At 56.9% G+C, this 115,343-nt stretch carries 105 protein-coding genes and 1 riboswitch (1 of these 106 cut by a window edge); of the genes, 65 read left to right on the plus strand and 40 right to left on the minus strand.

Translation table 11 applies throughout. The features are described from left to right. Positions 1–52: 52 nt before the first annotated feature. Positions 53–316 carry a hypothetical protein gene (locus K6L24_RS02910; protein WP_062744370.1) on the minus strand — a complete coding sequence of 88 codons (264 nt, stop codon included), beginning with the start codon at positions 314–316 and terminating at the stop codon, positions 53–55. Between the two features lie 129 nt (positions 317–445). Here K6L24_RS02910 and K6L24_RS02915 point away from each other — a divergent pair, with 129 nt between their 5' ends. Then, positions 446–1,597 carry a porin gene (locus tag K6L24_RS02915; protein WP_062744369.1) on the plus strand — a complete coding sequence of 384 codons (1,152 nt, stop codon included), beginning with the start codon at positions 446–448 and terminating at the stop codon, positions 1,595–1,597. Positions 1,598–1,644: 47 nt separating this feature from the next. Here the strand turns inward: K6L24_RS02915 and K6L24_RS02920 are convergent, their stop codons facing one another. After that, on the minus strand, positions 1,645–2,034 hold the full coding sequence (locus tag K6L24_RS02920) for a tautomerase family protein (protein WP_118665494.1): 390 nt from the start codon (positions 2,032–2,034) through the stop codon (positions 1,645–1,647). 150 nt (positions 2,035–2,184) lie between these two features. On the opposite strand from K6L24_RS02920, the gene K6L24_RS02925 reads away from it, so the two are divergent. From K6L24_RS02925 to mug, 4 genes are all read left to right on the plus strand, one after another. Beyond that, positions 2,185–3,105 carry a LysR substrate-binding domain-containing protein gene (locus K6L24_RS02925; RefSeq protein WP_222681935.1) on the plus strand — a complete coding sequence of 307 codons (921 nt, stop codon included), beginning with the start codon at positions 2,185–2,187 and terminating at the stop codon, positions 3,103–3,105. A 123-nt stretch (positions 3,106–3,228) separates the two neighbouring features. Continuing rightward, on the plus strand, positions 3,229–4,773 hold the full coding sequence (locus K6L24_RS02930; protein ID WP_062744366.1) for a methyl-accepting chemotaxis protein: 1,545 nt from the start codon (positions 3,229–3,231) through the stop codon (positions 4,771–4,773). Between the two features lie 150 nt (positions 4,774–4,923). Next, positions 4,924–5,958: a tartrate dehydrogenase gene (locus K6L24_RS02935; RefSeq protein WP_062744365.1), complete on the plus strand. Its 1,035-nt coding sequence runs from the start codon at positions 4,924–4,926 to the stop codon at positions 5,956–5,958. Positions 5,959–6,010: 52 nt separating this feature from the next. After that, on the plus strand, positions 6,011–6,529 hold the full coding sequence (gene mug / locus K6L24_RS02940) for a G/U mismatch-specific DNA glycosylase (RefSeq protein WP_062744364.1): 519 nt from the start codon (positions 6,011–6,013) through the stop codon (positions 6,527–6,529). A gap of 57 nt (positions 6,530–6,586) precedes the next feature. On the opposite strand, the gene rpoD is transcribed toward mug, so the two are convergent. From rpoD to rpsU, 3 genes are all read right to left on the minus strand, one after another. Further along, on the minus strand, positions 6,587–8,428 hold the full coding sequence (rpoD, locus tag K6L24_RS02945; protein ID WP_062744363.1) for an RNA polymerase sigma factor RpoD: 1,842 nt from the start codon (positions 8,426–8,428) through the stop codon (positions 6,587–6,589). Positions 8,429–8,740: 312 nt separating this feature from the next. Next, entirely contained in the window at positions 8,741–10,486 is a 1,746-nt protein-coding gene (dnaG, locus tag K6L24_RS02950; protein ID WP_222681936.1) for a DNA primase, read from the minus strand. Between the two features lie 438 nt (positions 10,487–10,924). Beyond that, a complete protein-coding gene (rpsU, locus tag K6L24_RS02955) occupies positions 10,925–11,140 on the minus strand; it encodes a 30S ribosomal protein S21 (RefSeq protein ID WP_001144069.1) in 216 nt (71 codons plus the stop codon). Between the two features lie 304 nt (positions 11,141–11,444). Here rpsU and tsaD point away from each other — a divergent pair, with 304 nt between their 5' ends. Further along, positions 11,445–12,458: a tRNA (adenosine(37)-N6)-threonylcarbamoyltransferase complex transferase subunit TsaD gene (gene tsaD / locus K6L24_RS02960; RefSeq protein ID WP_118665934.1), complete on the plus strand. Its 1,014-nt coding sequence runs from the start codon at positions 11,445–11,447 to the stop codon at positions 12,456–12,458. A 12-nt stretch (positions 12,459–12,470) separates the two neighbouring features. On the opposite strand, the gene plsY is transcribed toward tsaD, so the two are convergent. Then, entirely contained in the window at positions 12,471–13,091 is a 621-nt protein-coding gene (gene plsY / locus K6L24_RS02965; protein ID WP_137270186.1) for a glycerol-3-phosphate 1-O-acyltransferase PlsY, read from the minus strand. A gap of 107 nt (positions 13,092–13,198) precedes the next feature. Here plsY and folB point away from each other — a divergent pair, with 107 nt between their 5' ends. Both folB and bacA read left to right on the plus strand, forming a co-directional pair. Further along, positions 13,199–13,558 carry a bifunctional dihydroneopterin aldolase/7,8-dihydroneopterin epimerase gene (gene folB / locus K6L24_RS02970; RefSeq protein WP_062744359.1) on the plus strand — a complete coding sequence of 120 codons (360 nt, stop codon included), beginning with the start codon at positions 13,199–13,201 and terminating at the stop codon, positions 13,556–13,558. Between the two features lie 142 nt (positions 13,559–13,700). Beyond that, positions 13,701–14,522: an undecaprenyl-diphosphate phosphatase gene (gene bacA / locus K6L24_RS02975; RefSeq protein WP_062744358.1), complete on the plus strand. Its 822-nt coding sequence runs from the start codon at positions 13,701–13,703 to the stop codon at positions 14,520–14,522. 78 nt (positions 14,523–14,600) lie between these two features. On the opposite strand, the gene K6L24_RS02980 is transcribed toward bacA, so the two are convergent. Next, positions 14,601–15,821, minus strand: coding sequence for a multifunctional CCA addition/repair protein (locus K6L24_RS02980; protein WP_062744357.1), 1,221 nt, complete (start codon positions 15,819–15,821; stop codon positions 14,601–14,603). Between the two features lie 138 nt (positions 15,822–15,959). After that, positions 15,960–16,580, minus strand: a complete 621-nt coding sequence (locus K6L24_RS02985) for a TIGR04211 family SH3 domain-containing protein (RefSeq protein ID WP_062744356.1) — start codon at positions 16,578–16,580, stop codon at positions 15,960–15,962. Between the two features lie 255 nt (positions 16,581–16,835). Between K6L24_RS02985 and K6L24_RS02990 the strand changes: the two genes are divergently transcribed. The 3 genes from K6L24_RS02990 to hldE all read left to right on the plus strand — a co-directional run bounded on the left by K6L24_RS02990 (position 16,836) and on the right by hldE (position 22,542). Beyond that, entirely contained in the window at positions 16,836–18,140 is a 1,305-nt protein-coding gene (locus K6L24_RS02990; RefSeq protein WP_222681937.1) for a CYTH domain-containing protein, read from the plus strand. Positions 18,141–18,182: 42 nt separating this feature from the next. Next, a complete protein-coding gene (glnE, locus tag K6L24_RS02995; RefSeq protein WP_222681938.1) occupies positions 18,183–21,017 on the plus strand; it encodes a bifunctional [glutamate--ammonia ligase]-adenylyl-L-tyrosine phosphorylase/[glutamate--ammonia-ligase] adenylyltransferase in 2,835 nt (944 codons plus the stop codon). An 88-nt stretch (positions 21,018–21,105) separates the two neighbouring features. Next, positions 21,106–22,542 carry a bifunctional D-glycero-beta-D-manno-heptose-7-phosphate kinase/D-glycero-beta-D-manno-heptose 1-phosphate adenylyltransferase HldE gene (hldE, locus tag K6L24_RS03000; RefSeq protein WP_062744353.1) on the plus strand — a complete coding sequence of 479 codons (1,437 nt, stop codon included), beginning with the start codon at positions 21,106–21,108 and terminating at the stop codon, positions 22,540–22,542. 46 nt (positions 22,543–22,588) lie between these two features. Here the strand turns inward: hldE and ubiK are convergent, their stop codons facing one another. Next, a complete protein-coding gene (gene ubiK / locus K6L24_RS03005; RefSeq protein WP_062744352.1) occupies positions 22,589–22,876 on the minus strand; it encodes a ubiquinone biosynthesis accessory factor UbiK in 288 nt (95 codons plus the stop codon). 147 nt (positions 22,877–23,023) lie between these two features. Continuing rightward, positions 23,024–23,173, plus strand: a riboswitch (FMN riboswitch). A gap of 108 nt (positions 23,174–23,281) precedes the next feature. On the opposite strand from ubiK, the gene ribB reads away from it, so the two are divergent. Together ribB and ygiD are read left to right on the plus strand one after the other, a co-directional pair. Further along, positions 23,282–23,938 (plus strand): 3,4-dihydroxy-2-butanone-4-phosphate synthase, encoded by a 657-nt coding sequence (gene ribB, locus K6L24_RS03010; RefSeq protein ID WP_222681939.1) that lies wholly within the window; start codon positions 23,282–23,284, stop codon positions 23,936–23,938. A gap of 439 nt (positions 23,939–24,377) precedes the next feature. Then, positions 24,378–25,163 carry a 4,5-DOPA-extradiol-dioxygenase gene (gene ygiD, locus K6L24_RS03015; RefSeq protein ID WP_118665512.1) on the plus strand — a complete coding sequence of 262 codons (786 nt, stop codon included), beginning with the start codon at positions 24,378–24,380 and terminating at the stop codon, positions 25,161–25,163. Positions 25,164–25,310: 147 nt separating this feature from the next. Here ygiD and K6L24_RS03020 read toward each other — a convergent pair whose 3' ends face one another. The 3 genes from K6L24_RS03020 to tolC all read right to left on the minus strand — a co-directional run bounded on the left by K6L24_RS03020 (position 25,311) and on the right by tolC (position 28,754). Next, positions 25,311–26,471, minus strand: a complete 1,161-nt coding sequence (locus K6L24_RS03020; protein WP_062745796.1) for a glutathionylspermidine synthase family protein — start codon at positions 26,469–26,471, stop codon at positions 25,311–25,313. Positions 26,472–26,477: 6 nt separating this feature from the next. Beyond that, a complete protein-coding gene (locus K6L24_RS03025) occupies positions 26,478–27,140 on the minus strand; it encodes a DUF1190 family protein (RefSeq protein ID WP_062745799.1) in 663 nt (220 codons plus the stop codon). 144 nt (positions 27,141–27,284) lie between these two features. Beyond that, complete coding sequence (tolC, locus tag K6L24_RS03030; RefSeq protein WP_062745801.1) at positions 27,285–28,754, minus strand: outer membrane channel protein TolC; 1,470 nt, start codon at positions 28,752–28,754, stop codon at positions 27,285–27,287. 210 nt (positions 28,755–28,964) lie between these two features. On the opposite strand from tolC, the gene nudF reads away from it, so the two are divergent. The 7 genes from nudF to K6L24_RS03065 all read left to right on the plus strand — a co-directional run bounded on the left by nudF (position 28,965) and on the right by K6L24_RS03065 (position 34,819). Beyond that, entirely contained in the window at positions 28,965–29,600 is a 636-nt protein-coding gene (gene nudF, locus K6L24_RS03035) for an ADP-ribose diphosphatase (RefSeq protein WP_062745804.1), read from the plus strand. After that, positions 29,600–30,019 carry a DUF1249 family protein gene (locus K6L24_RS03040; RefSeq protein ID WP_062745806.1) on the plus strand — a complete coding sequence of 140 codons (420 nt, stop codon included), beginning with the start codon at positions 29,600–29,602 and terminating at the stop codon, positions 30,017–30,019. Before nudF ends, K6L24_RS03040 begins: the two co-directional genes overlap by 1 nt. A 41-nt stretch (positions 30,020–30,060) precedes the next feature. Continuing rightward, positions 30,061–30,888, plus strand: a complete 828-nt coding sequence (cpdA, locus tag K6L24_RS03045) for a 3',5'-cyclic-AMP phosphodiesterase (protein WP_118665514.1) — start codon at positions 30,061–30,063, stop codon at positions 30,886–30,888. 3 nt (positions 30,889–30,891) lie between these two features. Then, positions 30,892–31,470, plus strand: a complete 579-nt coding sequence (yqiA, locus tag K6L24_RS03050; RefSeq protein WP_062745812.1) for an esterase YqiA — start codon at positions 30,892–30,894, stop codon at positions 31,468–31,470. 55 nt (positions 31,471–31,525) lie between these two features. After that, positions 31,526–33,421: a DNA topoisomerase IV subunit B gene (gene parE, locus K6L24_RS03055; protein WP_118665516.1), complete on the plus strand. Its 1,896-nt coding sequence runs from the start codon at positions 31,526–31,528 to the stop codon at positions 33,419–33,421. A gap of 179 nt (positions 33,422–33,600) precedes the next feature. Further along, on the plus strand, positions 33,601–33,768 hold the full coding sequence (locus K6L24_RS03060) for a YnfU family zinc-binding protein (RefSeq protein ID WP_157076019.1): 168 nt from the start codon (positions 33,601–33,603) through the stop codon (positions 33,766–33,768). 148 nt (positions 33,769–33,916) lie between these two features. After that, positions 33,917–34,819 (plus strand): LysR family transcriptional regulator, encoded by a 903-nt coding sequence (locus tag K6L24_RS03065; RefSeq protein WP_062745820.1) that lies wholly within the window; start codon positions 33,917–33,919, stop codon positions 34,817–34,819. 88 nt (positions 34,820–34,907) lie between these two features. On the opposite strand, the gene K6L24_RS03070 is transcribed toward K6L24_RS03065, so the two are convergent. Together K6L24_RS03070 and K6L24_RS03075 are read right to left on the minus strand one after the other, a co-directional pair. Beyond that, positions 34,908–35,216: a putative quinol monooxygenase gene (locus K6L24_RS03070; protein ID WP_187509465.1), complete on the minus strand. Its 309-nt coding sequence runs from the start codon at positions 35,214–35,216 to the stop codon at positions 34,908–34,910. Between the two features lie 43 nt (positions 35,217–35,259). Next, complete coding sequence (locus tag K6L24_RS03075) at positions 35,260–35,841, minus strand: NAD(P)H-dependent oxidoreductase (protein ID WP_062745824.1); 582 nt, start codon at positions 35,839–35,841, stop codon at positions 35,260–35,262. Between the two features lie 132 nt (positions 35,842–35,973). On the opposite strand from K6L24_RS03075, the gene K6L24_RS03080 reads away from it, so the two are divergent. Further along, complete coding sequence (locus K6L24_RS03080) at positions 35,974–36,741, plus strand: transporter substrate-binding domain-containing protein (protein WP_373279678.1); 768 nt, start codon at positions 35,974–35,976, stop codon at positions 36,739–36,741. A gap of 147 nt (positions 36,742–36,888) precedes the next feature. Here K6L24_RS03080 and K6L24_RS03085 read toward each other — a convergent pair whose 3' ends face one another. The 6 genes from K6L24_RS03085 to K6L24_RS03110 form a co-directional block, all read right to left on the minus strand. Then, entirely contained in the window at positions 36,889–37,752 is an 864-nt protein-coding gene (locus tag K6L24_RS03085) for a ketose-bisphosphate aldolase (protein WP_222681940.1), read from the minus strand. A gap of 95 nt (positions 37,753–37,847) precedes the next feature. Continuing rightward, positions 37,848–38,699 (minus strand): class II fructose-bisphosphate aldolase, encoded by an 852-nt coding sequence (locus tag K6L24_RS03090; protein WP_062745829.1) that lies wholly within the window; start codon positions 38,697–38,699, stop codon positions 37,848–37,850. Positions 38,700–38,708: 9 nt separating this feature from the next. Further along, complete coding sequence (locus K6L24_RS03095; protein WP_062745831.1) at positions 38,709–39,800, minus strand: PTS fructose transporter subunit IIC; 1,092 nt, start codon at positions 39,798–39,800, stop codon at positions 38,709–38,711. Positions 39,801–39,821: 21 nt separating this feature from the next. After that, positions 39,822–40,136 carry a PTS fructose transporter subunit IIB gene (locus K6L24_RS03100; protein WP_062745833.1) on the minus strand — a complete coding sequence of 105 codons (315 nt, stop codon included), beginning with the start codon at positions 40,134–40,136 and terminating at the stop codon, positions 39,822–39,824. A 20-nt stretch (positions 40,137–40,156) separates the two neighbouring features. Beyond that, the gene (locus K6L24_RS03105) at positions 40,157–40,627 is read right to left on the minus strand and encodes a PTS sugar transporter subunit IIA (protein ID WP_062745835.1); all 471 of its coding nucleotides are present in this window, start codon (positions 40,625–40,627) and stop codon (positions 40,157–40,159) included. 11 nt (positions 40,628–40,638) lie between these two features. Beyond that, complete coding sequence (locus tag K6L24_RS03110; protein ID WP_062745837.1) at positions 40,639–42,222, minus strand: BglG family transcription antiterminator; 1,584 nt, start codon at positions 42,220–42,222, stop codon at positions 40,639–40,641. 403 nt (positions 42,223–42,625) lie between these two features. On the opposite strand from K6L24_RS03110, the gene parC reads away from it, so the two are divergent. The 3 genes from parC (at position 42,626) to ftsP (ending at position 47,326) form a co-directional block, all read left to right on the plus strand. Continuing rightward, positions 42,626–44,902 (plus strand): DNA topoisomerase IV subunit A, encoded by a 2,277-nt coding sequence (gene parC, locus K6L24_RS03115; protein ID WP_118665521.1) that lies wholly within the window; start codon positions 42,626–42,628, stop codon positions 44,900–44,902. A gap of 122 nt (positions 44,903–45,024) precedes the next feature. After that, a complete protein-coding gene (locus K6L24_RS03120) occupies positions 45,025–45,762 on the plus strand; it encodes a 1-acylglycerol-3-phosphate O-acyltransferase (RefSeq protein WP_062745842.1) in 738 nt (245 codons plus the stop codon). Positions 45,763–45,898: 136 nt separating this feature from the next. Beyond that, positions 45,899–47,326, plus strand: coding sequence for a cell division protein FtsP (gene ftsP, locus K6L24_RS03125; protein WP_062745844.1), 1,428 nt, complete (start codon positions 45,899–45,901; stop codon positions 47,324–47,326). A 96-nt stretch (positions 47,327–47,422) separates the two neighbouring features. On the opposite strand, the gene dkgA is transcribed toward ftsP, so the two are convergent. Further along, complete coding sequence (gene dkgA, locus K6L24_RS03130) at positions 47,423–48,247, minus strand: 2,5-didehydrogluconate reductase DkgA (protein ID WP_062745846.1); 825 nt, start codon at positions 48,245–48,247, stop codon at positions 47,423–47,425. Positions 48,248–48,333: 86 nt separating this feature from the next. Next, the gene (gene yqhD, locus K6L24_RS03135; protein WP_118665527.1) at positions 48,334–49,491 is read right to left on the minus strand and encodes an alcohol dehydrogenase; all 1,158 of its coding nucleotides are present in this window, start codon (positions 49,489–49,491) and stop codon (positions 48,334–48,336) included. Between the two features lie 179 nt (positions 49,492–49,670). Between yqhD and K6L24_RS03140 the strand changes: the two genes are divergently transcribed. From K6L24_RS03140 to K6L24_RS03150, 3 genes are all read left to right on the plus strand, one after another. Beyond that, positions 49,671–50,564, plus strand: a complete 894-nt coding sequence (locus K6L24_RS03140; protein WP_062746101.1) for an AraC family transcriptional regulator — start codon at positions 49,671–49,673, stop codon at positions 50,562–50,564. Positions 50,565–50,779: 215 nt separating this feature from the next. After that, complete coding sequence (locus K6L24_RS03145) at positions 50,780–52,162, plus strand: diaminobutyrate--2-oxoglutarate transaminase (RefSeq protein WP_222682290.1); 1,383 nt, start codon at positions 50,780–50,782, stop codon at positions 52,160–52,162. A 12-nt stretch (positions 52,163–52,174) separates the two neighbouring features. After that, positions 52,175–53,638, plus strand: a complete 1,464-nt coding sequence (locus tag K6L24_RS03150; RefSeq protein WP_062745852.1) for a pyridoxal phosphate-dependent decarboxylase family protein — start codon at positions 52,175–52,177, stop codon at positions 53,636–53,638. 60 nt (positions 53,639–53,698) lie between these two features. Here the strand turns inward: K6L24_RS03150 and K6L24_RS03155 are convergent, their stop codons facing one another. Together K6L24_RS03155 and metC are read right to left on the minus strand one after the other, a co-directional pair. Next, positions 53,699–54,355: a DedA family protein gene (locus K6L24_RS03155; RefSeq protein WP_062745854.1), complete on the minus strand. Its 657-nt coding sequence runs from the start codon at positions 54,353–54,355 to the stop codon at positions 53,699–53,701. Positions 54,356–54,565: 210 nt separating this feature from the next. Continuing rightward, complete coding sequence (gene metC, locus K6L24_RS03160) at positions 54,566–55,756, minus strand: cystathionine beta-lyase (RefSeq protein ID WP_222681941.1); 1,191 nt, start codon at positions 55,754–55,756, stop codon at positions 54,566–54,568. Positions 55,757–56,004: 248 nt separating this feature from the next. On the opposite strand from metC, the gene exbB reads away from it, so the two are divergent. Both exbB and exbD read left to right on the plus strand, forming a co-directional pair. After that, positions 56,005–56,739, plus strand: coding sequence for a tol-pal system-associated acyl-CoA thioesterase (exbB, locus tag K6L24_RS03165; protein ID WP_062745860.1), 735 nt, complete (start codon positions 56,005–56,007; stop codon positions 56,737–56,739). A gap of 5 nt (positions 56,740–56,744) precedes the next feature. Next, positions 56,745–57,167, plus strand: coding sequence for a TonB system transport protein ExbD (gene exbD, locus K6L24_RS03170; protein ID WP_062745862.1), 423 nt, complete (start codon positions 56,745–56,747; stop codon positions 57,165–57,167). 99 nt (positions 57,168–57,266) lie between these two features. Here the strand turns inward: exbD and tcuC are convergent, their stop codons facing one another. Then, the gene (tcuC, locus tag K6L24_RS03175) at positions 57,267–58,586 is read right to left on the minus strand and encodes an MFS transporter (protein ID WP_062745864.1); all 1,320 of its coding nucleotides are present in this window, start codon (positions 58,584–58,586) and stop codon (positions 57,267–57,269) included. Positions 58,587–58,920: 334 nt separating this feature from the next. On the opposite strand from tcuC, the gene K6L24_RS03180 reads away from it, so the two are divergent. Further along, positions 58,921–59,814, plus strand: coding sequence for an SDR family oxidoreductase (locus tag K6L24_RS03180; protein ID WP_222681942.1), 894 nt, complete (start codon positions 58,921–58,923; stop codon positions 59,812–59,814). A gap of 52 nt (positions 59,815–59,866) precedes the next feature. Here K6L24_RS03180 and K6L24_RS03185 read toward each other — a convergent pair whose 3' ends face one another. Genes K6L24_RS03185 through K6L24_RS03205 form a run of 5 tightly spaced genes read right to left on the minus strand, consistent with a single transcriptional unit; the run spans position 59,867 to position 65,150 of the window. Next, positions 59,867–60,856, minus strand: coding sequence for a Csu type fimbrial protein (locus K6L24_RS03185; RefSeq protein WP_062745869.1), 990 nt, complete (start codon positions 60,854–60,856; stop codon positions 59,867–59,869). Next, positions 60,853–63,279 (minus strand): fimbria/pilus outer membrane usher protein, encoded by a 2,427-nt coding sequence (locus K6L24_RS03190; RefSeq protein WP_222681943.1) that lies wholly within the window; start codon positions 63,277–63,279, stop codon positions 60,853–60,855. The genes K6L24_RS03185 and K6L24_RS03190 overlap by 4 nt, the downstream gene beginning before the upstream one ends. A 3-nt stretch (positions 63,280–63,282) precedes the next feature. Beyond that, positions 63,283–64,002 carry a fimbrial biogenesis chaperone gene (locus K6L24_RS03195; protein ID WP_118665531.1) on the minus strand — a complete coding sequence of 240 codons (720 nt, stop codon included), beginning with the start codon at positions 64,000–64,002 and terminating at the stop codon, positions 63,283–63,285. Between the two features lie 24 nt (positions 64,003–64,026). After that, a complete protein-coding gene (locus K6L24_RS03200) occupies positions 64,027–64,551 on the minus strand; it encodes a Csu type fimbrial protein (protein WP_187509471.1) in 525 nt (174 codons plus the stop codon). A gap of 23 nt (positions 64,552–64,574) precedes the next feature. Then, positions 64,575–65,150, minus strand: a complete 576-nt coding sequence (locus K6L24_RS03205) for a spore coat protein U domain-containing protein (RefSeq protein WP_062745880.1) — start codon at positions 65,148–65,150, stop codon at positions 64,575–64,577. A gap of 552 nt (positions 65,151–65,702) precedes the next feature. Here K6L24_RS03205 and K6L24_RS03210 point away from each other — a divergent pair. Together K6L24_RS03210 and K6L24_RS03215 are read left to right on the plus strand one after the other, a co-directional pair. Next, a complete protein-coding gene (locus tag K6L24_RS03210; RefSeq protein WP_062745882.1) occupies positions 65,703–67,835 on the plus strand; it encodes a putative bifunctional diguanylate cyclase/phosphodiesterase in 2,133 nt (710 codons plus the stop codon). A 64-nt stretch (positions 67,836–67,899) separates the two neighbouring features. Further along, positions 67,900–69,315, plus strand: a complete 1,416-nt coding sequence (locus K6L24_RS03215; protein ID WP_062745884.1) for an aminotransferase-like domain-containing protein — start codon at positions 67,900–67,902, stop codon at positions 69,313–69,315. Positions 69,316–69,348: 33 nt separating this feature from the next. Here K6L24_RS03215 and K6L24_RS03220 read toward each other — a convergent pair whose 3' ends face one another. After that, positions 69,349–69,831 (minus strand): YlaC family protein, encoded by a 483-nt coding sequence (locus tag K6L24_RS03220; protein WP_062745886.1) that lies wholly within the window; start codon positions 69,829–69,831, stop codon positions 69,349–69,351. A 202-nt stretch (positions 69,832–70,033) separates the two neighbouring features. Between K6L24_RS03220 and K6L24_RS03225 the strand changes: the two genes are divergently transcribed. After that, complete coding sequence (locus tag K6L24_RS03225) at positions 70,034–71,038, plus strand: lysozyme inhibitor LprI family protein (RefSeq protein ID WP_244634662.1); 1,005 nt, start codon at positions 70,034–70,036, stop codon at positions 71,036–71,038. On the opposite strand, the gene K6L24_RS03230 is transcribed toward K6L24_RS03225, so the two are convergent. After that, on the minus strand, positions 71,035–71,490 hold the full coding sequence (locus tag K6L24_RS03230; protein ID WP_062745889.1) for a hypothetical protein: 456 nt from the start codon (positions 71,488–71,490) through the stop codon (positions 71,035–71,037). The genes K6L24_RS03225 and K6L24_RS03230 overlap by 4 nt on opposite strands. Further along, the gene (locus K6L24_RS03235) at positions 71,465–72,403 is read right to left on the minus strand and encodes a transcriptional regulator (RefSeq protein ID WP_222681944.1); all 939 of its coding nucleotides are present in this window, start codon (positions 72,401–72,403) and stop codon (positions 71,465–71,467) included. The genes K6L24_RS03230 and K6L24_RS03235 overlap by 26 nt, the downstream gene beginning before the upstream one ends. A gap of 391 nt (positions 72,404–72,794) precedes the next feature. Here K6L24_RS03235 and K6L24_RS03240 point away from each other — a divergent pair, with 391 nt between their 5' ends. The 14 genes from K6L24_RS03240 to mdcH all read left to right on the plus strand — a co-directional run bounded on the left by K6L24_RS03240 (position 72,795) and on the right by mdcH (position 86,876). Beyond that, positions 72,795–73,409, plus strand: a complete 615-nt coding sequence (locus K6L24_RS03240) for a cupin domain-containing protein (RefSeq protein ID WP_062745893.1) — start codon at positions 72,795–72,797, stop codon at positions 73,407–73,409. Between the two features lie 321 nt (positions 73,410–73,730). Beyond that, complete coding sequence (locus K6L24_RS03245) at positions 73,731–75,167, plus strand: circularly permuted type 2 ATP-grasp protein (protein ID WP_062745895.1); 1,437 nt, start codon at positions 73,731–73,733, stop codon at positions 75,165–75,167. Further along, positions 75,161–76,090: an alpha-E domain-containing protein gene (locus K6L24_RS03250; RefSeq protein WP_062745898.1), complete on the plus strand. Its 930-nt coding sequence runs from the start codon at positions 75,161–75,163 to the stop codon at positions 76,088–76,090. Before K6L24_RS03245 ends, K6L24_RS03250 begins: the two co-directional genes overlap by 7 nt. Beyond that, the gene (locus tag K6L24_RS03255; protein ID WP_118665535.1) at positions 76,090–76,890 is read left to right on the plus strand and encodes a transglutaminase family protein; all 801 of its coding nucleotides are present in this window, start codon (positions 76,090–76,092) and stop codon (positions 76,888–76,890) included. The genes K6L24_RS03250 and K6L24_RS03255 overlap by 1 nt, the downstream gene beginning before the upstream one ends. 18 nt (positions 76,891–76,908) lie before the next feature. After that, a complete protein-coding gene (locus K6L24_RS03260; RefSeq protein ID WP_062745903.1) occupies positions 76,909–77,619 on the plus strand; it encodes a proteasome-type protease in 711 nt (236 codons plus the stop codon). Between the two features lie 153 nt (positions 77,620–77,772). Continuing rightward, positions 77,773–79,506: a bifunctional ornithine lipid synthase OlsF gene (olsF, locus tag K6L24_RS03265; protein WP_062745905.1), complete on the plus strand. Its 1,734-nt coding sequence runs from the start codon at positions 77,773–77,775 to the stop codon at positions 79,504–79,506. 254 nt (positions 79,507–79,760) lie between these two features. Next, positions 79,761–81,413: a malonate decarboxylase subunit alpha gene (mdcA, locus tag K6L24_RS03270; RefSeq protein WP_222681945.1), complete on the plus strand. Its 1,653-nt coding sequence runs from the start codon at positions 79,761–79,763 to the stop codon at positions 81,411–81,413. Beyond that, on the plus strand, positions 81,413–82,267 hold the full coding sequence (locus K6L24_RS03275; protein WP_062745909.1) for a triphosphoribosyl-dephospho-CoA synthase: 855 nt from the start codon (positions 81,413–81,415) through the stop codon (positions 82,265–82,267). The genes mdcA and K6L24_RS03275 overlap by 1 nt, the downstream gene beginning before the upstream one ends. 69 nt (positions 82,268–82,336) lie before the next feature. Beyond that, positions 82,337–82,636: a malonate decarboxylase acyl carrier protein gene (gene mdcC / locus K6L24_RS03280; protein WP_062745911.1), complete on the plus strand. Its 300-nt coding sequence runs from the start codon at positions 82,337–82,339 to the stop codon at positions 82,634–82,636. After that, positions 82,629–83,465 (plus strand): biotin-independent malonate decarboxylase subunit beta, encoded by an 837-nt coding sequence (locus tag K6L24_RS03285; RefSeq protein ID WP_062745914.1) that lies wholly within the window; start codon positions 82,629–82,631, stop codon positions 83,463–83,465. Before mdcC ends, K6L24_RS03285 begins: the two co-directional genes overlap by 8 nt. Further along, a complete protein-coding gene (gene mdcE / locus K6L24_RS03290) occupies positions 83,462–84,262 on the plus strand; it encodes a biotin-independent malonate decarboxylase subunit gamma (RefSeq protein ID WP_062745916.1) in 801 nt (266 codons plus the stop codon). The genes K6L24_RS03285 and mdcE overlap by 4 nt, the downstream gene beginning before the upstream one ends. Before the next feature lie 133 nt (positions 84,263–84,395). Next, positions 84,396–85,355 carry an AEC family transporter gene (locus tag K6L24_RS03295; protein WP_062745918.1) on the plus strand — a complete coding sequence of 320 codons (960 nt, stop codon included), beginning with the start codon at positions 84,396–84,398 and terminating at the stop codon, positions 85,353–85,355. Position 85,356: 1 nt separating this feature from the next. Then, entirely contained in the window at positions 85,357–85,968 is a 612-nt protein-coding gene (locus tag K6L24_RS03300; protein WP_062745921.1) for a malonate decarboxylase holo-ACP synthase, read from the plus strand. Further along, positions 85,965–86,876 (plus strand): malonate decarboxylase subunit epsilon, encoded by a 912-nt coding sequence (gene mdcH, locus K6L24_RS03305; protein WP_118665545.1) that lies wholly within the window; start codon positions 85,965–85,967, stop codon positions 86,874–86,876. Before K6L24_RS03300 ends, mdcH begins: the two co-directional genes overlap by 4 nt. Here mdcH and K6L24_RS03310 read toward each other — a convergent pair. Beyond that, complete coding sequence (locus tag K6L24_RS03310; protein WP_062745926.1) at positions 86,860–87,795, minus strand: LysR family transcriptional regulator; 936 nt, start codon at positions 87,793–87,795, stop codon at positions 86,860–86,862. The two genes, mdcH and K6L24_RS03310, sit on opposite strands and share 17 nt — an antisense overlap. A gap of 411 nt (positions 87,796–88,206) precedes the next feature. On the opposite strand from K6L24_RS03310, the gene K6L24_RS03315 reads away from it, so the two are divergent. From K6L24_RS03315 to K6L24_RS03335, 5 genes are all read left to right on the plus strand, one after another. Beyond that, on the plus strand, positions 88,207–89,427 hold the full coding sequence (locus K6L24_RS03315; RefSeq protein ID WP_062745928.1) for an oxalate decarboxylase family bicupin: 1,221 nt from the start codon (positions 88,207–88,209) through the stop codon (positions 89,425–89,427). Between the two features lie 206 nt (positions 89,428–89,633). Further along, positions 89,634–90,701, plus strand: coding sequence for an ABC transporter ATP-binding protein (locus K6L24_RS03320; RefSeq protein WP_222681946.1), 1,068 nt, complete (start codon positions 89,634–89,636; stop codon positions 90,699–90,701). A 33-nt stretch (positions 90,702–90,734) separates the two neighbouring features. Then, entirely contained in the window at positions 90,735–91,709 is a 975-nt protein-coding gene (locus K6L24_RS03325; protein ID WP_062745932.1) for an ABC transporter substrate-binding protein, read from the plus strand. Positions 91,710–91,712: 3 nt separating this feature from the next. After that, positions 91,713–93,452, plus strand: coding sequence for an ABC transporter permease (locus tag K6L24_RS03330; RefSeq protein WP_137269500.1), 1,740 nt, complete (start codon positions 91,713–91,715; stop codon positions 93,450–93,452). Positions 93,453–93,632: 180 nt separating this feature from the next. Then, positions 93,633–94,775, plus strand: coding sequence for a porin (locus tag K6L24_RS03335; RefSeq protein WP_191927603.1), 1,143 nt, complete (start codon positions 93,633–93,635; stop codon positions 94,773–94,775). 44 nt (positions 94,776–94,819) lie between these two features. Here K6L24_RS03335 and abgT read toward each other — a convergent pair whose 3' ends face one another. From abgT to K6L24_RS03350, 3 genes are all read right to left on the minus strand, one after another. Further along, positions 94,820–96,343 carry a p-aminobenzoyl-glutamate transporter gene (gene abgT, locus K6L24_RS03340; RefSeq protein WP_062745939.1) on the minus strand — a complete coding sequence of 508 codons (1,524 nt, stop codon included), beginning with the start codon at positions 96,341–96,343 and terminating at the stop codon, positions 94,820–94,822. A 101-nt stretch (positions 96,344–96,444) separates the two neighbouring features. Then, entirely contained in the window at positions 96,445–97,893 is a 1,449-nt protein-coding gene (locus tag K6L24_RS03345) for a M20 family metallopeptidase (protein ID WP_222681947.1), read from the minus strand. Further along, entirely contained in the window at positions 97,893–99,209 is a 1,317-nt protein-coding gene (locus tag K6L24_RS03350; protein WP_222682291.1) for an amidohydrolase, read from the minus strand. Before K6L24_RS03350 ends, K6L24_RS03345 begins: the two co-directional genes overlap by 1 nt. A 131-nt stretch (positions 99,210–99,340) precedes the next feature. Here K6L24_RS03350 and K6L24_RS03355 point away from each other — a divergent pair, with 131 nt between their 5' ends. The 7 genes from K6L24_RS03355 (at position 99,341) to K6L24_RS03385 (ending at position 107,377) form a co-directional block, all read left to right on the plus strand. Then, a complete protein-coding gene (locus K6L24_RS03355) occupies positions 99,341–100,258 on the plus strand; it encodes a LysR family transcriptional regulator (RefSeq protein WP_062745945.1) in 918 nt (305 codons plus the stop codon). Positions 100,259–100,360: 102 nt separating this feature from the next. Then, a complete protein-coding gene (locus K6L24_RS03360) occupies positions 100,361–101,494 on the plus strand; it encodes a porin (RefSeq protein ID WP_118665553.1) in 1,134 nt (377 codons plus the stop codon). Positions 101,495–101,635: 141 nt separating this feature from the next. Next, on the plus strand, positions 101,636–102,133 hold the full coding sequence (locus tag K6L24_RS03365; protein WP_084344204.1) for a GNAT family N-acetyltransferase: 498 nt from the start codon (positions 101,636–101,638) through the stop codon (positions 102,131–102,133). Positions 102,134–102,268: 135 nt separating this feature from the next. Further along, positions 102,269–103,396, plus strand: a complete 1,128-nt coding sequence (locus tag K6L24_RS03370) for an ABC transporter substrate-binding protein (protein ID WP_222681948.1) — start codon at positions 102,269–102,271, stop codon at positions 103,394–103,396. Positions 103,397–103,633: 237 nt separating this feature from the next. After that, a complete protein-coding gene (locus K6L24_RS03375) occupies positions 103,634–104,359 on the plus strand; it encodes a gluconate 2-dehydrogenase subunit 3 family protein (RefSeq protein ID WP_118665555.1) in 726 nt (241 codons plus the stop codon). A gap of 2 nt (positions 104,360–104,361) precedes the next feature. Then, positions 104,362–106,140, plus strand: coding sequence for a GMC family oxidoreductase (locus K6L24_RS03380; RefSeq protein ID WP_222681949.1), 1,779 nt, complete (start codon positions 104,362–104,364; stop codon positions 106,138–106,140). A gap of 13 nt (positions 106,141–106,153) precedes the next feature. Further along, positions 106,154–107,377 (plus strand): c-type cytochrome, encoded by a 1,224-nt coding sequence (locus tag K6L24_RS03385; RefSeq protein WP_222681950.1) that lies wholly within the window; start codon positions 106,154–106,156, stop codon positions 107,375–107,377. A gap of 80 nt (positions 107,378–107,457) precedes the next feature. Here K6L24_RS03385 and ftnA read toward each other — a convergent pair whose 3' ends face one another. Together ftnA and K6L24_RS03395 are read right to left on the minus strand one after the other, a co-directional pair. Then, complete coding sequence (gene ftnA / locus K6L24_RS03390; RefSeq protein WP_062745956.1) at positions 107,458–107,967, minus strand: non-heme ferritin; 510 nt, start codon at positions 107,965–107,967, stop codon at positions 107,458–107,460. 395 nt (positions 107,968–108,362) lie between these two features. After that, entirely contained in the window at positions 108,363–109,340 is a 978-nt protein-coding gene (locus K6L24_RS03395) for a sugar-binding transcriptional regulator (protein WP_240043811.1), read from the minus strand. 197 nt (positions 109,341–109,537) lie between these two features. Between K6L24_RS03395 and K6L24_RS03400 the strand changes: the two genes are divergently transcribed. From K6L24_RS03400 to K6L24_RS03425, 6 genes are all read left to right on the plus strand, one after another. Further along, positions 109,538–110,467: a tagatose-bisphosphate aldolase gene (locus tag K6L24_RS03400; RefSeq protein ID WP_062745958.1), complete on the plus strand. Its 930-nt coding sequence runs from the start codon at positions 109,538–109,540 to the stop codon at positions 110,465–110,467. Continuing rightward, entirely contained in the window at positions 110,460–111,062 is a 603-nt protein-coding gene (locus K6L24_RS03405) for a P-loop nucleotide/nucleoside kinase family protein (RefSeq protein ID WP_187509476.1), read from the plus strand. The genes K6L24_RS03400 and K6L24_RS03405 overlap by 8 nt, the downstream gene beginning before the upstream one ends. 209 nt (positions 111,063–111,271) lie before the next feature. Beyond that, a complete protein-coding gene (locus K6L24_RS03410) occupies positions 111,272–111,715 on the plus strand; it encodes a PTS sugar transporter subunit IIA (protein WP_118665561.1) in 444 nt (147 codons plus the stop codon). 81 nt (positions 111,716–111,796) lie between these two features. Continuing rightward, positions 111,797–112,096 carry a PTS sugar transporter subunit IIB gene (locus K6L24_RS03415; RefSeq protein WP_062745966.1) on the plus strand — a complete coding sequence of 100 codons (300 nt, stop codon included), beginning with the start codon at positions 111,797–111,799 and terminating at the stop codon, positions 112,094–112,096. Positions 112,097–112,193: 97 nt separating this feature from the next. Next, a complete protein-coding gene (locus tag K6L24_RS03420) occupies positions 112,194–113,459 on the plus strand; it encodes a PTS sugar transporter subunit IIC (RefSeq protein ID WP_062745969.1) in 1,266 nt (421 codons plus the stop codon). 17 nt (positions 113,460–113,476) lie between these two features. Beyond that, positions 113,477–113,779 carry a hypothetical protein gene (locus K6L24_RS03425; protein WP_062745971.1) on the plus strand — a complete coding sequence of 101 codons (303 nt, stop codon included), beginning with the start codon at positions 113,477–113,479 and terminating at the stop codon, positions 113,777–113,779. A gap of 170 nt (positions 113,780–113,949) precedes the next feature. Here K6L24_RS03425 and K6L24_RS03430 read toward each other — a convergent pair whose 3' ends face one another. Then, positions 113,950–115,343, minus strand: partial view of a 6-phospho-beta-glucosidase gene (locus K6L24_RS03430; protein ID WP_062745975.1) — the 3' portion only. It continues 49 nt past the right edge of the window; the window shows 1,394 of its 1,443 coding nt (coding positions 50–1,443); its start codon lies beyond the right edge, outside the window; its stop codon occupies positions 113,950–113,952.

A 115,343-nucleotide genomic window follows, 5' to 3' on the forward strand; every position in this document is an offset into this window, starting at 1 on the left:
CGTAAAATAAACCGCGCTAATGTGTTTTGCGGCGTCAAAATAATGCTGAAATTCAGATTTGGCTCACACAAATGACCTTCCTGATATTCTCCGTCCGCACCTGTCCTGAGGATGAGGTATCGCTGCGATCGGTCAGGCGGTCAGTGCCTGCAGAAAGAGAGTGAAAAATGCGCAATATTGACTTTTTAACGCTGCCAAAAAAGAGCGTAACCCGGGTCATGCTTTGTTGACTGTCAATCAGAGGTGTCTGGCTGTTTTTCATCTCAGCAGTGAAATAAAGCACAATATGATTAATAGTGTGAATAAAGACATTCATTGAAATATTTAGTTAATCTCTTTCTTCATAAAAAAGCACAAAACCTTATCGGGACAGCGTCTTTTTTATCGTCGTTCAGGATATTCTTTTTCCTGCTATTTATTTGACTATATTACGCAGGGATTCTAAATGTTAACAAAAATGCGCGTTTTAACTCAGGCCATTGGTCTGGGGCTGATTATTGGCAGCACGTCGTTTGCTGCCCAGGCGGAAATTACCGTGTTGAAACAGGACCCTCAGGCTGGCGATCCGTTAAGCCGGCTGAACTTTACCGTCGGCGGCAGTATTCGCCCTCAGTTCAATAATATGACCGGTGACGGCGATAAAGGTTCCTACAAACGTAATGGTTTCGATGGTGGGACGCGCTTCCGCTTTGCCGCCGATTATTATCTGTTTGATGATATTAGCTGGATTAGTTATTACGAACTGGGGGTGAATATTCCGGCTGTATTTAGCTGGGATAATCATCATGCGGATGGGGCAAATAACACCTCCCGCCGTATGTTATATACCGGTCTGAAAAGTAATACCTGGGGCCAGCTGACCTTCGGCCAGCAGAACAGCGTTTATTATGATGTGGTCGGAGTGAAAACCGATATCTGGGATTACGATATGCTCGGCCAGGCGCCGGGTAACGGCATTAATGGCGATTACGACGGTTCCTACCGTGGCCGCAAAATGCTGAAATATAAAAATACCTTCGGCGATGCGGATGTTTACGCCTCTTACCTGTTCTCCGACGGCGAGTATTTACCGGGCAACGGTCTGCGCTACAAGCGTCAGGGCGGCGGGTCGCTGGGTGTGGATTATCACATCACCAAAGACCTGACGTGGGGCACCGCGTGGAACTATACCCGTGCAGAGATGCGTAACCCGGGTAACGGCGATGACAAAACCTACGATCAGAATATTATCGGTACGGCGTTAAGCTGGAAACCGGATAACTGGACCTTCACTGTCGGTGGCGGCTGGTACGATAATTTCCTCACCACCAAAAAAGTGGATGTGGATAACTACTTCTCCGGGAATGCCTGGGGGGTTGAGTATCTGGCGGGCTATACCGTGCCGGTCGGGGCCTATGGTCTGACGTCCGTTATGCCTTATGTGATGGGCGATCGTATGCAGTATGTGACCGGGCGTGATTACCAGCGCATCGATAACGGTGTGGGTGTCACCCTGAAGCTGGATTACGGATTCCGTGTGGATTACGAACACGTGTTTACTTCCAGCACCGACGACCTGGGCGACATGAACCTGGTGCGTCTGCGTTACGACTTCTGATGAACGACGGACGGCTCCCCGGTATCCTGCCGGGGAGCCGTCCGGTTTTACAGTTCGCCAGTCAGATACTGCGCCACGCCGTTGCCAAAGCTCCAGTCGCCCTTATCGTTGGTGATAAAGGTTATCATCACGTCTGACGGCAGAATGCCGCAGCTCTCCTTCAGTTCCCGACACAGTTCGGCCATAAAGAACTGCTTCTGCTCGCTGCTGCGCGGACTGGTAAACACCCGCACCATCACCAGATTATCGCTACGCTGCAGCCCCAGGCCGGTATCCTCAAATACCATCTGATAACCTTTGTTTTCGTGAACAATCTGATAGCGATCGCGCTCGGGGACGTTAAACGCCGCCAGCACTGCACGGTGCGCCGCATCCAGCAGTGTTTTCAGCTCTGACTCGGAACGGCCCTGAATGACATCAAACTGAAGTAGTGGCATGGAAACCTCGGCGTGGTAAGTAAATAACAGGATTTAACCGGACGTGGCGGCGTGAGGTCTGCCGCTGTCTCAGGAGGCCAATTTACCCATAATTACCGTCGGGAAAAAGCGCTATACTTGAATTGATTATTTACTATAGTGAACAATGCCATGAAAGAACTGAAAACGGACGCGCTGTGGACCCATCTGCACTGGCTGACGGTGCTGGCCGAGCAGGGCACCTTTACCGCTGCCGCAGAACGGCTGGAGGTGAGTAAGGCCGCGATGTCAGTGAAGATCAAAGAGCTGGAACAGCTGGCCGGCGTACCGCTGGTGACGCGTACCACGCGCAGCGTGCGCCTGACCAGCGCGGGTGAAAAGCTGGTGGATGACCTGCGCGCGCCATTTGCGCAGATTGAACAGAGCTTTTTTGGCGTGCGGGATTCTGCCGGTCCGTTACGTGGGCTGGTTCGTGTGACCGCGCCGGTGGCCTTTGCCCGCCAGCAGCTGGTGCCGCATATCACCGCTTTCCTGCGGGAGCATCCTCAGGTGCGCGTCCAGCTCGAGGTGTCTGACCGGCTGGTGTCGCTGGCCAGCGATGGCTTTGATCTGGCCATTCGCCACAGCAACAGCCTGCCGGAGACCCACGTTGCCCTGCCGCTGTGCCGGACTCATGCGGTTGTCGTCGCGTCCCCGGCGTATCTGTCACGCTATGGTCACCCGTCCTGCCCGCAGGCGCTGAGTGAGCACCTGTGCCTCTATTATCCGCGTGGGGTGGAACTCCCGCGCTGGAACTTCCAGCCGTTAACGGGGGGAGAACGCGTTGCCGTTAACGTTAGCGGGCCCTTTGCCACCAACAACAGTGAATCTATCCGCGATGCCGCGCTGGAGGGACTGGGTATTGCACTGCTGCCGGACTTCAGTGCTCAAGCCGCGCTAAAGGATGGGGCTTTAGTACAACTGCTCCCGCAGTGGCAAGCGGTCGGTGCTTTTGCCGATATGTTATATGTCGTGCGCCCGTGGTCAGCGCAGGTGCCGCGTGCCGTCAGCGGGTTTATCCACTGGCTGCGTGAAGCCTTCGCCAGCGCCTGATCGGTGCGGTCGCTGTGCGCTGCCGCACAGATTAGATGAAAGTTGTTAAAGTTTTAGTCACACCCTGCCGACAACCCCTGCTTAATTCCTGCAATTTCCCTACATTCATAACAAGGTCGTTATATGCATACCCACCCGCCTGTCACTCAGCAGGAGTATCCGCTCGATGATGATACCACCCTGATGACCACCACCGATGCCCGCAGCTACATTACCTACGCCAACAGCGCGTTTATTGAGGTAAGCGGCTATGATCGCAGTGAAATCGATGGACAACCCCACAACCTTGTCCGCCACCCTGATATGCCCGCTGCCGCGTTTGCCGATATGTGGGCTACGCTGAACCAGGGGCTGCCGTGGACCGGGCTGGTGAAAAATCGCCGTAAAAACGGTGACCACTACTGGGTTCGCGCCAATGTCGTGCCGGTGATCCGTAATGGTGAAATCCAGGGGCATATGTCAGTGCGCATCAAGCCTACGGCGGAGGAGGTGCAGGGGGCAGAAGCGCTCTATCAGAAGATGAATCAGGGCAAGATGAAGGGCTGGCGTCTGCACCGGGGCCTGCTGCTGCGCAGCGGCTGGCTGAGGGGATTAAGCCTGCTGAAAACCATGCCGCTGCGCTGGCGTCTGCACAGCGCGGTGCTGGCCCTGTGGCTGCCGCTGGTGGCCGCTGCCGCAGCGGCAGGCCTCGCGGGGACTGCGCTGGGAGGCTTTACGCTATTCTCCGCGCTGATGGCGCTGCTGGTGGATCTCTGGCTGCAACGTCAGATTGCCCGGCCGATGGCGGCCGTGTGCCGCCAGGCGCTGAATGTCGCTACCGGAGCGAATCCGCATGTCGACCACATGGACAGGGTCGATGAGATCGGCACGACGCTGCGCGCGGTGGGCCAGCTTGGCCTGATGTTCCGCTGGCTGCTGAATGACGTCAGCGACCAGGTGGTGGACGTCCACCGGGCCAGTGACGAACTGGCGCGCGGCAACGATAAGATCAGCAGCCATACCGAACAGACCGCCGCCAGCGTGCAGCAGACCGCCAGCACCATGAACCAGATGACCAGCACGGTGCAGCGCAACGGTGAAAGCACCGAGCAGGCGAACCAGTTCTCCCGTACCGCCAGTAACGCCGCCGTGAAAGGCGGTGAGGTCATGCAAAACGTGGTGGTGACAATGGATGAAATTGCCGACAGTTCCCGCAAAATCGCCACCATTACCGGCCTGATCGACAGTATTGCCTTCCAGACGAATATCCTGGCGCTGAATGCGGCGGTGGAAGCGGCACGCGCTGGCGAACAGGGTAAAGGGTTTGCCGTGGTGGCGGGTGAAGTACGTAGCCTCGCGCAGCGCAGTGCGGGTGCAGCCAGTGAGATCCGCCAGCTGATTGCTGCCAGTAATCTCAAGGTTGAGTCCGGGGCCGGACAGGTGCATGAGGCAGGCAAAGCCATCGGGGATATTGTGGAAAAAGTGCAGAACGTGACCGATCTGCTGCAGCAAATCAGCGTGGCCACCGCCGAGCAGGGGGCCGGTCTGGGCGAAGTGGGTCAGGCGGTGGAAGCGCTGGATCGTCTGACGCATGATAACAGTGCGCTGGTCAGCGAGGGTGCGCTGGCGGCGCAGCGGATGAAGCACCAGGCAGAGCGCCTGGTCGAAGCGGTCAGCGTCTTCCGCTGATCGCAACCTGCGCAGGCGCGGCCCTCTGCCGCTGCTCCGCCGGTGTATTCGGCAGCATATGCCGCCGCGTGACAGGAAAAAAGCAGCACAAATGCGTCACCTGGGCGAAGATGTCTTTCTGATGGTTATCTTATTAATCGAAGGAGAGTCATGAAAAGCTATCAAATAGCACTGATCCCCGGTGACGGCATCGGCGTAGACGTGACGAAAGCCGCATGGCAAGTGCTGGAGCACAGTGCCGGCCGCTTTGGCTTTGCCCTGAGCGGTGAGACGTTCCCGTGGTCCTGTGAGTATTATCTTCAGCACGGTGAAATGATGCCCAAAGACGGTATCCGCACGCTGAGTCAGTTTGATGCCGTGCTGCTGGGGGCCGTCGGCTGGCCGGAAAAGGTAGCGGATAACGTGTCGCTGCACGGCCTGCTGCTGCCGATCCGCAAGCAGTTTGACCTGTATGCCAACGTGCGTCCCCACCGCCTGCTGGCCGGGGTGGAGGGGCCGCTGCGTAAAAGTGAGTTTGATATTCTCTGTATTCGTGAAAACACCGAAGGGGAATACAGCGGTGCCGGCGGGCGTATTCATCAGGGCACTCCGGATGAGGTGGCGGTCGAAACCTCGATTTTCACCCGGCGCGGCGTGGAGCGCATTCTGCGGTACGGCTTTGAGATGGCGCAGCAGCGCAGCAAACGGCTGGCGTCGGTGACCAAATCGAATGCGCAGAAGTACACCATGGTGATGTGGGACGAGGTCACCGAAGAGGTTGCCCGTGACTACCCGGAGGTGAAGGTCAATCGCTACCATATTGATGCCATTGCGGCGCGGATGGTGATGCACCCGGAAACTCTGGACGTGATCGTGGCCTCCAACCTGTTTGGCGATATCCTCACCGATCTCGGTGCGGCGATTCAGGGCGGGCTGGGCTATGCCGCGTCCGCTAACCTCAATCCCGATCCGTCAGTCCCTTCCATGTTCGAGCCGGTGCACGGTTCAGCGCCAGATATTGCCGGACAGGGCATTGCCAATCCGGTTGCCGCCATCTGGTCGGCGGCGATGATGCTGCAGCATCTGGGCGAGACGGATGCGGCGGGCGCCATTCTTCGCGCGGTGGAAACAGTGACGGCGCAGCATCAGCCGGGCCGCGGGATGAAAACCGAAGAGATTACCGCGGCGGTCATCGCTGCGTTATGATTGATCAACGGGCTCCCGTACCGGGAGCCTGCTGTCAGGGAGACCTCCGATCGTGGAAGCGCACGGTATCACCGATATTATTCAGCCAGGCCTGCGGGTGCTGTTCTGCGGCATCAACCCGGGCAAATCCTCTGCCCATACCGGCTATCATTTCGCCCACCCGGGCAACCGCTTCTGGAAAACCCTTTTCCAGGCCAGGTTCACCTGGACGCAGCTCCGTCCGGAGCAGGAACAGCAGTTGCTGGAGACCGGCTGCGGCATTACCATGCTGGTTGAGCGGCCCACGGTGGTGGCCACGGAACTGGCCGGCAGTGAACTGCGCAGCGGCGGGCAGGCGCTGATGGAAAAGATTGAGCGTTACCAGCCAGCTGCGCTGGCGGTGCTGGGCAAGCAGGCTTATCAGCAGGCGTTCCGGTGCAGTAAGGTGGAGTGGGGCAGGCAGCCGCTGACGGTGGGGAACACGGAGATCTGGGTGCTACCGAACCCGAGCGGATTGAACCGGGCTTCACAGGATGCGCTGACGGCAGCCTATGCGGAGCTGGATCTGGCGCTCAAGGCGCGGGGGATCTAGTTTTTCACTAAAAAAAATGGCCCCTCAGTGAGGAGCCATCTTATTGCACCGACCCGATTAATCGTCGAGGAAGCTGCGCAGCACTTCAGAGCGGCTTGGGTGACGCAGCTTACGCAGCGCTTTCGCCTCAATCTGACGAATACGCTCACGCGTTACGTCGAACTGTTTGCCCACTTCTTCCAGCGTGTGGTCGGTATTCATATCGATACCGAAACGCATACGCAGTACTTTAGCTTCACGCGCGGTCAGACCGGCCAGCACGTCGTGCGTGGCAGAACGCAGGCTCTCTGACGTCGCGGAGTCCAGCGGCAGCTCCAGCGTGGTGTCTTCGATAAAATCACCCAGATGTGAATCTTCATCATCACCAATCGGCGTCTCCATAGAGATCGGCTCTTTGGCAATTTTCAGCACCTTACGGATCTTATCTTCCGGCATCAGCATACGCTCGGCCAGCTCTTCCGGCGTCGGCTCACGGCCCATCTCTTGCAGCATCTGGCGGGAAATACGGTTGAGCTTGTTAATCGTCTCAATCATGTGCACCGGAATACGGATGGTACGCGCCTGGTCAGCGATTGAACGGGTGATCGCCTGACGGATCCACCAGGTGGCATAAGTCGAGAACTTATAACCACGGCGATATTCAAACTTATCCACCGCTTTCATCAGACCGATGTTACCTTCCTGAATCAGATCCAGGAACTGCAGGCCACGGTTGGTGTACTTCTTGGCGATAGAGATAACCAGACGCAGGTTAGCCTCAACCATCTCTTTCTTCGCACGGCGCGCTTTCGCTTCGCCGATCGACATACGACGGTTGATGTCTTTTACCTGTTCAATCGTCAGGCCAGTTTCCGTTTCGATCTGCTGCAGCTTCATCAGGCTACGGTGTACGTCATCTGACACATCGTTCAGCTTCTCTGACCACGGCTTATTCATTGCCAGTGCCGCTTTGAACCAGGTTTCGCTGGTTTCATTACCGGTGAACAGGGTAATGAAGTTCTTCTTCGGCATCTTACAGATTTCTACGCACAGCTTGAGGATCAGGCGTTCCTGAGTACGGACGCGATCCATCATGGTGCGCATGCTGTTCACCAGGAAGTCGAACTGCTTCGGCACCAGGCGGAACTGCTTGAACACGTCGGACAGATTCTGGATCTCAGCGATGGCATCAGCGTGGCTACGGCTTTTCGCTTTGATAACGGTACGGGTGGTTTCGTACTGAACGCGCAGGTCGTTGAATTTTTCCCGCGCCAGTTCCGGATCGATGCTGTTGTCATCATCCGAGCTGTCGTCGTCAGACTCTTCGTCTTCTTCTTCGTCATCACGCTCTTCAGCGGAAAGTTCTGAACCCACGTGAGTCGCAGTAGGGGCGATCTCTGCTTCGGCATTCGGGTCGACAAAACCGGTGATCAGATCCGACAGGCGCGCTTCGCCCGCTTCAACACGGTCATATTGCTCAAGCAGGTAAGTAATCGCTTCAGGATATTCAGCAACGGAACACTGTACCTGGTTGATACCCTCTTCGATGCGTTTGGCGATATCGATCTCGCCTTCACGCGTCAGCAGTTCAACCGTCCCCATTTCGCGCATGTACATGCGCACCGGGTCGGTGGTACGTCCGATTTCAGATTCTACGCTGGATAATACCTGAGCAGCCGCTTCGGCAGCGTCTTCGTCCGTGTCGTTGTTGTTCTCATTCAGCATCAAATCATCGGCATCAGGCGCTTCTTCTACAACCTGAATGCCCATGTCGTTGATCATCTGAATGATGTCTTCAATCTGATCGGAGTCGACGATATCTTCCGGCAGATGGTCATTGACCTCGGCATAGGTCAGATAGCCTTGCTCCTTACCACGGGTGACAAGTAGCTTAAGCTGTGACTGCGGGTTTTGCTCCATAAGACGGTATCCACACTTCTGTTAAATTAGATTGGTGTCGGGTCGGCTAACATGCCAACAATAACAGTGAGGGCGTTTGGATTATTGCCGCTGCCCGTCATGGCGGCCGTCAGGGGCTGCCTGACTCGAATTCGGCACTTAAGCCGCTTATGTTCTGTCTGAAGCTATCTTGCTTGCCATTTTGAACCCCGGCGATGGTCGCAGTCTTCCCGTCCTTCAGTACGCTCCGGGTGCTGCGCGCAGGCGGTGTCCAAACTGACGGCGCCGATAACGCTTCTAAATTTTGTGTAATAAGGCCAAAACCTTATTCATTTACTGTTTCTTCAGTGCCTGGCTCAACGTCCAGAACTCGCGGCGCTCTTCTGCGGTCAGTACGTGTGTGCGGTCGCGGGCGATTAAATCTTCAAGCCTGCGTTCCAGCGCGTTGTCATACATACTGCCCAGCGCGTCCTTAAACATGGTTTCCACTTCGTCATCTACGATCATGTGGTTCCATGTTGCCAGGGTTTCAAGGCTCTGGCTAAATTTTGTTCCGCGGTATAACTCTAGTAGCTGTCCGGTCGTCAGGCCAGGTTGCGCTGCGCAAGTGCTCACTAACTCGACGAACAGCGGAAATCCTGGTAGTTCTGACTGCTCCAGCCCCTCCAGAGAAGGCACCATCATCGCCAGCTGCGGATTTTGAATCAACAGCCCAATAAGTATACGCATGGTTGTGCGTTTTAGCTGGGGCTGTGCGGGTGGTTTCGCATTTTCCGCTTGCTTAGGCATCAGCTTTTCCAGCTGGCTGTCGTCAAGAATACCCAGCTTATTGCCCAGTTCCTGACGCAGGTAGATGCGTAATGTCTCGCCCGGGACCTGGCTGATTAACGGCAATGCCAGGGTACTGAGCTGCGCCCGTCCATCCGGGGAACGTAAATCCACCTGGGGCATCAGGGTGTCGAACAGAAACGTGGAGAGCGGCATGGCCTGCTCCATCCGCGTTTCAAATGCGTCTTTCCCCTCTTTACGCACCAGCGTATCCGGATCTTCGCCGTCAGGCAGAAACATAAAGCGTAGCTGACGACCGTCATTCATGTAAGGTAAAGCCGTTTCCAGCGCCCGCCATGCAGCCTCGCGGCCGGCACGGTCGCCGTCATAGCAGCAGATCACCGTATTGGTCGAGCGGAACAGCAGCTGGATATGCTCTGCCGTGGTGGAGGTACCGAGAGAAGCTACCGCATAATCCACGCCAAACTGGGCCAGCGCCACCACATCCATGTAGCCTTCGACCACCAGCAGTTTGGTGGGTTCCGGATAGTTTTTTAGCGCTTCATACAGGCCGTACAACTGGCGACCTTTGTGAAAAATATCGGTTTCCGGTGAGTTAAGATATTTTGGCATTGCGTCACCCAGCACGCGGCCACCAAAACCAATTACCCGCCCACGCTTATCGTGGATAGGAAACATCACCCGCTCGCGGAAGCGATCGTAACTGCGGCCCTGCTCGTTGGTGACCAGCATGCCGGCATCGATCAGTGACTGGCGGTCATCGGGATTACGGCCAAAACGTTTGAGCGCATTATCCCAGCCTGCCGGGGCGAAACCGATAGAGAAATGTTTTATAACGTCGCCGCTCAGCCCACGCTGAGACAGATAGTCGCGCGCGGCAGATGCCGTGCTTTGTGTCAGCGACTGCTGATAAAATTCGCTCAGTCCCGTCATTAACTGATACAGGCTCTGACGCTGATGACGCTCGAGCTGACTGGGGCCGCTGCCGCTTTCGTAGGGCACTTCCAGTCCATAAAGTGTGGCCAGCTCTTCAATGCTTTCCACAAACTCCAGGCGATCGTAGTTCATCAGGAAGTCGATGGCATTGCCGTGCGCACCGCAACCAAAACAGTGATAAAACTGTTTTTCACCGTTGACGGTAAAAGAGGGGGTTTTTTCATTATGGAAAGGACAGCATGCGTGGTAGTTCTTGCCCTGCTTTTTCAGCTTTACCCGGGCATCAATAAGATCCACGATATCCGTGCGCGCAAGTAGGTCATTGATAAACACGCGTGGAATGCGTCCAGCCATAAATCCCCTTCATCTTTCTGCGTCTGGCTGCGTTGGCTGCTGTCATTCACCCCGGTCACTGACTGATGTCAGCTCCCGGGGATTCATGCCATTGCCGCCTTGCCAGACACCGAAATCTATTGGGGATACTTCCCTTCATCTTTCTGCGTCTGGCTGCGTTGGCTGCTGTCATTCACCCCGGTCACTGACTGATGTCAGCTCCCGGGGATTCATGCCATTGCCGCCTTGCCAGACACCGAAATCTATTGGGGATACTTCCCTTCATCTTTCTGCGTCTGGCTGTATTGACGTTTATGAATCAAAACAGTGGGTTACAGTGAAATTTCTGTAAGGTCTATTTTTGGTTCATAAACGACAACAAGCCGCGCATTCCTTTCGGAAGCACGGCCTGAATACTACTAACTTGTCTGTGAAGCGTGAGGGTGACCCCTCAGGATATTAGTACAGACGAGTGCGGCGTGCGTTTTCGCGAGCCAGTTTCTTCGCGTGGCGTTTTACTGCAGACGCTTTAGCGCGCTTACGTTCGGTAGTAGGTTTTTCATAAAACTCACGACGACGAACTTCAGCCAGAACGCCTGCTTTCTCACAAGAACGCTTGAAGCGACGCAGTGCAACGTCGAATGGCTCGTTTTCACGTACTTTAATTACCGGCATGTAACTCTCACCTCGATAAATTCGGTTTTGCTGCTGACATCGGTGCCAGCTCATTTCAAAATGGTGCGGAATTTTACTCCAACACAGGCTTCGTTGTAAAGCACCATAGCATTAAGTAACCAACAGATACACCTGTGCGGCTGCCGGTTTTTTTCAGGGGACTGATTATACACGAATCCTCTTCACGTCGTGCGAAAAAAAACACCTTATTGCTCAATGCGTAACCGCTCAACAGGTAAAATAGCCGCCTGTAAATGCGCCTTCATGCTACACTGCGCGCCGCAAGAATGAGGTGAAAAAAGCCATGCGTGTTCTCGGAATTGAAACATCCTGCGATGAAACCGGTATTGCCATTTACGACGATGCTGCCGGTTTGCTCGCCAATCAACTTTACAGTCAGGTCAAACTCCACGCCGACTATGGTGGCGTGGTACCGGAACTGGCCTCGCGCGATCACGTGCGTAAAACCGTGCCGTTGATCCAGGCAGCACTTCAGGAAGCCGGGCTGCAGGCGAAAGATATTGACGCGGTTGCCTATACTGCCGGCCCTGGCCTGGTTGGCGCGCTGCTGGTCGGAGCGACCATTGGCCGCTCGCTGGCGTTTGCCTGGGATGTACCGGCCATTGCCGTCCATCATATGGAAGGTCATCTGCTGGCACCCATGCTGGAAGATAACCCACCGGCATTCCCGTTCGTTGCGCTGTTGGTTTCCGGTGGGCACACGCAGCTCATCAGCGTCACCGGTGTGGGGGAATATACCCTGCTGGGTGAGTCGGTGGATGATGCAGCGGGGGAAGCGTTCGACAAAACCGCCAAGCTTCTGGGGCTGGACTACCCGGGGGGGCCAATGCTGTCAAAAATGGCGCAGCAGGGAGTGGAAAAACGCTTTGTCTTCCCGCGGCCGATGACGGATCGTCCGGGACTGGATTTCAGTTTTTCAGGCCTGAAGACCTTTGCGGCCAACACCATCCGCGATAATGACGACAGCGATCAGACGCGTGCTGACATTGCCCGTGCATTTGAAGACGCAGTCGTGGATACGCTGGCCATTAAGTGCCGACGTGCGCTCGATCAGAGTGGTTTCAAACGTCTGGTGATCGCCGGTGGCGTCAGCGCTAACCGCACGCTGCGCAGTAAGCTGGCGGAGATGATGCAAAAGCGCGGCGGGGAAGTCTTCTATGCCCGCCCGGAGTTCTGTACTGATAACGGAGCGATGATCGCTTATGCCGGCATGGTAAGGTTGAAAGGCGATACGCCTGCAGGACTCAGCGTGACGGTTCGCCCGCGCTGGCCGCTGTCTGAACTGCCCGCGATTTAATCCCCATTGGGGTCAGGATCCTTCCGGCCCCTGCGTTTTCTTTTTTCTCTTCTTCCAGATCTTATTTTCCTGCCCACGCCACAGGCGCTGAATATTGTCGTGATGACGTAACAGGATCAGGCAGGAAAGCATAGCGACCGGGAAGGTAAACTGCGGTTTGAACCACCAGACGTAGAAGGGCGCGATTAGCGCACTGACGATCGCCCCTAATGAAGAATAGCCACTCAACAGCACGGTCAGCAGCCAGGTGCCGGTCATCAGGCCTGTCAGATCCCAGCCGATCGGTGCGATTGCCCCAAAAGCGGTCGCCACCCCTTTGCCGCCTTTGAAGTGGAAGAAGACCGGGTAAATATGCCCAAGGCAGGCGGCAATGGCGGTCAGACCCAGATAAAGAGGCGTGACGCCAAGGTGATAAGCCAGCCAGACGGGCAGCATCCCTTTACATACATCAAACACCAGCACCGTAATGGCCGCACCTTTGCCGCCAAGTCGTAGCACATTGGTGGCACCAGGATTACCCGATCCGTTGTGGCGTGGATCCGGCAATCCGAACAGTCGACAGACCAAAATCGCACTGGAGACAGAGCCACACAGATAAGCGAAAATGATCATGCCAAGCGCGAATACACTCATAACACCGTTCCGTCTTGTTGGGGTCGTCTTAAAGTCAGCATCTGTGGATAATACGCATAAACCGCCGGGGATGGTATCCGGCAACCGCAAAAACAGAGAGACATATCATGGATATCGTATTTATTGATCAACTGTCGGTGATCACCACCATTGGTGTTTACGACTGGGAACAAACGATTCAGCAGAAACTGGTGTTCGATGTCGAAATGGCCTGGGATAACCGCAAGGCAGCCGCCAGTGACGATGTGAACGACTGCCTGAGTTATGCCGATGTATCAGAAGCAATCATCAACCATGTCGCTCACGGTAAGTTTGCCCTGGTCGAGCGCGTGGCAGAAGAAATTGCCACGCTGCTGCTGACCCGTTTCGCTTCGCCGTGGGTCAGAATTAAGGTCAGTAAACCGGGTGCCATTGCTCAGGCCCGGCAGGTCGGTGTCATCATCGAACGCGGGACTAATCCGAAATAATTCCATTTTGATTGCCATCACAATGAAACCAAACCACATTATGCTCTGTCTTAAGGTTGTCCTGATGATGTCAGGGCACAATGGGCGGGAGCGTTAAGCGACCGCCTTTTTAATGGTTTTAACAGGGTTAGGGGCAGATTTGATGACTGATATTCATCAGCTATTAGTGGCAGCAATACTTGGGATTGTTGAGGGGCTGACGGAGTTTCTCCCCGTGTCTTCTACCGGACACATGATCATTGTCGGTCATTTGCTGGGATTTGAAGGTGAGAAGGCGGAGACCTTTGAAGTTGTCATTCAGCTCGGATCGATTCTCGCCGTTGTGGTCATGTTCTGGCGTCGTCTGTTTGGCCTGATCGGGATTCATTTTGGTGAAGTGAAACATGAAGGGGTCGGGCAGGGTAAACTGACGCTGATCCATATTCTGCTGGGCATGGTGCCGGCGGTGGTGATTGGCCTGTTGCTGCACGATAAGATCAAGACGCTGTTTAACCCGGTCAACGTGATGTATGCGCTGGTCGTGGGCGGCGTGCTGTTGATTGCGGCAGAGCTGCTGAAGCCTAAGCAGCCAAAGGCGGTTGGCGTGGACGATATTACCTATCGTCAGGCGTTTATCATTGGCTGCTTCCAGTGTCTGGCGCTGTGGCCGGGTTTCTCCCGCTCCGGTGCCACCATTTCAGGCGGAATGCTGATGGGCGTCAGCCGTTATGCGGCTTCTGAATTCTCCTTCCTCCTTGCCGTACCGATGATGATTGGCGCCACCGGCCTGGATCTCTACAAGAGTATGGGATTCCTGACGATGGCCGACTTCCCGATGTTTGCCGTCGGCTTTGCCACCGCGTTTATCGTGGCGCTGATTGCGATTAAGAGCTTCCTGCACATCATCAAGCGCATCTCGTTTATTCCGTTTGCTATCTACCGGTTTATCGTGGCCGCTGCGGTCTACGCGGTGTTTGTCCTGTAAGCTGAGCGGGGGCAGGCCTGCCTGACCCCGGCCAGCACGCAACGGCCGATCGTCTGTTTCGATCGGCCCGTCGTTACCTTAAACGGCTTTCCAGTTCTCCAGCGCTGCCACCCGGCGGCGCGTAAGTTCTTCCCTTACTTCCGCGCCTTTGAAGCCTGCTTCGACCACGCCTTTCGTCGACACCGCCTGCACGACCTTCCAGGCTTCACGCAGGTGATCGCCCTGCGGATAAGGATTATTTTCGAACCCGGTACGTCCGCGGGCATCGGCTTCGCTGGTCAGCGCAATCTGCTCTACGCGATGCGGTTTACGCCAGGCATCCAGACGATCAAACAGCGCCACCAGCGTGTCCGCCGGATGATTCTGTATCGTATGCACCAGATCGTGAAACTCGGTCACCAGCAGTGCCAGATCGCGCGTTGCATTGGGAACGCGCAGGCGTTCACACAGGGCGGCAACCAGCGGCACGCCCGCCGGGCCATGTCCGTGATGGCTTGGCCATTTTTCCGGAGGTGTCAGCGCCTTGCCCACGTCGTGAAACAGCGTGGCAAAACGGATATCGACTTCGGGACTGAGCTGCGCGGCTATCGCCAGCGCCATAAGGGCATGAACCCCCGTGTCGATCTCCGGGTGCCATTTTGCCGGAGCCGGCACGCCGTAGAGGTTATCGAGTTCGGGGAACAGTACCGCCAGCGCACCGCAGTCGCGCAACACCTGGAAAAATACCTGAGGCGTTTCTGTTCGCAGGGCACCTTCCGTCTCTTTCCAGACGCGTTCTGCCGTGAGATGCGCCAGTTCGCCGCTTTTCGCCATCGACGCCATCAGCGCCAGGGTTTCACCGGCGATACGGAAGTTAAGATGAGCATAGCGTGCCGCAAAGCGCGCCACGCGCAGCACGCGCAGCGGATCTTCACTGAAGGCTTCTGATACGTGACGCAGTACCCGATTCTCCAGGTCTTCCCGCCCACCGTAAGGATCATAATAGTGGCCGTCGGCATCCTGAGCGATGGCGTTAATCGTCAGATCGCGGCGGGCCAGATCCTGCTCCAGCGTGACATCCGGGGCGGAATAGCAGACAAAACCGGTGTAGCCGCTGCCAGATTTACGCTCGGTGCGGGCCAGCGCATACTCTTCGTGGCTGGCCGGGTGAAGGAAAACCGGGAAGTCGCGGCCAACCTGCTCAAAGCCCTGTTCCAGCATCTCTCCGGGAGAGGCACCGACCACCACCCAGTCTTTGTCTTTGATCGACAAATTGAGGAGTCCGTCACGCACGGCGCCGCCGACAAGGTATGTTTTCACTGGGATCTCCAAAGGCTGCGAGTAAGAATAAACTGAGCAATAATTGTCATACTATAACATTCATGTTGCATGAATGATAAATCGCGGGCAACGCAAAAAGGGTATCCACAGATACCCTCCGGTGTTGCGTCAGTTCGGTCAGTTCATCCAGCGGTCGCTTTTCTTCCTGCGGGGGATCATATGCGGTAACAGCAAGCCCAGCAGCAGGCCGACACCCGCCACGCCTCCGCCATACATAAACCACTGCATGATGATGGTGCGCTGTTTATCATCCAGCTGCACATTCGCGGCATCGACTTTTTTCTTCGCCACGATAAGCTGGTTTTTTAACTGCTGATTTTCTTCTTTCAGGCTGTTGATCGCGTCATCGCTGCCTGCCACCTTCTTTTGCATATCGGCGGTACGTTCATTCCAGCTACCGTCAATATTGGCCAGTTTAGCCGTCAGGACTTTCACCTGCTCTTCCAGTTCAGGCACGCGGGTGCGCAGGCTGGGCTGCTGGCTGAGTTGAGTCAGGGGGATCCAGGTGGTGCGGCCCTGGCTGTCACGGATCTGGCCATATTTACTGTTTTCATTCGTCTGCAGCAGTGACACTTCTTCGCCAGCGTTTAGGGTACCAACCAGACGATAATCGTTACCAGGACCACTGCGAACCCAGGTGGTCAACTCGTCGGAAATATAGCGTTTTTCTTCAGCGTGGACGGTTGCCACAGCGCTCATCGAGAGCAAAGTCAGACCAATGAGGTGAGTGATTTTCATTCGAACTCTTTTTGCATAAGGGCTGTAAAAATGTAATTGCACAGTCTGGAGCTGCCTCACAGAAAGCTGAATGAGAACTATCCTGGTCTCAGGCGGCTTGAGATGCTGTGCGCGAAAGCGTAATAAAGCAGAGACAGTGCTGTCTCTTGTGCATTATTCTTGGTGGCTATAGCAGCACGATTGCCCGCCATCTTTGCGAGCATTATCAGATACCTTAACCGTTTACTCAGCCGTTAACGACGTAAATAAGACATTATGACCATAGAAATCGAATTAAAGTTCATTGCCGTTCCAGAAGCGGCCGAAAAAGTTGCCAGTAAACTCACCGCATGGCCACATCAGCATTCTGCCGGCCAGGCACTGACCAATATTTACTTCGAAACGGCTGACAGTCAGCTGAGACGCTGGGACATGGGGCTGCGTATCCGTGGCTTTGGTGACCACTATGAAATGACACTGAAAACCGCCGGTCAGACGATAGGGGGGTTGCATCAGCGTCCGGAATATAACGTCGCGCTGGAAAAACCGGAACTGGATATACAGCGGTTGCCGGCCGATGTCTGGCCTGCCGGGACGGATGTAGCGATGTTGCAACAGCAACTCGGTGCGCTGTTCAGCACCCATTTTACGCGCGAGAAGTGGGTGGTCACTTACCTGCAAAGTGAGATTGAAGTGGCATTCGATCGGGGTGAAGTGAGTGCCGGTGAGCGTAGCGAACCACTCATGGAAGTGGAGCTGGAACTGAAAAGTGGCCAGCGTGACGATCTGCTGGCCTTCGCCGCAGAACTGGCGACGATTGAGGGGCTGCGGCTGGGCAGCCTGAGTAAGGCGGCGCGGGGATATGCGCTGGCCCAGGGCGATCTTCCGCGTTCGTTACGCCCGGTTCCCCTGCTGAAGGTCAGGCCGAAGGCAACGGTCGAAGAGGGGATGCGGGCAGCCTTCCTGCTGGCGTTAAGCCAGTGGCAGTATCATGAAGAGCTGTGGCTGCGTGGCAACGCCGCCGCGCTGCATGAAGTGAAGGATGCGCTGGAAGTGCTGCGTCAGACGTTTGCCCTTTACGGCGCGCTGGTGCCGCGCAAGGCCAGCAGTGAGCTGCGCCAGAAGCTGACTCAGTTGGAAGAGGCGCTGGTTGAAGATAATCCTGATGCACACACGTTATGCTTCAGCCCGCTCTGGTTGCAAACGCAGTTAGCACTTACTCATTGGATAGCCACTGAACGCTGGCGTCTGTTCGTTGATCAGAAAGCAGATGCCAAACTGCAGGGGTCATTCAAACGCTTCAGCGATATCATGCTGGGCCGCATTGCCGCCGATCTTAAAGAGACTTTCAGCCACCTTAACCATTCGGGCGAGTATCAGGACAAGCTGACGCGCCTGCATCGTCAGGTACTGGCCGTGCATCTGCTGGCAGGAGCGTACGACTCGGCTGCCGTCAACGCCTGGCTACAGAGCTGGAAGCAGCTGCAGGAAGCGATTGTGAAGCAACAGGAAGTCTGGCTGGATAGCCATCGCCAGCAGGCCCTGAAACAGGCGGCTTTCTGGAAAAATGGCAGCCTTTAACCCGTTGCGGGGTCATTCGATTCTATAGGGAGTGTTTTTTGTATGGTGCCATCATTAACTCAGCCACTGCCGGGCGTGATGCAGCAGCAGCGAGCGTTGCTTGATCCCGTATTCAGCGATGCCTCCGCAGAGCAGCAGGCGGTGCTGGCGTTCAGCGATTTTATCAGCGATAACCTGACAAAATATCCGGCGTGGTGGCAGCAGTTCCGGCAGCAGCCACCGCAGCAGGATGAATGGCACCACTATTCCCTCTGGCTTCAGGCACAGCTGGCGAACGTGCAGGATGAGAACGCGCTGATGCGCGAGCTGCGTCTGTTCCGTCGCCACATGCTGACACGCATTGCCTGGATGCAGACCCTGGCGATCAGTGATACGCAGCAGTCTTTGCGGCAGTTGAGTGAGCTGGCGGAAACCCTGATTGTTGCCGCCCGCGACTGGCTCTGGCATGCCTGCTGCCGGGATTTTGGCACCCCGATGAACGCCGCCGGGGAACCGCAGCCGCTGTTGATCCTCGGCATGGGCAAGCTGGGTGGCGGGGAGCTTAACTTCTCTTCCGACATTGACCTGATTTTCACCTGGCCGGAAAACGGCACGACGCAGGGCGGGCGGCGTGAGCTGGATAATGCCCAGTTCTTTACCCGTCTTGGCCAGCGTCTGATTAAAGTGCTGGATCAACCTACCGCCGATGGTTTCGTGTACCGGGTCGATATGCGTCTGCGTCCCTTTGGTGACAGCGGTCCGCTGGTACTGAGTTTTGCCGCACTGGAGGATTATTACCAGGAGCAGGGGCGAGACTGGGAGCGCTATGCGATGGTCAAGGCGCGCCTGATGGGGAGCGATAATGACCGCTGGAGTGAAGAATTACGTCAGATGCTGCGCCCGTTTGTTTTCCGCCGTTACATCGACTTTGGCGTGATCCAGTCCCTGCGAAATATGAAAAGTATGATCGCCAGAGAAGTGCGGCGACGTGGGCTGACGGATAACATTAAGCTGGGCGCGGGCGGCATTCGTGAAACCGAATTTATTGTTCAGGTTTTTCAACTGATCCGCGGCGGTCGCGAGCGCTCGCTTCAGCTGCGCTCCCTGCTGCCGACGCTGGAAGCGATAGGCCAGCTAAACCTGCTGTCAACAGAGCAGGTGGGCCAGTTGCACGATGCCTATCTTTTCCTGCGGCGTCTGGAAAATCTGCTGCAAAGCATTAACGATGAGCAGACGCAGACGCTGCCGGTCGGTGACCTGGATCGGGCTCGTCTGGCTTGGGCCATGGGCTTTGCCGACTGGACGGCCTTACACGGTGCGCTCGACCGGCATATGCTGGCGGTGCGTACCATCTTTGACGATTTAATCGGTGACGATGCGCCGGAACATGGCGATCACCGTGACGCCGGTGAGTATGGTGTGCTGTGGCAGGATCAGCTGGAAGAAACCGAGCTGGAGCCGCTGGTGCCGCATCTCGATGGTGCAGCCCGCCAGCATCTGCTGCGCACTATCACCGATTTTCGTCAGGATGTGGATAAGCGGACGATCGGCCCGCGCGGCCGCCAGGCGCTGGAGCAACTGATGCCGCGCCTGCTCAGTGAAGTGGTGCCGCGTGATGATGCCCCGGTGACCCTCAGCCGCCTGACTCCGCTGCTGCTGGGTGTCGTTACCCGCAGCACCTATCTGGAACTGCTGACAGAGTACCAGGGCGCGCTGAAGCACTTAATTCGCCTCTGTGCCGCCTCCCCGATGGTCGCCAGCCAGCTGGCGCGGCATCCGCTGCTGCTGGATGAACTGCTCGATCCGGCGACCCTCTATCAGCCCACCGCCACCGATGCCTACCGCGATGAGTTGCGCCAGTATCTGCTGCGGATTCCGGAAGAAGATGAAGAGCAGCAGCTGGAAGCCCTGCGCCAGTTTAAGCAGGCCCAGCACCTGCGCATTGCGGCGGCGGATATTGCTAAAACCCTGCCGGTAATGAAAGTGAGCGATCACCTTACGTGGCTGGCAGAAGCGATGATTGAATCCGTGGTACAGCAGGCATGGAATATGATGGTACTGCGTTACGGACGTCCTTCGCACCTTACCCATGACAGCGAACGCGGCTTCTCCGTGGTGGGCTACGGCAAACTGGGAGGCTGGGAGCTGGGTTACAGTTCTGACCTTGATCTGGTGTTCCTGCATGACTGTCCGCCGGACGCGGTGACATTGGGCGAACGCAGTATTGACGGCCGCCAGTTCTATCTGCGCCTGGCGCAGCGCGTCATGCACCTGTTCAGCACGCGCACCTCCTCTGGCATTCTTTACGAGGTGGACGCCCGACTGCGCCCGTCCGGCGCAGCGGGGATGCTGGTCAGCACCTTTGACGCGTTTGATGAATACCAGCGGCATGAGGCCTGGACCTGGGAGCATCAGGCTCTGGTGCGGGCACGTATCGTCTTTGGCGATACCGCCCTGAGCCAGCGATTCGACCAGATCCGACGCGGTATTCTGTCGCTACCACGTGAAGCTGACGCACTGAAAACGGAAGTGCGTGAAATGCGCGAGAAGATGCGCGCGCACCTCGGTAACAAGCATAAGGGACGCTGGGATATCAAGGCCGACCGTGGGGGGATCACCGACATTGAATTCATTACCCAGTATCTGGTACTGCGCTATGCCGCTCAGGATCCGATGCTTACCCGCTGGTCAGATAACGTGCGCATTCTTGAGCTGCTGGCCAACAGTGGCAAAATGGCGCCCGCAGAATCAGAGGCGCTGACCCATGCCTATGTCACGCTGCGCGATGCGCTGCACCATCTGGCCTTACAGGAACTGCCGGGGCATGTCGAAGAAGACGCCTATGCCCCTGAAAAAGCAGTGGTGAATGCCAGCTGGCAGACGTGGCTGGGTGCCTGATCTTACCGTGCAGACGCGATGATTAGTCACTGACATATTGTGCTATTATCGCGCGCACTCATTTTTACTGCAGTCTGGAGTCTCTGGAATGAAAATTACACTGCCTGATTTTACGCGTGCGGGTGTGTTGGTGGTTGGCGATGTGATGCTGGATCGCTACTGGCACGGCCCGACCAGCCGTATTTCACCTGAAGCACCGGTACCGGTGGTAAAAGTCGATCACGTGGAGGAACGCCCGGGTGGTGCTGCTAACGTGGCCATGAATATTGCCGCACTGGGCGCGCAGTCACGGCTGGTGGGGCTGACCGGCGTTGATGACGCTGCGCGTGCGCTGAGTGCGACCCTCACCGGTGTCAATGTGCAGTGTGATTTTGTCCCGGTGCCGACCCATCCGACCATCACCAAGCTGCGCGTGTTATCCCGCAATCAGCAGTTGATCCGCCTTGATTTCGAAGAGGGATTTGAAGGCGTCGATCCGGCACCGATGCATGAGCGGATCGAACAGTCGCTGCCAAACATAGGTGCGCTGGTGCTGTCTGACTATGCCAAAGGTGCGCTGGCCAGCGTGGAGACGATGATTGCCCTGGCCCGTAAAGCCGGTGTTCCGGTGCTGGTGGACCCGAAAGGCACCGACTTTGGGCGCTATCATGGCGCAACGCTGCTGACGCCGAATCTTTCCGAATTCGAAGCGGTAGTCGGCAAGTGCACGACCGAAGATGAGATTGTTGAACGCGGCACGAAACTGATGTTACAGCACGCGCTTTCCGCGCTGCTGGTGACGCGCTCAGAGCACGGTATGACCCTGCTGCAGCCGGGTAAAGCCCCATTCCATATGCCGACGCAGGCTCAGGAAGTGTTTGACGTCACCGGGGCAGGCGATACGGTGATTGGCGTGCTGGCGGCGGCGCTGGCGGCCGGTAATACGCTCGAAGAGAGCTGTTTCCTCGCCAATGCGGCGGCGGGTGTCGTTGTCGGTAAGCTGGGAACGTCTACCGTGTCTCCGGTCGAGCTGGAAAATGCGATCCGCGCCCGTCCGGAATCCGGATTTGGCGTGATGGATGAAGCGCAGCTGATTGCTGAGGTGGCGAAAGCCCGTCAGCGCGGTGAAAAAGTGGTGATGACCAACGGCGTCTTCGACATTCTGCACGCCGGGCACGTCTCCTACCTGGCTAATGCCCGCAAGCTGGGGGACCGGTTGATTGTGGCGGTTAACAGCGATGCGTCTACCCGCCGCCTCAAAGGCGAAACCCGCCCGGTTAATCCGCTGATCAATCGTATGATCGTGTTGGGTGCGCTGGAAGCGGTCGACTGGGTGATTGGCTTTGAAGAAGACACCCCTCAGCGCCTGATTGCGGAGGTTCTGCCCGACCTGCTGGTCAAAGGCGGCGACTACAAGCCGGAAGAGATTGCCGGAAGCAAAGAAGTGTGGGCGAACGGCGGCGACGTTAGGGTGCTCAATTTCGAAGACGGTATTTCGACCAGTAACATCATCAAAACGATTATCTCGGGAACCGGGAACCACTAATCGTTAACAGCTGCCCGTGGAGGGCAGCCGTATACTGCATTGTCACTTATTCGGCTGCTTTTGGCTCGGTCACCGCAGGAACCGGAGCCGGAGAGACCCGGCTTTCCAGTTCGGCCAGACGCTGCTCCAGCGCAGCCAGCTTCTCGCGGGTGCGCAACAGCACCTGAGTCTGTACATCAAACTCTTCACGGTTCACCACATCCAGACGGGTCAGCTGTGCCTGCAGCGTCTGACGAATTTTCTTCTCTACATCATCACCAAACTCACGAATACCTTTTGGCATGGACTCATGAACCTGACGGGCAAGCTGTTCGATTTTTTTGGGGTCAAGCATAGCGGCTTCCTGATAGCAGCGAATTTGATCTTAGTGTAATCCCAGATGGCTCAGGGATAAACCTGAAAACACCATAGCGAAAAAATGGATAACAATTTGCCCGTTTTGTTCGTTGCTCTGTCACTTTTTCGGCGTTATGATGATTTTGCTTATTCTCAGGGCGGGGCGAAATTCCCCACCGGCGGTAAATCAGCGTTTGCTGAAAGCCCGCGAGCGCTTCAGGATCACTCCTGAAGGACAGCAGATCCGGTGTAATTCCGGGGCCGACGGTTAAAGTCCGGATGGGAGAGAGTAACGAATCTTGACGGGCGTTTGCCTGCCTCGCGTTATTTTTTTGTCACTGCATGACACTCCTAAGCACGCCCTGATTCTGGTAACCCATACATTTATTAAGGTTTATTTACCATGAATCAGTCGCTACTTTCTGAATTTGGCACGCCTGAACAGCGTGTAACCCGTGCCATTGAGGCGCTGCGCGAAGGCCGCGGTGTGATGGTCTTAGACGATGAAGATCGTGAAAACGAAGGTGATATGATCTTCGCTGCGGAAACCATGACCGTTGAGCAGATGGCGCTCACCATTCGTCACGGCAGCGGTATTGTCTGCCTGTGCCTGACCGAAGAACGTCTGCAGCAGCTTGAGCTGCCGATGATGGTTGAGGATAACACCAGCGCCTACGGCACCGGCTTTACCGTGACCATCGAAGCCGCGAAAGGCGTCACCACCGGCGTGTCGGCCTCCGACCGTCTGACCACCATCCGTACGGCAATCGCAGATGACACGAAACCAGACGATCTGAATCGTCCGGGGCACGTCTTCCCGCTGCGCGGCCGTGCCGGTGGCGTGCTGACCCGCGGTGGTCATACCGAAGCCACTATCGACCTGGTGATGCTGGCAGGCTTCAAGCCGGCAGGCGTGCTGTGTGAGTTGACCAATGATGATGGTTCCATGGCGCACGCGCCGGAAGCCATCGTCTTTGCCAAACAGCACAACATGCCGGTTGTGACCATCGAAGACCTGGTGGCGTATCGTCGTAGTCACGAGACCCGCCAGGCCAGCTAATCCCCGTCATACTTCAGGCTATGGGTGCGTTGGCTCTCCTCGCGCACCCCAGTCACGTACTGATGTACGCTCCCGGGGATGTGCTGCGTGGCCGCCTGCCCCTAACCTGAATTATTTAGGGGAGCATCCCCGTCATACTTCAGGCTATGGGTGCGCTGGCTCTCCTCGCGCACCCCAGTCACGTACTGATGTACGCTCCCGGGGATGTGCTGCGTGGCCGCCTGCCCCTAACCTGAATTATTTAGGGGAGCATCCCCGTCATACTTCGGGCTATGGGTGCGCTGGCTCTTCTCGCGCACCCCGCCTTTAAGCTGCGTCACTCCTTCCCTGCTTCCATTCAAATTTTCTGACTATCTTCGTCAGGGTTATCCTGGTTCATCCGTGTCAAAAAGCGCGTAATGTGGACTGCATTGAACAAAAACTTTGCTGGAGTCACACCATGAGCCACACACGTATGCCTGCTCTGTTCCTCGGTCATGGCAGCCCGATGAACGTGCTGGAAGAGAATATCTGGACGGAAACCTGGCGAGAATTGGGCAAAACCCTGCCGCGCCCGAAGGCGATTATTGCCGTGTCGGCACACTGGTACACCCGTGGTACGGCCGTCACGGCAATGGAAAATCCGCGCACAATTCATGATTTCGGCGGTTTCCCCCAGGCGCTGTTCGACACCCGTTATCCCGCCCCGGGCTCTCCGGCGCTGGCCCGTCAGGTTGCGGAAGCACTTTCACCGGTGGCAGTGGAGCTGGATCAGGAATGGGGATTCGATCACGGTTCGTGGGGCGTGCTGATCAAAATGTACCCGCAGGCCGATATCCCGGTGGTGCAACTCAGTGTGGATGCGACAAAACCGGCGGCTTATCATTTTGAACTGGGCCGCAAGCTGGCTGCGCTGCGTGAGCAGGGTGTGATGATCGTCGCCAGCGGTAACGTGGTGCATAACCTGCGCATGGTGCGCTGGAGCGGGGAGGCGGAAGCCTGGCCGTGGGCAGAATCTTTCAACCAGTATGTGCGCGAGAATCTGAGCTGGGAAGGTGAGTCAGAGCAGCACCCGCTGATCAACTTTATGCAACATGACGGGGCAGCGCTGTCTAACCCGACGCCGGAGCACTATCTGCCACTGCTGTATGTGCTGGGCGCACGTGCGGAAGGTGAGGCAATTACCGTTCCGGTCGATGGCATAGTGATGGGTTCACTGAGTATGCTGTCGGTACAGGTAGGGTAACAGGCAGAAGCGGAAGGTCGCCCGGAAAAAGGTGATCATTACGCAGGGAGAGACCTGCGACAGAGGGCGACCGGAAAAGGGCGCCCTCTGTGGGGCAGGGAAACACGCATTGTGCCGGGGCTGACCTTCTGTTGCGGTCAGCCCGTTTTATTCAATAAATGCGTGGGGATAGAAACGTGACAGATCCTGAGTGATCAAATCGCGATCTTCCCGCAGGCCAATCCCTGCAGGCTGATCGTTAATCAGCCAGGAGCCGATCAGCGTGTAGCTGTCACCGAATTTCGGCAGCGGATGGAACTGCTGGACAATCATCCCTTCCTCTCCATACGGCCCGTCAACGCGCGCAATTTCCTGACCGTTTTCAACGATGGTGATATTGGCCCCCTCACGGGAGAACAGCGGCTTAACCACATATTTATCCATGTGAGGCACGTTGTCTTCTGCGAAGTAAGCCGGCAGCAGATTGGGGTGATTCGGGAACATTTTCCATAACAGCGGCAGCAGCGCCTTGTTAGAGATAATGCTTTTCCAGCCCGGTTCCAGCCAGCGCACGCCGGCATCAGCCAGCTTGGTGGAGAACATCTCGCGCAGCATGAACTCCCACGGATAAAGCTTGAACAGATTGCCAATCACCTGATCGTGCTGGTCGGTAAACTGCCCTTTCTCGCCCAGACCAATCTCATCCATAAACAGGAATTCACTCGGCAGACCCGCTTCCGTCGCGCAGTCCTGCAGATACTGAACGGTACCGCGATCTTCATCGGTGTCACGGCAGCAGGCAAAATGTAGCCAGCTAAATCCGTGCTGCTGATGAAGCTCGGCAAAACGCTCAATCAGTTTTTCCTGCAGGCTGTTGAACTGATCGCTGCCGGTCGGTAGCTGGCCGGCCTTAACCTGATCTTCCAGCCACAGCCACTGGAAAAACGCCGCTTCATACAGCGATGTCGGGGTATCCGCGTTGTTCTCCAGCAGTTTGGCCGGGGACTCCCCGTCCCAGGCCAGATCCAGCCGGGAGTAGAGCGAAGGTTGCTGGCTTTTCCATGATTCGCGCACGAAATCCCAGGTATGTTTGGGAATGCGGAACTTGGTCAGCAGCTCTTCGCTGTTAACCACCAGTTCCACCGCCTGCAAACACATCTGGTGCAGTTCGCTGGTGACATCTTCCAGATATTCAATCTGCTGCAACGTAAACTGGTAATAAGCATCTTCACACCAGTACGGTTCCCCGTGCATGGTGTGAAAACGAAAACCATATTCCGTCGCTTTTTCACGCCAGTCGGGGCGTTCAGCAATGGCAATACGCTTCATCCGCGCTTAACCCCCCATGCTGCGGTTGGTGCCGGAGGCACTGCTACGCTGCATGGCGGTTTGTTTAGCAACGGATTCACCAAAACCACCGCGAGTGACGGTGCTGGTCGTGGCAGGTTTCGGTGCCAGCGCCGTTTTAGGAACGGTCATGGTTCGGCCTGGCGTTGCAGCACCATAGCTTTTGCCGCTGGCATCAACGAATTTGCCGTTCGCCGGGCTGGACGGGTTCTTTGAGGAGAACAGCGGCTGCTGTTGCCCCATACCGCCGCCCATCATACGGCCCATCATGTAACCGGCCATCAGTGGCATCCAGAAGCTGCCGCTGGACTGCGATTCTGCATTTGTCGTGCCGACGCCAGCCTGAGCCGGAGCCTGCTGGCACTGACCTTCACCAAATTCTGCCACGCAGTCTTCACGGCTGGCATATTTCGGTGCGGTTTTCACCGCTTCTTCTTTGGCGTTGTTAAACGCCGTAGTGCATTGTGCGCTCTTGCCTGGATTCGCAGCAGAGCAGTCATCCGCATTCTGATACATGGAGACGGTTTCGTCGGCCTGTTCACATGCGGCCAGCATAAATACTGCACTTACCGCCAGCGCAACCGGCGTTAAATGACGTGCGCTCCAGCTTTTGCGAAAGGAGGCATGATTAATCTGTTTAGTCCGTTTCATCACTTTTCGTCCTGTGCCCAAAGGTAGTGCATAGGATAGGGGAACAGCGGTGAAAAATGAAGCGATGAGGCCTGACCAGGAGGGGATCTTTACGTAGCTATACGTTTGATTGTGAAGGGGCAGCCATCGCTGCCCCTCAGGGGACTACTGACCGAATGGATTGCCGCTGGCACGAGGCGCTGAAGTGCGACGGGGCTCTGCGGCGTTCGTGGTGCGTGGCGGCGTTTGTGCTCCGTCAGCATAGGCAGTCTGCTGCGCATTTTCGGGGGCAACGCTCTCCGGCGAGGTGACAACATCTTTGCCCAGATGATTGTTCAGCGTTTGCAGATCCTGCTCGTTCAGCGTACCCAGCGCAGACTTGATATTGAGCTGGTTAATCATGTAGCTGTAACGGGCGTTTGCCAGCTGCTGCTTGGCATTGTACAGGGTGGTGGTGGCATCCAGCACGTCGACGATGGTGCGTGTGCCCACCGAGTAACCGGCTTCCATCGCATCCAGAGAGCTTTGTGCCGACACGACGGATTGCTTATAGGCTTCGATGCTGCTGATCGACGCGTTGACGTTATTAAACGAAGAACGCACGGTCTGCACGGTGCTGCGATGAGCACTTTCCAGCTGTTCGCTGGCAGCCACAAACGCATACTGTGCCTGTTTCACCTGGGAGCTGACCGACCCGCCACTGTACAGCGGCATATTGAAGCTCAGGCCAACCTGGTTGCTGCCACTGATGTTGTCATTACTGTTCGGGCTGGCACGATCGCCGCCATAACGGGTATTTGACAGACCGGTTGAGGCGGTCAGATCCAGCGTGGGCATATGACCCGTTTCTGAAGAACGAATCTGCTCACGTGCCAGATCCTGAGACAGGCGGGCAGACAGCAGCGACAGGTTGCGGCTTTCCGCTTCTTTCAGCAGCGCATTGACCGGCTGAGGTTTTTCGGTTTTGAACGTATCAACGTTCAGCGAGGCCAGATTAGGATAGTAATTACCCGTTACCTGGCGCAGGGTTTCCACCGCGTTGTCGAGAGCATTACGCGCCGAGACTTCGTTGGCCAGTACGGTGTCGTACTGTGAACGGGCGTTCTGTACGTCGGTAATAGCGACCAGGCCAACGTTAAAGCGCTGTGTGGTCTGATCCAGTTCGCGATAGATGGACTGCTTCTGCGCTTCGGTGTAGGACAGCGTATCGATGGCATTCAGCACGTTGAAATACGCGGTCGCCGTGTTGAGGATCAGCGTTTGCTGTGCCGTCTGATAGGTGACATCCTGAATCCCGGCCGTTTTTTCCTGCAGGGTCAGCGCGCGCCATTTTGACATATCAAAAATGGTTTGTGTCAGCTGCAGTGAAGCGCTTTTAGAATCGTTATGGGTGTCGCGTGCATCGCGGTAGCCGCTGTTATAGGTATAGTCAGCACCCAGGCCTAACTGCGGTAACAGCGGGCTGCGGGCTTCATTAATTTTCTCAAAGGCAGCATCACGATCGGCCGCAGAGCTACGAAGGTCAGGATTTGATAAACGCGCCTGCTGATATACCTGCAGCAGGTTTTCAGCCTGGCTGGCAACACTGAAGCCGCCCAGGCTCAGACCGATGAGTAAAGGGAGCAGTTTGTTCATTTGCATTCCTTGTAGTGCAGCAAAATTGCTATGGTAGCGCTGACGTAGGCCAAAAATTATCGCCGATAATAGCAGAGAGTTCCGATAAGGTAAGTTGGCTGAAAGTGCCATCTTGCCTTAATTTACTTAAATAATCCGTTAAGAACCAGACAACTGTCGGAATACTCTTGCACTTTACGTTTTTGCCACCATTTCCCAGGAGAAGTTGTTATGGAAACTGGTCACAAATACCCAGTGACTTTCACCAAAAACGATGTAGAAATTATTGCACGCGAGACGCTCTATCGTGGTTTTTTTTCGCTGGAGCGCTACCGGTTTCGTCACCGCTTGTTTAATGGTGGCATGAGTGGTGAAGTAACCCGGGAAATTTTTGAGCGCGGTCACGCGGCGGTGCTGCTACCCTATGACCCTCAGCGCGACGAAGTGGTGCTGATTGAGCAAATCCGTATTGCCGCGTACGACACCAGCCCAACGCCCTGGGTGCTGGAACTGGTGGCCGGGATGATCGAACCGGGGGAAACGCCGGAAGAAGTGGCCCGCCGGGAAGCCGTGGAAGAGGCCGGGATCGTCGCCGGACGGGTAAAACCGGTGGTGAACTATCTCTCCAGTGCGGGAGGTACTACTGAACGCCTGTCAGTATTTGTCGGTGAAGTGGATGCCAGCGTGGCGGAGGGAAACCACGGTCTGGAGGAGGAGAATGAGGATATTCTCGTGCATGTGGTCAGTCGCAGTCAGGCTTACCAGTGGGTGGAACAGGGGAAAATTGATAACGCAGCGGCTGTCATTGCTTTGCAATGGCTGGAGTTGCACCATAAACAGCTACGAGAAGAGTGGAATCCTGAATAATGAAACGCTATGTCCCCGATTTTCCTGAAATGATGCGCGTCTGCGAAACGAATTTTGCGCAGCTGCGGCGCTTGTTACCCAAGGAGGATCGGGCGGGAGAGTCGATGGCGTATCAGGTGAACGGTGCCAGCTATCAGATTACCATCCAGGAATCGACGCGTTACACCACGCTGGTGGAGATTCGACAAACGGCCCCGGCAGTGAGCTACTGGAGCCTGCCATCGATGTCGGTCAGGCTTTACCACGATGCGATGGTGGCGGAAGTGTGTTCAACACAGCAGATCTATCGCTTTAAAGCACGCTATGATTACCCTAATAAAAAATTGCATCAGCGTGATGAAAAACACCAAATTAACCAGTTTTTAGCGGACTGGCTGCGCTATTGTTTGTCCCACGGTGCGATGGCAGTTCCGGTTTAAAATTTAAGCTGCGACATTTCAGAGCGAGTTAAGGACGTTGATTGGATAGCCTGTTAAAACTTCCTGTGGCGAGTGGGTCCAGAGTCAGGATTTTACAGATAACGGATACCCACCTGTTTGCAGGTAAACACGAAACGCTGTTAGGGGTGAATACCTGGGCCAGTTTTAACGCCGTGTTGGAGGTGATTGCAGCAGACCGGCGTCACTACGATCTTGTTGTCGCGACTGGCGACCTGGCGCAGGACCACTCAATGGAAGCCTATCAGCATTTTGCTGAGGGCATCTCATGCCTGTCGGCACCTTGCGTCTGGTTGCCCGGTAATCATGACTTTCAGCCAACGATGTTCAGCACGCTGGCGGCATCCCATATTGCCGATCAAAAACAGGTGCTGGTGGGGGACCACTGGCAGATAGTGCTGCTCGACAGTCAGGTCTTCGGCGTCCCCCATGGTGAATTGAGCGACTATCAGCTCGAGTGGCTGGAGGGTGCGCTGGCGGCCGAACCACAGCGCCATACGCTGGTGTTATTACATCATCACCCGGTGCCGTCCGGGTGTTCATGGCTGGACCAGCACAGTCTGAGGAATCCGCATATGCTGGATAGTGTTCTGCAGCGCTATCCTCTGGCAAAGACCCTGCTGTGTGGGCATATTCATCAGGAACTGGATCTCGACTGGCACGGACGGCGCGTACTGGCTTCCCCATCGACCTGTGTGCAGTTCAAGCCGCACTGTACCAACTTTACCATTGATGCCGAGTCTCCAGGCTGGCGCTGGCTTGACCTCTATGATGACGGGCGACTGGAAACCCAGGTGCAGCGTCTGACCACGCGCATGTTCAACCCGGATCTCGATTCAGAAGGATACTGACCGATGGCCACGCTGCTTTATCTGCATGGTTTTAACAGTTCACCCCAATCCGCCAAAGCAACCCAGTTTAAACAGTGGCTGGCAGAACACCGGCCGGACATCCGGCTGCATGTGCCACAGCTTCCGGCGTTTCCCTCTGAAGCCGCCGCCCTGCTGGAGACATTTGTCCTGCAGTCAGCGGGAGAGCAACTGGGAATGATTGGCTCGTCACTGGGCGGGTATTATGCGACCTGGCTGTCGCAATGTTTCACTCTCCCTGCCGTGGTAGTCAACCCGGCGGTACGTCCGTTTGAGCTGCTGGCCGATTATCTCGGTCACAACGAGAACCCATACACCGGCCAGCAATATGTGTTAGAGTCTCGCCATATTTACGATCTAAAAGTGATGCAGATTGACCCGTTAGAGTCACCGGATTTGCTCTGGTTACTGCAACAAACGGGCGATGAAGTGCTCGACTACCGCCAGGCCCTGGACTATTACAGCGCCTGCCGTCAGACGGTAGAAGAGGGCGGAAATCATGCTTTTATCGGATTCGAACGCCATTTCTCCGCGATGCTCGACTTCTTAGGTTTTCAGGAGTGAGTTAACACCGGCGTCTGGCCACTCATTTTTAGCCACTACCAATCAGATTGTTACGATGACTCAATCCAGCTATAACGCTGACTCCATTGAGGTTCTCAGCGGCCTTGAACCCGTGCGTCGCCGCCCGGGTATGTACACCGATACCGTCCGTCCTAACCACTTAGGCCAGGAAGTGATCGATAACAGCGTGGATGAAGCGCTGGCCGGTCACGCCAAGCGCGTGGAAGTGATCCTGCACGCCGATCAATCGTTGGAAGTGATCGACGACGGGCGCGGCATGCCGGTAGATATTCACCCGGAAGAGGGCGTACCGGCCGTTGAGCTGATTTTCTGCCGCCTCCATGCCGGCGGTAAATTCTCCAATAAAAACTATCAGTTCTCCGGCGGCCTGCACGGCGTGGGGATCTCGGTGGTTAACGCGCTGTCAAAACGCGTCGAAGTCACCGTTCGCCGTAATGGCGAAGTGTACGAAATGGCGTTTGAAAACGGCGATAAAGTGCAGGACCTGACGGTGACCGGTACCGTTGGTAAACGCAATACCGGCACCCGCGTCCAGTTCTGGCCGGATGAGTCCTTCTTTGACAGCCCGCGCTTCTCCGTTTCGCGCCTCAGCCACCTGCTGAAAGCGAAAGCCGTACTGTGCCCGGGCGTTGAGATTGTTTTCAAAGATAAGCTGAACAATACCGAACAGACCTGGTGCTACGCCGATGGCCTGACCGATTACCTGATGGAAGCCGTCAACGGCCTGCCGACGCTGCCAGAAAAAGCCTTCGTCGGTGCGTTTGCCGGGGATGTGGAAGCGGTTGACTGGGCGCTGCTGTGGCTGCCGGAAGGCGGTGAACTGCTGACGGAAAGCTACGTTAACCTGATCCCGACCATGCAGGGCGGCACCCACGTTAATGGCCTGCGTCAGGGCCTGCTCGACGCCATGCGCGAGTTCTGCGAATACCGTAATATTCTGCCGCGCGGCGTTAAGCTGTCGGCGGAAGATATCTGGGACCGTTGCGCCTATGTGCTGTCGGTGAAAATGCAGGATCCGCAGTTTGCCGGGCAGACCAAAGAGCGGTTGTCATCCCGCCAGTGCGCGGCGTTTGTGTCCGGTGTGGTGAAAGATGCCTTCAGCCTGTGGCTGAATCAGAACGTTCAGGCCGCAGAAATGCTGGCAGAGCTGGCAATTTCCAGTGCCCAGCGCCGCCTGCGTGCGGCGAAAAAAGTGGTGCGTAAAAAGCTGACCAGCGGGCCGGCCCTGCCGGGTAAACTGGCCGACTGCTCTGCCCAGGATCTTGCCCGTACGGAGCTGTTCCTCGTGGAAGGGGACTCAGCAGGTGGATCGGCCAAACAGGCGCGCGACCGTGAGTATCAGGCGATCATGCCGCTGAAGGGTAAGATCCTCAATACCTGGGAAGTCTCCTCGGATGAAGTGCTGGCGTCGCAGGAGGTGCATGACATTTCCGTGGCGATCGGTATCGATCCTGACAGTGAAGATCTGAGCCAGCTGCGCTACGGCAAGATCTGTATCCTTGCGGATGCGGACTCCGACGGCCTGCACATCGCCACGCTGCTGTGTGCGCTGTTTGTCCGCCATTTCAGCACGCTGGTAAAAAATGGCCACGTCTACGTGGCGATGCCGCCGCTGTACCGTATTGACCTCGGCAAAGAGGTTTATTACGCGCTGGATGAAGAAGAGAAAGCGGGCATTCTTGAGCAGTTAAAGCGCAAGAAAGGCAAACCGGGCGTACAGCGCTTTAAAGGGCTGGGTGAAATGAACCCGCTGCAGCTGCGCGAAACCACGCTGGATCCGAACACCCGCCGTCTGGTGCAGCTCACCATCAGCGATGAGGATCTCCCGCATACGATGGCGGTGATGGATATGCTGCTGGCGAAAAAACGCTCTGAAGATCGCCGTAACTGGCTGCAGGAAAAAGGCGATATGGCGGAAATCGAGGTCTGAGGATTTTCCACGTAAACGCGGCGGGCCGACTGTTTTTCCTCCACCGGGAGACAGTTGGCCCCGCTTTTTGCAAAATAATCCGCTGATATGCTGCCTGAAGACAGATTTAAGCAATAAAGAGTGAGGGGAATAGGCCGCGAGGGTGTACTATACGCGTCCAAACAACACAGGAAATATTTATGGCTTATAATCAAAAACAACCTAAATCAAACGGTTTTCTCATCTCCATCGCCTGTCCAAAATGCAGTAAAAGTGCTGACCACAGCGCCCCCAGAGTTCATAAGAATAAAAACCTTCTTTGCCCATTCTGCAGTGTCCTCTTTACCCCTTCTGAAACGAAAATTTAAACCCAGCTTTCTGCTTTGCTGCCGTTGGTCGGATGTTGTCTGCCTCCAGGCCCGGTAAAGCCGTAAACGCATAAAGACGTCAACCTGTGCGAGGTCCTGCCGTGATTCTGTTAGAATTGCAGGGTCATCTTTCTACCAGGTTGAACTCTTGAAAATCACCCTTGAAGAGCTTCGTGCGTGGGTCGTCGTGGTCGATACCGGTTCGATCACTGCCGCCGCGGAGCAGCTTAACCAGACCACCTCCGGTATCAGTCGCGCCCTCAGCCGTCTGGAAAGCAAACTGCAAACCACGCTGCTACACCGCACCACCCGTCGCATCGCGCTGACGGAGGAAGGGCAGATCTTTCTTGAGCACGCCCGGCAGATTATTCGTTCGGTGGAAACCGCGGAAGAGCAGATTGCCCAGCGGCGTGAAATCCCCTCCGGTCGCCTGCGCGTCAATGCCGCCACGCCATTTATGCTGCACGTCATCGTGCCGCTGATGCCGGAGTTTTCACGACGTTTTCCACTGATCCAGTTAGAACTGAATACCGATGAAGTGGTGATCGACCTGCTGGAGCAGCAGACCGATATTGCCATCCGCATTGGCGAACTGCGTGACTCCACCATGCACGCCCGCGCGCTCGGCAGCAGCAGGCTGCGGCTGATGGCCAGCCCGGCCTATCTGCAGGAGCACGGCGTACCGCTCAGCGTCGCTGATATGGTGGATAAGCACCGTCTGCTGGGCTTCTGCAATCTGGATCAGCATAACATCTGGCCGGTATGGCGTTCGGAAGGGGAGTTTTTGCAGATTAAACCGACGGTGATGGCCTCAAGCGGTGAGACGCTGCGTCAGCTGGCGGTTAACGGCATGGGCATTGCGCGGGTGTCGGACTTTCTCAGCCGGGAGGATGTCGCCTCCGGCAGGCTGGTGCCGGTGCTGGAGGCGGAGACGCGGGAGATGTTTCACCCGATCCATGCGGTGTACTACCGCAACAGCACGCTGGCCGTGCGGATCCGCTGCTTCCTGGACTATCTCAGCGAGCAGTTTGCCAGCAAGACCCTGCTGTAAAAAGGGCGAACCAAACAGAAGGTCTGCCCCTGCATGGCAAGGTGATAACCGCCAGGGGCCGACCTTTTACCGGTCAGCCCGCCGGCCTTTATCGTGCCGGTTCCAGTACAAAGATTTTCACATCGACCACATCGTCTTTGATGGCGGTGCGATGCCGTTCCATATGGTCAGCCTGCTGGTGCTGCTCCAGATGTCGCAGTGAATCCCAGTGCTCCACCATAAAAATGGAATCAGGGGAGTGCTGCTTCCAGGGCACCTGGGCTTTGTGGTCAATCAATGCCTGGTAACTACCGCAGCCTTCTTCATCCAGCACGGTGGGGGTCAGACGCTCAATAGCGTGTAAAACGGCAGTACGTCGGCCTGGCTTGATACAGATTTCAGCGATTACGGTCAGCATACTGTTTCCTTTTTACCGGGGAACCCAATGGGTGAGTGTCCAGTTAAGCAAAAATCGCGCTCAGATGAGTCCGATAGCGTGCGATATCGCCTGCAATATCCGGCTGTTTGATCACATCGTTACAGATAAAGGTTGGCAGACCGTCCATACCGAGGAACTGGTTGGCCTTGTGGAAGTGCAGATAGACACCGTCTACGCCCACGCCTTCAAAGAACTGTTCCGGGTCGGTAAACGCCTGGAGCGGCGCATTCCAGGTCAGGGACAGCATATAGGTTTTGCCCTGCAGCAGGCCACCGGAACCATATTTTTTCGCCGCATCGGAGCGGGTACGGCCATCGCTGGCGTACAGTTTACCGTGGCCCTCGGTGAAGACCTCGTCGATATATTTTTTCAGCGTCCACGGCTCGCCCATCCACCAGCCCGGCATTTGATAAATAACGGTATCGGCGGCAAGATATTTGTCGATTTCATCGGCGACCACGTAACCGTCGTCCAGCACGGTGACATCGACCTGATGCCCGGCATCGCGCAGGAAGCTCGCTGCGACCTGGGTCAGAGTATGGTTCAGTTCACCTTTTGAGTGGGCGAAGGCTTTACCGGCATCAATAATTAAAATCTGGCTCATGATTTTTTCTCAACAGTGTGCAATACCGGAGAGTGTATCCGACGTCGGCTGTGAGAAAAATGGGGTGCTAATCACAATACTATTGCGTTTTAAGCAACAATACGCGGCACTGATAATAACAATGAGAGAACTATGATGATGAAAATCGGGGCTGTGGCCCTCCTGCTGGTCGCGGGCAGCGCCAGCGCGCAGTCACATCTTGACCGTGCCATGCAAAGCAAAACCCTGGTGGTCTGCACCACCGGAGATTATAAGCCCTATACCTATCTGCGTCAGGACGGCAGCTATGAGGGGATTGATATCTCCCTGGTGCAGTCGCTGGCAAAAAGTCTGGGGGCGGAGGTGAAGTGGGTGCCGACCACCTGGAAAACCCTGACGCCTGATTTTATCGGCAAGCAGTGCGACGTAGCCCTGGGGGGCGTTTCAGTGACGCTGAAACGCCAGCAGACGGCATGGTTCGCCAACCCGCTGGATACCGATGGCAAAATTCCCCTGGTGCGCTGCGCGGATAAGAAGAAATACCGTACGGTGGAACAGATGAACAAACCATCGGTACGTCTGATTGAACCGGCGGGGGGAACCAATGAGGCCTTCGTCCACGCGTACCTGCCGAAAGCAAACCTGACGTTGTTTCACGATAACGTGACGATTTTCCAGCAGCTGGTGGACAAAAAAGCGGACGTGATGATCACCGACGCCTCTGAAGCGCTGTATCAACAGAAGCGCTATCCGTCGCTCTGTGCCATTAACCCGGATAAGCCGCTGCAGTACGGGGAAAAGGCCTGGATGCTGCCACGCGATGACATCAGCTGGAAAATGTACGTTGATCAGTGGCTGCACCTGAGTAAAGCCACCGGTGAATACCAGCAGATTGTGCAGCAGTGGTTAGCGGGGAAATAACGGCAGGCCAGGGCCAGGTCAAGTTAAAGGGGCGGCGGCGACTGGCCGCCCCTTGTCGCTCCACCCGCGCAGCGGGAAAGCGAAACCCCCTTAACCTTAAGGCCTGGCCCTGGACCTTAAAACAGTGGCCCAAACCAAAGACCTACCCTAACGATATAAATCCGCTTTACCCGTCGATCCAAACAGGGACATTTTATAGGCGATCACCGCTTTTGCCGCCTTGATCGGCTCCGGATAGATGGCATTCGGATCCCACCAGGCTTCGCGGATGAGGATCTCACGCGTTTTGGCGAAATAGGCATATTTCATATCACTGGAAATATTGATCTTACCCACGCCCAGCGTCACGGATTCTGCTATCTCCGCATCCGGGTTGGCCGATCCGCCGTGCAGCACCAGCGGGATCGACACGCGCTGTGAGATCTCGCGCAGGATATGCATTTGCAGCTCCGGCTTCATATCTTTTGGATAAATGCCGTGTGCGGTGCCGATGGCGACCGCCAGCGTATCCACGCCAGTCCGGGCGACAAAATCCTCAGCCTGATCGGGATCGGTATAAATGACCTTACTGACCCCGCCCTCCACTGACGTGCCGGTATCACCAATGGTGCCCAGCTCGCCTTCCACCGAGATCCCCACCGCATGGGCCAGCTTCACCACTTCCTTCGTCAGCGCCACATTCTCTTCATACGGCAGCAGCGATCCATCAATCATCACGGAGGTAAACCCGCACTGAATGGCACGCTGGACGTGCTCAACCGATGCGCCGTGATCAAGGTGGATAACAAAAGGAATACGGCTGCGCAGGGTACGCTCACGCACATAGCCGAAGAACTCATCGGTCACGAACTCCAGTTCACTGGGGTGGATGGAGATGATCGCCGGGCTGTTACTGGCTTCCGCCTGTTCGACGACGGCGCGGATAAAGCAGCTGTCGGCCACGTTAAAGGCACCAATGGCGAAGCGATTTTCACGGGTTGGTTTTAACAGTTCGTGCATAGACATCAACATGGTTGTACTCCTTAAGAGTCAGATTTTGGGCAAGACTTTCCTGCATCAGTGAAGGTCACTGACGGAATGCAGGGTGAACGGAATCGGATCAGGCGTTAGGCTTTACCCACGGCGCCAGACCAGTTGAGATACTCAGTAACCACTTCGCGACAGGCAGATTCCATCACCGCCATCAGATCGGGGAGCTCCGCCTGAGGGTGCTGTTTTAGGGCCTGTTGCAGTGCGCTTTTTCCGGCTTCAAACACCGCCGCACCAACGTTAATCTTTGCCACACCGTGCTGGCTGACGCGGCGAATATCCCCGGCCTGGGTGCCGCTGCCGCCATGCAGGGCCAGCGGTAGCGTTGAGGCGCAGTGCAGCGCCTCCAGTCGGGTAAAATCAATCTTCGGGGTCACGCCCGCAGGGTAAAGACCGTGAGCGGTACCGACCGACACGGCCAGCAGGTCAATGCCAGTTTGCGTGATAAACGGCACCACATCGGCCACCCGGGTCATCTTGACGCTGGCATCCTGCAGGTCATAGACCGGTGCATCAGCAATATGGCCCAGCTCACCCTCCACGCAAACCCCGGCGGTGTGCGCCATCTGCACCACCTGCTGAGTCTGGCGGATGTTCTCCTCCAGCGGAAAAGCGGAGGCGTCAATCATCAGACCGGTGAATCCGGCGCGAAAGCACTGACCAATCAGGCTAAAGTCGCGGCCGTGATCAAGACTGAGGGCTACCGGCACGCTGGCCTGCTCTGCCAGCGCCCTGACCAGCGGCAGCGCGACCGCCGGTGGGAAGTGTTCGCAGTGCCCCTGATAGATATTCAGGATAATCGGGGCGCGCTGTGCACTGGCGGCGTGAATGGCCGCACGCGCGCTTTCCAGGTTGAAGCAGTTAATGGCTAACACCGCGTACTGTCGCTGAAAGGCATCGGCAATCACGGCTTTCATTGAGGCGTACATAACAACTCCTTATTCCAGAGTGAATTTAATGTCTTCGTCGCGCAGGCTGCCATCATCGACGTCGTTGAACTCTTCATCGGCTTCTGTCACGCGCTTTTTAATCAGCGACAACATCACGCCGCAGATAACAGTGCCAATTCCCAGCGCCAGGCAGAACATCACGGGCTTAGTGAACAGCGGGACGACAAACATGCCACCGTGCGGCACCGGTGCCTCAACGCCCCAGACCATAATCAACCCGCCAGCAATGGCCGACGCCACGACACAGCTGCCGACCACGCGAAACAGGTCGCGTGCCGCAATCGGGATCACCCCTTCGGTGATCATGCAAAGCCCCATCGGAAAGGCCGCCTTCAGCGCCTCTTTTTCGGCGCGAGTGTACTTGTTGCGCGTCAGCAGGAAGGAGAGGGTGATACCAAACGGAGGGATCATCGAACCGACAAACTTCACGGCTTCCGGGCCGTAAATACCATCGACCAGCATGCCGTCAGCGAACAGCGACATGGTTTTATTGACCGGCCCCCCAAAGTCAAAAGTGGCCATGGCGCCAAGGATCGCCCCCATCAGAAACTTCGATCCGCCCTGCATCGACTCCAGCAGATGGATCAGCGCTTTCTGTAGCCAGACGATCGGCTGACCAATAAAGGTCATCATCAGTAGCCCGGCAATGACCGTGCTCAGCACCGGCAGGATCATCACTGGCATCAGTCCCTGCATCGACGCGGGAAGTTTGATGCTGCGCTTAAGGACAAGCACGGTGTAGCCCACCAGGAAGCCGCCCAGAATACCGCCGATAAACCCGGTGCCAATCTGCCCGCAGATAAAACCGACGATCAGGCCCGGTGCAAAACCCGGGCGGTCGGCAACCGACCATGCGATAGCGGCGGAGATCAGCGGGACGATCAGGCCCATTCCCCAGCCGCCGATCTGATTCAGCATCCATGCGACGGTCCCGGTCTGTTTACCGACGTCGGGGCCGCCGATCACCTGACCGAGCGCAATGCAGATCCCGGCGGCGACGATCAGCGGGATCATCCATGAGATCCCGGTCAACAGATGTCCCTTAATCTCTTGTCCCAGTTTTTTAGATTGACTGTTCATGGTGATCTCCCCTCAGAGTGGTCAGGCGCGTGCGAGCGAATCGGCCACTTTTTCAAGGAATTTCACCGGGGACTTAATCACAACATCGGTTTTTACCCGTACCACCGGTTTACCCTTAAAACGTTCCTCGCCGTTGATTTTGATATCCACCGCCAGGATCACCACGTCAGCGGCAGCGATATCTGCCGCACTCAGGGGATTCTCGGTACCGATGGTGCCCTGGGTTTCGACCAGGATGTCGAAGTGGAGCGCCTTCGCGCCTTTAATCAGTTTTTCTCGCGCGATATAGGTATGCGCGATGCCTGCCGTGCAGGCGGCCACACAAACAATTTTCATGGTATGCCTCGTCTTCAGGGTTAACAGAGGTCTGTTTCCGCGTACTGGCTGAACAGTTCGATAATGCTGTCGGCATCCTGCTCTTGTAACAGTTGGGCTATCACGTCATCATCGGCCAGGGCACAGGCCACCTGAGACAGAAGGCGAATATGGGTGGTATTTTGATCTTCCATGCGCACCGCAAATAAAATAATGCAGCGTACTTCGCTGCCATCGAGCGTTTCCCACGGGATATCGGTGCGGGTGCGGCCAATAGCCAGTGTGGTCTGTTTTACCGCCAGTGATTTACCGTGCGGAATGGCAATATGATTCTCAAACCCGGTTGAACCTTCCGCTTCACGCAGCCAGACGTCGTGCATAAAATCCTCTTTCGAGGTCAGGGCACCGTCCTCATACAGCAAATCAGTCAGTTCGCGGATCGCTTCGTCTTTACTGCTGGCGTTCATGTTTAATTTGACGCGCCGGGCGCTGAGAATCTTAGTGATATCCATCGGCAAACCTCTTAAATACAAGTTGAAAAGACGTGTTCTGACACCTTGATACGATCGGTTGCCTGCAGTAATTTGCTGGCAATGACCTTCTCGGTGACGCGCTTAATATCGTCATCGTTAAAAAAAGCCGATACGTACACCACGGGCAGCGGCTGCTCGGCCAGATGAATGGTTGAGATGATCAGCTCAATATCCTGCTGCTGGCAAAACGGGATCATTGTGCTGGCCGATACCACGCCAGCGACCACCCAGTCAGGGAACGCACGCAGAATGCGGCTTTTCAGCAGATGCGAAGTGCCAACACCGCTGGAACACACGATCAGGATGCGTTTATGGGCAATCTGCCGCTCCAGCGCAGCCTGAAAATGCACGGTCAGATAGCCAATCTCATCATCCGCAATCTCCGGTAACTGAAAGCGCTGGCACAGTTGCAGCACGGCGTGTCCGGTGAGCTGATAAATATCGCCCAGTTCCTGTTTAATATCCTCCAGCAGCGGATTGCGGATGCGAATATGGTATTTCAGCCGGTTAAGAAGGGGTTTAATATGAATCAACAGGCCTTCATGTAGCAGACGGTCGTCCTTGAGATTGATATTAATCACCTCAGAAAAAGTTGCGATTAAATCCAGCGTTAAATGACGTGATTCACTATTGGACAGTTGACAGTACAGCGGCGGATTGGCGGAATTTTCTTCAACCACAATGCCAGATGAAATAATATATTGGTAAACAAACCACACTTCATCGCACGGTAATGTATTGTTAATTCTTTTTTCAACCTGGTCGACCATTCCCTGTGCAATATTAAAAACGATTTCATCGGCTTTCTGATTAATGTTTTCTTCGCTAAGAATAAGTGGGTTCCCCAGTGCCATTCGGTGCATCATGATTAATATATGCGTAAAGAGATTAATATAATAAGGTTCCCCTAATGGATACGTTAACTGCTGTTCCATCTGCTGTAAAAGCTGCTGAACAAAAAGCACATCCTCTTCACCAAAATAGTGCGTCAGCGCTTTATAGCTGCCGGGATCAAGGCGTGAAGGGTTAACTGCTCCGGGTTCCTGAAAATTCATCACATCATTAATCAGCGAGGCCATGGCCTGGCGGATATGGTTTTCACTGCCTTCGATATGTGTTCCGCTCTGGCCACGTACCAGCGTCAGGCCAAGCGGGGCTATCCAGCTTTCAATGATTTTCAGATCGTTAACAATAGAGGCGCTACTGATAAAGTAGCGCTCTGACAGCTTACTGATCGACGTTTCCCGCGGTGTGTCGCTCAGAAGCTGCGAGGCAATTTTTACCCGCCGTGAATTATTCACCAGCGCCTCTGCGCTCCCTTCCTCTGGCGTAATCAGTTGCTCTAACAGCATTAAACGCTGACTATCGTCGACAATCAGCATAATACCAATGCCTGTCTTTTTATCAGTCGTGATATTCCACTCGGTTAATAATGTTTCGATAAACTGGATATCCCGATGTACCGTTTTTTCTGACACGGCCAGCCAGCTGGCCATATTTTTAACCGGGACATGTTCCTGATGTTGCAGCAGATACTTCAGCAATTTATGTTGTCGTGAGGTAAGTAGTTGCATCAGATCACCCTTAAGTTTTATTTATTTATCATTCCGGGTTGGATTTATCTTGTGCTGACTGAATGAGAGTAAATCTAGTTGCTGCCAGGCCAGCGGGCAATACTAAAGCTTGTCCCTTTGTGGGACAAAATTAAAACGACGTGGCGAGGTGAAATTATTTGAGAGGAAGATCACATTAACCTGGAGGAAAATAAATGTGATCCTGTTCTCATATTATTACCTTTATTCCTTCTGCTGCTCAACGCGTAATTTCGGCGCGAGCCCGTCACCCTTCGTTGCCTGCAGCCGGGCTTAACCGTTGATCCCTGTGACAGACCCTTATCAGATAAGGTACTATCCTCGCCAAACCTACCGCTGTGTGCCGCTGGCCCTTAACGCGCCGCGATGTGAGGAAGAGAGAACAATGACTGATCTGACGCAGGATGGTGCAGAGCGCCTTGCCCTGCATACCTTTACCGAGAATGCGTACCTTAACTATTCCATGTACGTCATCATGGATCGTGCGCTTCCTTATATTGGCGATGGCCTGAAGCCGGTTCAGCGCCGCATTGTGTATGCAATGTCGGAACTGGGGCTGAGCAACAACGCTAAGTTCAAAAAATCGGCCCGTACCGTCGGTGACGTGCTGGGTAAATACCATCCGCACGGCGACAGCGCCTGCTATGAAGCCATGGTGCTGATGGCACAGCCGTTCTCCTATCGTTACCCGCTGGTCGATGGCCAGGGGAACTGGGGGGCACCGGACGATCCAAAATCCTTCGCCGCGATGCGTTATACCGAGTCACGCCTGTCGAAGTATGCTGAAGTCCTGCTGGGAGAGCTCGGTCAGGGCACCGTCGATTATGTCCCTAACTTCGACGGCACGATGCAGGAACCGTCAATGCTGCCGGCGCGCCTGCCGAATATTCTGCTCAACGGCACCACCGGTATTGCCGTGGGGATGGCGACCGATATTCCACCGCATAACCTGCGCGAAGTCGCGAAAGCCGCCATTGCGCTGATCGACAGCCCGAAAACTACGCTTGATGAGCTGCTGGATATCGTTCAGGGGCCGGATTATCCGACAGAAGCGGAGATCATTACGCCGCGCAACGAAATCCGCAAAATTTACCAGAGCGGTCGTGGTTCGGTGCGGATGCGCGCGGTGTGGAAGAAAGAAGACGGTGACGTGGTGATCACTGCGCTGCCTCACCAGGTATCCGGGGCACGCGTGCTGGAGCAGATCGCTGCCCAGATGCGCAATAAAAAGCTGCCGATGGTGGAAGACCTGCGCGATGAATCCAACCACGAAAATCCGACGCGCCTCGTGATTGTGCCGCGCTCCAATCGTGTGGATATGGAACAGGTAATGAATCATCTGTTTGCCACCACCGATCTGGAACGCAGCTACCGCATTAACCTGAACATGATTGGCCTTGATAATCGCCCGGCAGTAAAAAACCTGCTGGAGATCCTCAGCGAGTGGCTGGTGTTCCGCCGTGATACGGTGCGTCGCCGCCTGAACTTCCGTCTGGATAAGGTGCAGAAGCGCCTGCATATCCTCGGCGGATTGCTGGTGGCGTTCCTCAATATTGACGAAGTGATCCATATCATCCGCTCTGAAGATGAGCCGAAGCCGGTGCTGATGTCGCGTTTCGACCTCTCTGAAACCCAGGCTGAAGCCATCCTCGAGCTGAAACTCCGCCATCTCGCCAAACTGGAAGAGATGAAAATTCGCGGTGAGCAGGATGAACTGGAAAAAGAGCGGGCGTATCTGGAAGGGCTGCTGGCCTCTGAGCGCAAAATGAATACGCTGCTGAAAAAAGAGCTGCAGGCTGACAGCGATGCTTACGGGGATGACCGCCGTTCTCCGCTGCGCGAACGCGAAGAAGCGAAAGCGATCAGTGAAAGCGAGCTGGTGCCGTCCGAGCCGGTGACTATCGTGCTGTCACAGAGTGGCTGGGTGCGCAGTGCCAAGGGACATGATATCGACCCGGCAGGCCTCAGCTACAAAGCCGGGGACAGCTTCCGTGCCGCCGCGCGCGGCAAGAGCAACCAGCCGGTGGCCTTTATTGACTCGACCGGGCGCAGCTATGCGCTGGACCCGATCACCCTGCCATCGGCACGCGGTCAGGGTGAACCGCTGACGGGCAAACTGACGCCACCGCCTGGCGCGGTGATCGAACAGGTGCTGATGGAGGAGGAGGATCAAAAACTGCTGATGGCCTCTGATGCCGGCTATGGTTTTGTCTGCACCTTCAGCGATCTGATTTCCCGTAACCGTGCCGGTAAAGCGCTGCTGACGCTGCCTGCCAACGCCAGAGTGATGACCCCGATGGCGATCCACAGCAACGACGACCTGCTGCTGGCGATCACCAGCGCCGGGCGGATGCTGATGTTCCCGGTGGGCGATTTGCCGCAGCTGTCTAAAGGCAAGGGCAATAAGATTGTCTCGATTCCGTCGGCCCAGGCGGCCTCCGGTGAGGATAAGCTGGCCTGGCTCCTGCTGCTGACGCCGCAAAGTGACATTACGCTGCACGTCGGTAAGCGTAAACTGACGCTGAAAGCGGCCGATCTGCAGAAGTTCCGCGCCGAACGTGGCCGTCGCGGCACGCTGCTGCCGCGTGGCCTGCAGCGCATTGACCGGGTGGATGTCGATGGCCCGGCCCGTCCAGCCCCTGTGGATGACAGCGAAGAGTAATGCGCTCTGCCCGCCTGCGTATCACGGATACGCAGGCGGATGTGCTGTCAGAAAAAATAGAATAAGCTCAGGCGCGCCTGGCGCTGCCTGGCGCGATACCTGCAAGTGATAATGAGGTTGTTATGCTCGCTATTTTACGTCTTATGATCGTCGTGATTTATTCAATACTGTTATGTGTCTTTGGCTGTATTTACTGTTTGTTCAGTCCGCGCGATCCCCGCCACGTTGCCACGTTTGGCCACCTTTTCGGGCGTCTGGCTCCGGTGTTTGGCCTGAAAGTTGAGTTGCGGAAACCCGTCGGCGCAGAAGACTATCCCAACGCGATCTATATCTGTAACCACCAGAACAATTACGACATGATCACCGCGGCCAAAATGGTGCAGCCCACGACAGTGACCGTGGGTAAACGCAGTCTGCTGTGGGTCCCGTTCTTTGGTCTGCTCTACTGGCTCACCGGTAACCTGCTGATTGACCGGGATAACCGTGCTAAAGCACACGGCACTATCGGTGAACTGGTGGATCAGTTTAAACGTAAGCGGATCTCTTTCCTGATGTTCCCGGAAGGGACGCGCAGCCGGGGCCGTGGTCTGCTGCCGTTTAAAACCGGTGCCTTCCATGCGGCAGTGGCGGCGGGTGTGCCGATTATTCCGGTGGTGGTGTCAAATACGCACGGTAAAATTAAACTGAACCGCCTGAAAAATGGACTGGCGATTGTGGAAATGCTGCCGCCGGTTGACACGCAGGCCTTTGCCGAGCAGTCCGTGCGCAAGCTGGCCACCCACTGTCGCGAACTGATGTCAGCAAAGCTGGATGAGTTAAATGCTGAAGTTGCCGCACGGGAAGCGTCAGGTAAGCTATAAATTAAGCAGTGGCCGTGACGACGGCGATGTCGTTTGTATTTTGACGGCAGCACATCTCGCGGATACACAGCCCGCGCATAATGATAAAAATGGAATACGGTCGCTGTGGCGGCCGGTTTTGACTTACGGAGAGGGTATGTCCTTCAGTCGACGTCAGTTTATTCAAGCCTCGGGTATTGCCCTTTGTGCCACTGCTGTTCCTTTCAGCGCCCGCGCTGCCGGGCAGGCCAGCGCGCTACCCGTTCCTCCTTTAATTGAATCACGTCGCGGACAGCCGCTGTTCCTGACGCTGCAGCGCAGCCACTGGTCTTTTAACGGCAGTAATAAAGTGCCGGTATGGGGCATTAACGGCCACTATCTTGGCCCGACGGTGCGCGTATGGAATGGCGACGACGTGAAGCTGATCTACAGCAACCGCCTGAATGAACCCGTCTCCATGACGGTGAGCGGTCTTCAGGTGCCCGGCGTGCTGATGGGCGGCGCAGCGCGCATGATGTCGCCAGGGGTAGACTGGGCACCGGTGGTGCCGATCCGTCAGTCAGCGGCCACCTGCTGGTATCATGCCAATACCCCGAATCGCATGGCGCCCCACGTTTACAACGGGCTGGCGGGCATGTGGCTGGTGGAAGATGAGATCAGCAAATCCCTGCCCATCCCTAACCATTACGGGGTGGATGATTTTCCGCTGATTATTCAGGATAAACGGCTGGATAATTTTGGCGCAGCGGAATATGACCCGCCGGGCAGCGGTGGGTTTGTGGGGGACACGCTGCTGGTCAACGGCGTGCAGAATCCGTATCTGGAAGTCTCCCGCGGCTGGGTACGCCTGCGCCTGCTCAATGCTTCAAACGCGCGCCGCTATCAGCTGAGGATGAGCGACAGCCGGCCGTTCAATGTCATTGCCAGCGATCAGGGTTTTCTGCCTGCACCGGTGGCGGTAGAGCAGCTGTCGCTGGCACCGGGTGAACGGCGCGAAATCCTCGTGGATATGTCTCAGGGCGATGAAGTGTCGATTACGGCCGGCGAGGCCGCCGGCATTGTTGACCGCCTGCGCGGCTTCTTTGAACCGTCCTCTATCCTCACCTCGACGCTGATCCTGACGCTGCGTCCCACCGGCTTGCTGCCGCTGGTGACCGACAATCTGCCGATGCGGTTGCTGGCAGATCAGGTGATTGAGGGAGCCGTCAGCCGCACGCGTGAGTTCCGCTTAGGCGACTCAATGCCGGGCATCAACGGTGCGCTGTGGGATATGAACAGGATTGATGTGCAGGCGCAGCAGGGGAGCTTTGAGCGCTGGATTATTCACGCCGACCTGCCGCAGTCATTCCATATTCAGGGGGTGATGTTCCTGATTAAAAGCGTGAACGGGGCACAACCCATGGCGGAAGATCGCGGCTGGAAAGATACACTGTGGGTGGACGGTGACGTGGAGCTGTTCGTGTCCTTTACCCAGGCCTCGTCCGAGCATTTCCCGTTTACCTATTACAGCCAGACGCTGGAACTGGCCGATCGCGGGACGGCGGGGCAGCTGGCGGTGAGCCCGTCACCGCAGCCTATGGGTTAAGGCGCTGCGGTGACGGGCTCAGCATTGCCGTCGGGCGTGCCGCAGCGGGGAAAATGAGGACGACCTGTTTTCCGTCGTCCCACGCGCGGCCTCCGCTTAATTCAGCTCATCCGGGTCCGGCCCCAGGCGGTTCCCCTCATCCAGTGCTGCAATCTCACTGATTTCCGTTTTTTGCAGGCGGAAGTCGAACACCTTAAAGTTCTCTTCAATGCGCGAAGGCGTGACCGATTTCGGGATCACCACCAGACCACTGTCCAGGTGCCAGCGGATCACAATCTGAGCCGGCGTTTTATCATATTTCTTCGCCAGCTGTTTGATCACGTCTTTGTCGAAAACGCCTTTGCCGCCCTGGGCCAGCGGGCTCCAGGATTCGGTCTGGATCTGATGCAGGGCATTCCAGGCGTGCAGCGTGCGCTGTTGCAGCATCGGGTGCAGCTCCACCTGGTTGATCACCGGGCTGACGCCGGTTTCATCCAGCAGGCGCTTCAGGTGCGGCTCGTTGAAGTTACAGACGCCGATGCTTTTCGTCAGCCCCTGCTTTTGCAGTTCAATCATCGCTTTCCACGCTTCAACAAAGTTGTCCTTTGCCGGGCAGGGCCAGTGCATCAGATAGAGATCGACGCTGTCGAGCTGCAGTTTCTTCAGGCTGGTTTCCAGTGCCTGAGGCGCGTTAAGCTGATCGTCATTCCACAGCTTGGTGGTCACGAAGATATCCTCGCGTGCCACGTCCGTTTCCTGTAATGCCTGGCCGATACCCTCTTCGTTCTTATAGATGGCGGCGGTATCAATGGAGCGATAACCGACGGAGAGTGCTTTCACGGCGGCGGCGCGGGCCTCATCAATACTGGCCTGCCAGACACCCAGGCCAAGCTGGGGCATCATATTGCCATCGTGCAGTTTAATAATCGGTTGATCTGCCATGTTATCTCCTTATCAGCGTGTGAACCGGTGCACGGGCACCGGTTAATGACTCTAAGTCTAGTTGATACACAGGACTCGGGGAGGGATTAACGGGCATCCAGATAAATCTGACGGCTGACCTCAGGGGAAATATCCTGATGTTCACCCAGTGCGGTCAGGCCTTTTTCCTCCAGCTTTTTCAGCAGCTGCGGGATTGAAGAACCGTCGAGCTGATAGTCCCTGAAGCGCGTCGGTACGCCCATCTGCTCAAAGAAATTGCGGGTGGCGGCGATGGCGGCATCGATGCGCTCTTCATCGTTGCCGTCGTTTATCCCCCAGACGCGGGCGGCGTACTGCAGCAGCTTCTTACGTTTGGTCGCGCGCTGAATATTCATCAGCGAGGGCAGGACGATCGCCAGCGTTTGGGCGTGATCCAGCCCATGTAACGCCGTGATTTCGTGGCCCAGCATATGCGTGGCCCAGTCCTGCGGCACGCCGGCCCCGATCAGACCGTTCAGCGCCAGGGTCGCGCTCCACATGACGTTGGCGCGGACGTCGTAATTTTCCGGTTCGGCCAGTGCTTTCGGGCCTTCCCCGATCAAGGTCAGCAGCAGACCTTCGGCAAAACGATCCTGCACGCAGGCCTCGACCGGATACGTCAGGTACTGTTCAATCGTATGCACAAACGCATCCACTACGCCGTTGGCGATCTGGCGCGGCGGCAGGCTGTAGGTATAAACCGGATCCAGCACGGCAAAGCGCGGGAAAACATGATGGCTGCGGAAGGCCTGCTTATCCTGAGTGGCACGGCGGGTGATCACCGCACTGCGGTTAGACTCTGAACCGGTGGCAGGCAGCGTCAGCACGGAGCCGATCGGCAGTGCCTGCTGGATGTCTGTGCCACCTGTTTGCAGAATATGCCACGGGTCCTGCGGATAAAACGCGGCGGCGGCGATAAACTTGGTGCCGTCGAGCACGGATCCTCCACCGACGGCCAGCAGGAAGGTGATCTTTTCACGCTTCACCACCTCAACCGCCTGCATCAGCGTTTCAAAACTGGGGTTAGGCTCAATACCGCCGAACGCCTGGACGTCGAAGCCCTCGAGGGCGTGATACACCTGCGCCATCACGCCGTTGTTTTTCACGCTGCCACCGCCGAAGGTGACAAGCACTCTGCTGCCCGCCGGAATTTCAGCAGCCAGATGGGCGATCTGCCCCTGGCCGAACAGAATACGGGTCGGGGTATGCAGAACAAAATTATTCATCACGGGCAATCCTGTTGAAAGGGGTATCGGCTGGATCCGGCGTTCAATTGTCGCCAGCGGCCGGGCATGGCTCAATGCTCATTTCTGCCTGTTTCTTGCCTGATCCTCCAAAGGGGTGGAGAAATACCGGAACCAGGGCGATGATACGCCCGGGTTTCATTCTGCAGGCGGGAATCAAAATGGATAGACAGGCAATCTGCGCCCGGCTGGCGCAACAGGTCATCAGTCTGGTGACCGGCGATAAACATCAGGTGGCTCCGGTGCCGGGGATCTCCCTCATACACGCTGACCGTTACTGGGCACGCCAGCCGGTGATGTATCAGCCGGCCATTGTGATCCTGTTTCAGGGGCAGAAAACCGGCTATCTCGGCAACAGCGTATTTCAGTATGACGCCACCAAGTATCTGATGCTTACCGTGCCGCTGCCGTTTGAGTGTGAAACCTTCGCCACGCCGGAACAGCCGCTGGCGGGACTGTCGCTGCGCGTCGATGCGCTGAAGCTGCAGGATCTGCTGATTGATATCGGGGACGACGACGGCTTTCGTCCAGAGCCGCAAACGCGGGGTATTCACTCGGCGCTGCTGACCGAAGCGATGCTGTGCGCGACCGAACGGCTGCTGGACGTGATGCGCCATCCGCGCGATGCCCGCGTACTGGGCCCGCAGATTGTGCGTGAAATTCTCTACCACGTCCTGCAGGGGCCCTGTGGCGGCGCGCTGCTGGCGCTGGTCAGCCGGCAGACCCAGTTCAGCCAGATTGCCCGTGCGCTGCGCCGCATTGAGCACCACTTTACCGACAATCTCAGCGTTGACCTGCTGGCGGCCGAAGCCAATATGAGCGTCTCGGCGTTTCACCATAACTTTAAAGCGGTGACCAGTACGTCACCACTGCAGTATCTGAAAAGCTATCGCCTGCATCAGGCGCGCATGATGATGTTGCAGGAAGGAATGAAGGCCAGCGTCGCGGCCATCCGGGTCGGCTATGAAAGCCCGTCGCAATTTTCACGCGAATTTAAACGCTACTTTGGCGTCACGCCAGGCGAAGAGATGTCCCGGATGCGTCAGGTGGGGTAGGTGACGATCCGCCTGGGGGCATTATATCAACGGTTTAGCGGGAAAAAAATTAACAACACGTTGATAATTAGTAAGAAAATCTAAATAAAATAATGTATTGAGAAGATACTTAAAAAGCCATATATTGGCCGCGTTTTATGCACGGCCCACTTATTACTTAATTCAATTAATTCAACTGCGGCGTTAAACACACCCCCGGTTGTAGGAGAGATATGATGACGGATAAAGTCCGTATTGATACTTTAGATGCCAAATCTTTTGATGGAAACAATGAGACCTATTTAGCCAGACAGGCTGAGTTTGAATCTAATGTAAGGAGCTATCCCCGTAAATTGCCGTTTGCAATTGCGAAAGCTCAGGGTGTTTGGATCACTGATGTTGAAAATAATCACTATCTTGACTGCCTTGCCGGCGCGGGAACGCTGGCGCTTGGACATAACCATCCGGACGTTTTACAGAGCATCCAGAATGTCATTACCAGCGGCTTGCCGTTACATACTCTAGACCTGACAACGCCGTTAAAAGACCAGTTCTCTGAATACCTGCTGTCCTTACTGCCAGGTCAGGGGAAAGAGTACTGCCTGCAGTTCACCGGCCCATCCGGTGCTGATGCGGTTGAAGCCGCGCTGAAGCTGGCGAAAAAAGTGACCGGCCGCGCCGGTGTGATCAGCTTCTCCGGTGGTTACCACGGCATGACCCACGGCGCGCTGTCCGTGACCGGTAACCTGTCACCAAAAGAAGCGGTCGATGGCATGATGCCGGAAGTGCAGTTTATGCCTTATCCGCACCAGTACCGTTGCCCGCTGGGGATTGGCGGTGAAGCCGGTGTTAAAGCGCTGACCTACTACTTCGATAACCTGATCAACGACGTTGAGAGCGGCGTGCGCAAGCCTGCGGCCGTGATCCTGGAAGCCGTACAGGGCGAGGGCGGGGTGAACCCGGCACCGACCGAGTGGCTGCAGCGTATCCGTAAGGTCACTCAGGAACACGGTATTCTGCTGATCATTGATGAAGTCCAGGCCGGTTTCTGCCGTACCGGTAAACAGTTCGCCTTTGAACACGCGGGCATTGAACCGGACATCATTGTGATGTCAAAAGCCGTCGGCGGCGGTCTGCCTCTGGCCGTGCTGGGCATCAAAAAGCAGTTCGATGCCTGGTCTCCTGGCCACCATACCGGGACCTTCCGCGGCAACCAGCTGGCGATGGCCACCGGCCTGACCACGCTGAAAATCCTGAAAGACAATAACGTGGCGGCGAAAGTGGCAGAGCAGGGCGAGTGGCTGAAAGGCAAACTGGCTGAACTGCAGAAGCGCTATCCGGTGATTGGCCACGTTCGCGGTCTGGGCCTGATGATCGGTATTGAGCTGGTTAAGCCACAGGAAGCGGCGGATCATATGGGCTGCCATCCGGCCGACGGCGAGCTGTCCGCACTGCTTCAGAAGAAATGCTTCGAAAACGGTCTGATCCTGGAGCGTGGTGGTCGTCACGGCTGTGTGCTGCGTCTGCTGCCGTCCCTGTTGATCACCAATGAAGAGCTGGGTGTTTTCCTGGACAAATTCGAACACGCCCTGCTGTCTGCTGGCGTCAAACCTGTATAACTGGAGTAAGTGATGTCCCGGTTAAACCCGATTCTGGCCGCGTCAGCGCAAAGCACGGATGCGTATCAGCAAGCGATTAAACAGACCAGCGAAGCCGTGGTGCAGTGGCTGCAACAGCCTGAAATGTATCAGGGAAAAAGCGTGGCTGAACTGCGTGAGCGCATCCAGCTGGACTTCACCTCTCAGGGCCTGGGTAACCAGGCCGCGATTGAGCGTGCGGTCGAATTTTTCTTAAAAGACAGCCTGTCGGTTCATCACCCACAGTGCGTCGCCCACCTGCACTGCCCGAGTCTGGTGGTCAGCCAGGCGGCGGAAGTGCTGATTAACGCCACTAACCAGAGTATGGACTCCTGGGATCAGAGCCCGTCGGCTACCATTATTGAGGTGAAGCTGATCGAATGGCTGCGCACGCAGGTAGGCTACCAGCCGGGTGATGCCGGAGTGTTCACCAGCGGTGGCACCCAGAGTAATCTGATGGGCCTGATGCTGGCGCGCGATGCCTTCTTTGCGCGCATTGGCCATTCTGTCCAGCAGGACGGGCTGCCAGGCGATCTGAGCAAGATCAAAGTGTTCTGTTCCGAAAATGCGCACTTCTCCGTGCAGAAGAATATGGCACTGATGGGACTGGGTTACCGTTCCGTTACGCTGGTGAAAACCGACCGCTTTGCACGCATGGACGTCAATGACCTGGCGGAAAAGATTGCTCAGGCACAGGCCAACGGCGAACAGATTCTGGCGATTGTGGCCACCGCAGGCACCACTGACGCGGGGGCTATTGACCCGCTGCGGGCGATTGCCAGCCTGGCGGCAGAACATCAGATCTGGGTGCATGTGGATGCGGCATGGGGCGGGGCGCTGCTGCTGTCTGAGAAATACCGCGACTACCTGGACGGCATTGAACTGGTGGACTCCGTCACGCTGGACTTCCACAAGCAGTTCTTCCAGACCATCAGCTGCGGCGCGTTCCTGTTGAAAGAGGCACGTCACTACGAGCTGATGCGCTACCAGGCGGCATACCTGAACTCCGAGTTCGATGAAGCGCAGGGCGTGCCTAACCTGGTGTCCAAATCGCTGCAAACCACCCGCCGTTTCGATGCGCTGAAGCTGTGGATGGGCCTTGAGGCGCTGGGCCAGCAGCAGTACGCTGAAATCATCGACCACGGTGTTACCCTGGCGCAGCAGGTGGCACAGTACGTCACTGAGCAGCCGTCACTGGAGTTGGTGATGGAGCCACAGCTGGCCAGCGTGCTGTTCCGCTATCGTCCGGCCTCCCTGGCTGGCGCGGATGATGCGGCTATCGCACTGCTGAATCAGAAAATTGGTGATGCGCTGCTGGATTCGGGACGGGCTAACGTGGGAGTGACAGAATCGGACGGGGTAACCTGCCTGAAGATGACGCTATTAAATCCCACCGTCACCCTGCAGGATATTCAGGTCCTGCTGGCGCTGGTGGAAACCACCGCAGAGCAGCTGTAATCCGCTGACTGACGCGGGGCGGGCACAGCGCGCTGCCCCGCGTGATATCCAGCCCGGTCATTACCGGGCTTTTTTGCCTTTTACCACCAGGGCAATACTGCCGATCAGGCCAATCGTCAGCATGATCAGCGGCAGGATCATCAGACAGGCCATCACCTGATCTTCATGACGTTTAATAAACGGCACCTGACTGATGGTGTAACCAAACCCGACCAGAATCCCTACCCACAGCACACCACTCATCCAGTTAAAGAGCTGGAACCGCCCGTTTTTCAGGCCGGAAATCCCTGCCAGCGTCGGTAATATCGTCCGCACGAAGGCCAGAAAGCGGCCAACCAGCAGCGCCATCAAACCGTGGCGATTAAACAGATTCCATGCACGCTGGTGGTACTGTGCCGGTAAATGCAGCAGCCAGCCTTTGACCAGCCGGGTGTTCCCCAGCCAGCGGCCCTGGAGATACCCCAGCCAGCACCCGAGGCTGGCGGCTGTCGTCAGGATCAGCAATGTCGGAATAAACGCCATCACGCCTTTGGCAATCATCGCTCCGGCGAGCAGCAGCAGGCTGTCACCGGGTAAAAATGCGGCAGGTAACAGGCCATTTTCCAGAAACAGTGTCAGGAACATAATGCCATAGACGATCCAAATTACGTCCGGATTGGCCAGCGCGGCAAAATCCTGATGCCAGAGCGCCTGAACAATCTCGTGTAGTACACCCATTCGTTATCCCGTTAAACCCATGACCTGTCTTTTTTAACGCTCCCCATGCCAGTCGTGATGACTGAACCGGGTCAGACGGTGCCACCTCTCGCATCGATGAGGGTGGCGATGAAAACGTTGCTGCCTAGTGTACCTGCAAAAGCGCTCCGGCACCTTGATCAAAGGCGCGAACTCATTATCCCATTGATCAATTGTTGATGTTCATCGCCCTTAGCGGTTCAGGCGTGCAAAACCAGCCGCTAAATCGTCAATCAGATCGTCAACATTTTCCAGCCCGATATGTACGCGTACCAGGGTACCGGTAAAATCAATACCGCCCGCCGGACGGATGGCGGCCAGTTCTTCCGGCTGGTTAGCCAGAATCAGCGATTCATAACCACCCCAGGAGTACGCCATACTGAAATGGCTGAAGTTATCCAGGTAGTTCGCCAGCTGAACATCACTCAGTCTTTCTTTCAGTATAAAGGAAAACAGACCGCTGCTGCCGGTGAAGTCACGCAGCCAGAATGCATGCCCTTTACACTGCGGCAGAGCAGGGTGATTCACCACGGCGACTTCTGGCCGTTCTGCCAGCCAGTGTGCAACCCGCAGGCTGCTCTCCTCGTGCTGCCGCAGGCGAACTGCCAGCGTACGCAGGCCACGGCTGGTCATATAGGCCGTATCGGCATCGGCCATCTGCCCCATCAGATAGGAGTTTTCCCGCAGCTGTTCCCAGCAGCGTTCGTTGGCGACGGCGGTGCCAATCATCGCATCCGAGTGACCAATCAGGTATTTGGTCCCGGCCTGAATGGAGATATCCACACCGAAGTCCAGCGCCCGGAAAAGGATGCCCGCGCCCCAGGTATTATCAATCATGATAATTGTCTCCGGGGCCTTACGGCGGATCGCCGCGACGATCGCCGGAACATCCTGTACTTCCATGGTGATCGACGCCGGGGACTCCAGGAATACTACGCGGGTATTGGGCTGGACGAGATCAGCGATCTCACTGCCGGTGCTGTGATCAAACCAGGTGGTGGTCACCCCCAGCTTACTGAGGATTTTGGTGCAAAAATCCTGCGTGGGCTCATACACGCTGCCGCTCATCAGCACGTTATCCCCGGCAGACACAAACGCCAGAATGGCATTGGAGACTGCCGCCGCACCGCACGGGTACAGCGCACAGCCGGCGCCGCCTTCCAGTTCGGCCATTGCCTCCTGCAGCGAGAAGTGGGTCAGGGTGCCACGGCGACCGTAGAACAGCTCACCGTCTGCCCGTCCGGCGGTGGCCCGTTTTTTATCGGCAACAGTATCAAAGACCAGCGACGAAGCACGCTGAATGACGGTATTCACCGACCCCTGGGTATAACGCTTGCCGCGTCCGGCACGAATCAGTGCCGTTTCAATTTTTTCGCTGCTCATAAAGTTCCTGTGTCATTTTCACCCTTTTTTTAACGTTAACACGGCAGCCGTCCACGCGGTATTGAGCATCAGTATAAGTGATGAAAATTCACCATCCGTGCCCGTGGGAGCGCCGCCAGTCAATAAATTGCGTAAAAAACAGCCAGAAAGTTGTAAATAGTAATGAGAACTACTATCAATTCCCGGTCTTTTTGGTATGATCTGTGAAGAATTTTTCGCTATCAACAATTAGACGTTGGAGACACAGCGTGACAAATGATTTGATGCAGATGGACCTGTCCGTCTGGGGCATGTACCAGCATGCAGACATCGTGGTTAAAGCGGTGATGATTGGCCTTTTGTTGGCATCGGTTGTCACCTGGGCCATTTTCTTCAGCAAAAGTGTTGAATTAAGCGCAGCGCGCAGGCGTCTCAAGCGTGAGCAACAGCAGCTGGCGAATGTCCGCTCGCTGGAAGAAGCCGCACAGGTCTGCGAGGGTTTCCAGGGCTACAGTCTCAGCACGCTGCTGATTAAAGAAGCGGAAAACGAGCTGGAACTGTCGGCCGGATCGGACGATAACAACGGTATCAAAGAGCGTACCGGCTTCCGCCTGGAGCGCCGTGTGGCAGCTTTCAGCCGTCACGCTGGGCGCGGTAACGGTTTTCTGGCGACGATTGGTGCCATCGCCCCGTTTGTCGGCCTGTTCGGTACGGTATGGGGCATCATGAACAGCTTCATTGGCATTGCGCAGACGCAGACCACCAACCTTGCGGTTGTCGCCCCCGGCATTGCCGAAGCGCTGCTGGCCACCGCGATTGGTCTGGTTGCCGCTATCCCTGCGGTCGTTATCTATAACGTCTTTGCCCGCACCATCGGCAGCTACAAAGCCTCGCTGGGTGATGTGGCCGCGCAGGTTCTGCTGCTGCAGAGCCGTGACCTTGACCTTGCAGCCAGTGAAAGCGCGCAGCGCGTTCAGCCAGCGCAGAAACTGCGGGTAGGTTAAGTATTATGGCCATGCGATTAAACGAAGATCTCGATAGCAACGGTGAAATGCACGAAATCAACGTCACGCCGTTTATCGACGTTATGCTGGTGCTGCTGATTATCTTTATGGTCGCCGCGCCGCTGGCCACCGTTGACGTTCGCGTCAACCTGCCGGCTTCCACCAGTTCCCCACAGCCGCGCCCGGAAAAGCCGGTTTACCTGTCTATCAAAGCGGATAACCAGCTGTTTATCGGTAACGATGCGGTGACGCAGGAGACGCTGGTGGAGACGTTAATCAGGCAGACCGAAGGCAAGAAGGACACCACCATCTTCTTCCAGGCCGATAAGACGGTTGATTATGAAACGCTAATGGGCGTCATGGATAAACTGCGCCAGGCCGGGTACCTGAAGATTGGTCTGATGGGTATGGAAACGACCGGTAAATAACACGCCATTCTGTCACTGTCTTATCGATAAACCAACGCGCAGGGGGCGAACCTTTTTCCGGTCGCCCCCTGCTGCTGACTGGCCCTCCGGCCCTGACCTCTACACCGTGATCGCCGGCTCTTTCAGACGCCGCACCTGATACTGCTTCACCAGCCGCTTAATCATCAGTGCCCCTGCCAGCCCACACACCGCAGCAATCGTCAGCCAGACGCCCGGCATCGCTTTATCACCGGTGACATGGATCAGATAACTGCACATTGCGGGCGTAAAACCACCAAACAGCGCGGTCGCCAGACTGTAAGCCAGTGAGAAGCCGGTCGCACGCACCTCGGCGGGCATCACTTCAGTCAGGTATACCACCATGGCCCCGTTGTAGCTGGCGTAAAGGAAGGAGAGCCACAGCTCGGCTTCCAGCAGATGCGACAGACTGGGCGACCCCACCAGCCAGTGCAGCACCGGCCAGGCGGTGAGGATCATCAGCACAGTGAACAGCAGCAGCAGCGGACGGCGGCCGTAGCGATCGGAAAGAGCGCCCATCACGGGCAGCCAGAACAGGTTTGAGATGCCAACGCACAGAGTGACAAAGAAGCTCTGCTTGTCGCTCATCATCAGTACGGTTTTACCGAACGTGGGTGTAAAGGCGGTGATCATATAGAACATCACCGTGGTGGTGACCACCATCAGCATACCGGCGAGGATCAGGGCCCAGTTACTGCCGACCGAGCGCATAATCTGGCCCATGGTCGGGTGGTGTTTGCGCTGGCTGAACGCTTCAGTTTCTTCCAGCATGCGCCGGATCCAGAACAGAAACGGGACAATCATACAGCCGATCACAAAGGGAATACGCCAGCCCCATTCGGTCACTTCCCCTTTATCCAGCAGATGGTTGAGCAGCAGGCCCAGCAGCGCGGCAAAAATCACGGCTATCTGCTGGCTCCCCGACTGCCAGCTGACATAAAAACCTTTCCTGCCCTTCGGCGCGATCTCCGACAGATAGACCGATACACCGCCCAGCTCGACGCCGGCAGAGAACCCCTGCAACAGGCGCCCCAGCAGGATCAGGATCGGCGCCGCCATCCCGAGGGTGCTGTAACCGGGTACCACCGCAATGGTCAGCGTGCCCATCGCCATCAGCCCCAGCGTCAGCAGCAGCCCTTTACGACGCCCGTGCTGGTCGATATACGCGCCGAGGATAATCGCCCCCAGCGGACGCATCAGGAAACCCGCCCCGAAGGTCATCAGCGTCAGCATCAGTGAGGCAAAGGGGTCATCACCGGGGAAGAAGGTTTTCGCAATGGCGGTGGCGTAGTAGCCAAACACCATGAAGTCATACATTTCGAGGAAGTTACCGCTGGTGACATTGAAGATCGTTTTCGCACCGCCCTGCCGCGATGTCCCTGTCGGGGTTGTTGTGGCCATTACCGCATCCTTTGTCTGTTTTTTCTCGTTTTTACCCTGCGGGAGGGGGCGGTGAATGTGATGGCGATCACTGTGTTAATTTACTGTTTGTTGACATTAGTAACCAAAAATTAACAGGAGATAAAAAAGCACAGCTCCGCACATATCCGGACGCGTATTTGCCGCTGCGTTGGGTTAATGTTCATATTTAGTTATATTTTTTTGCATTTTCACACCGCCTTTTTTTTACCAAAAATCAGGAGGATGGCCGTTCTGCCGGTTTCTCTTCTCGACAGTTTCTCTGTGCTGACTAGCCTTACTGGTGAACAAAACTGTTATAAACCCAGGAGGAACCATGGCCGACCAATATGAAATGCAGAATCCTCTCACGCAGTATCCTGCCACGGAATATCCTAAACAGCGTCAGCCCGCTCCGGGCGTGCAGGCCGATATGCAGCCCCGGCCTGACTGTGGTGAAAACAGCTATCGCGGTAGCGATCGATTGAAAGGGCGCAAAGCGCTGGTGACCGGGGCCGACTCCGGCATCGGGCGCGCGGCGGCGATTGCCTATGCCCGCGAAGGGGCTGATGTGGCCCTCTCTTATCTGCCTGCAGAACAGAAAGATGCGGAAGAAGTGGCAAAACTGGTTGAGCAGGCCGGACGCAAAGCCTTCCTGCTGCCTGGCGATGTCAGTCAGGAGGCGTTCAGTAAGAAGCTGGTGGAAGACGCCCGCGAAAATCTCGGCGGGCTGGACATCCTGGCGCTGGTGGCCGGTAAGCAGGTGGCGGTAGAAGATATTGCTGACCTGACCACGGAGCAGTTCCGCAAAACCTATGAAACCAATGTGTTTTCGCTGTACTGGATTACTCAGGCTGCGATCCCGCATATGCCGCCGGGGGGCAGCATTATCACCACGTCCTCCATTCAGGCCTATCAGCCCAGCCCGCACCTGCTGGACTATGCCTCGACGAAAGCCGCTATCCTTGCCTACACGCGCGGGCTGGCGAAGCAGATCATCGATAAAGGCATCCGCGTGAACTGCGTGGCACCGGGCCCGATCTGGACGGCACTGCAAATCGCCGGGGGGCAGACCCAGGATAAGATCCCGGAATTCGGTCAGCAGACACCAATGAAAAGGGCAGGCCAGCCCGCTGAACTGGCGCCGGTCTATGTCTATCTGGCTTCTCAGGAGTCCAGTTACGTCACCGCCGAAGTCCATGGCGTTACCGGCGGTAACCATCTGGGTTAACCGCCTGCGGCGGGGCGACAGCCCCGCCCGACCTGCCTGATGAGCGGCCTGCTCAGAACGATAAATCCACCGTTACCGTATCACTGTAATTTCCTGCTACCGGCGTGGCCTGATTTGTCAGCACCTGCGCATTGTAATTAAAGGTACGCGTTAAGCCGTCGCCGCTGACGGCATTTGCCGCGGCACTGGCCATCCGGTCAGGAGCCGTACTGCCCCAGCGAGAGGTGCCTGATCCTTTATAAATCTCATAGGCCAGCTTCCCCGTTGTGGTAGCGCTGGTCATATAGCGCTGCGTCCCCACGGCGTTCAGGCCGTTACTCAGACCCACCGTATAAGTGCTGCCTTTCGTACAGATGACATTAATCGACTGGCTGATGCTGTTAAAGCTGCCGACCAGCGGTGCGCTGCCAAAGCTGACCGCCGGGGCGGTAATGGTGGTGCAGTCTTTGGAAATCGCCATGTTAACGATAATGGACTGTGCGCTGGTGCCGGTCTGCTGCGACCCCAGCAGGCAGGCCCCCAGCAGACCGACGCCGGTACAGACATCGTAGTTCACCGTCACCGTCAGTGTGACGGTGTAGTTTCCCTCCGCCACCACGGCACCCGGCACTGTTCGCAGATAAAGGGGGACATTAAATACCACCTGTCCGACGCCACCGATGTTCAGGCCGAGCAGTTGGCTGCGGGACAGGGTATAAATTGTGCCGCTGAGCCCTAGTTCGTTGCTGCAGTTAACATCGGAACAGAGCTGCAGCGGGATCAGATCCGTGTTCAGCTTCAGTGCCCCCCGACTGCCCGTGGTGGCAACGGCAGTGGCTCCGGTCAGCTGCAGCTTGATGCTGTCGCTGGAGAGCAGGGCCAGTACACCGCCACCGCAGTTGACGGTGATATTGCGCTGAACAGTGCCTGGCGTGGTATTGACCGTAAACGAGCTGACGCCGCCAAAGCTGGCCGTCACCGTGGGCGTGGTACAGGCTGCCATGGCGGGCAGCGTGCCCGCCATCAGCAGGAGTGCGCTATACAGCAGCAGTCGGATTGTCATGGTGTGTTCCCATTGGGTGGGGGTGGCAGTGTGCAGATCAGCGGACCATAAGTGGTCAGGGAGGCAGGACGTCCACCGGACAGCGTGAGCACGGTGTCACAGCGGCGTCCGTCCGGCGTTGTGGCATGAATCGGATTCTGTGCGGCCAGATTCTCCAGCCAGGTAATACCGTCCCAGCCGACAAATGTTGATGGCTGGTCAGGGCGATCGATCTGCGTCGACAGCGGCAGCGGCTTACCCTCCTGGTCGTGCAGGATCACGCTGGCGGCGCGCAGCGGTTCAATCGGGAAGTGCAGCAGGTAACCGCTCTGTCGCCTGACGGAAAAACGCTGCTCGACGCTGCTGGCGGCCATATTTGCCGGCAGATCGAGCGTGTCGATATCATACTTTGCCGGATAATAGGAGCTCACCTGCGGCACCAGCAGATAGCCATTTTTGTCGGTTTTGCCCATCAGCTGATTTTCAAAGCGGACGTTGATGGCCGGGTAATCGGTTTTCACCAGTACAAAGGCATCCGTCACCTGGTTGGCGGCAAAGACGCTGCCGTCCATCAGCACCAGCGAGCCGGAGATATCGGCAAATTCCGTACTGTAGCGATCGTCACCGTAGAAGCCCGCTGACGTTTCTACCTTCTGGTCCCGCCAGCGCACACTGCCCTGACGATAACTGCCGCCCTCGCTCTGATTGGCCACCGAGGCATCCCAGGCCAGACCGCCGTCGGTAGGCATGGCGTGTGACAGGCTGAGTCGCTCTGAGGTGCCTCCCTGTTGATTACGCTCCACGTTGACGCTGGCGCTGCTCAGTTCACCGAAGGGAATGGTCAGGCCAACCGCGCCGGACCAGTCACCGCGCTCCCGATCGCGGCTGGCCGAGACATACAGGCTTGAGCTGCCCCACAGGCTTTTGCTCCACGACAGGTTCATCAGCCGGGTGCGGCTGCCGTCACCGCTGGTAATATCAATCAGCGCCGCGCCGACGCTGCCAAAGCGATCCAGCGACACGCTGGCGTTATACTGGGCGCTGCGACGGCTGAGGGTGTTGAACTCTGTGATCTCATTGCTGTTTTCCCGGTCGGCATACAGAGCGAGGTTGCCAAAGCCGGTGGTGCGCTGAGTTTGCTGCATCCCGAGGCTGAAGCGGCTGGTGCTGTACTGATAGCCCCAGCCGTACTGTCTGCCGTGGTCGCCCTGCATCTGGCTCTGGCTGACTGAGCCGTTAACCACGCCGTACGCTCCCAGCTTTAACTGCATCCCCGCCCCTCCCAGTGCCAGCGACGGGGCCGCCTCGGCGTGGCTTTCCAGCGTCAGCCAGTCGGTCAGGCCGTAGCGGTAGGAGCCGCTGGACGCCGCAGAGCCGTAATCAAAGCTCTTCAGACCATAGTTCTGGCGCAGAGCCCCGGCAGAGAGGGCGTAATCAGAGAGGCCCGTTTTCAGCAGGTCGCTGGCAACATAGAACGGCAGCGTGGTACTGATACGGCGGCCCTGGGCATCGGTGGTGACCACCACGGCGTTCCCGGCCCCGTTGACAAACGGCATATTGGTCAGCGAGTAGGGCCCCGGCTGGACATTGTTAGAGCTGGTTTTATAACCGTTAACGAACAGATCCACCGTGGAAGGAACCGCCGCCTGGCCGGAGAAGGAGGGCAGCGGATAGGTCACCAGATCGGGGCGCAGTGAGAAATCACGGCCCACCTGAATCCCGCCCAGACGCACGCTGCTGCTCCACGCCAGCGAGTCGCTGATCAGATCACCGACCTGCCAGTTCAGCGCATTCTCTTCATTCTGACTGGACCACCAGCTGTCATAGCGGATGTAGCCATTTTTCAGATAACCCGTTTCGCCGGAGAGCTGCTGCTGATAGTTACCGTTACTGATGAACTGGCCGTACCCCCCGAACAGACGCAGCTCATTCCAGGCGGAAAGGCGGGAACCGCCGCCAGTGGTATGGCTGGTATACAGGTCGTAGTTGAACAGCGCCCCGTTACTGCTACGTCCTTCATAGCGTGGCCCGTTACGGGTCGTTCCGGCAAAGGTTTGTACAGGTAGCCATTCCGGCGGAACCGTCAGCGAAATGCGCTGGCGCTGGCGGTCATAGTCGACCCTGACCCGATCAAGGGTAGAGACATCCATTAATGATGAGGTGATATGCGCGGTCGGGATACCGGCCTGCTGCAGGTCAGCGGCGCGCAGCAGGTAATGGCCGTCACGAAACTGAACCGGCACCACCAGCCCACGGTCGTCGTCGTTGACCACCAGCCCCAGCATAAAGGCCTGATCGTTCGCCGTGGTGGTACTACTGGCACCTGGCGGGGGCGGTAGCGAGGTATAGATTTCCGCACTGCCGGTCAGCGGGGACAGGCAGGTCAGCAGGCCGGTGAAGGCCAGGGTGCAGTGCCCTCCCGGCACCGGACGGTATCTGTTCATCTGCTAGCGTGCTGAACTGGTACTGCGCCAGGTCTGTTTATGTTCCAGCTCTGCGTAGATTTCCGCCCGCCCGGATGCCGGGAAACTTAACGGGAAGGTGTTACTGGCGTTGGCCAGCACGTACCCCAGCAGACTGCCGGAGAGCGTACGCCCCCCCAGAGTCACATTGCTTAACCGGGCATGTGTACTGCCACGGTTGGTAATTTCCAGGGCCTGCTTACCTTCACGGTTGACCAGTTTCCAGCTCAGTTCCGGACGGGCGGTGTCGGGGTCGAGGCCGCTGCCATAGACAAACAGCGGCACGGAGTAACGCATCTGGAACGTCAGTCCGGCCTGATTCTCACCCGGCGCCCTGGGAGTGGGGATCTCATCCAGCAGAACCCGGTAAGCCAGCTCCTGACCTGCGGCGGGCGGCGTCTGGTTAATCAGACGCACCATCTGGCGTTTGCCGGGTTCAATACGCACCACCGGCGGGCTGGCGAGCACCTGCTGCTGGGTCTGATACTGCTCCTGACCGTTGACCTGCTGCCAGCTGAAGACCCGCACCTGCATCAGCGTGGTACTCGCCCCCCGGTTCTCCAGCCACAGTTCGGTGGCTTTCTCGTTGTGGCTGAGTTTGGGGTCGATGGGCCAGATGAGAACGGAATTACCGGCCTGAGCCTTCAGGGACATCACGCCGCAAAGCAGGACAAAAAACAGTCCCGGAAAGGTATATTTCTTCATTATTGCTCCTTGTGCTGCCCGACATTACCAGCTCAACGTCACCGTCAGCGTGTCGCTGTAGGTTCCGGCCCGGTTCACGCCACTCAGCTGTAACTGACCGTAGATGGGCAACGTAATATTGTTGGCATTGCCCAGCGGCACTGCCACGTCCTGATTGACCGGGATTGACGTCGTGTGGGCAGCGTTGGTGTAGAGGTTGTACGCCACCAGGTTGGTGTTGCCGGCTACTTTCAGATTGCGCGTGGTGGTGTAGTTGCCACCGCCGTCAATGCGCATATTCAGCGTGGTACCGGGCGTGCAGGCCAGCGCAATACCAGAATTTTGCACATAGGCCGCGCTGGCAGTGACGCTGCCCACCCCGGGTTGCGTACCAAAGTCGAGCGTACCGAAAGAGGAGGTGCTGGCGCCGGAGACCACACAGCCGTTCACCACCGAAGCACTCACCGTAAAGTTCACACTGGGCAACGCCTCCACGCCACTGCTGTAAACCAGCAGCAGCAGGATCAGCGGATAAATAACGTCCGCGGCGCAGTGCACCCGCTTCCACACGATGCGCTCCCTTATCGCGACAATCAGTAGTTCACAGCGACGTTAATCGTATCCTGATAGGTCGCGGCCGGAATGGCGACGTTATTGTTCCCTCCACCGGTAATACGACCGTAAATCGGGTAGTTATCTCCGTTCGCCGGATCGGGCGTCCCGGCGCTGACCAGATTAGTATTGTTAGCGATGGGGGTGGTGTAGTTGGTGCTGCCGTACAGGGTATAGGCGATCCCCACGGTGGCGGTGGTGGCGTTGATCAGATAGCGGGGCTGCGTGGTCTCTGCACCGTAAACCGTGGTCGGTTTGGCGCTACTGCTGGTGATCTGCACCGAGTAGGTTGAGCCGGTAGAACAGCGCACGAAGATACCGTTACCCAACGATCCCACGAGGGTGGCTGACAGCGTATCAAAGGTCGCCGGACTGGTACCAAAGTCCAGGTTACCGAAGTTGACGCCCGTACTGTTGGTGGCTAGCTGTCCATTGACCAGACAACCTGCGGTCAGGATCAGTTTAGCGGCGATACTTCCGGTGGTGGTGGCGGCGTAGCCTGAACTGGCTACACCAAGGCTCAGGCCGCAACCCAGCAGTAAAAGCTTCATTTTCATAACCATTCCTTACTGATTAGAGTGATGAACGTGCTTTTCCGCCTGATGGAACAGTGTCGTCAGCAGGGCTGAATCAACAATGAAAATAATCAAAACCCGTTAGCGGGTAAAATATCACGTAAGGAATAGTCTGTTATTGGAATTAACGCGTTAGCATTCATTAGCGTAACTATAGATCAGCTCATGCCTCGCTGATAAGCGAATCGTAAAAATATTATTTATGTGTTAACACGATCAGGGATAAGTGCGCTTTCAGCCCTGCTGTGACGGGGGTGTGAAATTTTCAATAATATTTACTGGTGGATCTAGGCTATTTATCAGGCCAGTGCTATGTTCACATCAGAAGACGAGTAAGTTTAATAAACTTTATAAATTATAGGGCTATATCCCATCCCTGAAAAAAAACGTTTCAGCGTCCTCCTCTTTCCCGTTACGCGGCTAAAGCTGGCTGATTTTTAGCCGATAAAACAGGCTTCAGCCCGATTAATTTTTTTAATGACACCGGGCCACCACACACTAAGTCAACATGGCTTCTGCATTCGAGACTGTCCTATGCTCATGAGTTCGTACGATCAACTGCTGGTTATCGTCTCTTTTATCGTCGCGTTTCTTGCCTCCTACACCGCGCTGGATATGGCGGGGCGGGTGGCGACATCCACGGGAAAAGTGGCCAGAGTCTGGCTTGTCGGCGGGGGCTTCGCGATGGGCGTGGGCATCTGGTCGATGCACTTTATCGGCATGCTGGCGATGAGCCTGCCGATGGTAATGAGCTATAACGCCAGCCTGACGGGCGTGTCGATGGTGATTGCGGTCGCCGCCTCTATTTTTGCCCTGTGGATCGTCTGTTACGGCGAGCTGCCGTGGTACCGGCTGTGTGGCGGGGCGGCTATTATGGGCAGCGGCGTGGTGGCAATGCACTATACCGGTATGGCCGCGCTGGCAATCAAACCCGGGATCATCTGGGACTGGCGCTGGATCTGGCTGTCAGTGGTGATTGCGCTGGTCGCCTCCGGCGTGGCGCTGTGGCTGGCCTTCCGCCTGCGGCAGGGGATTGGCCGGCTGGCATTGATGCGCAGTGGGGCAGCACTGATTATGGGTGTGGCTATTGCCGGTATGCATTACACCGGCATGGCCGCTGCCAGCTTTCCGATGGACAGTCATGCCACCCACCTTGGCGTTAACAGCAACTGGCTGGCGATCCTCGTCGTGGTGGTGACGCTGGCGATCCTCGGGATTACGCTGCTGGTTTCTATGCTGGATGCACGCCTGCAGGCGCGTACTTCCGTGCTGGCCTCATCGCTGGCGGAAGCCAACCGCGAGCTGGCACAGCTGGCATTGCATGACAATCTGACCCGCCTGCCAAACCGCATTCTGCTGGAAGACCGCCTGGATCAGGCAATCATTAAGGCCACGCGCGAGGACTCGAAATTTGCCCTGATGTTTATGGATCTGGATGGTTTTAAGGCCATCAATGATGCATTTGGTCACCATATTGGCGACAGTCTGCTGATTGCCGTCACTGAGCGCATGAGGGAAAAAGTCGAAGGGCACCATACCCTGGCACGACTGGGCGGTGATGAGTTTGTGCTGCTGATTGAAATCGAGGATCCCAATGATGCCGCGGCGGTTGCCGATACGCTGGTGAAAGCGGTCGAGCGGCCATTTGCTATCTCCCGCTATGAGCTGGTGGTGTCATTAAGTATCGGTATTGCCGTCTTCCCGGGTGACGGCCACGACGAGCGTGAGCTGATGTTTAACGCTGATGCCGCCATGTACCACACGAAAAACAATGGCCGTAATGGCTACAGCTTCTTCCAGCCGTCGATGAACACCATTGCACAGAATCAGCTACAGCTGATCAACGATCTGTGGCTGGCGCAGGAAAATAATGAGCTAAGGCTCTACTATCAGCCTAAATTCTGTGCGCCCAGTGGGCCGATTATCGGCTTCGAGGCGCTGCTGCGCTGGCAGCATCCGCAGCGCGGTCTGTTGACGCCGGATCTCTTTCTGCCGCTGGCAGAAAAAACCGGGCTGATAGTCAGTGTGGGCAACTGGGTGATTGGTGAAGCCTGTCGACAGCTGCGCAGCTGGCATCTTCAGGGCCACAGCGAGTGGTCGGTAGCGGTCAATCTGTCAGCCCTGCAGTTTGAGCAGACGGGGCTGGTGGACACGGTTATCAGCGCGCTGGAAACGCACCAGATCCCGCCTGAACTGCTGACGCTGGAGGTCACTGAAACCACCGCCATGCGCGACCCGGACGAGAGCATCCGCATTCTGACGCAGTTAACCGAACTGGGGGTAAAGGCCTCTATTGATGATTTTGGCACGGGTTATTCCAGCCTGTTGTACCTGAAACGTTTGCCGGCCAGTGAACTGAAAATCGATCGTGCATTTGTGAACGAGCTTCAGGCGCAGACCGAAGATGCGACGATTGTGACGGCAATTGTGGCCCTGGCGCAGACCCTCAATCTTAAAGTCGTGGCAGAGGGCGTGGAAACCGCGGAGCAGCAGGCATTTCTTACCGGATTGGGCTGTAACACGTTGCAGGGCTACCTGCTGGGCCGACCTGTTCCACCCGATCAAGTTCTTGATCTCAAACAGTATGTAGATGCTGAAGAGAAGGAAGCGCTGATGGTGGCTGTCCCAAAGCTCGCAGCCATTCTGCCGCTCCCTGACGCGGTGTGATTTACGGCCAGGGGCTGAACACCTATAATAGTTCACACTTTGGTAAAAATGGCCTGTAACAGTCGTGGCAAAATATGAACAGCTGGTGGCGCAGATCCAGCAGCAAATAGAAACGGATATCTGGCAGCCGGGGGAAAAACTCCCCTCGCTGCGCCAGCAGGTTGAGCTGAGTGGCATGAGCCTGATGACGGTAATGCACGCCTATCAGGTACTGGAAAGCCAGGGATGGATCCAGTCGCGCCCTCAGTCAGGCTACTATGTTGCCCCGCGTGCCGAATTCCTCAGTCAGCCCCCGACTCACCAGAAAGTGCAGCTGGCCGAGTCGGTCGATATCAACGCCTTTATCTTCGACGTGCTGCAGGCCAGCCGCGACTCGCAGATTGTTCCGTTTGGCTCCGCCTTTCCGGACCCGGAACTGTTCCCCCAGCGCCAGCTGATGCGTGCCCTGACCACCGTTTCCCACAGTATGAAAGCCGTGGATGCCCTGCATAATCTGCCGCCGGGGAATGAAGCGCTGCGCAAAACGCTGGCACAGCGTTATGCCCTGCAGGGTATTCAGGTATCACCTGATGAAATTGTTATCACTAACGGGGCGATGGAGGCACTTAACCTCAGTCTGCAGGCGCTGACCGAACCGGGTGACTGGGTGGCGATTGAAAATCCCTCATTCTACGGCGCTCTTCAGGCCATTGAGCGCCTCAAGCTGAAAAGCGTGGCGATTGCCAGCGATCCGCAAACGGGTATCGATCTCGACGAACTGAGTCATTCGCTGTCACGCTGGCCCATTAAGGCGTTGTGGATGATGACCAACCAGCAGAACCCGGTCGGCTGTACGCTGAGTAAAGAGAAAAAGGCACAACTGGTGGCGCTGCTCGCCCGGCACGACGTGGCGCTGATTGAGGATGACGTCTACAGCGAACTCTATTTCGGCCATGAAAAACCGCTGCCGGCTAAGGCTTTTGATCGCCACGACAACGTACTGCACTGCTCGTCATTTTCTAAAAACCTGGTGGCGGGGTTTCGTGTCGGCTGGGTGGCGGCGGGCAAACATGCCCAGCGCATTCAGCGCTTACAGCTGATGAGTACCCTGTCGACCAGCGCTCCCATGCAGCAGGCACTGGCAACCTATCTCGGAACACGCAGCTATGACCGCCATCTGCGGCGTTTGCGTCAGGTGCTGGAGCAGCGTAAAAATCTGGCACGTCAGGTGCTGAAACGCTATCTGCCACCGGGGGCGCAGATTAATGATTCGCGGGGAGGGTACTTTCTGTGGGTGGAGCTGCCGAAGCAGGTGAACACTACCGAGCTCTATTACCGTGCGCTGGAAAAGAATATCAGTATTGCGCCGGGGAAGATGTTCTCCTCCAGCGAGCAGTACGCTAACTATTTCCGTTTTAACACCGCCTGGTGGGATGAGTCTCAGGAAGCTGCGGTCGCCACGCTCGGCAGCTTAATCACCGAGTTGTTGATATCGCCGTAGGGGCGGACGTTTTCTTCGGTCCGCCCGGCCGGTTTACACGGTAGCCGCGCTTTTCTGGCCCCAGGTCAGATGGAACACGTCATAAAAATCGACCTCGCCCTTCAGGGAAAGCAGTTTGGTAATCCCCTGCTTCACTTTTTCCGGCACCTTGTCATTACTGAGAATATCGCCCACCGCCTGCTCAGACAGCGTGCGGACATAATACCATTCGCCGTTGTAGCAGACGCGCAGGTCGAGGGTATCAATGTCCTCGAAGCGATATTTCGGGTTAACGTCCATCAGCATCAGACCGCTCATCAGCAGCACAAAAATCGTGGCGCCCCAGAAGGCCGGCCAGCCGAGAAAATCGGTAGTGAAGATCAGCGCCACGGTCAAAATATAGCAGCCGTACATGGATGCCCAGAGTCCCGGATGGGTCTTCAGAAACTGAAAACTAAAGCGCGGTTTGTTGTCGCGCTGCTCCTCGCGATTCAGGGTGTCGATCTCGCGCAGCAATATTTTTTTAACTTCTTCCATTTATTTACCTCTGCAAAAGAGTGCGGGCAGGGTGAAAGTAAACCATGTTTGAACCTATAATAGCAGGCACAGTTTTCGGTTATTCCGCTATAACAGTTGCTCACAGGGATGGGCCCGTCGTCATCGGCGGCGGCGACGTGTAAAATTCAGGCTCACCCTGAGGGCCTGCTCATAATGGATGAAATGACCCGGGATGATGTTAATGAAAGCCCCTGCGCTTATCGGCTTCACGCTGCTGCTCTGTTCCTTTAACGCCAGCGCAACCGACTGTGGGCGTGCCGCCACCGTGGTGGAAAATACCCTTTGTGATAATCCTGAACTGGTGTGGCTGGATCAGGTCTTCAACAACGCCTTCCATGAGCTGTTAATCAGCGACCCGCCGCATTTTACCCGGATCGCGCAGGCGATGATGCGCGAACGTAACGCCTGCGTCAGTAACAGCTGCCTGCGCCGAACCTATCTGGGAGGACTCAGCCAGCTGTACGGGGCCGATCGCGAGATGGACTGGCAGGGGGTCTGGTGGAATATGAGCGCGCCTCATGGCAACGGAGGCAAAATCCGCATCAGCCAGTTTGCAGGCAATGAATTTAACCTGGATGCTTCAGTCTGGGGCGGCTATTACCAGTCGTCCTTCAGTGGCAAAGTGACGCTGACCGGGGGCGTTGGCTTCACCCATTCGATCCTCTGGGGCGGCGGCTGTGCAATCGTGCTCACCCCGCGCCCCGATAACCGTATTGAAGTCAGCAGTGACTCGCATGGGCGCTGCGATATGCTGCTGCCGGGTAAAATGTCGATTGATGGCGTATATGTGAAAGCGGATAACGATCCGCGCCCGGCGGCCACGCTCCTGACGCTGGGAATACTGCCGAATAAGGCTCTGGACGATCGCTTCCGCCAGCTGGTGGGGAGTGACTATGCCGGATACGTCGCGACGGCGACCAGTTTTGTCTACAGCCAGGATTTGGATCAACAAGGGGCAACGGTGCTCACCCTCTGGGTAAAAGGCATGGCTAACCGACGGTCGGCCATGATTATGTACACGCCCGAAGGTCAAATCTGGGCGCTACGGGTGAGTCCTGATAAAGATAACAGTGTAAAAGTTCGCTATGTGACCACTGAAAAAGATAAACAGCATTTACCGAAAACGCTAAGTACCTGGCGCACCCGGTTTATCGATCGCCAGGTCACATCATCACTGCTGCCTTAGCGGTAACGCAGCATCTGGCCAGAGGGCGTGATCATCAGACGTTCTTTGCCCAGGCGCAGGGTATCAAAATGCACGCTATTATTTTCGGCATACCCGAGGATATTTTTGATCATCCGCATCTGACCATCATCAGCATAATAAATTTTATGAAAAGTAAACATCACCCCTTCGGTATCCTGTTTCTGCTTTTCCAGACTCACTTTAGCCATAAAACGATTATCGTTAGGGCTGGTCAGCGTCAGCAACACCGTATTCCCTTTACCTTCATATTGCGTATCGTAAATTTCACGCTGGCGCGCCAGCAGGTCATAGTAACCCAGCTGCAGATTGGCCTTAATGAAGTCCTGCGTAAACAGCCCGCTATCGGTTGGCAGATATTTCACCACCGCCACCGCCACGGGAACCAGCAGGGTCACCACCAGTAAGCTAATTGACGCAGTTGGCCATTTCATTAATTTTTCTCTCGCCTTCCCGGTAGATCAGTGCACTCAGTTGAGCACCATCCGTACGCCAGTTGATAATGTTCATCGCCAGCTGTTTACGATCGCACTGATTAGATAACGTCATGGTGTAGTTCAGCGTGGTGCCGGAGGTGTAATAAAAAATCTCCATATACACCTGATTATTCTTCAGATTTTGATTAAGGGTAAACAGCACCGGCCCCAGCAGCTTATTAAGATCATAGGAAGCCGACGCGCTGTCCCGGCCCCGGCGTAACTCCATCAGCTGAATATGGCTGTACGGCACGGAGTTTTTCTCCACCAGTGTGCTGCTCGGCAGCGGGAACAGGGTTCGTCCGGCCCACATCAGCACCAGCAGCAGCACCAGTGCCTGCGCAATAATAAGCCAGAGCCAAAAGTGGCGGCGGGCAGGCGTTTTTGTCTCTGTCTCTGTCACCGACACCGGAGGGACAGACGTTCCGTCCGCGGAATATTCTACCGGTAAAACGTCCTGCCTGTTTTCCGTAACGGACCCCGCGTGCCGGGCATCGTCAGCGGCCTTTAAATTATCCAGGTCTTCAGGGGGGGCAACCTCGGGGGATAAACGCTGGCAATACTCAGCCTCGAGAATATAGCCCTTTTTTGGAATGGTTTTGATAATACGCTGCTGTTTACCATCATCTTCCAGCGCAACTCGCAGAGCATGAATCGCATTCGGCAGACTGTTATTGCCAATAACCCGTCTTTCCCATACCAGCGTATTCAGTTCTTCCCGGGATAAAATGTTACCGGCATGTTCCGCCAGCACTTGCAGCAGTTTAAGCTGATATTCACCGAGCCGGCGCTGTTCACCTGTGCCCTGGTGGATCAACGTTCCAGATGAAAAATCGATGAACCAGTGGTGAATAATATAATCTGCAGTCATAAGTGTCGTATATCAGAAAGCCAGTGAATGTATCTGCTTGTTTTTTAGGACTATTAAGGTGTGCAGAAAGCCCAAAGTCGTTTGGTTTTGAGAATATTCTTATTTTAGCTTATCAGATACTTTAAGCGGAGTGGTTATCGTTATTTTTTATCTCACTCTCATCGGTTATCCACCATTATTATCGTGCTTAACTGCGGTTAAAGCCAGGTAACGAGGTGAGCTGGGCGGGCCGGACGTGCGGAGGCAGGCAAAGGGCGGTAATTTGGCTTAAGTTTATTTAAATTAATAAGTTATGTGATCTGCTACGCGAGGAAAACATTGCAAGCTGGTGGAATAATGCCACAATTAATTTAACAAACTCCCAACAAGGAAATTGACCCAGGAGCCTGATATGTTGACTTCTTCTCGCAGTGTAATGTTAATGATGTCGTTTGCTGCCGGGACCTTTGCTGCAGGTGCCTCCTCAAACCCGCGTCATCTGATACTGGCGCAACCTTCTCAGGGTATTCCCAATAACCCGCTGCCGTTAATTATCTATCCGCAAGTGGTCCCGGAAGAGGACGACGAAGGGGTAGAAGACAGCACGCCCGTTGATATGGCCCAGTGGTTCAGCGCCGAATTTGGCCGCCATGGCTGGCCGGTGAGCTGGCACGCTCCGATATATCCCTACACCCATTACCACCCGAATACCCATGAGCTGCTGGGGATCACCTGCGGCTGGGCAGAGATCCTGTTTGGCGGTGAAAGCGGGCGTATGGTGACCGTTTACGCCGGGGATGTGGTACTGATCCCGGCAGGCGTGGGCCATCAGCAAATCGCCGCCAGCGACGACTTCATGGCCGTGGGGGCTTACCCTCCGGGCGTGACGCCGAAAACCCTGCGCGATGAGCAGGCATTGATGGAACAGTCTATCCTTGAAATAAAACGCGTCGCGATGCCCGAGACCGACCCTGTGACCGGCGGGGAAGGCGCACTGACGGAGGTCTGGCACCCGCTGGTACAGTAAAGCTGTGCCATCAGGCTAACTTACGGCCCTTCAGGAACCGGGCAGAGCCTGAAACCCTGACGTACCCGATGTACGCTCTGGTTTTTCTGGGATGCCCGTGACCGACCCGGTGGCCTCAGCCCCCCTCACGGAGCAGGTTCTCATCGCCCTACCGGAATGCACTGTCATGGTGCGTTCCCCTTTCGCGCTTCGCTTTCCCTGACCCGGTTTTTCACCAGGCTAATGTCCATTCCTTGCCCTGTGCGGGGCGGGTCGATCCGCACGACTCTGGCACACTTTGTGCAGCATTAATGCAGGTTCACAGACAGCGGTAGGGAAATCATGAATCAAAGCTATCAGGTCGCGTCGCACTTTTATGATGAGATGTTGCTGAAGGACGGGCGCTATCGTGGACATTATCGGGAATACTGGCAGTGGCTTCAGCAGGCCGATCAGCAGGCGATTGCGCGCAAGCGCGAAGAAGCGGCGCTGCTGTTTCATCGTCTGGGGATCACCTTCAACGTGTACGGTGAGGACGGCGGGGAGGAAAGACTGATCCCCTTCGACAGTGTTCCGCGCATTATCCCCGCCGGGGAGTGGGCGATGCTCGACAAAGGTATCCGCCAGCGCGTGCAGGCGCTCAACGCCTTTCTGCACGACATCTATCACGATCAGCGCATCCTGAAGGCGGGGATCATCCCGGCGGAACAGGTGCTGGTCAACGACCAGTATCAGCCCTGTATGCAGGGGCTGAACCTGCATCGCGATCTTTACGCGCATATTATTGGCGTGGATATGGTCCGCAACAGCGACGGCGAATATTACGTACTGGAAGACAACCTGCGCACCCCGTCCGGCGTCTCCTATATGCTGGAAAACCGCAAAATGATGATGCGCCTGTATCCGGAGCTGTTCGCCGACCGCCGCATCGCGCCCGTCGAGCGCTACCCGTCGCTGCTGTTACAGACCCTGCGCGAAAGCTCGCCCGTTAACGATCCGGTGGTGGTGGTATTAACCCCCGGCCGCTTTAACAGCGCTTACTTTGAACACAGCTTCCTCGCCCAGCAGATGGGCGTTGAGCTGGTGGAAAGCGCCGATCTGTTTGTCAAAGACGGGGCGGTGCTGATGCGCACTACTGCCGGCCCCTGCAAGATCGACGTGATCTACCGACGGGTGGATGATGCTTTTCTCGATCCGTTAGCCTTCCGGCCGGATTCGATGCTGGGCGTACCGGGGCTGCTGTCCGTCTATCGGGCGGGCAATGTGGTTCTGGCCAACGCCATCGGCACCGGTGTGGCTGATGACAAGTCAATTTACCCTTACGTTCCCGATATGGTGCGCTTCTATCTTAATGAGGATCCGATCCTTAACAACGTGCCCACCTGGCAGTGCCGCCGCCCGGATGAGCTCTCCTGGGTGCTGGCTAACCTTGAAAAACTGGTGGTGAAAGAGGTTCACGGTGCGGGGGGCTACGGCATGCTGATTGGCCCGGTAGCCAGCAGGCAGCAGCTGGCGGATTTCCGTGCACTGCTGATTGCCCGGCCGCAAAACTACATTGCGCAGAATACGCTGGCGCTTTCCACCTGTCCGACATTTGTGGAACAGGGCCTGGCTCCGCGACATATCGATCTGCGGCCCTTTGCTCTGAGCGGCGCGGAGATCCGGCTGGTGCCCGGCGGGCTGACGCGCGTGGCGCTGACGGAGGGATCGCTGGTGGTGAACTCGTCGCAGGGCGGCGGTACCAAGGATACCTGGGTTCTGGAGGATGACGCATGCTGAGTCGCACGGCCAGTGGCCTGTACTGGATGGCGCGCTATTTAGAGCGTGCGGAAAATATTGCCCGGGTGCTTGACGTGACCAACCGTCTGTCACTGATGCCGGTGCGCGGCAGTCATAATAATGAACTGCGCGTACCGCTTAACCTGACCAGTACCGATGAGCTTTACTGGTCGGTCAGCGAGCAGCTGACCATGTCGCAGCTGTTCCACTTTTTTGCCCTTGATGAGCGCAATCCCGCCAGTATTTATAACTGCTGGCAGTCGGCCTGGAACAATGCACATGCCGTGCGTGGCAGCCTGTCGTCTGAAGTGTGGGAGAGCATTAATTCCAGCTGGATCGAGCTGCGCAAACTGCGGCATAACGGCGTCAGCAGCGGCGGGGCGGATGCATTTTTCGACTGGGTTAAAGAGCGTTCACACCTGTTTCGCGGCGCGATGTTTGGCACCCTGATGCGCGGCGATGCAATGAGCTTTATCCGCCTCGGCACGCTGCTGGAGCGTGCCGACTGCACGGCGCGTCTGCTGGATGTGTATCAGTATCTCAGTGATGAAGATGACGACACAGTACGTGAATACTACCGGCTGGATACGCTGCTGCGCTCGGTGTCAGCGCGGGAGGCGTACCACACCATCTACAAGCAGCAGCTGGCCGCCGACGGCGTAAACGAAATGCTGATCCTGCGCGAGGAGAGCCCGCGATCGCTGCGATCCTGCCTGGATGAGATCGCCAATCAGCTCAACCTGATCGGCAACAGCGGAGAAGATCGCCCGCGCTATCTGCTGACCGTTCTCCATGCCCAGCTGCGTTACAGCAGCTGGGATTCCCTGATGAGCGAGGGGCTGCACGTCTGGCTGCAGGCTTTTCTCAGCGAGCTGGGCAGGATTGCCGAGAGCATTCATCACACCTATCTGGAGGCGAAATAATGAAGCTGACCATTGCGCACAAAACCTGTTTCAGCTATCAGAGCATGGTGCGGCAGAGCACGCAGTACCTGCGGCTGACACCGCAAAATTCGGTGCATCAGCAGATTATTTCCTGGGACCTGCTGCTGCCGGAAGAGGCGATCTGCACCACCGATACCTGGGGCAACGTGCTGCACGTCCTGACCCTCGACCGCCCGCATCAGGAAATTGAGATTGAAGCACGCGGCGTGGTCGACATTCTGGATGAGGGGGACAGCGCACCGGACCCTGACTGTACGCTGTCGCCGCTGGTGTTCCTGCGCCACAGCCCGCTGACCCAGCCCGATGCGGAGATCGTTCACTTCGCCCGCCGCTATTACCGTGAAGAGGCCCCGCTGGTCAGTCTGGAGCGCCTGATGGGGGAGCTGCTGTTGAAGATGCCCTATCAGCCGGGCAGCACGCTGGTCACCGATCCTGCGGCAAAAGTTTTCGCGGCGGGTAGCGGGGTATGTCAGGATCACAGCCACGTCTTTCTCGCCTGCTGTCGCAGCCTGCATATCCCCGCTCGTTATGTGAGCGGCTATCTGTATACTGATCACGTGGAACATGTGGCGACGCATGCCTGGGTGGAAGCCTGGGTGGACGGCAGCTGGCACAGTTTCGATATCACCAATAATACCCGCAGCACCCGTCAGCATCTGAAGCTGGCGGTGGGCGTGGACTATCTGGATGCCTGCCCGGTGCGTGGTATGCGCCTGGGCGGCGGCAGCGAAAATATGCAGGCAGTGGCTGCGGTACAACTGGTGTTTTCGCAGCAGTAATCTTTTACCGGACTCACTATGACCTATTGTGTAGCTATGCGCTTATCGTCAGGGATGATTTTCGTTTCCGATTCCCGAACCAATGCGGGCGTGGATCATATTTCCTCGTTTCGTAAGCTTCATGTTTTTCAGCAGGACGGCGAACGCACCCTGGTGCTGCAAAGCGCCGGTAATCTGGCGACCACCCAGAGCGCGTTAAGCCTGCTGCGGCGCGGCTGCGAGGACGGAAAGCAGCCCAGCCTGATGAATGCCACCAATATGTACGATGTGGCGCTGCTGGTGGGCGAGACGCTGCGGTCAGTGATCAAACGCGACGGCGAAGAGTTTGGCGGCACGCTGATGCTGGGCGGGCAGATCAGGGGGGAAGAACCCAGGCTGTTTCAGATCTACCCGCAGGGCAATTTTATTGAGGCCAGCACCGATACGCCCTATTTTCAGATAGGGGAAAGCAAGTACGGTAAACCGATTATTGACCGCGTACTGCGCTATGACACGCCGCTCGACCAGGCGATGCAGTGCGCCCTGATCTCCATGGACTCCACGCTGGCCAGTAACATTTCGGTCGGCCTGCCGCTGGACGTGATGGTCTATCCGGCCGACAGCTACAGCAGTATGCAGCAGTACCACATTACGGAAAAACACCCCTACTTCTCCCAGATCCGCCAGCTCTGGAGCAGCGGTCTGTTAAGCGTTTTTTCACAGCTGCCGCCGCTGGAGCTCGACGAGTAACCTGCCGCCCACCCCTGTCCTTTCAGGGTTGACCGCATTTTGTGGTCAGCCCGCTTCCCGCCAAATCAGCGCATCTTTCTCCTGTCATTTTCCTGACACGCTATCGTCATCCGGGCTGGTTAGTGTGCCGTTAAAACACCCGGAGGCTAACCTGTGTTTACTATCGAGCGCGTACTGGACGACCTGAGTCCCGGTCATGACACCCCCTCCTGGCAGAAAAGCGTGCTGCGCCGCCTGCTTCATGAAAAAGAGTTCCAGCAGTTCAATCAGCGCAACCGCCACCTGAAAGGGCTGGATATGGTGGAGCAGGTGCTGGAATACATGGATGTCAGCTGCGAACTCAGTGAACGCGACCTTGAACAGATCCCCAGCAGGGGCCCGGTGGTGATCGTTGCTAACCATCCGCTGGGAACCCTGGATGGCCTGGCGCTGCTGCACGCGGTGTCACAGGTGCGGCGCGACGTCAAAATTGTGACCAACCGCCTGCTGCACTGCCTTGAGTCCCTGAGCAGCCTGATGGTGCTGGTGGACAACATGGGTAACCGCACCAGCCGCCATCAGGTGGGGCAGATGCAGGAGCAGTTGGAAAACCAGGGGGTGCTGATCTTCTTCCCGGCGGGGGAGGTTTCCCGCTTCGGCAGCAAAGGCATCAGGGATGGCAAATGGAGTCACGGCTTCCTGCGCCTGGCCGCCCGCTTCCGGGCACCGGTTGTCCCCATTCATATCAGCGGACGCAACAGCGCGCTGTTCTATCTCACCTCGAAAATTTACCAGCCTCTGTCGATGCTGCTGCTGGTACGGGAAATGTTTGGCAACCGCGGCGCGCGGCTGAAGCTCAAAATCGGCAAACGCATCCCCTATGCCAGCTGGCACGACGGCCGTACCCCGGCGAAGGAACTGGCCGCACGTTTTCGCCGCCATCTGTACCGCATCGGGCAGGGCAAATCAGCGCTGTTCCAGACTGAGGCAGCCATCGCGCGTGCTGAAGATCGCGCCGTGCTGAAACGGGCGCTGGCGGGCTGTGAAGTGCTCGGTCAGTTACCGGATGGCAAAATGATCTACCTGTACCGCCGTCAGGGAGAGGATTATGTGCCGATACTGCGGGAACTGGGCCGACTGCGCGAAATCGCCTTCCGGGCGGTGGGTGAGGGCAGCGGCACGCGACGCGATCTGGATGATTACGACGACGATTACTATCACCTGATTTTATGGGATGAAGAGGCACTGGATATCGTCGGGGCCTATCGCTTTATCCCGACCGCCGAACAGTTTGAACGCAAAGGCTTCGAGGGCATCTACAGCCACAGTCTGTTCCATTACGATCACCAGATGAACCCGGTGCTGATGCAGGGCATTGAGCTGGGCCGCAGCTTTATTCAGCCTGCCTACTGGGGCAAGCGTGGCCTGGATTACCTGTGGATGGGCATCGGGGCTTATCTGGCAAAATACCCCCAGTACCGCTATCTGTTTGGTCCGGTTTCGATCTCCGGCGGCCTGCCGCTGGCGGCGCGCGACCTGCTGGTGGCCTTCTACCGGCTCTACTTTGCCCCGACGCTGCCGCTGGCGACCTCCCGCCGCCCTTATCCGGCCTCGCTGCCGGACGTTCTGGCGCAGTTTAGCGGCGATAATTACAGTGAGGATCTCAAACGCCTCAAGCGCCTGTTAAGCAACCTGGGCACCGGTATCCCCCCGCTGTATAAACAGTATTCCGAACTCTGTGAGGCCGGCGGGGTCCAGTTCATTGACTTCGGCAGTGACCCCGACTTCAATCACTGTATCGACGGGCTGGTGCTGGTGGATCTCACCCGGCTGAAAGAGAGTCGCTTCCAGCGCTATATAGCCATCCATTACCCGCAGGAGAGGGTGGCAGACCATAACGCAGACTGACCCCGCCCTCTCTCTCCCACTAGCCCGTCTTGACGGGCTCTTTTTTTTACCCACCCGGTCAGCACGAAAAAAGGGTGACCTCGCCCTCAAAATGAATTTCATAATCTATTGATAAAGATGATTTTTTTATCAACCGTTACGCCATGGGTAATGTTTGATACACCGGACGTAATTGTTTGAACGTCTTGTTTGGGTGCAGACTCGTCATCAGACTGAAGCATCCCTGACAGGATGCACTTACAGGAGGCTTTATCATGATTTCCAACCCGTCCCCCCGTGTCTGGGATACGCGCCGCCGTGAAAAACAGCGCCGTATTGCCAGCCTGGGTCTGAACAATAAAATACTGCCTACGGGCGATCTGGTTGCCATGCTGGAAAAACTGATCGTGCCCGGCGATCGCGTCGTTATGGAGGGGAACAACCAAAAGCAGGCGGATTTCCTCTCACGATCGCTGGCGCAGGCTGATCCGAAAAAGTTGCACGATCTGCATATGATCATGCCAAGCGTGGGCCGCAGCGAACATCTGGACATTTTCGAAAAGGGCATCGCCCGCAAGCTCGACTTTTCCTTCTCCGGCACGCAAAGCCTGCGTATTTCGCAACTGCTGGAAGACGGGCAGCTGGAAATCGGGGCCATTCACACCTACATCGAACTTTACTCGCGGCTGTACGTTGACCTGATCCCGAACGTGGCGCTGGTCGCCGCTTTCAAAGCCGATCGCAAAGGTAACCTCTACACCGGCCCGAGCACCGAGGATACTCCCGCTCTGGTGGAAGCCGCCGCGTTCCATGACGGCATTGTCATTGCTCAGGTCAATGAACTGGTCGACGACGAATGTGACCTGCCGCGTGTGGATATCCCGGGCTCGTGGATAGACTTTGTTGTCGTGGCTGACAGGCCGTTCTTTATCGAACCGCTGTTTACCCGCGATCCACGCCTGATCAAGCAGGAACACGTGCTGATGGCGATGCTGGCGATCAAAGGTATTTACGCCGAACACCAGGTGCAGTCGCTGAACCACGGGATTGGTTTTAACACCGCCGCCATTGAGCTGCTGCTGCCCACTTACGGTGAACAGCTGGGGCTGAAAGGCAAAATCTGCCGCCACTGGACGCTGAACCCGCATCCGACCCTGATCCCGGCGATTGAAAGCGGCTGGGTAGAAAGCGTGCACTGCTTCGGCGGTGAGCTGGGCATGGAAAAATACGTCGCCGCCCGTCCGGACGTGTTCTTTACCGGTGCTGACGGCTCCATGCGCTCGAACCGCGCCTTCTGCCAGATGGCCGGACAGTACGCCGCCGATATGTTTATCGGTTCCACCTTACAGGTCGATGGTGACGCCAACTCCTCTACGGTCACCCGTGGCCGTCTGTCGGGCTTTGGCGGTGCGCCGAATATGGGCCATGACCCGCACGGCCGACGCCATGCAACGCCCGCCTGGCTGGCGATGATCAATGAGCCCGATCCGATGGCACGCGGCCGCAAGCTGGTGGTGCAGATGGTGGAAACCTTCCAGGCCGGATCAAAACCGACCTTCGTCGAGAAGCTGGAAGCGGTCGACGTGGCGAAAGCGTCCGGTATGCCGCTGGCTCCGGTGATGATCTACGGGGACGACGTGACCCACGTCCTGACCGAAGAGGGGATTGCTTACCTCTATCGGGCGAAGTCGCTGGAAGAACGGCGTGCCATGGTCGCCGCCGTGGCCGGTATCACCGATATCGGGCTGGGCGTGGATGCGAAGCGCGTCACACAGCTGCGCCGTGAAGGCAAAGTCGCCTTCCCGGAAGATCTGGATATTCGCCGGACCGATGCCCGCCGCTCTCTGCTGGCTGCCGGCAGTGTCGCTGACCTGGTCGAATGGTCCGGCGGGTTATATCAGCCACCGGCTAAATTCAGGAGCTGGTAATGAGCCTGCAGCGGCAGATCGCCGCCTCTCCTGCTGAACGTCACGCGCAGCGTCTGGCCGCACTGGCCACGCGTTGTCTGCTGATGGAAGCGAAGCTGACGCCCAAGCCGGGGCTGGTCGATCGTCGCGGCAGCGGAGCGCATCACGATTTGACGCTGGCGCTGATGGAGCGGTCTGCCCACAGCCTGACGCCGATGTTTCGTGAGATGGCGCTGCAAAGCTGGCGACGCCCGGCGGATATCGCCCTGCGCCAGACGGCAGGCCGGCTGGGACGCGACGGGGAAGCCGTCATGATGCGGGAGACCGGTGGGGTCAATACCCATCGCGGAGCGATCTGGGCGCTGGGGCTGCTGGTTTCTGCCGCGTCGATGTGTGGCGGCATGGGTAGCCTGACGCAGGTGGTCAGTACGGCAGCCCGCCTGGCACAGCTGCCGGATGAGGCTGCCCCGAAGCTGTTCAGCAATGGCCAGCGTGCCAGCTCACGCTACCGTCTGCCCGGTGCCCGTGAAGAGGCCCGGCAGGGTTTCCCTCATGTGATCACTCTGGCGTTGCCGCAGCTGTGGCAAAGCCGCCAGCAGGGCGCCGGTGTGGACGCCGCCCGGCTGGATGCGCTGATGGCCATCATGACGTCACTGAGTGATACCTGCGTACTGTCGCGGGCCGGAATGGCGGGCCTGGTGACGATGCAGCAGGGCGCACGCGCGGTGCTGGCGGCGGGCGGCGTGCAGCAGCCTGCTGGCTATCAGGCCCTTATGCAGCTTGATGCACAGATGCTGGCACTGAACGCCTCACCGGGCGGTGCGGCTGACCTGCTGTCTGCGGCGCTGTTTCTGGATCGTGTCTGTGTGGGGTAACCCGGTGCTTTGTCGGGCGAGGCCTGTCTCCGGTCTGCCCGCAGATGAAACAAATTTTACGAGGATCTTATGCAACAGATAACCTTTTCTTTTCCGGCTACACGCCACCTCAGCGGTAAAGCGCTGGCGGGCGTGGTGGGATCCGGCGATATGGAAGTGCTCTACGTCGCTGATGACAAAGACGAACTGCGCGTGGCGATCACCACCTCCGTGGATAACAGCAGCCCACGCTGGCAGGCGTTATTTGAGCGCCTGAGCAGCTTCGGGGCATTACCGTCCGGCCAGATGACCATTCACGATTTTGGTGCCACCCCGGGCGTGGCACGCATCCGCATTGAACAGGTGTTTGAGGAGGCAGCCGATGCGTAATGACAGCAGCTTTATTGAACTGAAAGCGCGTGAGCGCGCCCGCCTGCTGCTGGATGACGGCAGCTTCCGTGAACTGCTTGATCCGTTTGACGGCATGATGTCGCCGTGGCTGGGTGCGCAGGGTATTGTGCCGCAGTCTGACGACGGCATGGTGGTGGCAAAAGGCACCATCGACGGCCAGCCTGCCGTGGTGATCGCCATTGAAGGCGGTTTCCAGGGCGGCAGCATGGGCGAAGTCTCCGGCGCGAAGATGGCCGCTGCGCTGGAACTGGCGGCAGAAGATAACCGCAACGGTATCCCAACCCGCGCGGTGTTGTGCCTGGAAACGGGCGGCGTGCGCCTGCAGGAGGCCAATCTCGGGCTGGCGGCGATTGCCGATATTCACGCGGCCATCGTTGACCTGCGTCGTTACACCCCGGTGGTGGGCATTATTGCCGGTACGGTAGGGTGCTTCGGCGGGATGTCGATTGCCGCCGGGCTGTGCAGCTACCTGATTGTCACCCGGGAAGCCCGGCTGGGCCTGAATGGCCCACAGGTCATTGAACAGGAGGCGGGTATTGATGAGTATGATTCCCGCGACCGGCCGTTTATCTGGAGCATGACCGGGGGCGAAGTGCGCGCCCGCAGCGGCCTGGTGGATGCCCTCGTTGCCGATGGTCAGCAGGCGATTAAACAAGCAATGCGCGATGCGCTGGCAAAAGGCGTCCCGGCGATGCCGCGTTCGCGTCGCTATCAGCACTACCTGCCGCGCCTGGCGCAGTTTGATACCCGTCAGCAGGCCGATGCACAACAAATCACAGCGTTATTCAGTGGGGAGGATCGCAAATGAAACAGCCAACAGGACGTGGTGAAATCTGGCTCCAGCAGCTGACTGCCGGGGCGACCCGCCTGGCGGGATTATGCCCGTCAGTGCAGGTGGCTGACGGTGAGCTGAACGGCGAGGATGCCCGTTTTATTGCCGTGGTGCCTGATGCCGCTAACCATTACCCCCGCGCCGCACGGGGCGAAGTCGGGCTGCTGGAAGGCTGGACGCTGGCAAAAGTCATTAACGAAACGGTGGAGCAGGATGCGGCCAGCGCGCATAAGCGGCCAATTGTCGCGGTGATTGATGTACCGAGCCAGGCGTACGGACGCCGTGAAGAGGCTTTTGGCATTCATCAGGCGCTGGCAGCAGCAGCAGGCGCTTACGCCGAGGCGCGTCTGGCCGGGCACATCGTGATTGGGCTGATCGTCGGTAAAGCGATGTCCGGGGCTTTCCTCGCCCACGGCTACCAGGCCAACCGGCTGATCGCCTTCAACGACAGTGGCGTGCTGATCCACGCCATGGGCAAAGAGGCGGCGGCGCGCATTACCTTGCGCAGCGTTGAGGCCCTGGAAAAACTGGCACAGACCATTCCGCCGATGGCCTATGACATCAGGAACTACCACACCCTTGGGCTGCTGGAGTCGCTGCTGGATATCCGCCAGCCGGATGCCCCGGAGGCTGACGACGTGGCGCAGGTTCAGCAGGCGCTGACGGACGCTCTCGCAGCCGCCCGGCGCGATCCCGGCCTGACGTGCCGCCTGCAGGCGGAAAACCGCCGCAGTTCAAAAGCCGTCAGGGAGCGTATGCGCAGCCTCTGGTAGTGTGCACGCCAGCAATAAAGAGCCATAAGACAACCTGCCAGGTGTCGTCGGGTATGGCAGACATACCCGACGATAAACACCTGAAAAATAATAATCATCGCGCCTGTGCTCTCTTCAACTACCAGGTGATGTTATGACTTATGTAATTATTAATGCTCTTGCCCCTATCTTTGTGATTATGTTGCTGGGTTTTTACGCCGGTAAAGCCGGGATGGTGGACAATAAAAACGTCTCTTTATTGAATATTTTTGTGATGGATTTCGCCCTGCCGGCGGCGCTGTTCAGCGCCACGGTGCAGACGCCGTGGGCCGGTATTGTCCAGCAGTCGCCCTTGATTCTGGTGCTGGTGCTGGCGATGTGGATTGTCTATGCGGCGATCTATTTTATCAGCACGCGGCTGTTCCATAAGTCTCCGCAGGATGCGGCAGTGCTGACGCTCACCGTCGCCCTGCCAAACTATGCGGCGCTGGGCCTGCCGATCCTCGGCAGCGTGCTGGGTGAAGGTGCCTCGACCTCACTGTCGGTTGCCGTCTCGATTGCCTGTGGTTCAGTGCTGATGACGCCTTTCTGTCTGCTGACGCTGGAAAGGGAAAAAGCACGGGCGGCAGGGGATGGCGCGAGCGCCGGGATCGGCATGCTGCCGGTACTGATGTGGCGTTCGGTGACCAAACCGATTGTCTGGGGGCCGCTGCTGGGGGTGGTGCTGTCTGGCCTGGGGGTTTCTATGCCGGGCATGGTGCTGTCAGCCATCAAACCCTTAGGGTTAGCCGCCACCGCCGGTGCGCTGTTCCTGACCGGGGTGATCCTGTCGGCCCGCCAGCTGAAAATTAACGGCGTGGTGGTGTTGTCCAGCATCACCACCATGTTGATCCAGCCGTTTATCGCCTGGGGGCTGGTGATCGCCTTCGGCATTAGCGGTCAGGTGGCGATCACCGCGATCCTGATGGTGGCGCTGTCCGCCGGGTTCTTTGGCGTGGTATTTGGCAACCGCTTTGGCGTACAGTCACCGGATGCCGAGGCGACGCTGCTGATCAGTTCGCTGTTGTGTATCATCACGTTACCGCTGTTTATCACCCTTACCGCCGGGATGTAATATGACCATTGCGCCACATGATTTGATCTGGATCCAGACAACGGATGCCCTTGAGGGCGATCTGCCTGAGTGGGTCGCCAGCCAGTGGCGCAGCGATCTGCCGCTGGTGGTGCGTCGCGACCAGGATCAGCATGGGCGCATTCCGGTGGGCGTGCGTGGCCTGCGGCGCGATCGACGTGCCGCAGGCTGGGTGGCACCAGAGCGTATTATCCGCAGGCTGTCACCGGAGGCGCTGAGCGTGACCGAACGGCTGCTGGCTTCGCCCTTTGTTTCCCAGCAGCCGGTGCAGGCGGCGATCCAACTGGCACAGCAACGCTGGGAGTGGCCATGGGGGATCACCGGCAGCGTGGGTTACGCGCTGGCTACGGAGGTTCCGGTGCTGCACGACAGCAGCGATCTCGATCTGCTGATCCGCAGCCCTGAGCCGCTGGCGGAGCAGGCGCTGCGGCGCTGGCAGACATTTGTCAGCCAGCTGCCGTGCCGGGCCGATACGCAGGTGGAAACCCCCTGGGGCGCTTTTGCCTTAAACGAATGGTTGCGCGATGGGCAGGTACTGCTGAAAACCAACGCAGGACCACGTATGACCCCCCAGCCGTGGAGTGCAACATCATGAAAATTCTCTTCTCTTTTCCCGGCCAGGGCGCACAGCGCCCCGGTATGCTGCAACAGTTACCCGGCGGCGCGGCGCTGCTGGATGAGGCCAGTGAGATCCTGCAGCAGGATGCACGCCAGCTGGACGGTGCGACCGCACTGCAACACACCCGCGCTGTCCAGCTCTGCCTGCTGATTGCCGGCGTCGCACATGCGCGTGAACTCCGCCGGCAGGGCATTGACGCGGATATGACCTGTGGTCTGTCGATTGGCGCCTTTCCGGCAGCCGTGGTTGCAGGCGCACTGCCCTTCAGCGATGCCGTCCGTCTGGTGGCCCTGCGCGGCACGCTGATGGAAGAGGCCTACCCCGAAGGTTATGGCCTGACGGCGATTGTCGGTCTGAGAGAGGCGCAGCTTGTGCCGCTGCTGGGCAGTGAGTGCTGGCTGGCTAATATTAATTCACCGCTGCAGATGGTGATTGCCGGCAGTGAGGCGGCGATGAGCGCTGTGGCCACCCGCGCCCGCGCCGCCGGAGCACAGAAAATTCACCGGCTGGCAGTCAGCGTCCCCTCACACTGTGCACTGCTGGCGGAACCGGCGGCGAGACTGGCCGACGCCTTCCGTTCGGTGAGCCTGACGCGGCCATCGTGTGCGTACCTGAGTGGCAGCACCGCCCGCGCGCTGTGGCAGCCAGAGCAGATAGCCGACGATCTGGCGAACAATATGGCGCGTACCGTGCGCTGGCATGAGGCCATGGTGGCGGCCAACGAACGCGAGGTCCGGCTGGCGATTGAGATGCCGCCCGGCGCCACGCTGACCGGTCTGACGCGCGTGGCATTTTGTGGCTGTCCGGGGGAGGCGGTGTCGCTGGAACAGAGCGGCGAGCTGCTGGTGCGTCGTCTGGCAGAGCGTCTCAGGGCGGCGTCGTAGTCAGCAGGCGCTGGCGGCTGTACATACGGCCCTCAGCGACCAGCGCCAGCAGGTTCGGATCGTGTTCGCGGTTGCGCTCAAAGACAATGGCGATGTTCTGACGCATCTGATAAGGCTGTGCCAGCCTGAGCAACTGCACTGAATTTTCATACACGCGTTTCATCCTGCCCGGCAGCAGCGTATAGCCGACACCCGCCTGAACCAGACTCAGCATAGAGAAAATATCGTTAACCCGGGTGACGATGTCTGGCTCATAGCCGGCAATATTAAAGGCCTCCTGGAACCCCTGCCAGGTGGCAAAACCTTCCGCCAGTGAGACAAATTTTTCCTGACGAAAGTCACGCAGATCGGCGGGGAAACTGGTATCAAGGCCTGACGCCGCCGGGGCCGCAAGGAAAATGTCATCGTCAAACAGCGGCAGGCTCTCAAAGCGACCGTGGTCGAGATCGCCGGGGGCAACCGCAATCAGAATGGCATCCAGCGTGCCCTCTTCCAGCCGCGCCGTCAGCATCTGATTTGAACCCATGGTCAGTTCCATCTCCAGGTCCGGGCGGCGTAATTTCATGCCCATAATCAACTGTGGGATGGTTTCCAGCGTCAGTGAATAGAGGGTGCCAAGGCGTATTCTTCCCTGGCCTACGCCGGCCGTTTTTCGTGTCTCCTCCACCCCGCGTGACATCATATCCAGCGCTTCCTGACTGTATTCCCACAGGGTATGCGCCGCCGGCAACGGCACCAGATTGCGACCTTTATGAATAAACAGCGGGCAGCGCACGCTCTCTTCCAGGCTGTGCAAGGCCCGGTGTACGCTGACGCTGCTGATCCGCAGGGCATCGGCGGTGCGGGCCAGATTGCCCAGTTGCATAAAGGCGATGAAAATTTCCAGTTTACGAAAGGTAATATCCGAATCGATGTTCATAACAGCCTTTATTCAGAGGGCAGGAAGGAGGAACGATTAACCTTATTCTAGGCGGTAACCGGGCGCGCCGTATAAAGCAATCATGCGTTATCGGCTGTAACGAGGTATGTCTTCGCACGTAATGGCGTCGATAAATAATTTTAATATCTTACCGCTGTTTTGTGCCTTTCCGACGTCCTGATGGAAACAGATCGTCAACGGCGTTGAATTTATCGATTAAATGTTTGTGTTAGAGGTGTTATTAACCCTCATGTGATTAAAATCGCTGATGGATCCCTGCTTACATTTCCCTTATTTTCCGGCAGGTATTCCGCTGGAAGGGCAAAAAATCATCACCTAATCTTATCAATTGTCGGCATCGGTGTGCCGTAGGTGTTGTCCATTTTTTGACTGACATAAGGAAATTCCGCGATGAATCCTCTTTCACGTCGCCGTTTTATGGCTTTTGCCGCCGGAGGCACCGTGGCACTGGCTGCCGGTAAGGTTCACGCCCACGAACAGCCCGCTGCACGGCCTGTCAACGGGAATATGGGCGGCACGGATCCCGGCCCGCACGACCCCACCCGTGAAGCGGAAAATCCGGATATTGTGAACCCGCCATCGACCGACAGTGGCACACTGCCTAACTTACGTTTCTCCTTTAGCGACGCCCATGTGCGCAAGGGCACTGGCGGCTGGACCCGCCAGGTGACGCAGCGTGAGTTGGGGATCTCTACCACCATTGCCGGAGTGGATATGCGGCTGAACAGCGGCGGTATCCGCGAGTTGCACTGGCATAAGGAGGGAGAGTGGGCCTATATGCTTTACGGCAAGGCCCGCATTACTGCTCTGGACACCAACGGCGGCTGGTTTGTGGATGACGTCGGTGTCGGTGATTTGTGGTACTTCCCGTCTGGTATGCCGCACTCCATTCAGGGACTGGGACCGGACGGCTGCGAGTTCCTGCTGGCCTTCGACGACGGTAACTTTGATGAGGACAGCACCTTCTTACTCAGCGACTGGTTCAAACATATTCCCCCGGAGGTGCTGGCGAAAAACTTTGGTGTCCCTGCCAGCACCTTCAGCTCGCTGCCGTCACCGTCCGATGAGTATATCTTCGCCGGTCAGGTGCCGGGGGCGCTCAGTGCCGATGCGATGGCTGGCGCTAAACGTTCCACGCTGCAGTTCAGCCACCGCATGATGGCGCAAAAACCCATGACGCTGAAAGGCGGTACGGTGCGCATTACCGACTCCTCCAATTTTAAAATCGCCAAAACCGTGGCCGCTGCACTGGTAGAACTGCAGCCGGGGGCGATGCGCGAACTGCACTGGCATCCCAATAACGACGAATGGCAGTACTATCTGGAAGGGCAGGGGCGCATGGGGGTCTTTGCCTCCTCGGGGGAGGCGCGGACCTTCGATTTTCGCGCGGGGGATGTGGGCTATGTTCCCTTTGCCATGGGGCACTATATTGAAAACACCGGGGATAAGCCGCTGCGGTTTTTAGAGCTGTTTAAAAGCGATTACTATGCAGACCTGTCGCTTAATCAGTGGCTGGCCCTGACACCACCGGCGCTGGTAAAGCAGCATCTGCATCTGGATGAGGCCTTTATGAACGCGCTGAATAAAACCAAGACCCCGATCGTCGGCTAGCCTTTACGGGTCGATCAAAAAAGAAGATCGGCCCCTGCGATCCCGCCAGCTGGTTTATTTCCGGGGCAGACCTGCTGTTCCGGCTCATCCTTATCCCGGTGCGGGGCGGTCAATAACGGGTGAGGCTCCCGCCTTGTCACCTGTCTGTCATCTGCGCTCAGTATGTTTTAACCCGTTGCTGTTACCAACGGAGACGCGCCGTATCCATGTCTGAGATCCTGATCGACAACCTGTGTAAATCTTTTGGCACGCAGCCGGTGCTGCGCGACGTTTCGTTGCGCATAGAGCATGGCGAGTTTATTGCGGTTCTCGGCCCCTCCGGCTGTGGCAAAACCACGCTGCTGCGCACCCTGGCCGGTTTTGAAACGCCGGATGCCGGCACCATCGTGGTGGGGGAACGCTGCTACAGCGCCCCCGGGCAGCATCTGCCGCCGGAGCAGCGCGACCTGAGCATCGTCTTTCAGAACTATGCCCTGTGGCCACATATGTCAGTGTCAGAGAACGTGGAGTACAGCCTGAAAGTGAAAGGGATGGCGCCCAGCCTGCGACAGCAGCGCGTGGCCGCCGCCCTGCTGCAGGTAGGGCTGGCGGGAATGGCCGGACGCAAACCCGCCGATCTCTCCGGTGGTCAGCGTCAGCGTGTGGCGCTGGCCCGCTGCCTGATCACCCGCCCGCAGCTGGTGCTGCTGGATGAGCCGCTGGCCAATCTCGATGTCCATCTGCGTGCCACGATGGAAGAGGAATTTACCCGCTTCCACCAGCACTCCGGTGCCACGCTGTTGTATATCACTCACGATCAACACGAAGCGATGGCACTGGCCGACCGGATTGTGGTGATGCAGGCCGGACGTGTGATGCAGTTCGCCAGCCCGCAGACCCTTTATCGCCAGCCTGCCTGTGAAATGGTGGCGCGGTTTATTGATGATGGCCGCGTTGTCACGGTCAGCGATGTCGAACCGGATGGCCAGGGCAGCGCCTGGGTCACCCTGTATGGCCAGCGCATCGCACTGCGAGCCAGCCCGCAGCAGGCGGTTCTGCCGTCCGGCAAAATCTGCCTCCATGCGGCTGACCTGCGTCTGGCTGAAGAACATCAAACTGGTTTCTGGGGCACCATCCAGCGGGTGATCTACCGGGGCGGCTACCGCCAGCTGGAGATCGCCCCGGAGGCCGATCCGCAGAACCGCCTGACCCTGATGCTGACCGATGAACCGCTGTGGCAGACGGGCGACCGTCTGAAGCTGGTGGCGATCGACGGCTGGGTCATTCCTGCTTAATTTTTCTTTCATTACCTTAAGGATCTCAGGGATATGCGTAGCACGATAACGGTTCTGGCTCTGCTTACTGGCTTCTCTTCCCTCACCGCTACCGCCGATAGCAGGCTGGTGGTCTATACCTCACAGGCACCGGAAATTGCCCAGCAGACCATTGATGCGTTTAAAGCCGCTAACCCCGGAATAGAGGTGCAGTGGACGCGTAACGGCACCACGCAACTGATGAACGTCCTGCGCACGGAAATGATGAGCGGCGATGTGAAAGCAGACGTTCTGCTGGTGGCCGATTCCATCAACCTCGGCGCACTGAAGAAAGAGGGCCAACTGATGGCGTATCCGCAGGCGCCGGTCAGCCATATCAGCCCGAACTTTTATGACAAGGATAAGACCTGGTTCGGTACCAAAATTATCGCCACGGTGATCGGCTATAACACGCAGAAGGCGAAACCGGTCAACAGCTGGATGGCCCTGACCGACCCGGAGAACCGCGGGCAGGTGGCGGTCCCCAGCCCGCTTTATTCCGGAGCGGCCCTGTATCATCTGCACACGGCAATCGGCACGCCGTCCATCGGCTGGACATTCTATAAAAAGCTGGCGGCCAACGGCATCACGCCGGAAGGGGGTAACGGTCCGGCACTGAAAGCGGTGGCCAGCGGGATGGCGAAGTACGGGGTGATCACCGATGCCGATCTGATCCGCGCCAAAAAACAGGGATCGCCGGTCGATCTGGTTTATCCGCAGGAAGGGGTGTCGTTTGTCACTGAACCCGTGGCGATCCTGAAAGGTGCCCACAATGTGGCGGCCGCGAAAGCTTTCGTTGACTTTATGCTGTCAGAAAAAGGTCAGCAGCTGGTCGCCCGGCAGGGTAACCGCCCGATCGACAAACGCGTTGCGGCACCGGAAGGCTTTGCGCCGTTTGACAGCATTAAGCTGCTGACGCTGGACAGCGATAAGGCGGTGGCCGACGATAAACAGGTACGCGATCAGTTCACTGAAATCTTCGGCGGATAAGACATGAGCGTGCTGCCCTCTCTGACGCGCCGTCTCCCCAGAACGCCGTGGAGCCGCTGGCCCGGCAGTGAACGCTGGGTGCTGTGGCTGCTGGCGCTGGTGATTGGGCTGCTGTCCGTCGCGCCGCTGGTGAGGCTGGTCTGGGCGGCGGTGGCACCGCAGGGCGTACCGGACATGCAGCGACTGTCCGGTCTGCTGGCAACGCCGCGCGTGCTGCGTGCCACCGGCAACACGCTGATGATTGCCCTGGCCTCGACGGCACTGGCGCTGCTGCTCGGTACCCTGGCTGCATGGCTGGTGGCGATCAGTTCTATGCGTGCAAAGTCCGCCTGGGTCTTTGCCTTTATTCTGCCGCTGATGATCCCACCGCAGGTGACTGCGCTGGCCTGGGTACAGGCGCTGTCGCCCTCCAGTCTGCTTGTGCAGTGGCTGGCGGCGCTGGGTCTGCCGGTGGACCGCGGGGGGTCACCGCCGCTCTATTCGCTGGGCGGGATTATTCTTCTCCTCGGCCTGCATAATGCACCGCTGGTGTTCCTGGCGGTACGTGCCGGGCTGCAGCGGCTGCCCGCCGAACTGGTCGAGGCAGCGCGGATCACGGGGGCCTCCCCGCTGCGCGTGCTGCTGACCGTGGTGCTGCCACTGGCACGTCCGGCTATCTTTGCCGGGGCGGCACTGTCATTTGTCGCTGCCGCCGGGAATTTTGGTATTCAGGCGATGCTGGGCATTCCGGGGCGCGTGCCGACGCTGATCACTCTGGTTTATCAGCAGCTCAACACCACCGGCCCGGGTGCGCTGCCGGATATGGCGGTACTGTCGCTGCTGCTGGCGGCGATCACCCTGGGCGGCATGCTGGTCAGCAGCCTGCTTGGCGGGCGACGCGACGTGCGCGTCAACGGCAGCACCCAGCCGTTCACCCAGTCTCTCGGCCGCTGGCGTCTGCCCGTGGAGTGCGCCAGTTGGCTGCTGATGGTGCTGATCCTGCTGCTGCCGCTGTCGGCGCTGCTGACCACCTCGCTGACCCAGGGGTTCGGCCAGACGCTGAACATGCAGTCGCTGACGCTGGTCAATTACCGCAATGCGCTGTTTGACTACCCGGCTGTCCGCCACGCGTTTCTCACCAGCCTGGGATTAACGCTGCTGGCGGTGTGCATCCTGACCGTGATGGCGCTGTTTATGGCCTGTTTCCTCAGCTGGCGACGCAGCCGGCTGGTGCGTGTACTGCACCTCTCCAGTGAGCTGGCCTTTGCGTTACCTGGCGTGGTAACGGGGATCGCCGCGCTGCTGTTCTTCCTGAAGCCGCTGCCGCTGGTGAACGTCAGCCTTTACGGTACGGTGTGGATTATCCTTGCGGCCTACCTCTCTAATTTTCTTGCGCTGGTATTGCGCCCAACCCTGGCCGGCTTTGCCCGCATTGAGCGATCACTGGACGAAGCGGCCCAACTGGCGGGGGCGGGTTTCCTGCGGCGTATGCGGGATATTGTGTTGCCACTGGTCGCCCCCTCAGCGATTGCCGGGGCGATTCTGGTGTTCCTTACCGCGCTGAATGAAATCCAGGTGTCGATATTGCTGGTGACGTCGAATACGCAGACGCTCGGCCCGACAATTGTTTTTCTGGATGAAGGCGGTTCCTCAACGCTGGCGGCGGCGGTCGGCTGCCTGATGATCCTGCTGGTGGTCGCCCTGATGCTGGTGGCGTCCTGGCTGGCGCGGCGTCATCGTGGCGTGCTGCCGTGGCAGGCGTAACCGGTGAGTCCATGACAGCGACAGTGAAATGATATAAAAATGTTTATTTAGTGTTAAATAAATGTGATGCAAATCCCACCCTGTAAACGCCGGCTGCGGTTACGCTGTTTTGGTTAAAATTTGATCAGATGTACTCTGTAAGCAGAAGAGATGATTACCCATGCTTACGGAGTCACCTCTATGACATCGCTTCAAAAAGTGGCAGGTTTGCCGCTGTATTTCCTCGCACTGAGCCTGTGGAGCTCAAAAACGACGGCAGAGATCAACGTGATCAAAAAAAACACCTTCAGCCATCCGTTACTGGCACCGCTGAGTCTGAAGATTGCCGGCAGCATTCGCCCTGAGTTTGTCTGGGATCAGACGCACAAGGATGATGTGAGACGGCGTGGTCATGACGGCGGATCACGCTTTCGCTTTACGGTCGGTTACCAGTTAACGCCGGTCGTTAGCCTTGTGGGGCGCTATCTCTGGGGCGTGGATTTTGGTCATATGCTGGGGATAAAACATCATTATGACCACACAAAAAACTGGGATATGCAGCGTCAGTTATTTAGCGGAATAAAGGTGGAGCGCTATGGCCAGCTTACCTATGGTCACCAGCACGGTGTCTACCATGATGTCATCGGGGGGAAAAGTGACCTGTGGGATAATGACGGTCATGCGGATGCCGACTGGATTGCCATCAACGGAAACTTTACCGGGGGCGATCGCCCGCGTAACTCCTTTAAGTACCGCCATTCACTGGGTAAATTCACGCTGTATGCGGATTATCTGCTGCCCCAGCATCACGCCCCGTTAGGCGGTAACCAGTATTACCAGCGTCACAGCGGTGAGGGAATGGGGGTTGATTATCAGATGCGAAAGGATCTGACACTGGGAGCGGTCTGGGATCAGACCAATGCCACCATCAGCGACACCCGGGGGGGACGTCGGCGTTACCACCAGAATTTTAGCGGGGGTGTCGTCAGGTGGTTGCCCGGCAACTGGACGCTGGTGAGCACCGCCACCTGGTACCGGCACTATGTACCGGTTAACGGCAGGAAAAACGTTGAGCACTATTTCGCCAATCATGGCTATGGGCTGGAGAGTTTTATTGGCTATACCTTTTCGCTGGGGAAGCCGTGGCTTCACTCTATACAGCCTTATCTGGCTGCCGATACGTTACGGTTAAAAGGGAACGAAAATTTTCATGCCGACCGCCTCTACCTTGGTGCGTATGTGAAGGTGGCCTACGGTGTATCTTTTTTTCTTGAACATACCTTTACCTCAACCAGCGATAATCAGCCGGACACCACATGGCTGACCTTTTATTATGATTTTTAAGCGTTCAGGCGGGGGCCCCCCCCTGGAAAGGAGCCCCCTCAGGATTACGGCATGGACGGATAGACGCCGGGACCAATCGGCAGACCCAGTGCGTACCATGCCAGCAGCAGCAAAATCCACACGGCAAAAAACACCAGGGGGTAAGGCATAATCAAGGTGTAATACGTCCCGAGCTGGGCATCTTTGCGGTAGCGCTGCAGAAAGCCGAGGAACAGCGGCAGAAACGGTGACATGGGTGATAGCGGCAAAACGGCCGAGTCGGCAATGCGGAAAATCATCTGGGCGAAGGCCGGATGAAAGCCGAGCAGCATAAACATCGGGACGAAAATCGGGGCGAGAATCGACCAGATGGCCGAACCGCTGGCAATAAACATACAGAGGAACGCGGACAGGAACATCAGCCCGATAAACGCCGGGGCTCCGGTCATCGCCATCTGCTCCAGCAGGTCGGTCAGCCCCACCGCCATAAACGTCCCCATATTGCTCCAGTTAAACATCGCCACAAACTGGGCCAGCGGGAACACCATGACGATAAATCCGGCCATACTTTTCATCGGTTCAATCAGCAGGGCGGGAATATCATCGGGCCGTTTGATTTGCTTCGTCGCCACGCCCCAGGTGATGGACACCACAAAGAAAAACAAAATAATCAGCGGGACGATGCCCTTAATAAACGGCGACGGGATAATCGACCCGCTGGCCGGATCGCGCAGCATGGCCCCCTCCGGTACCACCATCAGCGCCACCAGACCGATAAAAATCAGCGCCGAAAGCCCGCTCATCAGCAGGCCACGGTTCTGCAGGGGGGTCAGACTGGCCAGCTTCTCTTCGCTGTTACCCTGCCAGGCGGGCAGACGCGGCTCCACGAATTTATCGGTGAGCAGCCCCCCGGCAACGGTCAGCACGATCACTGAGCTGGCCATAAAGAACCAGTTATCCACTACGCTGACGTGAACCGTATCGCTAACTGCTTTGGCCGCCTCGCTGCTGATCCCGGAGAGCAGCACATCGGTCGTGACGATCAGCAGGTTGGCGGTAAAACCGGAGGCGACGCCGGCAATCGCCGCCAGCAGCCCGGCAACCGGATGGCGGCCAACGGCGATAAACATCAGCGCCCCCAGCGGCGGCATCACCACCAGCGCGGCATCGGAGGAGATATGGCTGAAGAAGGCGATAAACAGCACCATATAGCTGGCATAGCGGGCGCTGACAAAGGAGGCCATCTTGTTCATCAGCGCCTGCAGCAGCCCGGTACGCTCTGCCAGCCCGGCCCCGATCATCAGCGCGAGGATCGAACCCAGCGGAGCAAAGCCGCTGAAGTTCTTGATAATATTCGGCAGGATCCACTGGATGCCCGCCACACTCAGCAGGTTTTTAACCTCCACCATTTTGCCGCTGGCCGGGTTTTTCACCGCCACACCGAACCAGGAGAGCAGTGCGGTCGATACCATCAGCACCACAATCAGATAGACGAATAACAGAAACGGATTAGGCACCTTGTTGCCGATGCGTTCAATCCAGTAAAAGATCCTTCCCGGGCTTTTGTTCGCTGCCGTTGTCTCGCTCATTGGTATTCACCCTATGCCTTGTCGTCGTTATGTCGTTGTTTGCGTTTTGTTTTTTTAACGGGGCCGGGATCGAGCCAGGCCTCCGGTTCTGTCGGGTATCGCTACGCCAGCGGCGTGGGTATGACTCCTGCCGGGATCGGGCAGCGATAGGGCTGCTCCGCACGCTGGCGGCGGAACTCCTGCCTGGCCTCTGCCAGCAGGCTGGTCTCGCTGAACAACGCCAGCGCGGTTGCGGCCAGGGTCTTGCCTGCAAGACACATGCCTTTGTGTGCGACGGAGGTGCGGCCCTGGGCCACCAGTTGCCAGCTGTGCAACGGCGTGCCGAAGGCAAAGCAGGGCGTGAAGCACTGTGCGGTCGGGGCCACCCAACTGACATCACCGACGTCAGTCGAGCCGTACAGCACCTCTTCACTGGCGCAGTAAGGTGCCACACTGTCCATCAGCACGCGATCGCCCAGCGCGGCGGCCCACTCGCCGCCCGCCGATCCCCCGGTTCGCGCGGCGTTCAGCCGGGCATTGCGCAGATCGTCGGCGCTCAGCGTCTGGCGGATCCCGGCGGCAAACTGGCGTTCTTCCGCGCTGTAATCAGGCGGGCCAAAGTGGCAGAGACGGGCATACATCAGCTTTTCCAGCGCGCGGTTGGGCTGATAGTTGGAGCAGGCTTTCTCAAAGCGTACGCTCATCTCCGTCCCGGTCATCAGGGCGGCCCCCCGGGCGATATCGGTCACCCGCTGGTAAATATCCTGGAGTTGATCGAGCTGCGGGGCGCGCACCAGATAGAGCACCTCCGCCTCTGCCTGCACCACATTGGGGGAACTGCCCCCGCTGTTGGTCACTGCATAGTGCAGCCGGGCGTCGGGAATAATGTGCTCGCGCAGGAAGTTCGCGCCGGTATTCATCAGGGTCACTGCATCCAACGCGCTGCGCCCGAGGTGGGGCGCGTTGGCCGCGTGGGACGCCACGCCGCTGAAATGAAATGCCGCCTGAATATTGGCCAGTGTGGCGGTATTAAACATGCCGCTGAAGCCCTCCGGGTGCCAGGTCAGTGCGGCATCGACGTCGTCAAACAGTCCTTCGCGAACCATAAAGGTTTTCCCGGAGCCGCCCTCTTCGCCGGGGCAGCCGTAAAAGCGAATCGTGCCCGGGGTGCCGTTCAGTTGCAGCCACGCTTTGACCGCACAGGCGGCGGCCAGCGCGGCGGTACCCAGCAGATTGTGGCCACAGCCATGTCCGTTGCCGTCTGCCACCAGCGGAGTGCGCGTGCTGCACTCCGCCTGCTGGCTCAGTCCCGCCAGGGCGTCATACTCGCCCAGCAGGGCGATCACCGGCTGGCCACTGCCGTAGCTGGCGATAAAGGCGGTATCGATACCTCCCGCTGCCCGTTCAATGCGGAACCCTTCCTGCTCCAGCGCAGTGGAGAGCAACCCGGCGGCGAAGGTTTCGGTAAAGCGCGTTTCAGGCCGATCCCAGATGGCGTCGCTTAACGCACTGAACCGCGCCTGATGCTGGTCGATGTAGTCCGCGACAAAGTCATTTATTTCCGTGTTCATCACGCCTCCGGCTCGAATTCAGCGATATGCAGAGCAATCAGGGCGAGAGTTTTCACCGCCACGGCCATCACCTGCTCATTAAAGTCGAATTTTTCGTTGTGATGCCCGGCGCTCAGGTCGGTACCGAAAATGATGTAAGAGGCCTGGCCACCGTGCTGCTTCACCCGTTCCATCATGTAAGTGGCATCTTCCGAACCGGCCGCCATACCGCGCGTGTCGACCAGCGAGGTCAGTTCCGGGATGTGCTGCGCCTGATGGCGGATGTAACGCACCCAGGGGGCGGTCGGCTGGCTGCTGCGTGCTGCGCCCATCAGCGTGACCTGATGCTCAACGCCGTACATCGCGGCAGCACCGGCAAGGGTTTGCAGCGCGCGCTGATAGATAAAGTCATTAATTTCATTCGTCGCCCCGCGCGTTTCCACCTTCATCGTGGCACGATCCGCAACCACGTTGCGCCCGGTGCCTGCCTGCAATACGCCGACGTTGACGCGTGCGCTGCCGCCGCTGTGCTGGGTCAGCGTATGCAGCGCCAGCGTCGCCTGCGCGGCCGCCAGCAGGGCGTTGCTGCCTTCTTCCGGACGTGCCCCTGCATGGGCGGCGTTGCCACGGAAACTGACATCGAGCTTGGTGGTCGCCATAAAGTTATCGCTTCCGCACACCAGTTCCCCGGCCGGTACGCCGGTGCCAATGTGAATAGCGGTAAAGAAATCGACGTCATCGACCACGCCCGCTTCCACCATCGACTTCGCCCCGCGCGTGCCTTCCTCGGCGGGCTGGAAGATCAGCTTGATGGTGCCGATCAGCTCCGTTTCAAACTGCTTCAGCACCTGAGCCAGCCCCAGACCAATGGTGGTGTGGCCGTCGTGGCCGCAGGCGTGCATCATGCCCGGGTTCACAGAAGCAAAGCCTTCAGCATAAGGGCGGTGCTCCCGGGTCTGGTTTTCAATGACGTCCAGCGCATCCATATCGACGCGGAACGCCATCACCGGGCCGGGGCGTCCGGTTGCCAGCGTGGCAACAATGGCACAGAAACCGCCGGAGAAGTGCGGAAGCCATTCCGGCAGCGCACCCTGTTCCAGCGCCCGCTGCTCGTGAAATGCCAGCACCTCGGGCGTGGGCAAACCCATTCGCGCCCCGGCCTTCACTACGTCTTTACCTAACGTGAGCTGATAGCCTAAGCGATGCAGTTCAGCAGCCACCAGCGTGGCGGTGCGGAACTCCAGCCAGCCTGATTCAGCGTACTTATGCAGATCGCGTCGCCGTTCCTGCAGACAGGGGGCAATCTCTTTCACAAACTCAGCAATAGCCTGGTGCATGGGTTCATCCTTCTGGTTAAGCATCGTTATTTCCGGGTGATTTCTTTCTGTTCTACACAATGGAATCCCCCGGCAGAAGATGACAATATCTTGTGACTGATAATCACTGGTTATCACCTACAGGAGATCCGATGCCCGCATCCATCAAACTGCATCAGCTACGTGCTTTTGTCGACGTCGCCCGCCACGGCAGTATTCGCGCCGCCAGCCGGGCCGCAGGGTTGTCTCAGCCCGCGCTGACTAAATCGATTCAGGAGCTGGAAGACGTCCTTGGCGCAAGGCTGTTCGTTCGCCGCAGTCAGGGGGTGGCACTGACCGAAATCGGTGATAACTTTTTCCAACATGCGAGCCTGATCATAGAAGAGCTGCGCGTCGCGCAGGAGGATATTCAGCAGCGGTTAGGGCTGGCGGGCGGCACGGTCAATATTGGCGTCGGGGGCAGCATTGCACGCACCCTGATGCCCCCGGTGATCACCCAGTTCCGACGCCAGTTTCCGAACGTGAAGATCCGTATTGTCGAGGGGCAGCTGGTGTCGATGATCCCTGAACTGCGCCAGGGCGAACTGGACTTTACGATCAATACCTCCTACCCCGGCCATCTCGACAGCGAGCTGAGTTATGAACGGCTGATGGAGCGTGAATATCAGGTGGTCGTGCGTAAGGGGCATCCCTGCGAACACGTCACTTCGCTGGCGGAACTGCAGCACTGTGACTGGACCATGCCAACACCGCGCGGCAGCTACTATCGTCTGTTGCATGACCTGTTACATGATATGGGCATGGCCCCGGCAATCAGCGTCACCTGTGAAACGTTTATGGCCTGCACCAGCCTGATTGCGCAGAGTGATTTTGTCAGCATTCTCTCCAGCGATGTCATCGGTGACCCGATCCTGGGCAATCAGCTGGTGGCGCTGAACATTAAGGAACCGTTGCCCCATGCCACGTTTTATTTAATTCAACGTAAGGACACCACGCTGACACCAATGGGGGCAGAACTGGCACGTTTGTTTCGTATTTACTGCGGTAAAAATTCCGCCAGGGGAGGTTAAAAAGCACGAATACCGTGCCGAAAGCGCACAAGGTGAACAAAGCGAGGTGAACAGAACAGGGTATTCAGTGGGTCTGACAGACAAGCTCTGAGGAGCAGACTGATGTTATCTCACTCATCGTTTAGCGGAATATTTATCCGCTTTAGTGTACTGGCCCTGCTTTCGCCCGCCGCTCAGGCAGACGTGAATCTGCTGAAAAAGAATACCTTTCAGGATCCTGTTCTCGCTCCGCTCAGCCTGAAAATGAGCGGTAGCGTCCGGCCCGAGTTTATCTGGAACCGGGGCCCGGATAACCATGGTGGACACGATGGCGGTTCACGTTTTCGCTTCAGCGCTGATTACCTGCTCAGGCCGGGAACATCCATCATTGGCTTCTATTCGCTGGGTCTGGATACCGCCCACGCATTAGGATTGAAGCACCATTATGATCATCAGGCTGACTGGTCAAGCCAGCGTAAAATGTATGGCGGCATCCAGGACGACCGTTTCGGTACGCTGACCTTTGGCCATCAGTACGGTGTTTACTACGATACCATCGGCGTTAAAAGCGATGTCTGGGATAACGATGCTTTCGCCGGGCCTAACGGCAGTGGCATCAGTAAAAATGTCGATGGCGGTGATCGTCCGCGTAACAGCATGAAGTACACCACGACCCTGGGTGCCTATACCCTGTATGCTGACTGGTTGCTGCCGCAGGATGATATTGTGCTGGATGATGATCAGTACTACCGGCGTAAACACGGCTCCGGGCTGGGCCTGGATTATCAGGCGGCCAAAGCGCTGGTGCTCAGCGCCAGCTGGAACCAGACGAATGCCGTGGTGAAAAACAGCGGTGGTGCACAGCGAAGTTATCGCCAGCAGTTTTCAGGTGTTGCCGCTACCTGGCAACCGGGAAACTGGTATTTAGTCAGTACTGCGACCTGGACCCATAACTTTGTTCCGGCAAAAAAACAGCAGCGTACGGAACACTATTTTGCCGGCAGTGGCTACGGGCTGGAAGCGTTTGCCGGGTATACCTTTCCCATCAACAAACCCTGGCTGGCATCGATCCAGCCTTATGTGGCTGCCGATACCCTGCGGCTGCGCGGCAGTGGCGATTATCATGCTAACCATGAGTATCTGGGCGTTGTAACGCAGCTGGCCTACGGTTTCTCTGTTTATCTGGAACACACCTTCACGGCCACCTCTGATCATGATCCGGACCAGACCTGGCTGTCGATTTACTATGATTTTTAAGCGGCGGCAGTGAGCGGATAGGAAAAGAGCCAGCGAGAATTTCATCTTTAAGCTGATGATTATTCATTCGCCAAAGCGGGAATAAAAGCGATAGATTGAACCCACCAGTAACACCGTATGTTAATCCCAGCGGAGCCAGAGATGATGCCTACCGAGCTTGTGACTATTCAGCGTTACCGGGCAACGTATCAGCCGGGTGTGGTACAGCTAATCCTGCCGATCCAGAACCAGGAGTTCGGCATTGCGATCACCGCAGAGCAGCAGCCAGATCTGAGTGAGATTGAAAAATTTTATCAGCAGGGGAACGGGGATTTCTGGCTGGCGCAGATTGATGACCGGGTCGTCGGATGTATCGGTCTGAAGGATATCGGCCAGCAGCAAACGGCCCTGCGCAAAATGTTTGTGGCTGCCCCATACCGTGGCCGGGAGTGGGGGGTGGCTTCTGCGCTGCTCAATACGCTGATGATGCACGCCCGCGATCGCGGTGTGATGGAGATCTTTCTGGGGACGACAGCAAAATTTCTGGCGGCCCACCGTTTTTATGAAAAAAATGGCTTTGTCGATATTCCGCCCGGCGACCTGCCTGCACGCTTCCCGTTAATGGCCGTAGATACAAAGTTCTACCGGTTCTCCTTCTGAGAGGAATGTCTGAGCCCATCAGTGCGGCTCAGGCAAAATTTTCTGACACATCTTGTAATGACCTCCCTGCCGTCGTAGCATTCCTGCGCAATTCTGAGATTGAGAATAATAATTATTTCCTTTGTGGAGAGTGCGATGACGTTATGGGGTAAAGCAGTGATTCTGATGGGGAGCTTAATGATCTCCTCCAGCCTGATGGCGGCACCGTTTGTGGTGGAAGACGTCAGCGGCCGTAAAGTGGAAATCAAATCTGAGGTGAAGCGGGTGATCCTCGGGGAAGGGCGGCAGATCTATCTGCTGGCCGCTTTTGACACCGACGCGCCGTTCCAGCGTGTGGTGGGCTGGCGCGACGATCTGCCGAAAGCCGATTTCGACAGCTATCAGATTTACGCCAAAAAATACCCGTCAATCACCGCTCTGCCGACCTTCGGCGGTGCCAAAGATGGCACGTTTAACGTTGAGCAGGCCCTGACCCTGAAGCCCGATCTGGTGCTGATGAACCTGGAGTCAAAAGCAGCCACCGATGAGTCTAAGCTCACGGAAAAGCTCGCCAAACTGGGTATTCCCGTGGTGTTTATCGACTTCCGTGAAAAGCCGTTTGAGAATGCGGTGAAAAGTATCCGCATTATGGGACAGCTGGTGGGCAAACCCGCGCGTGCGGAAGAGATCATCGCTTTCCGCCAGCAGCAGATTGATATTGTGACTGAGCGACTGAAAAACTATCAGGGCCCGCGTCCGAAGGTGATGCTTGATCGCGCCGGGGGGTATACCGAAGAGTGCTGTATGTCATTCGGTGACGAGAATTTCGGCCGGATGGTCGAAGTGGCCGGTGGGACCAATATTGCCAAAGGGCTGATCCCAGGCACATTCGGCACGCTGAACCCGGAGCAGATTATCGCTTCGCGCCCGGACGTGGTGATCGTCACCGGGGCTAACTGGAAAAACTACAATACCGCTGGCGGCTGGGTGGGCGTCGGTCCGGGGGCCGATCTTACCCTGGCAACGCAGCGTTTAACTGCGCTGATGGCGCGCCCGGCGTTCCGCACCCTGCCGGTGGCGACCAACGGCAATGCTCATGCCATCTGGCATCAGTTCTACGACAGCCCGTACCAGTTTGTCGCCATTCAGATGATCGCCAAATGGCTGCATCCCGATCTGTTTAGCGATATCGACCCGGACGCGACCTTCCGTGAATTCCATCAGCGTTTCCTGCCGGTGACCTACCAGCCAGGTTACTGGGTGACGTTAAAAGCGGCGCCGTAGTCGTTGATGAAAGGGTGCGATCCGCACCCTTTGATAATTCCGATAGAATTGAACCGGCTGAATCGGTTATCCAGGAAGATTCCTTCTTTTTTCTCATATCCCTTAACAGTTTTCCCCCTCCGTCATTTTTCTTTTTTCTGAGCAGTCGCCTATGTTATCCCCCGCAAAACGCATGGTTTTCTGCTGATGCACTGGCCCCAGTCCGGGGTGGCTCTGACTGTTCACTGGAAGAATACAATGGCAAATCATGATGAGGTCGCCCGTGGAAGGCGACGTTTTCTACAGCAATCTGTGGCGCTGATCCCGCTGGCTGCGGTGGCCACTCGCGGCATCGCGCCGTCCGCTGCATTCGCGTCGGCTACCCCTGCCCGCGGCGTCTCTGCTGAAGCGGTTCCCCTGTGGTTTAACCCGGGCGAATGGCGCTTTATTGTTGCGGCCTGCGCCCGTCTGATCCCCGAAGACGACCTCGGCCCCGGGGCCGTCAGTGAAGGCGTCCCGGTGTTTATTGACCGGCAGATGGAGCAGCCTTACGGCTACGGCCAGCTCTGGTATATGCAGCCGCCGTTTGCAGAGGCGATCCCGGAGCTGGGCTATCAGTCATCGCTGGTGCCGCGTGAAACCTACCGTCGCGGGATTGCTGCGGTCGATCGCTACTGTCAGCAGCAGTATCATGCGGATTTCGCTGACCTGACGGCAGCACAGCAGGATGAGGTGCTCACCGGGCTGGAAGCGGGACGCATCAATGATGAACAGGTACCCGGTGCCTTATTCTTTACCCAACTGCTGGAAAATACCAAAGAGGGGTATTTTGCCGACCCGCAGCACGGCGGCAATCAGACGCTGGCCAGCTGGACGCTGATTGGCTTCCCCGGAGCGCGTGCCGATTACCAGGACCAAATGGACCATCCCGGCCAGCGCTATCCGCTGCCTCCGGTGAGCATTTCCGGCCGCAGGGGAGCATGACAATGAGCCGCTTAAAACACCCTTCGGTTGACGTACTGATTATCGGTTTCGGCTGGACCGGCGCGCTGATGGCGCGTGAACTGGCAGAAACCGGGCTGAATATCCTGGCGCTGGAGCGGGGAGAAAATCGTGATACCTGGCCTGATTTTGCCTATCCGCGTATTACCGACGAGCTGACGTACGGCATTCGCCTGAAGCTGTTCCAGAACGCCGCACGTGAAACGGTAACGGTACGCCATACCGCTGCCGACCGCGCCATGCCCTACCGGCGCTTTGGCTCATTCCTGCCCGGTAACGGCGTGGGCGGTGCGGGCGTACACTGGAACGGTATGCTGTGGCGACCGCTGGAGGCCGACCTGAAACTGCGCAGTACCGTGACGGAACGCTACGGCGCCGGCATTATCCCTGCGGATATGACGCTGCAGGATTATCCCGTCAGCTATGACGAGCTGGAGCCTTTCTTTGAAAAGTTCGAGAAAATCTGTGGCGCGGCAGGGATGGCCGGCAATATTGACGGTCTGCATATGGCCGGAGGCAACCCGTTTGAAGCCCCGCGCCGCGCTCCTTATCCGACAAAGCCGCTGAAACAGCAGTACGGCGGACAGCTCTTTGCGCGGGCGGCAGAAAATCTGGGATACAGCCCGTTTCCCATTCCGGCGGCGAACTGTACCGGGCCCTGGAAGAATCCCTATGGCGTGCAGCTTGGCGTATGTAACTACTGCGGATTTTGCGAGCGCTTTGGCTGTTTTAACGGTTCAAAAGCGTCACCGCAGTCAACGGTGCTGCCTTCACTGCGTCAGTTTCCTAACTTTTCCCTGCGTACCCAGTCACAGGTGATACGCATCAACACCGACCCCAGCGGCAAAAGGGCCACCGGGGTGATCTGGGTGGATCCGCAGGGACAGGAGCATGAGCAGCCTGCGGAGCTGGTGATCCTCAGCGCTTTCCAGTTGCATAATGTCCGGCTGATGCTGCTGTCGGGCATCGGCAAACCCTACCATGCGCAGAGTGGAGAAGGGGTCGTTGGTCGTAACTACGCCTACCAGATGAACGGCAGCCTCAACCTGTTCTTTGGGGAAAAGCATCACTTTAATCCGTTTGCCGCCACCGGGGTGACGGGCACGTTTATTGATGATTTTAATGCTGAAAATTTTGATCACACCGGGCTGGGTTTTATTGGTGGGGCCACCCTTGGCGCAGCCACCAGCGGCGGGCGGCCGATCCAGCAAATGACGCTGCCTGAGGCCTCACCTCAGTGGGGATCGGGCTGGAAAAAGAGCATCCGCCAGCACTATTTGCACACCATGAGCATCGGATCGTCCGGGTCGGTAATGCCTTACCGGCAGTGTTATCTTGACCTTGACCCGACATACCGCGACGTCCACGGCCAGCCGCTGCTGCGTATGACGTTTGACTGGCAGCCCAATGAGCTGAAGATGACGCAGTTTATGCAGGGTAAGGCGGAGCAGATCGCCCGGGAGATGGGCGCGCCGCACGTGGAGTCGGGCTTTATGAAACCGGGCGATCGCTACGACGTGCGGCCCTATCAGTCCACCCATACGACGGGCGGGACGGTAATGGGGGATAACCCGAAAACCAGCGTGGTGAATAAGTATTTACAGAGCTGGGATGTGCACAACCTGTTTGTCCTCGGGGCGTCGGTCTTTCCGCAAAATCTGGCCTACAACCCCACCGGGATTGTCTGTGCCACGGCGCTGTGGGCGGCGCATGCCATCCGCACCGATTATCTCGCCCAGCCCGGACCGCTGGTACAGGCCTGACAGGGAGTCAGTGATGAATATCCGACACTATGGTTTGTGTGTGCTGCTGGTGGCCGCCAGCGGAAGCCGTGCCGCTGCCCCTGACAGTCTCAGTACGGGGCATTACCTGGCGCTGGCCTCGGACTGCGCGGCCTGCCATACCGCTGAAAAAGGCCAGCCTTTTGCCGGCGGGCTGAAAATGCAGACGCCCATCGGGGCGCTCTATTCAACCAATATCACTCCGGATGCCCGGACGGGGATTGGCGACTACAGCTACGAGGATTTCGCCCGTGCCCTGCGCGAAGGAAAGGCCCGTGACGGGCGGAACCTGTATCCGGCGATGCCTTATACGGCGTTCAGCAAGTTTGATGACCCGCAGATGCACGCGCTGTACGACTATTTCACCCACGAGGTTCCTGCCGTGCGGCAGGAGAACCGCAAGAGCGATATTCCCTGGCCGCTGAACATCCGCTGGCCGCTCGGGATGTGGAACCTGCTGTTTCACGATGACACGCGCTATCTTAACGATCCGCTGCACAGCGGTCAGTGGAATCGCGGGGCATGGCTGGTGCTGGGGCCGGGACACTGCGGCAGCTGTCATACGCCGCGCGGTTTCGCCCTGCAGGAGAAAGGGCAGGATCACCACGACAGCGCGTATCTCACCGGAGGGACGCTAAACGGCTGGCAGGCACCCGACCTGAGGGGCAACAATGTTCGTGGACTGGGAGGCTGGTCGCAGCAGGATATTGTGACGTTTCTGAAAACCGGGCAGAACGACCGCACCATGGCGTTTGGCCCGATGACGGATGTGGTCGAAAAAAGTACGCAGTATCTGACGCTGGCCGATCTCAATGCCATCGCCGTGTTTCTGAAGAGTCTGCCCGCCGGCACGTACTCTACCGAGCTGGCCAGTGAAGATTATGCCGATCTGAATTCCCCGGGCGCGGCGCTGTATAGCGATAACTGTGCGGCATGCCACCGCAGCGACGGGCGGGGTTATGCCCGTACCTTCCCTGCGCTGGCGGGCAACGCAGCGCTACAGGGAAACGATCCGTCATCACTGATTTCGATGATTTTGCACGGCGGCAGGGCACCGGTCACCCGACAGGCGCTGACCGGAACGAGAATGCCGGACTTTGGCTGGCGGCTGACGGATCAACAGGTCGCGGCAATAAGCAACTTTGTGCGCAACAGCTGGGGAAATCAGGCCAGTGAGGTGACGCCGGAGCAGGTGAAGGACGTGCGGGGAGGGGAGTAAAAGGGCGGCAACACAGAACGTAAATTTATCAGCACGGGGCGACCGGAAGACAGGTCGCCCCTGCAGCGGAACCGCAGCGATTAAGCCTGGTGCGTACCTGGCTCACTCAGTTTCTGCAGGTCTTTATCCACGAAGAACAGTGCCTGACCGCTGTTACCCACCAGCGCCAGTTTGTCCAGCACAGATTTGAACAGTTTCTCTTCTTCATGCTGCTCAGACACATACCACTGCAGGAAGTTAAAGGTGGAGTAATCCTGGGTGGTCATGGCGGCATGTGCCAGCTCATTGATTTTTTTGGTGATCAACTGCTCGTGCTGATAGGCCTGCTCCAGCACTTCGTGCAGGGAGTTAAAGGTGACCGGCGGCGCGTCGATAGTCCCCAGCACCGGCATGGCACCGGTATCACTCAGGTAGTTGAACAGACGCTGCATGTGCTGCATCTCTTCTGTGGAATGCTCACGCATAAACGCGGCAGCCCCTTCAAACCCTTTGTCATTGCACCATGCGCTCATCTGCAGGTACAGGTTGGCAGAGTAGAATTCCAGATTCAGCTGATCGTTCAACTGAGCGGTCATTTCATTCGTCAGCATGGTGACTCCTTAACATTATATTTTTAGCGAGATTTCTACTCGCAATAATTCGCGTTGCAGAGACACGGTAAATGTATCTGGAACGTAAATCATAACGAGTAAAAGAGGTGATTTCTGCGCATTATGCACCCAGACTGATAAAATAAAAACCGTTTTATATAGCATTGGCTAATTTATTTATACATCGCTAAAGGTCTGATTGGTAAGTGATAATCATTCCATGATGAATCTGAATTGTTCTGGTTTTTAAATAGTTATGATAACTGTTCTTATTTATATCAAGGCGGGATATAAAGACGTAATGAGAATTAATCAGCTTTAGGTTCTTTCTGATAACGTATTCATTTTTCGTCAATTAGCTGTCTTTGTCAGTCAGACAAAGACAGCCTGCACATTTATTGAGGATCGCTGACCAGACGGTCGAGAATGGCCTGAGCGGTTTTAATATCGGTAACCAGAGCATTAATCATCCCCGAGCGGACGGCCCCGATAATGCCGGCGGCTTTTTCCGGCGTGGCTGCCACACCAATGCAAAGAGGCGTCTGGCGCAGCTGGTCAGGTGAGGCGGCGATCATCCGCTGTTCCCCTTCCCAGTGCAGGACCTCTCCCTGTTCCGTGACGTAATGGCGCAACACATCACCTGCCGCATGGCTGAGGGCCTGCTCACCCGGCGTGGCGGTGGAAACTTCGCTGGCGTGGGGGGCATGATGTGTCAGGCCGACGCCGACAATCGCCACATCCAGCTTGTCCCACAGAGAGGTAATTTGCTGCACGCCCGGGTCGCAGAGAAAGGCATCACGCAGCACCGGCGACGAAATATAGGGCGCATGGAGAAAGTGGGGCGTTCCCTCCATCTGTTCTGCGGCCTGGCGCACGAATTCATTAATCTGAAAATGCGCAGCCGCCTGCTGCATGCCGCCGTTCAGCGCCACGGTCAGGACGCCCGGCAGACGCGGCAGTCCGGATAACGTGACTTCACGCACCGCACGCCCCCAGCCGATGCCCACCACCGAGCCGCTGACCAGATCGGCCTGCTGCAACAGCGAAGCCAGCGGCGCAGTCAGTGCGCTAAGAACGCTGGCGGGCGGCGACTCTACCACCGCGGCCGTTTTTAACCCCAGCCGGGCAATCAGATCCGCCGTGATCTCCTCAGGCGACGTCAGCTCAATCACCTCTATGCGCACGATGCCCGCAGCACGGGCTTTGGTCAGCAGACGCGAAATAGTGGCGGTGGATACCCCCAGTTTTTTCGCGATATCGACCTGCGACATATCGGACTGATAGTGCAGCTTCGCCACCATATGCATCATCGCCCGCGTGGTGGCGGGATCTTGTAAAAGAGGCTCTTTCAGGGTTGTAATTCCTTTCTGCAATGTATTACACTCATTTCATCGGTTGGAGAATTATTGCGCAACACCAGAAAAATTGCAACGTGCACAGGTGGCTGAAACCCCTGACAGGACTGGAGATTCACCCGCATCAGCCCGGCGTCGTGCACTCAGGCTAAAGGTAACTTTCGGGTCGTCGGTGACGGCTTTTTACCTGGTATCACTACAACGGAGCACATCTCATGTCACACATGTCCACTTCTGAACTGCGCGGTTATCAGCAAATTTGCGGCAGCAATGGCGCGATGCTGGTGATTGCCTGCGACCAGCGCGGTGCAATGCGTACCCTGTTAAGCGCCGATCCTGAACAGCAAAAATCCATCTCCGAGCAGCAGCTCGGCGGTATCAAAGCGGACATAACCCGCTATCTTGCCAGTCAGGCCTCCTGCGTGCTGGTGGATGCCGTCTGCGCGGTGCCGGACCTGGTGGATGACGGCATCATTGCCCGTGATACCGCCCTGCTGATCGGTCTGGATGCCTCCGGCTTTGACACCACGCCGGAGGGCTACCGGCATTCGCGTCTTGTTGAGGGCATCAGCGCCCGCCGCGTGCGCGAACTGGGCGGTAACGGGGGTAAAATTATGGTCTATTTACGTGCCGATCGCCCGGATGCCAATCAACATAACCTCGATATCCTGCGTCACTGCATTGAAGACTTTGCCCGTGAAGACCTGCTGCTGGTGGTGGAGTTTCTGACTTATCCACTCCCTGATGAAACAGATGAAGCCTATAAGAGCCGGGTGCCATCACTGATTTATGAGGGAACAAAACTGTCGCTGGCACTGGGAGCCAAAGTGCTGAAGATCCCGTATCCGGGGTCGGCTAAAGCCTGTGCCGATATCACGGCACTTGCCGGTGATGTGCCGTGGGCCGTACTCTCTGCGGGTGTGGATCACAGCACCTTCCTGAAGCAGGTGGCGGATGCGATGAGCAACGGGGCTTCCGGCGTGATTGCCGGGCGGGCATTATGGAAAGACTGCATCTCGCTGGATCGCCGTGTCACCCGCGAAAAACTGGAAACCCTGGCGATCCCGCGACTACGCGAAATCCAGGCCGTTATCGGTCAGTATTTTCACCCCGGTGCCACAGAGGAAAAAGCCCGCCATGCCTGAGTCGTTCGTTTTGCCGCATTCCGTTCCACAGCCCGGGGGTAAAGGCCTGGTGATGGTGAACGGCGTACCCGCGTCGGGAAAAAGCCATATTGCCACCCGCCTGGCGACGGAAACCGGCTGGCCGCTGCTGACGCTGGACCAGATCAAAGAGCCGTTTATGCGTCAGATCGACGGGATCGATCGCCCGATGAACCGTAAGCTGGGCATTGCGGCTTATCAGGTCATCTGGTCGATTATTGCCGCCGCCCCGGCGGGCCATACCTTTATCGTCGATGCGTGGTTTGGCTTCCAGCCCAAAGCGGATCTGGCCGCTTTTATTCAAACGGCAGGGATCGAACGTGTCGCGGAAGTCTGGTGTCAGATCCCCGGTGAGATGGCGGCACAGCGCTACAGCAGCCGGCTGGGCTCACGGTTACCGGGCCACCCGGGAGCGGAGTATGTGGCAGAACTGCAACAGCTGGCCGATCGCGCCGAGCCGATGCAACTGGGGCCGGTGTGGGTAGCCGATCAGCGGTGCGAGACTGACTTCACCCAATTGGTTCACTGGCTGCAGGAGAATATCGATCAGGTTGAGTTTCTACATTCACAGGGCTAACAATAACCAGGATTAATCCTGAATGTTGGCGGCCTATTTAATAAAGAGTGTAACCACTGGTTTAATTCTCCAGCGGATAACCATGGCTGTTAATATAATTAACTGATAATAAGTTATTTATTATTAAATAAGTCAACCCGATCACATTTTTATCTTTCTGCAAAAAGTATAGTGAATTAATGTTTGGGGTAATTAAAAGGCGACGAGGTATGTTAACCGACTGGATTAACCACAGTAATCTGACACTGTTAACGCATACTGATAACTGGCGAAAGGCGGTGGAGATTGCACTGCAACCGATGATCGATAATGGTGCCGTACAGCCCCGATACCTTAATGCGATTTATGATATGCATGAACAGATTGGTCCCTATTATGTGCTGGGTGAGGGTATTGCCATGCCTCATGCCCGACCAGAAGAAGGGGTGAATCATACGGCACTCTCGCTGTTAATTGTTTCCGAAGGCGTGAGTTTTGGCAGTGAAGATAATGACCCGGTGTATATCATATTTGCCCTGGCCGCTGTCGACAGCCACTCACATATTGAAATGATCGCCAGCCTGTCTCAGCTTTTTTGTGAGGACAATGTGGTTGAACAGTTAAGGCAGGCACGGGATAAACCCGCGGTAATGAAGATTCTTCAACAGTTTTAAACCGCAACAGGGCAGGGATGCCCGTCATCATACCCGCAGTCAGTGGTCGCGGACTTACAGACACTTAATAAGGTATGCCTGATGAAAAAATTATCTATTCTGGCCGTATGCGGTGCCGGGCTTGGCAGCAGTTTTGCCTGCGAAATGAGTATTGAAGCGGCCCTGAAAGATCTGGGTGTGGATGCTGAATTATCACACTGTGATATTTCCAGTGCAACCTCCTCCCGTGCGGATATTATCATGACCGGAGAAAACTTCCGTTCACAGTTTCAGCATTACACAATCAATTCTACTATTATTTACCTTAAGCGCCTGGTAGATAAAAATGAAATAAAATTAAAACTAGAACCAATCCTGAAAGAGAAAGGCTATCTTATTTAATTTCCTTTTTAATCTAAACCAATATCCCTTTATTGTTAGCGCGATGTAATGTCGTATTAACAGAAAGGGTATCTGTGCCCAAAAACAGGGGAGTATTATGTCTTTCCTTACTTTTATTGTCCATGATGTGCTGGGGCAGGCGTCAATTCTTATTTCATTGATAGCCATGATCGGTCTGATCGCCCTGAAAAAAAGTCCGGGTCAGGTCATTACCGGCACATTAAAAACGTTACTGGGTTTTTTAGTCCTGCTCTCCGGTGCCAGTATTATTGTTGCCACCCTGACCTTCCTGGGCGATATCTTCCAGAAAGGCTTTAATATGCGGGGTGTTGTCACCGATGTTGGCTCTATTGCCGGTATCGCGCAGCAGACGCTGGGGCGCGAAACGGCATTGATTATGGTGGTCGCCTTTGTGGTTAACATCCTTATCGCCCGGCTGACGCGCTATAAGTACATCTTTCTGACCGGGCAGGCCTCCCTGTGGATGGCGACGGTGTGCTCGGTGATCGGTTATATGGGCGGGCTGCGCGGCGTGGAACTGATCCTGCTCGGCGGGGGGATCGCTGGCGTGATGGCGGTGCTGATGCCGGCAATTGCCCAGCCGATCGTGCGTAAGATCACCGGTGGGGATGATATTGCCCTTGGCCACTTCTGCACCATCGGTTATATGGTGCAGGCCGGGGTGGCGAAAGTCACCGGAGATGTCAGCAAAAGTACCGAAGATGTGGAGCTGCCGCAGGCGCTGTCATTCCTGCAGGATACCTATCTTTCGATGATGGTGGTGATGATCCCGATCTATCTGATCCCGGCGATTGCCGCTGGCCCGGAAGTGGTGGCGGCGTCATCTAACGGCGTCAATTATCTGGTCTATAGCTTCCTGCAGGCGATCCAGTTTGTAGTAGGGGTGTATGTGCTGCTGGCAGGGGTGCGCCTGCTGCTGGCTGAAATTGTTCCGGCGTTTCGCGGTATTGCGCTGCGCATTGTTCCGGATGCGGTTCCGGCACTCGACTGCCCGGTGCTGTTTCCCTATGCACCGAATGCGGTGATTATCGGCTTTATTTCCACCACGGCCGGAGCGGTGATCGGGATGTTTCTGTTCCCGTGGGTGGGGCTGGCGATGATCCTGCCGGGGATGCTGACGAACTTCTTTGCTGGTGGCACCGCCGGGATCTTTGCTAACGCAGTCGGCGGGCGACGCGGAGCCATTATAGGCGGTGTGTTCCACGGGTTGTTTATTACGCTGCTGCCCGCCCTCCTTCTGCCGCTGCTTGGTCAGTACGGTTTCCAGAATGTCACCTTCAGCGACTCGGATGTGATCGGGGTCGGGCTGGTGTTCGGCCATATCCTTAACTTCTTTCACTAACTGATTCAGGAGGCTTTATGGATGCGATTGATAAGATCTTACAACAGGCATTACCGGCTAAAGCCTGTGCCGAGGCGTTGAATGAGCTGGGTAAGCAATTTATGGCACAGGAGGACAGCGACAGCGCCATTCAGTGCTGGGAGGAGAGTATGTCGCGCTACGGCAAACCGGGTTTTGCCCAGGCACAACTGATGAAAGCTTACAACGCCAAACGCCGCGCCTGTTCGCAGGCGGGTGACGGTCAGGGCGTGGAGCGCTACTCGGAAAAAATCGACGGACTGATGCAGCAGAGTAAGGACGCGATCCGCTACGGGTTTTGAAAGGCGATGCTGGCGGTGGTGCCGCTGAACCGCATCGGTACGCCTGACTGCGTGCTGAACCTGACGGGATGCTGCTGGCCGGACTGCGATGGATCTGCAGCGGTCAGCAGGTGAGACAGGGGCGTTACCGGGGGGACCTTCTTTTTCGGTCGCCCCGGTTTTAAACCCTGTTACAGATCTGCGCCGTTGCTGGTAATCACCTGCTTATACCAGTTGAAGCTTTTCTTTTTCGAACGGGCCATCGTGCCGGTGCCGTCGTCGTTTTTATCCACGTGGATAAAGCCGTAACGTTTGTTGTACTGGCCGGTGGTGAACGATACGCAGTCCAGGCAGCCCCACGGGGTATACCCCATCAGGTCCACGCCATCTTCCAGTACCGCAATTTTCATCTGCTCGATATGGGCTTTCAAATAGGCGATGCGGTAGTCATCATTGATCTGGCCGTCGGCTTCAACGGTGTCGTAGGCACCAAAGCCGTTTTCAACGATAAACATCGGCTTCTGATAGCGTTCCCAGAAGGCATTCAGCGTATAACGCAGGCCTACCGGGTCAATCTGCCAGCCCCAGTCGGACGCTTTGACATGCGGGTTCGGACGGCTGCCCGGGAAGCCTTCGATATGGCGTCCGTCGTCGCTGTCTTTGGCGGAGAACTGCACCGCATTACTCATGTAGTAGCTGAAGCCCAGGTAGTCAGCACAGCCGTCGCGCAGGTCCTGCTCATCCCCGGGCTGCATCTCAATCTGATAGCCTTTACGTTCCCACTCTTTCAGGATGTAGGAGGGGTAGTAGCCGCGCAGATGCACGTCACCGAACAGGTAGCGCTCACGCATCGACTCCTGCGCAAACATCACATCGTCCGGGTGGCATGACCACGGGTAGAGCGGGACGATGGCCAGCATACAGCCGATCTGCAGGTCAGGATTAATCTGGTGGCCCAGTTTCACCACCTGCGCACTGGCCACAAACTGGTGATGCAGCACCTGATACATCGCCTGCTCGGGTTGTTCATGCTCGTTAAAAATCACCCCGGAGTTACAGTAGCCAAACAGCGGGTAGCGCCAGTTACGCTGATTGTTGATCTCGTTAAAGGTCATCCAGTATTTCACTTTGTGCTGATAACGTTTCAGCACCACTTCGCTGTAGCGCACAAAGAAGTCCACCACTTTGCGGTTCAGCCAGCCACCGTACTCTTTCACCAGATGCACCGGCATCTCGAAGTGGGACAGGGTGATGACCGGCTCGATACCGTGCTTCAGCAGTTCGTCAAACAGGTCATCATAGAACTTCAGCCCTTCTTCATTAGGCTCCTGTTCGTCACCTTTAGGGAAAATGCGTGTCCAGGCGATCGACGTACGGAAACACTTAAAGCCCATCTCGGCAAACAGCGCGATGTCTTCTTTATAACGATGGTAAAAATCCACCGCCAGGTGGTTAGGGTAGTGGTGCGCCGGATCAATACCGTCGGTGATCACCCGGTCAACGCCGTGCGCACCGCCGGACAGGACATCGACAATACAGGGACCCTTACCGCCCTGATCCCAGCCGCCTTCCACCTGGTGTGCTG

This window comes from Erwinia persicina, from assembly GCF_019844095.1.
Lineage (GTDB): Bacteria > Pseudomonadota > Gammaproteobacteria > Enterobacterales > Enterobacteriaceae > Erwinia > Erwinia persicina.

Excerpts from the sequence above, each read along its gene's own strand:
- K6L24_RS02910 (WP_062744370.1), bottom strand. The coding sequence starts at position 316 with ATGAATGTCTTTATTCACACTATTAATCATATTGTGCTTTATTTCACT.
- K6L24_RS02915 (WP_062744369.1), top strand. The coding sequence starts at position 446 with ATGTTAACAAAAATGCGCGTTTTAACTCAGGCCATTGGTCTGGGGCTG.
- K6L24_RS02920 (WP_118665494.1), bottom strand. The coding sequence starts at position 2,034 with ATGCCACTACTTCAGTTTGATGTCATTCAGGGCCGTTCCGAGTCAGAG.
- K6L24_RS02925 (WP_222681935.1), top strand. The coding sequence starts at position 2,185 with ATGAAAGAACTGAAAACGGACGCGCTGTGGACCCATCTGCACTGGCTG.
- K6L24_RS02930 (WP_062744366.1), top strand. The coding sequence starts at position 3,229 with ATGCATACCCACCCGCCTGTCACTCAGCAGGAGTATCCGCTCGATGAT.
- K6L24_RS02935 (WP_062744365.1), top strand. The coding sequence starts at position 4,924 with ATGAAAAGCTATCAAATAGCACTGATCCCCGGTGACGGCATCGGCGTA.
- rpoD (WP_062744363.1), bottom strand. The coding sequence starts at position 8,428 with ATGGAGCAAAACCCGCAGTCACAGCTTAAGCTACTTGTCACCCGTGGT.
- dnaG (WP_222681936.1), bottom strand. The coding sequence starts at position 10,486 with ATGGCTGGACGCATTCCACGCGTGTTTATCAATGACCTACTTGCGCGC.
- rpsU (WP_001144069.1), bottom strand. The coding sequence starts at position 11,140 with ATGCCGGTAATTAAAGTACGTGAAAACGAGCCATTCGACGTTGCACTG.
- tsaD (WP_118665934.1), top strand. The coding sequence starts at position 11,445 with ATGCGTGTTCTCGGAATTGAAACATCCTGCGATGAAACCGGTATTGCC.
- plsY (WP_137270186.1), bottom strand. The coding sequence starts at position 13,091 with ATGAGTGTATTCGCGCTTGGCATGATCATTTTCGCTTATCTGTGTGGC.
- folB (WP_062744359.1), top strand. The coding sequence starts at position 13,199 with ATGGATATCGTATTTATTGATCAACTGTCGGTGATCACCACCATTGGT.
- bacA (WP_062744358.1), top strand. The coding sequence starts at position 13,701 with ATGACTGATATTCATCAGCTATTAGTGGCAGCAATACTTGGGATTGTT.
- K6L24_RS02985 (WP_062744356.1), bottom strand. The coding sequence starts at position 16,580 with ATGAAAATCACTCACCTCATTGGTCTGACTTTGCTCTCGATGAGCGCT.
- K6L24_RS02990 (WP_222681937.1), top strand. The coding sequence starts at position 16,836 with ATGACCATAGAAATCGAATTAAAGTTCATTGCCGTTCCAGAAGCGGCC.
- glnE (WP_222681938.1), top strand. The coding sequence starts at position 18,183 with ATGGTGCCATCATTAACTCAGCCACTGCCGGGCGTGATGCAGCAGCAG.
- hldE (WP_062744353.1), top strand. The coding sequence starts at position 21,106 with ATGAAAATTACACTGCCTGATTTTACGCGTGCGGGTGTGTTGGTGGTT.
- ubiK (WP_062744352.1), bottom strand. The coding sequence starts at position 22,876 with ATGCTTGACCCCAAAAAAATCGAACAGCTTGCCCGTCAGGTTCATGAG.
- ribB (WP_222681939.1), top strand. The coding sequence starts at position 23,282 with ATGAATCAGTCGCTACTTTCTGAATTTGGCACGCCTGAACAGCGTGTA.
- ygiD (WP_118665512.1), top strand. The coding sequence starts at position 24,378 with ATGAGCCACACACGTATGCCTGCTCTGTTCCTCGGTCATGGCAGCCCG.
- K6L24_RS03020 (WP_062745796.1), bottom strand. The coding sequence starts at position 26,471 with ATGAAGCGTATTGCCATTGCTGAACGCCCCGACTGGCGTGAAAAAGCG.
- K6L24_RS03025 (WP_062745799.1), bottom strand. The coding sequence starts at position 27,140 with ATGAAACGGACTAAACAGATTAATCATGCCTCCTTTCGCAAAAGCTGG.
- tolC (WP_062745801.1), bottom strand. The coding sequence starts at position 28,754 with ATGAACAAACTGCTCCCTTTACTCATCGGTCTGAGCCTGGGCGGCTTC.
- nudF (WP_062745804.1), top strand. The coding sequence starts at position 28,965 with ATGGAAACTGGTCACAAATACCCAGTGACTTTCACCAAAAACGATGTA.
- K6L24_RS03040 (WP_062745806.1), top strand. The coding sequence starts at position 29,600 with ATGAAACGCTATGTCCCCGATTTTCCTGAAATGATGCGCGTCTGCGAA.
- yqiA (WP_062745812.1), top strand. The coding sequence starts at position 30,892 with ATGGCCACGCTGCTTTATCTGCATGGTTTTAACAGTTCACCCCAATCC.
- parE (WP_118665516.1), top strand. The coding sequence starts at position 31,526 with ATGACTCAATCCAGCTATAACGCTGACTCCATTGAGGTTCTCAGCGGC.
- K6L24_RS03060 (WP_157076019.1), top strand. The coding sequence starts at position 33,601 with ATGGCTTATAATCAAAAACAACCTAAATCAAACGGTTTTCTCATCTCC.
- K6L24_RS03070 (WP_187509465.1), bottom strand. The coding sequence starts at position 35,216 with ATGCTGACCGTAATCGCTGAAATCTGTATCAAGCCAGGCCGACGTACT.
- K6L24_RS03075 (WP_062745824.1), bottom strand. The coding sequence starts at position 35,841 with ATGAGCCAGATTTTAATTATTGATGCCGGTAAAGCCTTCGCCCACTCA.
- K6L24_RS03080 (WP_373279678.1), top strand. The coding sequence starts at position 35,974 with ATGATGATGAAAATCGGGGCTGTGGCCCTCCTGCTGGTCGCGGGCAGC.
- K6L24_RS03085 (WP_222681940.1), bottom strand. The coding sequence starts at position 37,752 with ATGTTGATGTCTATGCACGAACTGTTAAAACCAACCCGTGAAAATCGC.
- K6L24_RS03090 (WP_062745829.1), bottom strand. The coding sequence starts at position 38,699 with ATGTACGCCTCAATGAAAGCCGTGATTGCCGATGCCTTTCAGCGACAG.
- K6L24_RS03095 (WP_062745831.1), bottom strand. The coding sequence starts at position 39,800 with ATGAACAGTCAATCTAAAAAACTGGGACAAGAGATTAAGGGACATCTG.
- K6L24_RS03100 (WP_062745833.1), bottom strand. The coding sequence starts at position 40,136 with ATGAAAATTGTTTGTGTGGCCGCCTGCACGGCAGGCATCGCGCATACC.
- K6L24_RS03105 (WP_062745835.1), bottom strand. The coding sequence starts at position 40,627 with ATGGATATCACTAAGATTCTCAGCGCCCGGCGCGTCAAATTAAACATG.
- K6L24_RS03110 (WP_062745837.1), bottom strand. The coding sequence starts at position 42,222 with ATGCAACTACTTACCTCACGACAACATAAATTGCTGAAGTATCTGCTG.
- parC (WP_118665521.1), top strand. The coding sequence starts at position 42,626 with ATGACTGATCTGACGCAGGATGGTGCAGAGCGCCTTGCCCTGCATACC.
- K6L24_RS03120 (WP_062745842.1), top strand. The coding sequence starts at position 45,025 with ATGCTCGCTATTTTACGTCTTATGATCGTCGTGATTTATTCAATACTG.
- ftsP (WP_062745844.1), top strand. The coding sequence starts at position 45,899 with ATGTCCTTCAGTCGACGTCAGTTTATTCAAGCCTCGGGTATTGCCCTT.
- dkgA (WP_062745846.1), bottom strand. The coding sequence starts at position 48,247 with ATGGCAGATCAACCGATTATTAAACTGCACGATGGCAATATGATGCCC.
- yqhD (WP_118665527.1), bottom strand. The coding sequence starts at position 49,491 with ATGAATAATTTTGTTCTGCATACCCCGACCCGTATTCTGTTCGGCCAG.
- K6L24_RS03140 (WP_062746101.1), top strand. The coding sequence starts at position 49,671 with ATGGATAGACAGGCAATCTGCGCCCGGCTGGCGCAACAGGTCATCAGT.
- K6L24_RS03145 (WP_222682290.1), top strand. The coding sequence starts at position 50,780 with ATGACGGATAAAGTCCGTATTGATACTTTAGATGCCAAATCTTTTGAT.
- K6L24_RS03150 (WP_062745852.1), top strand. The coding sequence starts at position 52,175 with ATGTCCCGGTTAAACCCGATTCTGGCCGCGTCAGCGCAAAGCACGGAT.
- K6L24_RS03155 (WP_062745854.1), bottom strand. The coding sequence starts at position 54,355 with ATGGGTGTACTACACGAGATTGTTCAGGCGCTCTGGCATCAGGATTTT.
- metC (WP_222681941.1), bottom strand. The coding sequence starts at position 55,756 with ATGAGCAGCGAAAAAATTGAAACGGCACTGATTCGTGCCGGACGCGGC.
- exbD (WP_062745862.1), top strand. The coding sequence starts at position 56,745 with ATGGCCATGCGATTAAACGAAGATCTCGATAGCAACGGTGAAATGCAC.
- tcuC (WP_062745864.1), bottom strand. The coding sequence starts at position 58,586 with ATGGCCACAACAACCCCGACAGGGACATCGCGGCAGGGCGGTGCGAAA.
- K6L24_RS03180 (WP_222681942.1), top strand. The coding sequence starts at position 58,921 with ATGGCCGACCAATATGAAATGCAGAATCCTCTCACGCAGTATCCTGCC.
- K6L24_RS03185 (WP_062745869.1), bottom strand. The coding sequence starts at position 60,856 with ATGACAATCCGACTGCTGCTGTATAGCGCACTCCTGCTGATGGCGGGC.
- K6L24_RS03190 (WP_222681943.1), bottom strand. The coding sequence starts at position 63,279 with ATGAACAGATACCGTCCGGTGCCGGGAGGGCACTGCACCCTGGCCTTC.
- K6L24_RS03195 (WP_118665531.1), bottom strand. The coding sequence starts at position 64,002 with ATGAAGAAATATACCTTTCCGGGACTGTTTTTTGTCCTGCTTTGCGGC.
- K6L24_RS03205 (WP_062745880.1), bottom strand. The coding sequence starts at position 65,150 with ATGAAAATGAAGCTTTTACTGCTGGGTTGCGGCCTGAGCCTTGGTGTA.
- K6L24_RS03210 (WP_062745882.1), top strand. The coding sequence starts at position 65,703 with ATGCTCATGAGTTCGTACGATCAACTGCTGGTTATCGTCTCTTTTATC.
- K6L24_RS03220 (WP_062745886.1), bottom strand. The coding sequence starts at position 69,831 with ATGGAAGAAGTTAAAAAAATATTGCTGCGCGAGATCGACACCCTGAAT.
- K6L24_RS03225 (WP_244634662.1), top strand. The coding sequence starts at position 70,034 with ATGAAAGCCCCTGCGCTTATCGGCTTCACGCTGCTGCTCTGTTCCTTT.
- K6L24_RS03230 (WP_062745889.1), bottom strand. The coding sequence starts at position 71,490 with ATGAAATGGCCAACTGCGTCAATTAGCTTACTGGTGGTGACCCTGCTG.
- K6L24_RS03235 (WP_222681944.1), bottom strand. The coding sequence starts at position 72,403 with ATGACTGCAGATTATATTATTCACCACTGGTTCATCGATTTTTCATCT.
- K6L24_RS03240 (WP_062745893.1), top strand. The coding sequence starts at position 72,795 with ATGTTGACTTCTTCTCGCAGTGTAATGTTAATGATGTCGTTTGCTGCC.
- K6L24_RS03245 (WP_062745895.1), top strand. The coding sequence starts at position 73,731 with ATGAATCAAAGCTATCAGGTCGCGTCGCACTTTTATGATGAGATGTTG.
- K6L24_RS03250 (WP_062745898.1), top strand. The coding sequence starts at position 75,161 with ATGCTGAGTCGCACGGCCAGTGGCCTGTACTGGATGGCGCGCTATTTA.
- K6L24_RS03255 (WP_118665535.1), top strand. The coding sequence starts at position 76,090 with ATGAAGCTGACCATTGCGCACAAAACCTGTTTCAGCTATCAGAGCATG.
- K6L24_RS03260 (WP_062745903.1), top strand. The coding sequence starts at position 76,909 with ATGACCTATTGTGTAGCTATGCGCTTATCGTCAGGGATGATTTTCGTT.
- mdcA (WP_222681945.1), top strand. The coding sequence starts at position 79,761 with ATGATTTCCAACCCGTCCCCCCGTGTCTGGGATACGCGCCGCCGTGAA.
- K6L24_RS03275 (WP_062745909.1), top strand. The coding sequence starts at position 81,413 with ATGAGCCTGCAGCGGCAGATCGCCGCCTCTCCTGCTGAACGTCACGCG.
- mdcC (WP_062745911.1), top strand. The coding sequence starts at position 82,337 with ATGCAACAGATAACCTTTTCTTTTCCGGCTACACGCCACCTCAGCGGT.
- K6L24_RS03285 (WP_062745914.1), top strand. The coding sequence starts at position 82,629 with ATGCGTAATGACAGCAGCTTTATTGAACTGAAAGCGCGTGAGCGCGCC.
- mdcE (WP_062745916.1), top strand. The coding sequence starts at position 83,462 with ATGAAACAGCCAACAGGACGTGGTGAAATCTGGCTCCAGCAGCTGACT.
- K6L24_RS03295 (WP_062745918.1), top strand. The coding sequence starts at position 84,396 with ATGACTTATGTAATTATTAATGCTCTTGCCCCTATCTTTGTGATTATG.
- K6L24_RS03300 (WP_062745921.1), top strand. The coding sequence starts at position 85,357 with ATGACCATTGCGCCACATGATTTGATCTGGATCCAGACAACGGATGCC.
- mdcH (WP_118665545.1), top strand. The coding sequence starts at position 85,965 with ATGAAAATTCTCTTCTCTTTTCCCGGCCAGGGCGCACAGCGCCCCGGT.
- K6L24_RS03310 (WP_062745926.1), bottom strand. The coding sequence starts at position 87,795 with ATGAACATCGATTCGGATATTACCTTTCGTAAACTGGAAATTTTCATC.
- K6L24_RS03315 (WP_062745928.1), top strand. The coding sequence starts at position 88,207 with ATGAATCCTCTTTCACGTCGCCGTTTTATGGCTTTTGCCGCCGGAGGC.
- K6L24_RS03320 (WP_222681946.1), top strand. The coding sequence starts at position 89,634 with ATGTCTGAGATCCTGATCGACAACCTGTGTAAATCTTTTGGCACGCAG.
- K6L24_RS03325 (WP_062745932.1), top strand. The coding sequence starts at position 90,735 with ATGCGTAGCACGATAACGGTTCTGGCTCTGCTTACTGGCTTCTCTTCC.
- K6L24_RS03330 (WP_137269500.1), top strand. The coding sequence starts at position 91,713 with ATGAGCGTGCTGCCCTCTCTGACGCGCCGTCTCCCCAGAACGCCGTGG.
- K6L24_RS03335 (WP_191927603.1), top strand. The coding sequence starts at position 93,633 with ATGACATCGCTTCAAAAAGTGGCAGGTTTGCCGCTGTATTTCCTCGCA.
- abgT (WP_062745939.1), bottom strand. The coding sequence starts at position 96,343 with ATGAGCGAGACAACGGCAGCGAACAAAAGCCCGGGAAGGATCTTTTAC.
- K6L24_RS03345 (WP_222681947.1), bottom strand. The coding sequence starts at position 97,893 with ATGAACACGGAAATAAATGACTTTGTCGCGGACTACATCGACCAGCAT.
- K6L24_RS03350 (WP_222682291.1), bottom strand. The coding sequence starts at position 99,209 with ATGCACCAGGCTATTGCTGAGTTTGTGAAAGAGATTGCCCCCTGTCTG.
- K6L24_RS03355 (WP_062745945.1), top strand. The coding sequence starts at position 99,341 with ATGCCCGCATCCATCAAACTGCATCAGCTACGTGCTTTTGTCGACGTC.
- K6L24_RS03360 (WP_118665553.1), top strand. The coding sequence starts at position 100,361 with ATGTTATCTCACTCATCGTTTAGCGGAATATTTATCCGCTTTAGTGTA.
- K6L24_RS03365 (WP_084344204.1), top strand. The coding sequence starts at position 101,636 with ATGATGCCTACCGAGCTTGTGACTATTCAGCGTTACCGGGCAACGTAT.
- K6L24_RS03370 (WP_222681948.1), top strand. The coding sequence starts at position 102,269 with ATGACGTTATGGGGTAAAGCAGTGATTCTGATGGGGAGCTTAATGATC.
- K6L24_RS03375 (WP_118665555.1), top strand. The coding sequence starts at position 103,634 with ATGGCAAATCATGATGAGGTCGCCCGTGGAAGGCGACGTTTTCTACAG.
- K6L24_RS03380 (WP_222681949.1), top strand. The coding sequence starts at position 104,362 with ATGAGCCGCTTAAAACACCCTTCGGTTGACGTACTGATTATCGGTTTC.
- K6L24_RS03385 (WP_222681950.1), top strand. The coding sequence starts at position 106,154 with ATGAATATCCGACACTATGGTTTGTGTGTGCTGCTGGTGGCCGCCAGC.
- ftnA (WP_062745956.1), bottom strand. The coding sequence starts at position 107,967 with ATGCTGACGAATGAAATGACCGCTCAGTTGAACGATCAGCTGAATCTG.
- K6L24_RS03400 (WP_062745958.1), top strand. The coding sequence starts at position 109,538 with ATGTCACACATGTCCACTTCTGAACTGCGCGGTTATCAGCAAATTTGC.
- K6L24_RS03405 (WP_187509476.1), top strand. The coding sequence starts at position 110,460 with ATGCCTGAGTCGTTCGTTTTGCCGCATTCCGTTCCACAGCCCGGGGGT.
- K6L24_RS03410 (WP_118665561.1), top strand. The coding sequence starts at position 111,272 with ATGTTAACCGACTGGATTAACCACAGTAATCTGACACTGTTAACGCAT.
- K6L24_RS03415 (WP_062745966.1), top strand. The coding sequence starts at position 111,797 with ATGAAAAAATTATCTATTCTGGCCGTATGCGGTGCCGGGCTTGGCAGC.
- K6L24_RS03420 (WP_062745969.1), top strand. The coding sequence starts at position 112,194 with ATGTCTTTCCTTACTTTTATTGTCCATGATGTGCTGGGGCAGGCGTCA.
- K6L24_RS03425 (WP_062745971.1), top strand. The coding sequence starts at position 113,477 with ATGGATGCGATTGATAAGATCTTACAACAGGCATTACCGGCTAAAGCC.